Here is a 110,055-nt window from a genome sequence, read left to right on the forward strand (position 1 = left end):
CAAGTCCGAGGCCGGGGATGTCAACATATCTGGCGTTGACTTTTGGCACGCTGTTGAGTTCTCAAGGAACGGACACTTCCTTCGGGCGGCTTTCAAACCGGCCCTCCGGGCGCTTCGTTCTTTCGTGTTCCCAGCTTATCAGATGTTTTCCGCTCCGTTTTCCGGAGTTTCATTCATCGGATTTCCCGAACTGGGCGGGGCCGCTTTCTTGCGACGTCCTCCACATTAGCGCATTCCGAGAGTTACTCGAAATTCATGCTCCGAGCGACACGCACTCGATGGGATGGCCGTTTCAGCGACTCGTTCAACACTAGTCCACCTGGAGGACACCGTCAAACATCAGGGGCGGGATCCGGCTGGATCCCGCCCCTGATGGTCGAAGCCGCAGGTCAGCGGCATCGGGTTTCGGTCACTTGATCAGCTCGGCGGCGGCCAGGTTCCGCTTGCCGCGGCGCAGGACCAGCCAGCGGCCGTGCAGCAGATCGGCCTCGGCCGGCACCGCCTCCTCGTCCGTCACCTTGACGTTGTTGAGGTAGGCACCGCCCTCCTTGATCGTCCGGCGCGCGGCCGAACGACTCGGGGAGAGACCGACGGCGACCAGCAGGTCGACGATCGGCTGGAGCTCGGTGACCTCGGCCTTGGGGACCTCGGCCAGCGCCGCCGCCAGGGTCGGGGCCTCCAGGTCGGCGAGGTCGCCCTGGCCGAACAGTGCCTTGGACGCGGCGACCGCGCGCTCGTACTGCTCGGCGCCGTGCACCAGGGTGGTCAGCTCCTCGGCCAGCGCACGCTGGGCGAGGCGGGCGGCCGGGCGCTCGGTGGTCTCGCGCTCCAGCTCCTCGACCTCCTCCTTCGAGCGGAAGCTGAAGATCCGCAGGAAGTTGGGGACGTCCCGGTCGTCCGCGTTCAGCCAGAACTGGTAGAAGGCGTACGGGGTGGTCAGCTCGGGGTCGAGCCAGACCGTGCCGGACTCCGTCTTGCCGAACTTGGTGCCGTCGGCCTTGACGATCAGCGGCGTGGCCAGCGCGTGCACGGACTTGCCGTCGGCCTTGCGGATCAGGTCCGTGCCGGCCGTGAGGTTGCCCCACTGGTCGCTGCCGCCGGTCTGCAGCGCGCAGCCGTAGCGGCGGTTCAGCTCCAGGTAGTCCATGCCCTGGAGGATCTGGTAGCTGAACTCGGTGTAGCTGATGCCCGCGTCGGAGTTGAGCCGTCGGGCGACGGCCTCCTTGGCGATCATGTTGTTGACGCGGAAGTACTTGCCCACGTCGCGCAGCAGGCTGATCGCGGACATCCCGGAGGTCCAGTCCAGGTTGTTCACCATGCGCGCCGCGTACGGGCCGTCGAAGTCGAGGAACCGCGAGATCTGGCCACGCAGGCGCTCGACCCAGGCGGACACCGTCTCGGGGTCGTTGAGCACGCGCTCGGCCGTGGGCTTCGGGTCACCGATCAGACCGGTGGCACCGCCGACCAGGCCGAGCGGGAGGTTCCCCGCCTGCTGGATGCGGCGCATGGTGAGGATCTGGACCAGGTTGCCGAGGTGCAGGCTGGGCGCCGTCGGGTCGAAGCCGCAATAGAACGTGACCGGGCCGTCCGCGAACGCCTTGCGCAGTGCGTCCTCGTCGGTGGACAGGGCGATCAGCCCACGCCACTGCAGCTCGTCGACGATGTCCGTCACGGTCACGCTTCTCCTTCGATCGGGCGCCCGCCCGGTGCCGGCCCGGTTCGTCCGGGCCCCGGGTGCGGGGCGGCTCCAGCTTTGTAGAGCCTACGCGGTCCCGGCCAACGAGTTTTCTCCGCACCGGCACGGACGCGCCGGGCGGCTCGGATTCCGGGAAGGCCCGGTTCCGGCCGGATCCGGTTCCCGTGCGTGCCGTCGTGGCCGTGCCCCTCGGTGACACCGGAAATTCCGTTGTTCGACGGCCCCGTGCCCCTTCAGAGTGGTCCCACCGCCGCGCGGCGGCAGTGACGTGTGTGGAGACGGTCGTGCCGCCGTGGCACGCCCGCGGAAGGGTGGCCGAGGTGCGCAGCACGCTGGTTCTGAACGCAAGCTACGAGCCGCTGACGACGGTGTCGCTCCAGCGTGCCGTGGTCCTGGTGCTCCAGGACAAGGCCGTGGTCGAGCAGGCCCACCCACTGCGCACCGTGCGCGGGACGGGGGTGACCGTACCGGTGCCGCGGGTGATCAGACTCCAGCGGTACGTCCGGGTGCCGTTCCGACAACAGGCTCCGTGGTCTCGCCGCGGGGTGCTCGTCCGGGACCAGCACCTGTGCGCCTACTGCGGGCGGCGGGCCACCACGGTGGACCACCTGCAGCCCAGGTCGCGCGGGGGTACGGACACCTGGATGAACACGGTGGCCGCCTGTTCCGAGGACAACCAGCGCAAGGCCGACCGGACACCGGAGCAGGCGGGGATGAAGCTGCTGCGCCGGCCGTTCGTGCCGACGCCGCAGGCCACCCTGATGATGGCGCTGGGCCTGCGCGGCGCGGACGTCCGTGAGCTGGCGGCCTGGCTGCCGGCCCAGGTGGTCGCGTCGGCGGCGCCGTCCGCCGCCTGAGGCGGCACCCGGACCAGGGGGGGACCGGGGGGAAGCTCGGCCGCGCGTCGACGGGGGGAAGTCGGTGCGCGGCCGGGCAGGGGCGCGACAGCTCGGGAGCGGCGCCGGGGCGGGGGCGGGGGCTACTCCTGCGCCCGGTAGCCGGTCGCGGTGCCGAAGTTGGTCGAGTGCTCGGGGACGGCGACGACCCGGCCGCCGCCGATCAGCACCCGCCCGGAGACCAGCAGCGAACCGGTGCCGGGCGGGAAGTTGCCGCCGACCGTCTGGCGTCCGTCGGCCAGGGCGAAGCGGCTGAGGTGGGCCGGCTGGTCGAGGCGCTCGTCGACCGCGAGCACCAGCGCGCCGCCGTCCACCGCGACCGCCCGGGCCGTGCCCTTCTCCCGGGCGGTGGTGCGCCAGCGCTGCTTGCCGCTGTCGAGGTCGTAGCCCACCACCGCGACGGAGCCGCCGGCGCCGCTCGCGGGGGCGACCGTGGTGATCATGGTGCGGTCCTGGAAGAAGGCCCCGGGAGTGGCCGAGAACATTCCGTGGGCGACGTCGAGCCGGCCCCCCGAGCCCGCGACCGGGATCTCGGTGGCGGGGTCGCCGTTGGCGCCCCAGGCCAGGACCCGGTCGTCCTCGGGCTTCTCGCCGGTGGTGAGGACGACCGGTGGCTCGACCGAGAGCACCGTCGCGGTCCTCGGCCGGTTGTTCAGGGCGCGCGACCAGGTGACCTTGCCGTCGACGGCGTTCAGCGCGACGGCCTGGTCCACGGGGGTGGAGTCGGCGCAGGAGCTGGCGACCAGAACGGTACCGCCGGACGCCCCGCCGGAGAGGGTGCAGAACTTCCCCTGCCCGGTGTACTGCCAGAGGTCGTTGCCGCCGGTGGCCTCCCAGGCGACGGCGTGGCTGTCGCCGACCGCTATCACCTTGTCGTCGGTGACCCCGACGCTCGCGCCGTAGGCGCCCTTGGCGTCGGAGAGCGACTTGGTCCAGGCCGTCCGGCCGGTGCCGCTGTCGACGGCCGCGACCAGGGAGCAGGGGCTCTTGGGGTCGGCCCGGGGCCGGAAGAGCACGGCGCCGAGTCCGGTCAGATTGACGGTCGGCGAGAGGCCGCAGGGCACGGCGCCGGCGGCGGGCGGCTCCATCGACCAGGTCGGACGGCCGTCCGTGAGGTCGTAGGCACGGACGCCGGTGGCGTCGGCCCGGACCACGGCGCCCGCCAGCAGCCAGCTGCCGACCAGGGTGTCGTCACCGCCGGGCTGGGCGGCGGCACCGGCGGCCCAGGTGCGGGTGTGCGCGACGGTGAAACCCGGCTCGCCGCCGGTGGCGTTGCGGGCGGAGCCGCCGCCCTCCTGCCCGACCACGAGGCCCGCCGCGACCAGGACACCGAGCGCGGCGACCCCCGCCCCGGTGCGCACCAGCAGGGCCCGGCGGCCGGGGGTGTGCTCGGCGGCGACGACGGCGTCCGCCGCGGCCCTGGCCCTGTCCGCGATGCCGGTCCGGCCCGCGGTGCGGTCCGCCCGCCGCGACGAGGGCGCCGAAGGCTCCGGCTCGGCCTCGGCCTCGGGTTCCGGCGCGGGCTCGGCGGCGGGCTCCGGCTCCGCTTCCGGCTCCAGCCGCACATAGCCGTCGTCGGAGAACTCGGCCCCGGCGGGGGCGTACAGCTCCCCGCCGGTCGGCTGCTGCGGGACGACGACGTAGGGCGCGTACCGCCGGTGCTGCTGGTCCGGCCCGTCGACGGCTCCGTGCGCCCAGGGCTGCTGCGGGAGGTGACCGTACCCGGCCTGCGGGGTGTACGGGTCGTAGTGGGCGTAGTCCTGCTCGGTGTACCCCTGCTGCCCGTACCCCTGCTGCCCGTGTCCCTGCTGCCCGTACCCCTGCTCCGGGTACCCCTGTTGTCCGTGCTCCCCCGGCCACGCCTGCTGCGCCGCGTACCCGGCGTGGGCCTGCCCCGTCCCGTCGGGGTACGCGGGGTACTCGGCGTCTCCCGGCGGGAACTCCGGGTGCCCGGGGTGGCCGGCGGGCCACTCCTGGGGCGCCTGCCGCGGGTACCACTGCTGCGAGTGGCCGTCGCCGAGGGGATCCTGAGCCATCCGTTCCGTCCCTCCCGACCGCCTGCGATGCGGCAGTCAGCATCTCACGCCCCCGGAGCGGGGCGGAGCGGACGGTTCCGGTGCGGTCGGACGGGCCCCGACCGCACCGGTCCACCGGTGAATCCGCGCTACCGCGCGGACTCGGCGGCCAGGGCGGCGTCGATCCGGGCCGCGAGGCCGAGGTCGAGGGCGGTGAGACCCCCGGCGCTGTGGGTGGAGAGCACGAAGCGCAGGGTGCGCCAGCGGATGTCGATGTCCGGGTGGTGGTCCATCGCCTCCGCGGCCTCCGCCACGGCCACCACGACCCGGATCCCGGCCGGGAAGTCGGGGGCGTCGGCGGTCCGGACGATGCTGTCGCCCTCGCGCGTCCAGTGCGGCAGGCCCGCCATCCCGGCGGTGATCCCGTCCTCGGTCAGCCGTTCGCGGCTCATCGGCTCTCCTGTCCTGTCGCCGGCGGCCGGTCGGTCGTCAGCCCGTCCGTCGGGGACGGGCGACCAGCTCGCCGCCGCAGTTCGGGCAGGCTCCGGCCATCTCCTCGGTGCACGGCCCGCAGAACGTGCACTCGTAGGAACATATAGAGGCCGGGCCGTCCGGGGTCAGCGACACCTCGCAGCGCTCGCAGATCGGGCGCATTTCCAGGGCCATGCCGGGCTCCCTCCGGTTCAGGTGGCGAGCAGCTTGACGACGGCCGCCAGGCCGACGACGACGATGACGGCGCGCAGCGCCTGCGGCGGGAGGCGGCGGCCGACCTTGGCACCGGCCATGCCGCCGACCAGCGAGCCGACCGCGATCAGTCCGGCGGCGGCCCAGTTCACGGTCGAGGTGAAGAGGAAGAACAGCGCCGCGACACCGTTGACGATCATCGCGAGGGCGTTCTTCACCCCGTTGATCCGCTGCAGGTCCTCCTGCAGCATCATGCCCATCAGCGCCAGCAGCAGGACGCCCTGCGCCGCGCCGAAGTAGCCGCCGTAGACGCCGGTGAGGAAGATGCCGACGAGCAGCAGCGGACCGCCGTGCGGATCGCCGTCGGGGCGGCGGCGGGCGGCGACGGCCTTGGCCACCCGTGGTTGCAGCACCACGAGGACCAGGGCGAGCAGGATCAGCACCGGGACGATCGCGTCGAAGGCGGCGCTGGGCAGTTCGATCAGCAGGTAGGCGCCGAGGACGCCGCCGAGCAGGGAGGCGGTGCCGAAGCGGGCGAGCCGGGCGCCCTGGCCCTGCAGCTCGCGCCGGTAGCCGAGCACGCCGCTGGCCGAGCCGGGGACCAGGCCGAAGGCGTTGGAGACGTTGGCGGTGACCGGCGGGAGTCCGACGGCGAGCAGTACCGGGAACGTGATGAGGGTGCCGGAGCCGACGATCACGTTGATCATCCCCGCGCCGACGCCCGCCACCAGGACGGCGATCGCCTCCCAGACCGTCATGAGCCACCTCCCGTTGGGGTCCTGCCGCCGTGATCATGCCGGACGGACGGGTGCCGGTACCAGCCTCGCCCAGGATTCGGGACGTAGGACACACCGGGGGCGAACGGACCCGAGGGCCCGCCCCCGTGCGGTATGGGGGCGGGCCCTCGGTGGGGACCGCTGCGGGCGGCGGGCAGGCCGCGCGGCCTACTGCTCGGGGTCGTTCTTGCGGTACTCGCGGAGCGGGTCGATCCGGGGCCGGGCGGCACCCTTGGTGTCGGTGTCCAGCGGGCGCGGGCCGGCGGCCGGGTCGATCGGCACCTGGGTGGCGGCGGGCGGGGCGGCCGGGGCCGCGGTGGGGGCGGCCATCGCGCTGCCGTTGGCGCCGCCGGTCAGACCGGTGAAGGCGCCGCCCAGGCCCTTGAGCGCGTCGCCGACCTCGCTCGGGATGATCCAGAGCTTGTTGGAGTCGCCCTTGGCCAGCTCGGGCAGGGTCTGCAGGTACTGGTAGGCCAGCAGCTTCTGGTCCGCGTCGCCCTCGTGGATCGCCTCGAAGACGGTCCGGATGGCGGCGGCCTCACCGTCGGCGCGGAGCACGGCGGCCTGGGCCTCACCCTCGGCCTTGAGCACCTCCGCCTGCTTCTCGCCCTCGGCGCGCAGGATCTGGGACTGCCGGTTGCCCTCGGCCGTGAGGATCGCGGCGCGCTTGTCCCGCTCGGCGCGCATCTGCTTCTCCATCGAGTCCTGGATCGAGGTCGGCGGCTCGATGGCCTTCAGCTCGACCCGGTTGACCCGGATGCCCCACTTGCCGGTGGCCTCGTCGAGGACGCCGCGCAGGCCGGCGTTGATGACCTCGCGCGAGGTCAGGGTGGATTCGAGGTCCATCGAGCCGATGATGTTGCGCAGCGTGGTGACGGTGAGCTGCTCGATCGCCTGGATGTAGCTGGCGACCTCGTAGGTGGCCGCCCGCGCGTCGGTGACCTGGTAGTAGATCACCGTGTCGATGTTGACCACCAGGTTGTCCTGGGTGATCACCGGCTGCGGCGGGAACGGCACGACCTGCTCGCGCAGGTCGATCCGGTTGCGGACCCGGTCGATGAACGGGACCACGATGTTCAGGCCGGCGTTGAGCGTCCGGGTATAGCGGCCGAAGCGCTCCACGATCGCGGCGCTGGCCTGCGGGATGACCTGAATCGTCTTGATCAGCGCGATGAAGGCCACCACGACCAGGACGACCAGGACGATAAGGACGGGTTCCACTGACTCTCCCCTAGACGACCAGGGCGGTCGCGCCCTGGATTTCGACGACGTCGACCTGCTCACCCGGCTGGTACACCTGCTCGGGGTGGAGCGCGCGGGCCGACCAGATCTCACCGTTGAGCTTGATCCGGCCGCCCTCCCCGTCGACCTTCTCCGCGACGACCGCGGTGGCGCCCTTGAGCGCCTCGATGCCCATTCTGATCTGCGGGCCCTTCCGCAGTGCCCGGTAGGCGATCGGGCGGACGACGACCAGTTGCGCGACCGAGACCGCGACGAAGGTCAGCACCTGCCACACCACGTCGGCGCCCAGACCGGCGACGCCGGCCGCGAAGAGCGCGCCGACGGCGAACATCGCGAGCTCCGGCATCGTGGTGATCACCAACGGTATGCCGAGGCCGACGGCGACCAGGAGCCACCAGATCCAGCTGTCCACGTGTCCATCCTAGGGAGGGAAGGGCCTATGACGCGGTCAGTTCCCGCAGGTGGAGGGGCGGAAACCGGTCGCACGTGCGACCGGTTCCGGTTCGGCCGGGTTCGGCGGAGTTCACCGGCGTCCCGCCGGGGCCCGGACGGACCGCGGAAGGAACGGCCCCGGCCGGTGCGGACCTGCGCGGACCGGCGCCGACGGACCGGCGCCGACCGGGCCGGTTCAGCCGAGCGGCAGGCCCTGGGCGGACCAGCGGTCGCCGTGGCGCTCCAGGGTCAGCGGGAGGCCGAAGCACCTGGAGAGGTTGCGGGCGGTGAGCTCGGTGTCGATCGGTCCGGCGGTGAGCACCTTGCCCTGGCGGATCATCAGGACGTGGGTGAAGCCGGGGGCGATCTCCTCGACGTGGTGGGTGACCATCGCCATGGCCGGCGCGAACTCGTCCTGGGCCAGGGCGCCGAGGCGGCGGACGAGGTCCTCGCGGCCGCCGAGGTCGAGGCCGGCGGCGGGCTCGTCGAGCAGCAGCAGCTCGGGGTCGGTCATCAGGGCGCGGGCGATCAGGGTGCGCTTGCGCTCGCCCTCGGAGAGGGTGCCGAAGCGGCGGTCCGTCATCCCGGCCATGCCGAGACGGTCGAGCAGGGCGAGCGCGCGCGACTCGTCGGACTCCTCGTAGGACTCCTGCCAGGTGACGGTCATGCCGTACGCGGCGGTGAGCACCGTCTGCAGCACGGTCTGCTCGGCGGGCAGCTTGTCGAACATGGCCGCGCCGGCCAGACCGATCCGCGAGCGGAGCTCGAAGACGTCGATCTCGCCGAGCTTCTCGCCGAGGACGCTGACCTTGCCGGAGGTCGGGAACAGGTAGGAGGAGGCGATCTGCAGCAGGGTGGTCTTGCCGGCACCGTTCGGGCCGAGGATGACCCAGCGCTCGCCCTCGGAGATGGACCACGAGACCTGGTCGACCAGCGCGCGCCCCTCCCGGACCACGGAAACGTCCACCAGCTCCAGCACGTCGCTCATGCCTATGCCTTCCCCAAAAACAGATATACGGCCGTCGGTGCGAGCGGCGTCCCGTCCCGGCGGCCGGTGGGCACGGAACGGGTGCGCCGCGGGCGCATGGGCAAACCTACGCCACCCGGGTGTCCGCCGATTCCGTAGGCTGGCCGGATGCTCGCCACACCTGCCGACAATCCGTACGAAGAGCCCCGTTCGGGGCGGCTGGCCGCCTGGGGCAACGCCCTGCTGGCCGGACTGGTGCCGCCCGACAACGCCGCGGCGGCGGTCCAGGGGGCCGACGAGAGCCACCGGGTGACCGGTCTGCCCGGGGACGGCCCGGACGAGCGGCACGGGCTCACCTGGGCGCTGGGACGGCTGCGGGTGCTCGGGGTGAAGGGTCTGCGGCTGGCCCTGCCGTCGGCCGGGCACCCGCTGGGCCTGACCGGCCCGGCGCCGTTCAACGCCCGCGCGCTGGCGGCCGGGGAGGCCGTGCTGGCGGTCGGGGTGCCGCTCGGGCTGGTACCCGAGGTGGAGGTGTTCGGCCCGCCCGGGGACCGGTCGGCGACCGTGCTGTGGCGCTGCTCCGAGGTGAACGACGCGCCGCCGGCCGACGTGCCCTCGCTGCACGAGGCCGAGTTCGAGCTGGCCGACGGGCTGCGCCGGGCCACCGTGCTGCTGACCAGGCTGGACGTGGCCGGGGCCGGACCGGAGGCGCTGCGGGCACTGGAGGCGTACCGGCGGCGCGGGCACGCCGAGCTGCTCGCTCCCGGGTACCCGCCGCGCTCGGTGCGGGTGCTGGAGTCGGCCCGGCAGGTGGCGGCGCTGCTGTCGATCGCCTCCGGCGGTCACGGCGCGGCGGTGAGCGCCTCCGAGATGGCGGCCCGGCAGGAGGCGCTGGCGCCGCTGTGGCGCACGGCCCGCCGGGCCCAGGTGGCGGCGTACAACGCGCTGGTGGACGAGCGGGAGTCCTAGGGGCCCAGGGGTCCAGGGGCCGGGGCCCAGGGGTCGGACGAGCCCTAACGCGTCTCGCCGTGCCGGACGGCCCAGAGCGCGGCCTGGGTCCGGTCGGCGAGGTCCAGCTTCATCAGGATGTTGGAGACGTGGGTCTTCACCGTCTTCTCGGACAGGTGCAGGCTGCGCGCGATCTCCCGGTTGGAGCGGCCGTCGGAGATGTGTCCGAGCACCTCGCGCTCGCGCTCGGTGAGGGTGCCGCCGCGGCCCTGCGGGGGGCGCGGGCCGTCGTCGGCGAGCAGGGCCTCCGCCAGCTCCGGCTGGAGCAGCACGTGGCCGGCGTGGACCGAGCGGATCGCGCCGGCCAGCGCCTCCGGGTCGACGTCCTTGTACACGTACCCGGCGGCGCCGGCCCGCAGCGCGGGGACCATGGTGCGGTGCTCGGTGAAGCTGGTGACGATGAGGATCCGGGCCCGGCTGCCCTCCTCCTTGAGCGTGCGCAGCGCCTCGATGCCGTCGACGCCGGGCATCTTGAGGTCCATCAGGACCACGTCGGGGTCGAGCGCGCGGGCCCGCTCGACGCCTTCGGCGCCGTCGGCGGCCTCGCCGACCACCTCGATGTCGTCCTGCACCTCCAGGAAGGTGCGCAGGCCGCGGCGGACCACCTGGTGGTCGTCGACCAGCAGGACGCGGATCGCGGACAGGGTGTCAGGCACCGGGGACCTCCATCTCGACGACCGTGCCCGCTCCGGGGGACGAGTCCAGGGTGAGCCGGCCGCCGACGGCGGCGGCCCGGTCGCGCATCGAGGCCAGGCCGAGGTGCCGGCCGGCCCGCCGGACGGCACCGGGGTCGAAGCCCCGGCCGTTGTCGCTGACCCGCAGCACGGCGCCGCGCTCGGGCGTTCCGGCCAGGGTGACGGTGACGCGGCCGGCACCGGAGTGGCGCAGCGCGTTGTGCAGGGCCTCCTGGGCGACCCGCAGCAGGGCGGCCTCCTGGGTCTGCGGGAGGGCGCGGACGCGGTCGGCGGCGAAGGCGATGTCGGCGTTGTGGGCGCGGTCGAGGACCTGCACCTGGGAGGCCAGGGTGGCGCTCAGACCGTCCTCCTCCAGTGCGGCGGGGCGCAGTTCGACGACGACGGCGCGCAGTTCGTCGGCGGCCTCGGCGGCGAGGCGGGCGACCTCGGCGAGTTCGGCGCGGGCGCGGGCCGGGTCGCGGTCGACGAGCTTGGCGGCGGCCTTGGCGGTGAGGCGCAGCGAGAAGAGCTTCTGCGAGACGGCGTCGTGCAGGTCGTGGGCGATCCGGGCGCGCTCGCCGGCCAGGGTGAGTTCGCGGCTGCGCTCGTAGAGGCGGGCGTTGGTCAGGGCCAGCGCGGCGTGCGCGGCCAGTATCCGCAGCAGTTCCTCGTCGTGGTCGGTGAATCCGCCGCCACCGCTCTTGTTCGCGAGGTAGATGACGCCGAGCACCTCGGGTCCGTCCTCGTCCTCGCCGGCGTCCTCGTCCTCGTTCTCGGCGTCGTGGTCGGCGTCGACGATGGGCATGCCGAGGAAGGCGCCGAGTCCGGGGTGGGCCTCGGGCCAGCCGCCGAAGGCGGGGGCGCGGCGGACGTCGTCGAGCCGGATCGGGCCGGTCTCGTGGAGCATCGCGGCGAGCACGCCGTGCTGCCGGGGCAGCGGGCCGATCGCGCGCCACTGCTCGTCGGTGACGCCGTCGACGACGAACTGGGCGAAGCCGCCGTGGTCGTCGGGGACCCCGAGGGCGGCGTACTCGGCACCGAGCAGCCGGCGGGCGGAGGCGGTGATCCGGCGCAGGACCTCGCGGACCTCCAGGTGGCGGCTCATCCCGAGCAGGGCCTGGCTGACGGCCTCGATGCCGGCCAGGCAGGGTTCGCAGGCGGGCAGGGTGCCGTCCGGCGGCGGGCCGACCGGGATCCGGTCGGCGGGCAGCAGTCCGGCGTGCCGGTGGTCGCTTGGCACGGTGGGCATGACGCCAACCTACCGCCGTGCACGGGGCCCGCGCGTCGGTCCCCGGCCGGGTGGGGCGCAGGTCCAGCGACCTAGGTCGTGCCCGCCGTGCCGCAGCGCCGGACGGGCCCCGCGCACGGACCGGGAACGGGCCCGGAAACGCCGCGGGGGCGGCCCGTCCCGGTCGGGACGGGCCGCCCCCGTGCTGGTGGCGGTGCCGGGCGTCAGCCCTTCTGCATGACCTCGGGCTCGTGGCGGCGCTGGAGGCGGGTGACGATGACGCCGATGACGACGGACATCAGGATCAGCACGCCGGCGTCGAGCCAGAACTGGCCCGAGTTGTGGCCCCAGAGCGCGTCGTACTCGGGGTTCTGGAAGTCCTTGTTCCAGGGGCCGAGCAGGTGCGAGAGGTCGAGCGTGGTGGCGACCATGCCGGTGCCCCAGCGGGCCGGCATCAGCCAGGCGAACTGCTCCAGGCCGGGCTTGGAGAAGATCTGGAACAGGCAGCCGGTGAAGACGACCTGGATGATCGCGAACATCACCAGCAGCGGCATGGTCTTCTCGGCGGTCTTCACCAGCGCCGAGATCGCCAGGCCGAACATCATCGAGGCGAAGCTCAGCAGGATCAGGCCGAAACTCATCTCCAGGATCGGCAGGTCCTTGATCACCAGACCGTGCGCGGGCAGCTTGCGCGGCAGGAAGCCGACGGCCGAGATGATCGCGCCCTGGATCACGCTGAAGAAGCCCAGCACGATGATCTTGGACATCATGTACGCCGACCGGGACAGGCCGGTGGCCCGTTCCCGTTCGTAGATCGCCCGTTCCTTGATCAGTTCTCGGACCGAGTTCGCCGCGCCGGAGAAACAGGCGCCGATCGCCAGGATCAGCATGATCGTCGCGGCGCCGCTGTTCAGGCCGAGCTGCGACTTGGGGTTCGGCGCCAGCCCCGGTTCGTTGGGGATCAGCACGCTGACCGCGCCGAGCACCGCCGGCAGCAGCACCGACAGCGCCAGGAAGCCCCGGTCGGAGGCGAGCACCGAGGCGTAGCGGCGGATCAGCGTCCACAGCTGCGAGCCCCAGCTCTGCGGCTTCGGCGGGCGGACCGCCTCCTGGACGATCTGCGCGGACTGCACCGCGCCGGACTCCACGTCCGCCGAGTACTGCTGGTGGTGCACCGAGCTGCGGTAGCGGCCGGCCCAGTCGTGGTCCGGGTAGTTCTCGAAGGCCTGGAAGACATCGGCCCAGGTCTCGTACCCGAAGAAGTGCAGCGCCTCGTCCGGCGGGCCGAAGTAGGCCACCGAACCGCCCGGCGCCATCACCAGCAGCCGGTCGCAGAGCGCGAGTTCGGCCACCGAGTGGGTGACGACCAGGATCGTGCGGCCGTCGTCGGCGAGGCCGCGCAGCATCTGCATGACCTCGCGGTCCATGCCCGGGTCGAGGCCCGAGGTGGGCTCGTCCAGGAAGATCAGCGAGGGCTTGGTGAGCAGCTCCAGGGCGACCGAGACACGCTTCTGCTGGCCGCCGGAGAGCGCGGTGATCCGGTTGTCCGCGCGCTTGTCGAGCCGCAGCTCGTAGAGCACCTCGTCGATCCGCGCCTCGCGCTCGCGCGGCTCGGTGTCGCCGGGGAAGCGCAGCCGGGCCGCGTACTTGAGGCCGGTGCGGACGGTCAGTTCCTTGTGCAGGATCTCCGACTGCGGCACCAGACCGATGCGCGAGCGCAGTTCGGCGAACTGCTTGTAGAGGTTGCGGCCGTCGTAGAGGACGTCGCCGCGGTCGGCCGGGCGGTAGCCGGTGAGGGCGCGCAGCAGGGTCGACTTGCCGGAGCCGGACGGGCCGATGACGGCGACCAGGGACTTCTCCGGGACGCCGAAGCTGACGTCGTTGAGCAGGACCTTCTTGCCGCCCTTGAAGTCGACCTCGACGGTCAGGTGGCGGGCGGAGAAGGAGACGGCGCCGGTGTCGACGAACTCCTGCAGCTGGTCGCCGACCAGCACGAAGCTGGAGTGGCCGACCGTCAGCCGGTCCTGCGGGCCGATCAGCTGGCGCTCGACCCGCTGGCCGTTGAGGAAGATGCCGTTGTGGCTGCCGAGGTCGACGATCTCGTACCGGCCGTCGGGCAGCTGGCGCAGCTCGGCGTGGTGGCGGGAGACCTGGAGGTCGGACACGACGATGTCGTTGTCCAGCGCGCGACCGATCCGCATGGTGTTCATGCCGGCGGTCAGGTTGCGGATGACCGTCGGCTGCGGGCCGCCGTCGTGCGCGGCGGGCGCCTGCTGCGGGAACCCCTGCGGGGCGTGCTGCCCCGGGAAGCCCTGCTGCTGCGGGAACGGCTGCTGCTGGGCCGGCGGCTCCGGCTGCTGCCACTGCTGCTGCGGCGGGTAGGGCTGCTGCGCCGCCGGGGGCTGCCACTGCTGCTGCGGGGCGGCGCTCCGGCTGGTGGCGGCCTCGTGCCAGGCCGGCTGGGCGGCCTGCTGGGCGGCCGGCGCGGAGAACGCGAGCCTGGGGCCGTTCTCGGCGTTGCCGAGGTTGACCACGGCCCCCGGGAACAGCTGGGCCTGCATGGTGCGGGCACCACCCGTGTAGGTGCCGTTGGTGCTGCCGTGGTCGTCCAGCTGCCAACCCGCCCCGTTGAAGGAGATGGTGGCGTGCTGCCAGGACACCCGCGCGTCGTCGAACTGGAAGTCCGACTGCGGATTGCGACCGATGGTGTAGGACCGCCCGGGTTCCATGACCCGCTGCTGTCCGTTGATCTCGATGACGAGTTGCGGCACTCTCGCCTGCCCCGCTCTCTCGGTCCCCCGATGGTGCGCCCCGGCCAGGTGGGGCGAAATGATCCTGAATCTGACGGGGGAATCATTCCAGCCCGTCGGCCGGGGGTGAAAGCCGCCCCCGCGGACTGTGACCAGGCGGCAACGATTCACGGACCGCCCTTGTACGACCCGCCGCGGCCCGACGGCGGGCTCGTCGTCCGGACGGCGGCGGGCTCGTCCACGAACCGGACGGGTGCCGTCGCGGCCTCCGGCTCCGGGTAGCGTGGGACGCACCATGAACGCATCGCCCTTGGCCGCCGAGCCGTTCCCCGCCCCGCAGCCCCGGACCGAGGACGGGCGCACCCTGCTCGTCAAGGTGTTCGGCAAGGACCGCCCCGGCATCACCGCCGGGCTCTTCGCCACCCTGGCCGGGTTCGGCGTCGAGGTCGTCGACATCGAGCAGGTGGTCACCCGTGGCCGGATAACGCTGTGCGCCCTGGTCTCCGCCCCCGCCGTACGGGGCGCCGAGGGCGACCTGCGGGCCGTGGTGCACCGCTGGGCCGAGGAGCAGAAGCTCCAGGCCGAGATCATCTCCGGCATCGGCGACAACCGGCCGCGCCGCGAGGGCCGTTCCCACGTCACGGTGCTGGGCCACCCGCTGACCGCCTCCGCCGTCGCCGCGCTCACCGCGCGGATCACGGCCGCGGACGGCAACATCGACCGGGTCTTCCGGCTCGCGAAGTACCCGGTGACCGCCGTCGAGCTGGCCGTCTCGGGTGTGGCCACCGACCGGCTGCGGGCCGAGCTGGCCCAGGAGGCGGCCAACCAGCGGGTGGACGTCGCGGTGGTGGCGGCCGGGCTGGAGCGGCGGGCCAAGCGGCTGATCGTCATGGACGTCGATTCGACGCTGATCCAGGACGAGGTGATCGAGCTGTTCGCGGCCCACGCGGGCTGCGAGCAGGAGGTCGCCGAGGTGACGGCCGCGGCGATGCGCGGCGAGCTGGACTTCGCGGAGTCGCTGCGCGCCCGGGTGGCGCTGCTGGCCGGGCTGGACGCGTCGGTCACCGAGAAGGTGCGCGCGGAGGTCCGGTTCACGCCGGGCGCCCGCACCCTGATCCGCACCCTGCAGCGGCTGGGCTTCCAGGTCGCGGTGGTGTCCGGCGGCTTCACCCAGGTCACCGACCACCTGGTGGAGCACCTGGGCCTGGACTTCGCGGCGGCGAACACCCTGGAGGTGGTGGACGGGAAGTTCACCGGCCGGGTGGTCGGCGAGATCGTCGACCGGGCGGGCAAGGCGCGCTGGCTGGAGCGGTTCGCCGAGCAGGCCAAGGTGCCGCTGGAGCAGACGGTGGCGATCGGCGACGGCGCCAACGACCTGGACATGCTGAACGCGGCCGGGCTGGGCGTGGCGTTCAACGCCAAGCCGGTGGTGCGGGAGGCGGCGGACACCGCGGTGAACGTGCCGTTCCTGGACACCGTGCTGTACCTGCTCGGGATCACCCGCGAGGAGGTCGAGGCGGCCGACGTGGTGGACGTCCTGGACCACCCGGAGGCCGGCGCGCGGGACTGACCGCGCCCGCCGCGCACGGCGCGCGCAACGCCGACCGGACGCATCGAGGGGCGCGCGGACATGGTCCGCGCGCCCCTCGTCGTCGGTCGGGTCCCGCTTCGTCGTCGCTCGGGCCCGGCTTCGTCGTCGCTCCGGGTCCGCCGCCGCTCAGTCCTGCGGCGTGAAGTACGAGACCAGCTGCGCGACACCCGGCTCGACGTTCTTCCACGAGCCGGAGAAGCTGAGCACCGCGACGGCCGCGGTCGGGAAGCCGCCCAGCCGCAGCCGCTCCAGCGCGTCCCGGTCGCCCTCGTCACCGGCCAGTACCTGGGTCAGGCCCAGCACCCCCGGGTTGTGGCCCACCAGGACCAGGTCGGCGTACTCCTCCGGGGTCTCCTGGAGGACGGTGATGATCTCGCCGGGGCTGGCCTCGTAGATCCGCTCCTCGTAGACGGTCCGCCGCACCCGCTTCGGCAGCTCGTGCGCGGCGAGCTTCCAGGTCTCCCGGGTGCGCAGGGCGGTGGAGCAGAGCACGTAGTCGGGGTTGATACCGGAATCGGCGAGCCAGCGGCCGGACTCCGGGGCCTGGTGGCGGCCCCGGTCGGCCAGCGGCCGCTCGTGGTCGTCGACGCCGTCCGGCCAGTCGGCCTTGGCATGGCGGAGAACGATGATCCTGCGGGGCGTGTCGGCGCTCATACCCAGCAAGCTTGGCAGAAAAGCCGCCCGCGGGCGCGGTGCTGCCCGATGGCGCCACCCCCGGCGTCGGGGAGTGCCATCATGCGGGGTTCACCCGGGCGTCCCCCCGGGGTCAGCCGATGTTCCGGGCGACGATCGCGACGATGACCAGCAGGACGACGATGCCGCCGATGATCGCGGCGAGCTGGCCGAGCTTCTTGTGGCCGTCGGTGGGGTTCGGTTCGAGAACGGGCATGCCCGGATTCTCCCACCCCGGACACGCCCGTCCCCCACCGGGACCCGTCAGGCCGCGACGGCCCCGGAGGCGGTGGCCACCGCCTCGTCCTCGATGTGCCGGGCCCGGGCCGCCCGCAGGCCGAACAGCATCTGCGGCACCAGCAGCACCGCCAGGAAGCCGAGCGGCAGGTACCACTCGCCGGTGGCCTGGTAGAGCCGGCCGATCAGGATCGGGCCGGGGATCGAGATCAGGTAGCCGACGCCCTGGGCGAAGGCCGACAGCTGGGCCACCCCGCCCGCCGTCCTGGCCCGCAGGCCGATCATGGTCAGCACCAGCGGGAAGGCACAGTTGGACAGGCCCACCAGGACCGCCCACAGCCACGGCGCACCGGCCGGGGCCAGCGCCAGCCCGGTGTAGCCGGCGATGCCGAAGGCCGCCAGGACCACCACGAAGAGCCGCTGGTCACCGCGCCGGGCGGCCAGGTTGGGCAGGACGAAGGACACCGGCACGCCGATCACCATGGTCAGCGCCAGCAGCACGCCCGAGGTGCCCGAGGAGACCCCGGCGTCCTGGAAGATCGTCGGCAGCCAGCCCATCACCACGTACGCGCCGGTGGCCTGGAAGCCGAAGAAGATCGCCAGCGCCCAGGCGGTGCGGCTGCGGGTGATCGGCAGCCGCACGGTGTCCGCCGCACCGGCCGCCGGCCCGGCGGCCTCCCGCCGCCGGCCCAGCAGTACCGGGATCCAGAGCAGCAGGGCGACCGCGCCGAGCCCGGCCCAGACCCCGAGGCCGAGCCGCCAGTCGCCGCCGAGCCCCTTGGTCAGCGGGACGGTGACGGCGGCGGCCAGCGCGGTACCGGCCGAGAGCGCCATCGAGTAGAGACCGATCATCGGCCCGACCCGCTCCGGGAAGTAGCGCTTGATCACCACCGGGATCAGCACGTTGGAGACCGCCACACCGGCCAGCGCGAGCGCGGTGAGCAGCAGGAAGACCGCCGTGCCGCCGGCGAAGGAGCGGGCCAGCACGCCCGCGGTGATCGCGCCCATGCCCGCGGTGACCACCGCGACCGGGCCGAGCCGCCGGGCCAGCCCGGGCGCCGCGAAGCCGAACAGGGCGAAGCAGAGCGAGGGGACGGCGGTGAGCAGACCGGCGACGGTCGGGCTCATCCCGAGGTCGGCGCGGACCTGGTCCAGCAGCGGCCCGAGGCTGGTGACCACCGGGCGGAGGTTGAACGCGGCGGCGGCGATCGCGAGGGCGAACAGCCAGCCGAGGTGGCGACTTCTGGGCGGGCCGGGCCGCTCGGTCTGCGGCCGGTCGGTCTGCGCCCGTTCGGCGCCCCGGGGGTCGACCCGGGAGGAGGCGGTGAGGGGAGCTGCGGTGTCTGCTGCGGACGACATGCGGGCCATCATAGAATGATGGGATGAATTAGCGCATCCTCGAATTGGCATGATGGCCCGACCCACCCGACCCAAGGAGTCCCCCGTGGCGCTGTCCTCGCCGAGGCGCACCCCGCTGTCCGACCAGGTGATCGCCCAGCTGCGTGCGCAGATCACCTCCGGGGAGTGGCCCGTCGGCTCGCGCATCCCCACCGAGGCGGCCCTGGTCGAACAGCTCGGTGTGGCCAGGAACACGGTCCGCGAGGCCGTCCGCGCCCTCGCCCACAACGGACTGCTCGACATCCGCCAGGGCTCCGGCACCTACGTCCTCGCCGCCAGCGAACTCGCCGGAGTGATGCACCGCCGCTTCGCCGACGCCGACCGGGCCCAGGTCGCCGAGCTGCGCACCACCCTGGAGACCGCCGCCGCCGGCCTCGCCGCCGCCCGCCGCACCGACCGCGACCTCGACCTCATGGACTCCGCCCTCGCCCGCCGCGAGGACGCCTGGCACTCCGGCAACGCCGAGGACTTCGTCCAGGCCGACGCCGCCTTCCACCAGACCGTGGTCGCCGCCGCCCACAACGACGTGCTCTCCGCCCTCTACGCCGACCTCGGCGAGGTCACCCGGGCCCTGCTGCGCCACGACGTCGGCCCCGAGATCGTCCCCGAGCGCTACCTCGGCCACGACGACATCATCGACGCCATCCGCGCCCGCGACGCCCAGCGCGCCTCGCACGAAGCCGGGCGCGCCATCGGCGCCTGCGACCAGGAGGGCTGACCGGGGGCCGGTCCGCGTGCCCGCGCCGGAGCGCCCGCGAGCGCTCCGGCGCGGGCACGCGCCTTGCGGGAGCCCGCTTTTGGCGTGCTAACGTCCCGTGAAAATTCGCGAACGGCCGGTCTCCGGCCGGATGTGGACCACAACGGGGAGAAGTGATGGCGGATCCGGACCTGAAGCTGGGCCAGGGACCGGGCGGGGGGCCCACCAAGGTGTCGACCGGCGCGCTGGACAAGGCGGCCACCGCGCTCGACGGCATCGCGACCGACAGCACCGCGGCCGGGAAGACCGCCGACGAGTCGACCGAGGCCGCCGCCGGCAAGCTGAGCGGCTGGGACACCGCCGCCGCCCTGCGCGGCGCGGTCAAGGAGTGGCACGAGCAGGTGTCGCAGCTCAACGGCCGGCTGAACCAGGAAGCCGGCATGATGCGGCAGACCCACACCAACTACCTGAACGTCGAGCACGGCATCGCCTCGTCGTTCGGCGGGAACGGCACGCCGTTCGCCGGGAACGGTGCGGGCGGATGAGCCTGCTCGGTTTCGAGGACGTCATGAAGGCGGACCCGTCCGCGATGGCCAGGGCCGTCGCCGACTGGACCGAGATGGCCCGCAAGTACCAGGGCGTCCAGCAGCGGCTGGAGACCGAGGTGCTCCCGGTCACCGGCGGCCAGAACCTGTGGTTCGGCTCCACCGCCTCCGCGGCCAACCTGCACATCAGCACGACCCGGCAGCAGAGCGTCGACGCGCAGACCGAGGCCAAGGCCGTCGCCTCGATCATCAAGGACGCCCAGGGCGACTTCGAGTCGGCGCAGAAGAAGCTCAAGCAGACCGTCACCGACGCCCAGGCCGACGGCATGAAGGTGACCGGCACCGGGAACGTCCTGTTCGACGTCGGCGCCCTCTCCAAGGAGGAGCGCGACTACTACCACCACGACCCGGACTACCAGCAGTCCCGGCACGAGGCCGCCGGCCAGTGGTCCAGGAAGATCACGGTCTTCCTGGAGGAGGCGACCGCCGCCGACCAGCGGGCCGCCCTCCAACTGCGCCGCGCCGCCAAGGTCGGCGACCCGCTGGACCAGTTCAACGGCCAGGCGGTCGGCGGCGGCGACGAGGCCGACGGCCGGCGCGCCGCCGAACTCGCCGCCCGGCTCAAGGACGGCAAGACCCTCAGCCCCGAGGAACTCGCCGAGCTCAACAACCTGATGAAGGCGAACTCCGGCAGCCCCGTCTACGGCCAGACCCTGCTGAACGCGCTCGGCCCCGAGGGCACCCTGCTGCTCGCCGACGAGCTCGAGGTCCGGCTCAACGACCGCGGCGGCAAGCTCAAGGGCGAGTACGGCGAGCTGCAGACCAACCTCGCCAACACCATCGCCGGCGCCACCAGGGACCCGAACACGAAGTTCTACCAGGACTTCCGCAAGGGCCTCCAGGAAGCCGGCGTCAAGAACCTCAACGCCCGCAACTTCGGCGGCAAGAGCGAACCGATCTACGGCTACCAGACCCTCGCCACGCTGCTCCAGCACGGCAACGCCGGGTACGGCAAGGAGTTCCTGAACGACCTCGGCACCGACATCGTCGACGCCGAGCGCAAGGACAAGAACCGCTGGTCCGCCCACCAGTTCAACGGCCCGCGGCCGGACCTGGTGTACGACCCCGTGGACGGCGTGCTCAAGCTGATGGGCCAGAACCCGGACGCCGCCACCATGTTCCTGGACCCGAAGTCGCCCGGCGCCGAGGACCGCCTCAAGTACCTGCTGCGCGACCGCGAGTGGCCCACCACGTACACCAACACCCTGTACGGCGCACCGATCACCGACAAGGACACCCACCAGGCGGGCCTCGCCGCCGCCCTGGAGGCCGCCGCCACCGGCGACGTCCCCGGCGACGGCACCCACACCGGCGGCCCCCACACCCCGGCCCAGGCCCGGGTGATGCAGGGGGCGATCGACGCGCTGGACGGGGACGGCAAGGGCAGCGAGATCCACGACGACCTGAAGATGCCGCTGGCCAACGCGTTGTCGGACTACGTGGACGACACGCACCTGATCCTCAGCGAAGACGTCAGCAACATTCAGCACAACGGCGCCTGGGAGAAGAACGGCGAGGGCCACCTCGGCGGCAGCTCCGACCACATCGTCCGGGTGATGCGCGGCGTCGCCGACGACCCGGAGGCCTACGCCACGCTGTACGCCGCCGAGCGGGCCAAGGCCGCCGACGCCCTGGCCGTCCTCCCGCCCGATCCTCAGCACGCCCCGGAGGACCGGGACATCCCGGCCCGACAGGTCGGCACGGCACTCGGTGCCTACGACGCGATCCGGACCTCCGTCATCCTGGACGAGAAGGACGACCGGATGGAGTGGGCCGAGAAGACGGGCGAGTTCGCCTCCACGGTGAACGGCAGCGTGACCGGGTTCATCCCAGAGGTCGGTGACATCGCGGGCGGCCTCGTCGATCTCGGCATCTCCGAGTGGACCGACAACATCAAGGAGGACGCCCAGAACGCGGGCAACTCCAAGTCGGCCGATGCCCACTACGCCGCGCTCACCCAGGGCAAGGCCATGGCGGCAGGCTGGGGCGACGCGCACCACGCGGACCCGAAGACGACCAGCGTGGTCTCGCAGGAACTGGGCACCGGCCACACCACCGGTCATGCGAACGCCATGAGCGCCCTCGGACGGAACGGCCAGAAATGACCATCTCCCGACGCAGCCGGGCCGTCGTCACGGGCGTTCTGGTCCTCGCCCTCGGCGCGGGCGGCTTCGCGATCTGGCGCTGGACCAACCTGTTCCTCCCGGGCCGGCTCTGCGACGGCGCCGTCGCGGCCAAGGACGTCCAGCAGGTCCTGGGCAGCGGCAGGATCGAGGTCGTGCAGAGCCGCCTGCCGAAGGACCGCACCGACCCGGAAGGCCGTTGCGTGATCCGGGTCAGGGGCGGCGCCGACCTCACCCTCCAGACCCACGGTGTCCAACGCGCCGACGACCGCAGTCCCGTCGATCCCGCGATGTCGCAGCCGGACCGGGGGCCGCTCGGCGCGTTCGGCAACGACACCGGCTGGCTGGTGCTCCCGGCAGGCTGCCGGAAGGCCCCCGGCAGTACGGACGCCTTCCCGGACCGGACCGCCGACATCCTCGGTGCGGACGTGCGCCATCGCGGCAAGCACGACCTCATGTGGCAGGACCAGCCGTCCAAGGAGACGCCGGACCGGGAGGCCCGCGCCGCCCTCGCGCGGCTCGCCGCCGACTTCGGTTCGGCCCTCGCCAAGTCGTCAGGCTGCGGCCCCGCCGACGTACCGGACATGCACCTCACCGCGCCCGGCCCGGCTGTCACTCCGGCGACCGACGGGCAGCTCTGCGGCCTGCCGGGCGTCGGGACCGGCCGGAATCTGCCGGAACTCGCCCAGCGGGTCAGCGATCCGACGGCGCCACTGCAGTCCTGCTGGGTCTACAGCCAGATCATGTCCGAGCCGGCGCTCCGCTTCACCGTCACCGCCGACACCCGCTATCCGACCTTCGTCGCCAGGCGGAAGAACCTCGACTCACCCCTGCCGACCGGTTGGCGCGGCGCGGGCTCGGACGGTGCCGTGCACGCGCAGTGCGGCAACGACGACCTCCTCTTCCACCTGTCCGGGCGGTCCGACCTCGTCACTCCCGGCCCCTCGGCCTTCAGCACTCAGCTGTTCACCTCCTGGGTGAACGCCGTGGCCGCGCAGCGCGGCTGCGAGCCGATCGCACCCAAGTAGCACCGCCCCGAAAAAAACGCCGCTGCCCGGCACCCCCTCCCACGAGGGGGTGCCGGGCAGCGGCGTTCGTGCGTACCGGAGGCGTCAGGCGCCGATGGCGTGCAGGCCGCCGTCGACGTGGACGATCTCGCCGGTGGTCTTCGGGAACCAGTCCGACAGCAGGGCGACGACGCCGCGGCCGGCCGGCTCCGGGTCGCTCAGGTCCCACTTCAGCGGGGAGCGGTTGTCCCAGGTGGCGGCGAGGTCCGGGAAGCCCGGGATGGACTTGGCGGCCATCGAGCCGATCGGACCGGCCGAGACCAGGTTGCAGCGGATGTTCCGCTCGCCCAGGTAACGCGCCAGGTAGCGGTTGGTCGACTCCAGGGCGGCCTTCGCCGGGCCCATCCAGTCGTACTGCGGCCAGGCGTACTGGGCGTCGAAGGTGAGGCCGACGACCGCGCCGCCGTCCTGCATCAGCGGCAGCAGCGCCGTGGTGAGCGACTTCAGCGAGTACGCCGAGACGTGCATGGCGGTGGCCACGGACTCCCACGGCGTGTTCAGGAAGTTGCCGCCCAGGGCGTCCTGCGGGGCGAAGCCGATCGAGTGGACGATGCCGTCCAGGGTCGGCAGGTGCTCGCGCACCTGGTCGGCGATGCCGGCCAGCTGCTCCTCGCTGGACACGTCCAGCTCCAGCACCTTGACCGGGTTCGGCAGCTTCTTGGCGATGCGCTCGGTCAGGCTCGGCCGCGGGAAGGCGGTGAGGATGACCTCGGCGCCCTGCTCCTGGGCCAGCTTGGCGGTGTGGAAGGCGATGGAGGACTCCATCAGCACACCCGTGATCAGGATGCGCTTGCCCTCAAGAATTCCGCTCATGACTCAGTGACCCATGCCCAATCCGCCGTCCACGGGAATGACGGCTCCGGTGATGTACGCGGCCTCGTCCGAACCGAGGAACCGCACGGTGGAAGCGACCTCGGCGGGCGCCGCGTAACGGCCGAGCGGCACGCCGGCGACGATCTCCGCGCGGCGCTCGTCGGTGAGCACCGCGGTCATGTCGGTGTCCACGAAGCCGGGGGCGACCACGTTGACGGTGATGTTGCGCGGGCCCAGCTCGCGCGCCAGCGAACGGGCGAAGCCGACCAGGCCGGCCTTGGACGCGGCGTAGTTGGCCTGGCCCGGGGAGCCGGAGAGGCCGACGACCGAGGAGATCAGCACGATCCGGCCCTTGCGGGCGCGCATCATCAGCTTGGACGCGCGCTTCACCACGCGGAAGGTGCCGGTGAGGTTGGTGTCCAGGACGGAGGTGAAGGCCTCCTCGGACATCCGCAGCAGCAGGGTGTCGTTGGTGATGCCGGCGTTGGCGACCAGCACCTCGACGGCACCGCCGTGCGCGGCCTCGATCTCGGTCAGCGCGGCGTCCACCTGGGCGCTGTCGGTGATGTCGCAGCGAACCGCGAGCACGTCGTACTTGGCCAGCACCTCGGGGACCTCACCCGAGCGGCTGGTGATGGCGACCCTGTCGCCCGCCTCGGCGAAGGCCAGGGCGATCGCGAGGCCGATGCCCCGGTTGCCTCCGGTGACGAGAACCGAGCGGCTCAACGATCCACCTCTCTCCGTTGTGTGCGCACGCCGTGTGTCCGCGTACCACTCCGTGATGTCCGCGCACGTCGAAACGATGTACGCGGTGCGACGCTATCGGTCGGCCCGGCGCGGCGACGAATCGGGCTCCCACAGCGCAGCACCGGCGGAACTGTCGGTATCCGACAATCCGGCCCGGGGCGGATTTCCCGCCATCGCCCCACGTGGCGGGGCCGTATTGTCGTGTCCACTGAGCCGCACGTCCGGGAACCCGGCAGCGGGGCACGCCCGTTGTGCCCCCTGGTGCGGCACGAGCCGGGGCCGCCGCACCGGGGCCGACCCGGGCCCACGGCCGGACACGGGCCCCGGCGACGACGATGCGGAGCGCGGAATGAGCGAGGCACAGGCCGGGACGACCCACCGGCGCGGACGACTGGCGGCCCTGGCCGCACTGGCGGTCGGCGCGGGGGCGGTCGCCTGGGCGCTGCGCGACCTGCCGGCGGCGTTCGGCCGGCGGCCGGACGGCGAGCGGGAGGAGCGGCTGCGCAACTCCCCCCAGTACCGGGACGGCGTCTTCCACAACGCGCCCTCCGAGCTGGCCCGGCCGGCCGCGCAGGCGGGCATCGACGTGGAGACGGTGCGCCGGGCGCTGTTCCAGCGCGACGGCCGCACCCCCAGCCACCCGGTGCCCACCGTCCGCCCGGCCGAGGGCGCCGGGCCGGCCGCCGAGGGCGTGGCGGTCACCTGGTACGGGCACGCCTCGGCGCTGGTCGAGATCGAGGGCACGCGGGTGCTGCTCGACCCGATCTGGAGCGAGCGGTGCTCCCCCTCCGCGCAGGTCGGCCCGCGCCGGCTGCACCCGGTGCCGGTGGAGCTGGAGGAGCTGCCGCAGGTGGACGCGGTGCTGATCTCGCACGACCACTACGACCACCTGGACATGGCGACCGTCCGGCGGCTGGTGCGCAGCCAGTCCGCGCCGTTCGCGGTGCCGCTCGGCATCGGCGCCCACCTGCGCCGCTGGGGCGTGCCCGAGCACCGGATCATCGAGCTGGACTGGAACGAGACCTGCACGCTGGGCGAGCTCACGGTCACCCTGACCTCCGCCCACCACTTCTCCGGCCGGGGCCTGACCCGCAACACCACGCTGTGGGGCTCCTGGGTGATCGCCGGCCCCAACCGCCGGGTCTACTACACCGGCGACTCCGGCTACTTCGAGGGCTACGCGCGGATCGGCGCCCAGCACGGCCCGTTCGACGCCGCACTGGTGCAGGTCGGCGCGTACGACCCGGCGTGGGCCGACATCCACATGACGCCGGAGGACGCCGTGCTCGCCCACCGCGAGCTGGACGCCGGGCTGCTCGTCCCGGTGCACTGGTGCACCTTCAACCTGGGCCTGCACCCGTGGGCCGAGCCGATCGAGCGCCTGCTGGTGGCGGCCAAGGACCAGGGCGTGCCGCTGGCGGTGCCGCGTCCGGGCGAGCGGGTCGACGTCGACAACCCGCCGGAGCCGGACGGCTGGTGGGAGGGCGTCGCCTGAGCCGCGCAGGTCAGGGCAGGTCAGGGCGGGGGCCGTGCCGAGGGAGCCGCGCAGGTCAGGGCGGGTCAGGGCGGGGGCCGCGCCGAGGGAGCCGAGCAGGTCAGGGCGGGTCAGAGCGATTCCGGGCGGGGGCCGCGCCGAGGGAGCCGCGCCGGAAGGAATGCGCTGGCCGAAACCCCTGCGACGGGTCATGATGCCGTGCGGGTACCCCCGTTCACCCGGGGGTCCTGCACCACCGTCCCCCCGACCAGGGAGCCCGATTGCCTCCGCTGCCCCCGACCAGCACGCCCCCGGCCCCCGGCGGCGCCGCCCGGCGTACCGTCGACCCGCTCTTCCTCGGCCTGCCGCTGCGCGCGCTGGCCGACGCCGCTCTCACCCGGGCGCGTGAACTCGGCGCCGACCACGCCGACTTCCGCCTGGAGCGGGTGCGCAGCGCCTCCTGGCGGCTGCGCGACGCCCGCCCGGCCGGCACCTCCGACAGCGTCCAGCTCGGCTTCGCCGTCCGGGTGCTGCTGGACGGCGCCTGGGGGTTCGCCGCCGGGGTGGACCTCACCCCGGACGCGGCGGCCCGGGTGGCCGAGCAGGCCGTCGCGGTGGCCCGGCTCTCCGGCGGGATCAGCCGGGCCGCGGGGTCGGAGGAGCGGGTCGAACTGGCCGCGGAGCCGGTGCACCGTGACGTCACCTGGGTGTCCGCGTACGACGTGAACCCCTTCGAGGTGCCGGACGCCGAGAAGACGGCGCTGCTCGCCGGGTGGAGCTCCCGGCTGCTGGCCGCCGAGGGCGTCTCCCACGTCCAGGCGACCCTGCTGACCGTGCAGGAGAACAAGTTCTACGCGGACACCGCCGGCACCGTCACCACCCAGCAGCGGATCCGGCTGCACCCGGAGCTGGAGGCCACCTCGGTGGACGGTCGCACCGGCGCCTTCGAGTCGATGCGCACCCTCGCCCCGCCGGTGGGCCGCGGCTTCGAGTACCTCACCGGCACGGGCACCGGCACCGCCTGGGACTGGGACGCCGAACTCTCCGAGCTGCCCGTCCTGCTGGCCGAGAAGATGCGGGCGCCGAGCGTCGAGGCGGGCCGCTACGACCTGGTGATCGACCCGTCCAACCTGTGGCTGACCATCCACGAGTCGATCGGCCACGCCACCGAGCTGGACCGCGCGCTCGGCTACGAGGCCGCCTACGCCGGCACCTCCTTCGCCACCTACGACAAGCTCGGCTCGCTGCGCTACGGCTCCGAGCTGATGCACGTCACCGGTGACCGCACCGCCGAGCACGGCCTGTCCACCATCGGCTACGACGACGAGGGGGTGGCCGCGCAGTCCTGGGACCTGGTGAAGGACGGGGTGCTGGTCGGCTACCAGCTCGACCGGGCGATGGCCGGGCTCAAGGGCCTCGGCCGGTCCAACGGCTGCGCGTTCGCCGACTCCCCCGCGCACGTCCCGGTGCAGCGGATGGCGAACGTCTCGCTGCAGCCGGCCGCCGACGGCCCGTCCACCGAGGGCCTGTTCGCGGACGTCGAGAACGGCCTGTACATCGTCGGCGACCGTTCGTGGTCGATCGACATGCAGAGGTACAACTTCCAGTTCACCGGGCAGCGCGCCTACGCCATCCGCAACGGCGAACTCGCGGGCCAGGTGAAGGACTTCGCCTACCAGGCGACCACCACCGACTTCTGGGGCTCGATGACGGCGGTCGGCGGCCCGCAGACCTACGTCCTGGGCGGCGCCTTCAACTGCGGCAAGGCGCAGCCCGGCCAGGTCGCCGCGGTCAGCCACGGCTGCCCGTCGGCGCTGTTCCGCAACGTCAATGTGCTCAACACCCAGCAGGAGGCGGGTCACTGATGGCCGCGACGCAGCCCCACGAACTCGTCGAGCTCGCGCTCGGCCTCTCCCGCGCCGACGGCTGCGTGGTGATCGCCGACGAGGAGTCGACCGCCAACCTGCGCTGGGCCGGCAACGCCCTCACCACCAACGGCGTCACCCGGGGCCGGCGGCTCACCGTGATCGCCACCGTGGACGGCGCCGAGGGCACCGCCTCCGGCGCGGTCTCCCGCGAGGCCGTCGTCCCGGAGGAGGTGGCCGCGCTGGTCCTGGCCGCCGAGGAGGCCGCCCGCGCGGCCGGGCCCGCCGAGGACGCCCGGCCGCTGGTCACCGCCGCCGAGCAGACGCCCTCGCCGGACTTCACCGCTCCGCCGGCGGAGACCTCGATCGAGGTGTTCGCCCGGTTCGCGCCCGCCCTCGGCCGGGCCTTCGCCGCCGCGGCCGAACGGGGCGAGCTGCTGTACGGCTTCGCCCGGCACGAGACGGTCACCAGCTACCTGGGCACCTCCACCGGTCTGCGGCTGCGGCACGACCAGCCGACCGGCATGGTCGAGCTGAACGCCAAGACCGCCGACCTGTCCGGCTCGGCCTGGGTCGGCGCCGCCACCCGGGACTTCTCCGACGTGGACGTCGCGGCCCTGCACGCCGAGGCGACCCGGCGGCTCGGCTGGGGCGCCCGGCGGATCGACCTGCCGGCCGGCCGGTACGAGACGCTGCTGCCGCCGTCGGCCGTCGCCGACCTCATGGTCCACCTGTACTGGTCCTCCGGCGGCCGGGACGCCGTCGAGGGCCGGACGGTGTTCTCCCGGCCCGGCGGCGGCACCCGGATCGGCGACAAGCTGACCGCACTGCCGCTGACCCTGCGCTCCGACCCGGCCGAACCGGGCCTGGAGTGCCCGCCGTTCGTGCTGGCGCACGCCAGCGAGGACGAGACCTCGGTGTTCGACAACGGCCTGCCGCTGACCGCCACCGACTGGATCCGGGACGGCGAGCTGGCCTCGCTGGTCACCAGCCGCCGCTCGGCCGCGCTGGGCGGCCTGCCGGCGCGCCCCGCGGTCGACAACCTCGTCCTGGAGGCGGCCGGCCAGGAGTCCGCGCCGACCCTGGAGGAGATGATCGCCCGCACCGAGCGCGGCCTGCTGCTCACCTGCCTCTGGTACATCCGCGAGGTGGACCCGGCGACGCTGCTGCTGACCGGGCTGACCCGGGACGGCGTCTACCTGGTGGAGAACGGCGAGGTGGTCGGGGCGGTCAACAACTTCCGCTTCAACGAGTCGCCGGTGGACCTGCTCGGCCGGATCACCGAGGTGGGCCGGACCGAGCGCTGCCTGCCGCGCGAGTGGAGCGACTGGTTCACCCGGACGGCGATGCCGCCGGTCCGGGTCACGGGATTCAACATGAGTTCGGTCAGCCAGGCCTCGTAGCCGGGCGGCCCGGAAGGGGGGACGACGGTGATGGACGAGAAGCGCACGGTCAGGACGAGCAAGACGCTGTCGCGGATCCTGCGGCACGAGCCGGAGCGGGCCGGGATCACCCTGGACCCGGCCGGCTGGGTGCGGGTGGACGTCCTGCTCGCCGCGCTGGCGGCCGGGGGCACCCGGCTGAGCAGGGCGGAGCTGGACCACGTGGTGGCGACGAACAACAAGCGCCGCTTCGCCTACTCGCCGGACGGCCTCTCGATCCGGGCCAGCCAGGGGCACACGGTGGCGGTCGACCTCGGTCTGGCCGCCGCCGAACCCCCGCCGGTGCTGTTCCACGGCACGGCGACCCGGAGCCTGGGGGTGATCCTCCGGGAGGGCCTGCGTCCGATGGCCCGGCAGGACGTCCACCTGTCCGCGGACTCCGCGACCGCGACCCGGGTGGGCTCCCGGCACGGCCGCCCGGTGGTGCTGGTGGTGGACGCGGCCGCGATGGCCGCCGCGGGCCACGAGTTCCGGGTGAGCGACAACGGGGTCTGGCTGACGGACGCGGTGCCGCCGGAGTACCTCTCCCGGCCTCTTTGAGGCGTGTCCGCCGACCCGGTCTCGTCGCCCGGCCCCTCCGGGCGTACCGTGAGGTGGCCGTGCGGCGAGGCGCGCGGGTGCGTGGACGAGGGCGGTAGGGACATGGGCAAGAGCACCGGGGCCGGACAGGTCCACCGGATCACGGGGGCCCGCAGCAGCCTCACCGAGGACGTCCGGGGCCGCCAGCGCCGCTACGTGGCGTCGATGCTGCTGCGGACGGTCTGCGTCCTGCTCGCCGTGGTGCTGTGGGACGTGCAGCGGTGGCTGGCGCTCGCGGCACTGGCGGGCGGGGTGCTGCTGCCGTACTTCGCGGTGCTGCTCGCCAACGCCGGCCGGGAGCGCGCGCCGGGCCTGCCGTCCACCTTCGACGTACCGCCGGAGACGCCGCTGATGCTGGGCCCCGGGGGCACCGGTGGACGAGGGGCGAATGTGACTCACGGTGCCGACGGGGCGGGCCGTGTGCCCACCGATCCTTCACAGAATCAGAGCTGAGCGCCCGCTTTGCCCGGCTTTCCCTCGTTTGCCTGAGCGGAAAGCTCAAAAGAACCTCAGATTAATCATGCAAGACCTCCCCATACCCGGTCCCTACCGTGACATACTGCGTACGCGCTCCGCATCCCCCGTCGGAGCGACGGACCGACGCCGGGCGGCTCCCCCCGTGGCTGCCCGGCGTCGCCATGTGTTCTCCCGGTCCGGCTCCCCCGCCCTCCTCCCGGGAGGAACGGCTCCGGAGCGTGACAGACTGGCGGTGACCATCCCCCGCCGATCACGTGCCGATCCGCCGCCGACCGCCCCGAGGACGACTCCGATGCTGCTCCCCGACGCCCCTCAGCCGCAGAGCCCGATCTGCTCCGCCAAGGGCTGCCGCGCGGACGCCGTCTGGGTCCTGGTCTGGAACAACCCCAAGCTGCACACCCCGGACCGCCGCAAGACCTGGCTCGCCTGCGACGAGCACCGCGAGCACCTCTCCCAGTTCCTGGGTGTCCGCGGTTTCCTCAAGGAGGTCCTCCCCTTCGCCGGGTGGACCCCCGACGCGGGCTGAGCCCCGACGCGGACCGAGCCTCCGGGGCCCCGCGCAAGAGCCTGACCCGGCCCTTCGGAACGGGCTTCAGCCGCCGATCGCCGACATCGGGCGGTCGGGCTGGTGGAACTCCGGGCTGTCGATCCCGGCGCCGGCCTTCTTGCCCCACATCGCCGTACGCCAGCGGGCGGCCAGTTCGCCGTCGTCGGCGCCGGAGCGCAGGGCGGCGCGCAGATCGGTCTCGCCGGTGGCGAAGAGGCAGTCGCGGATCTGGCCGTCGGCGGTGAGCCGGGTGCGGTCGCAGGCGCGGCAGAACGGACGGGTCACCGAGGCGATCACCCCGACCCGGCCCGGCCCGCCGTCCACCAGCCAGCGTTCGGCGGGGGCCGCGCCCCGGGCCGAGGACGGTTCGGGGGTGAGGTCGAAGCGGGCGGACAGCCGCTCCAGGATCTCCTCGGCGGTGATCATCGAGGAGCGGTCCCAGCCGTGCTGGGCGTCCAGCGGCATCTGCTCGATGAACCGCAGCTCGTAGCCGCGCTCCAGGCACCAGGCGAGCAGCGCGGGCGCCTCGTCCTCGTTGACCCCGCGCATCAGCACCGCGTTGAGCTTGACCGGGGTGAGCCCGGCGGCCTCGGCGGCGGCCAGGCCGTCCAGGACGTCCTGGTGACGGTGGCGCCGGGTGAGGGTGTGGAAGGTGTCCGGGTCGAGGGTGTCGAGCGAGACGTTGACCCGGTCCAGGCCCGCCGCGCGCAGCGCCGTCGCGGTGCGGGCGAGGCCGATGCCGTTGGTGGTGAGCGAGAGCTCGGGGCGCGGTTCGAGGGCGGCGCAGGCCTGGACGATGCCGACCAGTCCGGGGCGCAGCAGCGGCTCGCCGCCGGTGAAGCGGACCTCCTGGACGCCGAGGTCGCGCACCGCGATCGTCACCAGCCGGACGATCTCCTCGTCGGTGAGCAGTTCGGGCTTGGCCAGCCACTGGAGGCCCTGCTCCGGCATGCAGTAGGTGCAGCGCAGATTGCACCGGTCGGTCAGGGAGACCCGCAGGTCGACGGCGCGGCGGCCGAAGGTGTCGAGCAGCACGGCGGTCCCTTCCCGAGTAGAGGTGCCGCCTGGTGGGCGGCCGGCCCGGCCACCGTCACGGCGGGGCCGGGCCAGCTTAGTCACCACCTGTTCGTCAGTGGGCGCCCAGCCCGGTCAGCGAGCGGACCTCCAGTTCAGCGTACTTCGCCGGGTCGGCCTGCTCACGGGAGAGCACGGTGCCGAGCCAGCCCGCGAGGAAGCCGACCGGGATCGAGACCAGGCCGGGGTTCTCCAGCGGGAACCAGTGGAAGTCGGAGTGCGGGAAGAGCGAGTTCTTCCCGCCCGAGACCACCGGCGAGAAGAGCACCAGCACCACCGAGGTGACCAGTCCGGCGTACACGGAACTGACCGCGCCGACCGTGTTGAACCGCTTCCAGAAGAGCGAGAACAGCAGGGTGGGCAGGTTCGCCGAGGCGGCGACCGCGAAGGCCAGGGCGACCAGGGCGGCGGTGTTGAGCTTGTCGGCGAACAGGCTGAGCGCGATCGCCACCGCGCCGATCCCGGCGGCGGCCCACTTGGCCACGTACACCTCCTGGCGCTCGGAGACCTTGCCGCGCCGGATGACGTTGGCGTAGAGGTCGTGGGCGAAGGAGGCCGAGGAGGCGAGGGTGAGCCCGGCGACCACGGCGAGGATGGTGGCGAAGGCGACCGCGGAGATCACCGCGAGCAGCACGGCGCCGCCGGTGGTGCCCGCGCCGCCGCCCAGGTTCTCGGCGAGCAGCGGGGCGGCGGTGTTGCCCGCCGCGTTGGAGGCCTTGATGGTCTTCGGGCCGACCAGCGCGGCGGCGCCGAAGCCGAGCGCGAGGGTCATCAGGTAGAAGCCGCCGATGATCCCGATCGCCCAGAGCACGGACTTCCGGGCCGCCTTGGCGGTGGGCACGGTGTAGAAGCGGACCAGGATGTGCGGCAGGCCGGCGGTGCCCAGTACCAGCGCGAGGCCGAGGCTGAGGAAGTCGAGCTTGCTGGTGCCGGTGGCGCCGTACTTCAGCCCCGGCTCCAGGAAGGCGTTGGCCTTGCCGCTGGCGTCGGCGGCGGCGCCGAGCAGGCTGGAGATGTTGAAGTGGTACTTGGCCAGCACCAGGAAGGTCATCAGCGCGGTGCCGGCGATCAGCAGCACGGCCTTGACGATCTGCACCCAGGTGGTGCCCTTCATGCCCCCTATGGCGACGTAGAGGACCATCAGCGCGCCGACCGCGACGATGGTCCAGCGCTTGGCGCCGTCACCGCTGACCCCGAGGAGCAGGGCGACCAGACTGCCCGCGCCGACCATCTGGGCCAGCAGGTAGAAGATCGACACCACGATGGTGGAGATGCCGGCGGCGGTGCGCACCGGGCGCTGGCGCATCCGGAAGGCCAGCACGTCGGCCATGGTGTAGCGGCCGGAGTTGCGCAGCGGCTCGGCGACCAGCAGCAGGGCGACCAGCCAGGCGACCAGGAAGCCGATCGAGTACAGGAAGCCGTCGTAGCCGAACAACGCGATGGCTCCGGCGATGCCGAGGAACGAGGCCGCGGACATGTAGTCGCCGGAGATGGCGAGGCCGTTCTGGAAGCCGGAGAAGCCCCGGCCGCCGGCGTAGAAGTCGGCGGCGTCCTTGGTCTGGCGGCCGGCCCAGACGGTGATGCCGAGGGTGGCGAGCACGAAGATCCCGAACAGGGTCATCGTGAGGCCGCGGTGGTCGGTGGCTGATGTGGCGAGCAGGTTCATTCGGCGGCCTCCCGGGGGGCGTGGACGACGGCGCCGCGCGCCTCGCGGATGACGGCCGCGGGCGGGTCGAGCCTCCGGGCGGCGTAGCGCGCGTACCAGGCCGCGATGGCGAACGTGGTGAGGAACTGGAGCAGCCCGAGGACGAGGGCGACGTTGATGTGCCCGACGACCCGGGTGCCCATCAGGCCCGGGGCGTAGCTGGAGAGCAGGACGTAGAGCAGGTACCAGAGCACGAATCCGATGGTGACCGGGAACGCGAAGCTCCGGAACGAGGACCGTAGGGCGCGGAACTCCGCGCTCTCCTCGATGAGTTGGGTTTCGGTGGCGGTGGTGTCGATCGGCGGCGATTCCACTCTGACTCCTCACTCGTTCGGCGTAGTGGTCGCACCAGTGGAACGATCGGACGTGAGCGGCGTCACAGTCCGGATGCGCGCCGCGCAATGCTAGGAGGGTGGCGCGTAAGCCGAAAGGGTTTGACCGTGACCAGCCAGACGTTCACCCCTCTGCACTAACCGATTGGCCGAAAACCACCGTATCCGGGCAAACGAAAGGGGCGACACCGGTCATTTCGGCGCCGCCCCGATCATCCGTCAGGACTACTTCGTCACAGGCCCGTCGAGGGCCCCGGGTCAGAACGTGATCCGCACCTTCAGCGCGGAGCGGTCGGTCATCGCCCGGTAGCCGTCCGGAACGCCGTCCAGGTCGACCGTGCGGTCGAAGACCAGGCCCGGCTCGATGGCACCGGACAGGACGTCGGGGAGCAGCTCGGGGATGTAGGCGCGGGCCGGCGCGACGCCGCCGTTCAGCGAAACGTTTCGGCCGAACATCTGACCGATGTCGACGCCCGCACTGCCGCCGTGCGGCACACCCACGTAACCGACCGCGCCGCCGTCCCGGGTGATCGACACCGCGGTGCGCATCGACTCCTCGGTGCCGACCGCCTCCAGCACCGCGTGCGCGCCCTGCCCGCCGGTCAGCTCGCGCACCGCCTCGATCGCCGCCTCGCCGCGCTCGGCGACCACGTCGGTCGCGCCGAACCGGCGGGCCAGGTCGGTCCGGGCCGTGTGCCGGCCCAGCGCGATGATCCGCCCGGCCCCCAGCCGGTGCGCGGCCAGCACCCCGCACAGACCGACCGCGCCGTCCCCGACCACCGCGACCGTGGAACCCTCCCGGACCCGCGCCGACACCGCCGCGTGGTGACCGGTCGCCATCACGTCCGACAGCGCCAGCAGACCCGGCAGCAGCTTCTCGTCGCCCAGCGCCTCCTTGGGCAGCTTCACCAGGGTGCCGTCCGCGAACGGCACCCGCACCGCCTCGCCCTGCCCGCCGTCCGAACCGACCTCGCCCCAGAAACCGCCGTGCGGGCAGGAGGTCTGCAGGCCCTCGCGACAGAAGTCGCAGGTGCCGTCGGACCAGACGAACGGCGCCACCACCAGGTCGCCCGGGCGGAAGCCGCGGACCTCGGCGCCGGCCTCCTCGACCACACCGAGGAACTCGTGCCCGATCCGCTGCCCGGCCACCCGCGAGGCGACACCGCGGTACGCCCACAGGTCGCTGCCGCAGATGCAGGCGTTCACCACCCGCACCACGACGTCGGTCGGCTGCTGCACGACCGGGTCCGGCACCTGTTCGATCCTGATGTCGTTGGGGCCGTGGATGACGGTGGCGCGCATGAGGGTTCGTCCTTCGCAGAGGTGTCCGCAGGGGTGGCGCGGACGACCGGAAAACAATCGACCAGATGTACGACGACTGCACCGCCCACTCTATTCCGGCCGGTCCCCGGCAACATTCCGGACAGCGGCGGACCGGGGCCGACCCGGCCGGACCGCCCGCCGCGACCGCCGGCGGGCCGTATTCTGTTGCACCATGTACGCGATCCAGCCCGAGACCCCCGGCGCAGCTCCGCGGACCGCCCCCCTCCCCGGCCAGCGGTCCGCCGCGCCCGACGCCGGCTACGCGGTGGTGGACGTCGAGACCACCGGCCTCGGCCGGACGGACCGCGTCATCTCGGCGGGCGTCTACCAGCTGGACGAGGAGGGCGAGGTCACCGACCACTGGTACACCCTGGTCAACCCCCAGCGCGACCCCGGCCCGGTCTGGATCCACGGCCTCACCGCCGACCAGCTGGTCGGTGCCCCCACCTTCCCGGAGATCGCCGGCGAGTTCGCCGAGCGGTTGCGCGGCCGGGTCCTGGTCGCCCACAACGCGCTCTTCGACTGGAACATGATCTCCCGCGAGTTCTCCCGGGCCGGCCTGCACGCCCCGGTCGACCAGCGGCTGTGCACCATGGTGCTCGCCCGCGACCTGCGGCTGCCGCTGCCCAACGGCAAGCTCTCCTCGCTCGCGGCGTACTTCGGCGTGCAGCAGCGCCAGGCGCACAACGCGCTCGACGACGCCCGGGTCCTCGCCGAGGCCTTCCGCCCCAGCCTGCACCTGGCCCGCTCGGGCGGCGTCCCGCTGCCGCTCCAGTCCTGCGTGGCCGTCACCGACCTCGGCGAGGACGCGCCCGCCTCCCCCTCCCGGGCCTCCTGGACCGGCGCGGCCTACCGCCAGGCCAAGAAGCGCCCGCCGTGCCCCTACCCCAACCCGGGGCGCTGGGAGGACGGCAGTCCGCTGGTCCAGGGCATGCGGGTGGCCTTCACCGGCGACACCGCCACCGACCGGGAACTGCTGGAGGACCGCGCCGTCGAGGCCGGCCTGCACATCGCCACCTCGGTGAGCCGGCTCACCAGCCTGCTGGTGACCAACGAACCGGGCAGCTGGAGCGGCAAGGCGCGCCGGGCCCGCGAGCTCGGCACCCCCGTCGTCGGCGAGGACGCCTTCCTCCAGTTGCTGCGCGAGGTCGCCCCGCACCCCGGTGCGTGAGCCCGTTGTGAACAGGGCGTACCGTGCCCATGTGTACCGTTTTCTGCTCTCCCGGCGCTGGCTGATCACCCTCCTGATCGCCCTGCTGCTGATCCCCACGACCGTCCGGCTGGGGTTCTGGCAGCTGCACCGCCACGAGGCGCGGGTGGACCGCAACGAGCTGATCGCCCGGTCCCTCACCGACCCGCCCGTGCCGTTCGACACCCTGTCGGCGGCGCCCGGCTTCGCCGTCCCCAAGGACCTCACCTGGCGGACCGTGACGGCCACCGGGCAGTACGACCCGGCGCACGAGTTCGTGGTCCGCAAGCGGACCGACTCCAGCGGCGACAAGATCGGCTACTTCGTGATCACCCCGCTGGTGCTCGCCGACGGCGCCGGCACCGTCCTGGTCAACCGGGGCTGGGTGGCCTCCGGCACCTCCGCCGTCGACTACCCCGCCGTCCCCGCCGCCCCGGCCGGCCCGGTCTCCCTGACCGGCCGGCTGCGCGCCGACGAGGCCGCCACCGGCAGCCTCAAGGACCGGGCCGGACTGCCGGACCGGCAGTTCAACCTGATCAGCTCCACCCAGCAGGCCAAGGACACCGGCGCCGCCCTGCTCGGCGGCTACCTGGAGCTCACCGCCACCGAGCCGGCCCCCGGCGACCAGCCCGAGCTGCTGCCCGAGCCCAACCACTCCGACATCGGGCCGCACATGGCGTACGCGATCCAGTGGTGGCTGTTCACCGCGCTGATCCCGGTCGGATTCGTGGTGATGGCGCGGCGCGAGGCCAAGGACCGCCGCAAGGAGGCCGGGGAGGCCGAGGGCCTGGCGGTCGCCGTCCCGGCCTGATCCCCCGGCTGCCCCGCCCGGTCCCCCGACCACCGGGTCCGGACCCACGACCACCAGGTCCGGACCCGCCGCCGTCCCGTCCCGGACCGGACCGGACCGGACCGGACCGGACCGGCGACCGTCAGAGCACGTCCTCCAGATCGCGCAGCAGCCGGGCCTTGGCCCGCGCCCCGACCACCGCCTTCACCGGCTCACCGCCGCGGAACACCATCAGCGTCGGCATCGACAGCACCCCGTAGGCCGCCTGGGTCTCCGGATTGTGGTCCACGTCCAGGCTGACCACCGTCAGCCGGTGCGCCTCCTCCCGGGCGATGTCCGCCAGGACCGGCGCCATCTGGCGGCACGGCGGGCACCAGTCCGCCGTGAAGTCCACCAGCACCGGCCCCTCGGCGGCCAGCACCTCGGCGGCGAAGGTCCCGTCCGTCACCGCCGTCACTCCCGCGATCCGCGTCATGCTCTACCTCTCCCCTGTGTTCCGGTCGGGGGCCGCGGACGCGGCCCACTCGCACAACGGCGGCTCCGCGGCGGCCCCGGCCGCCAGCGCGTCACGCTCCCGCTCCGCCCGGGCGAACTGCTCGGACACCCGGGAGCGGACCTCCTGCAGCCGGGCGATGCACTCGTCCAGCTCGGACAGCTTCCTCCGGTAGACGTCCAGCGAGGCCGGGCAGGAGTCGCCGTGCGGATGCCCCGCCTGCAGGCACTCGACGAACGGCCTGGTCTCCTCCAGCCCGAAACCGAAGTCCTGGAGGGTGCGGATCTGCCGGAGCAGCCGCACGTCCTCCTCCCCGTACGCGCGGTACCCGTTGCCGGTCCGACGGGCCGGGAGCAGCCCGAGCTGCTCGTAGTACCGCAGTGCCCGGGTGGTCGTCCCCGCCCGCTTCGCCAGTTCACCGATCCGCATGTCCGGACCCTGCCCTTCCGGCAGCCGTCCGAACGCCGCCTGGACCGACGGTAGACCTTGACGCCGACGTCAACGCCAGCGGCCGCGTCGGCCTCCGTGGCCGGCCCCGCCGCGCCCCCTACCTCCGGCCCCGACCCACCCGGCAGGATGTCCCCATGGATCTTGGACTGCAGGACAAGGTGTACGTGGTCACCGGGGCGACCCGGGGCCTGGGTCTGGCCACCGCCCGCGAACTCGCCGCCGACGGCGCCCGGGTACTGGTCACCGGCCGCGGCGCCGCCGCCGTCGACGCCGCCGTGGCCGGACTCACCGCCCTCGGCGGCGGACCGGACGCGGTGCACGGACTGGTGGCCGACAACGCCGACCCCGGCACCGCCGAACGGCTGGTCGCCGCGGCCGTCGAACGCTTCGGACGCCTCGACGGCATCCTGATCAGCGTCGGCGGACCGCAGGCCGGACCGGTCGCCACCGCCCCCGAGGAAGCCTGGCGGGACGCCTTCGAATCCGTCTTCCTCGGCGCCCTGCGGATCGCCCGCGCCGCCGCCGCGGCCCTCGGCGAGGGCGGGGTGATCGGCTTCGTGCTCTCCGGGTCGGTCCGCCAGCCCATCCTCGGCCTCGGCATCTCCAACGGCCTGCGCCCCGGCCTGGCGATGGCCGCCAAGTCGCTGGCCGACGAACTCGGACCGCGCGGCATCCGGGTGGTCGGCCTGCTCCCGGCCCGGATCGACACCGACCGGGTCCGTGAGCTCGACGCGCTCGGCGGCGACCCGGAGGCCTCCCGCGCCCACCACAGCGCCGCGATCCCGCTCGGCCGCTACGGCACCCCGGAGGAGTTCGGCAAGGTCGCCGCGTTCCTGCTCTCCCCCGCCGCCTCCTACCTCACCGGTGTGATGGTCCCGGTCGACGGCGGCGCCCTGCGCGGCCTCTGAGCCGCCGCCGGGCCGACGGTCCGTGGCGGGGGTCCGTGGCGGGGGTCCCCGAGCGGTCAGACCACGCGCGGCCGCTTGTTCCGCCGGTGCTGACGCCCGGTGACCTCCGGCCGGGCCGCCACCACCCGGATCCGCAGCTCCGCCGGCAGCTCCGGCAGCCCCAGACTGGCCCGCGCCCCGGTGCGCGGGCCGGTCTCGAAATGCTCCGCGAGCGCGGCCGGATCACCACCCGGGGTCATCCGCACGACCGCCCGCAGCCGGGGGTGCCGCCGCCCCCGCACCAGCCGGACGCCCACCCGCTCGACCTCCGGCAGGGCGACCGCGCCGCTCTCCACCACCTCCTCCAGGGCCCGGGTGCGCAGCCGCAGCCGCAACCCGGGCACTCCCGGTGTCGGCAGCGGGACGGTCGTCGGGCCGCTGCGGCGCAACTGCGCCAGCAGCCACCAGCCGGTGCCCAGCACCAGCAGGGAGAGTCCACCGATCACCACCGGCCACCACCAGGACCGGTCCTCCCAGCGGGTGCGCGCGCGGGCACCGAGCACCGGCCGGTCGGGCGAGGCGAGCGGCCAGCCGGACGGCGGGTCCAGGCCGAGCCGCCGGTACAGGTCGAGCCCGCCGAGCAGCGCCAGCAGCCCGGCCACCAGCAGCACCGCCCCGACCACCCCCAGCAGCAGCCGGTTGACCGCCGTCCGGCTCACCCGCCACCACCGCCCCGCGCCGGAGCCTCCGGCCCGCCGGCACCCGGCGTGCCGTTCTGCGCCGTGCCGCCGTCCGCCGTGCCGCCCTGCGCCGCACCGCCGTCCGCCGCACCGCCGTCCGACGCGCCGCCTTCCGCCACGCCGTCCTCCCGCACCGACTCCTCCTCCGGTACCGGGCCGGCTCCGGCCCGCCGACCGCGGCCCGCCGTCCGCACGTCCAACCGCAGCGGCCCGGCCAGGGTGACCGCCGCCAGCTCCTCGCGCAGCTGCCGCTGCACCGAGGCCGGATCGGCCGGTCCGACCAGCGCGATCCGCACCCGGCGCCGGTTGACCCGCACCTTGAGGTGCTCCACACCCGGCAGCCCGGCCGCCCGGTCGGCCAGCAGGGCGGCCACACCGGACCGGTCGATGGCCGCCGCCGTGTCCCCGTGCGGGCGCAGCGGCAGCCAGCGGCCGAGGCCGGGGGCGAGCGCCAGCCAGAGCAGCCAGCCGCCCAGCGCGGTCGCCGCCCCGGCGCCCAGCAGGACCACGAGATCGTCCGGGTGCCGGGCGGCCAGCTCGTCGGCGAGGTCCGTACGCCACTGCCGGGCCGGCTGCCCGGCCCGCACGGCCACCACGTCGTACAGCAGCGCCACGGCCAGGACCAGCAGCACGGTGGCCACCACGACGGCGGCCGTGGTGCGCGGCGCCCGCAGCCGGGGCACCTTCGCCGCCCGTTCGGCCGCCGGGTCCTCCGGGGCTCCGCCGGCGGACGGCTGCTCCCCGTCCGCTCCGCTCATACCCGTCCCTCCGGGCCCCGACGGCCGGGCCGGCGCACGACGAGGTCCGCCCGCCGCACGGCGGGCCCGGTCATCCAACAACCGCCGTGACAGGCCGGCCCGCCGCCCGGCCCCGGTCGACCCCGGCCCCAGCCCGGCCCGGTGCCGCCACCGCAGTGGCCGCCGGACGCCCAGACCTCCCGCCGGCCCACCCCGGCGCTCCGCCAGGTGCTCATCCCGCCGCCTCCGGCACCAGGTGCTCGACCACCACGACGACCTCGGCCACCCGGGTGGCCGTCAGGGCGCGGACGTCGGCGCCGATCCGGTCACGAACGGCACGGGCCAGGGCGGTGAGATCCGCGGGGAACGGCAGGTCGACGGTGACCCGCACGGTGACCGGGGCACCCGGCGTGGACGCCCGGTCCACCGAGACGGTGGGCGGCCCGCCGCGCGCGCTCCGCCCCTGCCAGGCATCGGCGAGCGCCTCCCGGGCGGCCCTGGCGGCGATCCGGGCGTAGACCCGGTCGGCGATCCGCAACCGGCCGCGCGTGCCGGGATCCCCGTGCGCGGGCGCGGGGACGAGGGCCGCCATCAGCGGCGCCGGTCGCGGCTGCGCAGCAGGTCGCCGAGCTCGCCGAGCTCGATGTCGCCCTCCAGCAGACGGCCGACCACGAATCCGACCACCCCCAGCGCGGCCACCAGCAGGAAGGCCGCGAACCCGCCGAAGTATCCGGCGAAGCCCAGGGCCATTCCCACCACCAGGCCGACGATGGCCAGGTTCATGCGTTCCACCTCGTCTTCCGCTGCGGGCTACTTCAGCTTGGGGCGCTGGCCGGAGGAGGGGGGCTCCTCTTCCTCCTCCACCACGTCGGGCTCGTCGGGCAGGTGGACGTCGTTGACGGCGATGTTCACCTCGACGACCTCGAGACCGGTCATCCGCTCGACCGCGTCCACGATGTTCTCCCGCACCTGGCGGGCGAGTTCGGGGATGACGACGCCGTACTCGACGACCAGCGCGATGTCGATGGCGGTCTGCTTCTCCCCCACCTCGGCCTTGATGCCACGCCCGATGCTGCTGCGCCCGCCGGGGACCCGGTCCCGCATCGCGCCGAAGGTGCGGGCGAGGCCGGAGCCGAGGGCGTGAATTCCGCTGACCTCGCGCGCGGCCATCCCGGCGATCTTCTCGACCACGCCGACGGCCAGCGCGGTGCGGCCGCGCTCGGCGACCGCCGTCGCGCCGTCGGCGCCCGTCGAGGACGCGGCACCGGCCGAGGGGTTCTTGTGCAGGGTGGCGGGCGTCGGAGTGTCAGGCATGGCTCATCTCCCGTTGTGCGGCTCCAGCTATATCGCAAATCGCTCCAACTCTGGCATTTCGCCACGGTTCCCGCCCCCGGAGCAGCCGGACGGACGGACGGATCGGGTGGGCAGCGGGAGGCGGGCGGGCAGCCGTCCGCCGGGCCCCTCCGTGCGTCCGTCCGCACCGCCCCACCTGATCCGGTGATCCGGCGAAAACTTTGCAAAGTGCGACTTTGCAAAGTGCCGCCCACCCGAACGGACGCGCACACGGACGGACGGGCAAGCGGGCGGACCAGCGGACGGACGAACGGCCGGACGGACGAAAAAGCCCGGGCCCGTGGGAGATCCCACGGGCCCGGGCCCCTCGAGCAGCTGTTTGCAAAGACCTCTCGCGTCCGAGGGGACTTTGCAAAGTCGCACTTTGCAAAGTCTCCTCGGGCACCGGGGCGGGCGTTCCGACCGCCCCGGGGGGTGCCGTCAGTCGCCGAGGCCGGCCAGGTCGCGGAGCCGGCGGGCCTGCGCCGCCCGTTCGGCCGAGCGCTGCTCGTCGTAGGAGCGGCCGGCAGCACCCTGGAGCAGGGCCTTGGTCTCGATGACCGCGTCGCGCGGCGCGGCGAGCAGGGCGGCGGCGAGGTCGCGGGCGGCGGCGTCCAGCTCGGCGGCCGGGACGGCGAGGTTGGCCAGGCCGATCGCGGTGGCCTCGTCGGCGCCGACCCAGCGGCCGGTGGCGCAGATCTCCAGCGCCCGGGCGTAGCCGACCAGGTCGGTCAGCGGCTTGGTGCCGGCGAGGTCGGGGACGAGACCGAGCGAGGTCTCCTTCATGGAGAACTGGACGTCCTCGGCGACCACCCGCAGGTCGCAGCCGAGGGCGAGCTGGAAACCCGCGCCGACGGCGTGGCCCTGGACGGCGGCGAGGGTGACCAGGTCGGACCGGCGCCACCAGGTGAAGGCCTCCTGGTAGCCGGCGATGGTGGCGTCGAGCTCCTTGTCCTCGGCGGCGGCCAGCTGGAGGAAGCTGGGCTCGCCGGGGATGCCCTCGGGGCTGAACATCGCGCGGTCCAGGCCGGCGGAGAAGGAGACGCCCTCGGCGCGGAGCAGTACCACCCGGACGTTCCCGGGCAGCTCGCGGCCGACCGAGGCGAGGGCGCGCCACATCGCGGGGGACTGCGCGTTGCGCCGCGCGGGCTGACAGAGGGTGACGACGGCGAGGTCGCCGTCGATCTCCAGGCGAACGCCGTCCTGCTCCCGGATCGGGGTCTGCGGATCGGTGGCGGGAGCGGTCATGCGGGGACCTCCGGTGGCGAGGGTGCTTGGCTACCGGAGAGTAACAAAACTGACGGCGCAGCGGCAGGGGCCCGCGGCCGATCGTCGCGCGGCGGCCTGCGACCGGGTCACGGCCGGGCCGCGACATGACGATCGGCGGCCGGTTCGCTCTGGCCGGGGGCGGGCGATCGACGGTCGCCTTCCCGGTCGGCGCCCTGCCGCCGAGTCATCCGTCCGATGAAGTGACGGGGCGTCAGGAACCGGCCCCGGCTGCGGCTTTGTTCTTGCCCCGCGTAGCACCGCCGCGGCCCCGGAGGATCACCCCGGATTCGCTGAGCATTCGGTGCACGAAGCCGTACGAGCGACCGGTCTCCTCCGCGAGGGCGCGAATGCTCGCCCCGGAGTCGTACTTCTTCTTGAGATCGGCCGCGAGCTTCTCACGCGCGGCACCGGTTACCCGGCTGCCCTTTTTCAGAGTCTCGGCCACCCGTGCCTCCTCGTAGCGTTGCTCGGTCAGATTCCCATGATCACCCATCCACCGCGTCCTGGCCACCCATTCGACAAGGTCCATGTCTGGAATGGGCGGTCCTGCGGTGGTGATCCGAGCGCACAAGGGCGCTCACGCTGAGTGCACGCCCCCGGAGGTCTACCGCCGTTCGGAGCGAATGGGCTGATCAGCAGCGTGGGCCCGCCCACGATCGAGTGGTGGGCTGACGGAAGCTCCTCAAACGGAATGCGCGACCCCTTCATTCCCGGACACGCCGGAAGGAGTAGTTTTTCTGGCGCAGAAAGCGGAGGAAGCGTCTACCGCCGGCCGGACGGGAACACGAAGGCCCGGTCGTCCGTACGGACGACCGGGCCCTGACGTGGCGGAATCAGGCCAGCGAGACCAGGTCGGCGTAGGCCGGGCTCCAGAGGTCCTCGACGCCGTCGGGGAGCAGGATGATCCGCTCCGGCTGGAGCGCGTCGACCGCGCCCTCGTCGTGGGTGACCAGCACGACCGCGCCGCTGAACTCGCGCAGCGCACCGAGGATCTCCTCGCGGCTGGCCGGGTCCAGGTTGTTGGTCGGCTCGTCGAGCAGCAGCACATTGGCGCTGGAGACCACCAGCGAGGCCAGCGCGAGCCGGGTCTTCTCGCCGCCGGAGAGCACCCCGGCCGGCTTGTCGACGTCGTCGCCGGAGAACAGGAACGAACCGAGGATCTTGCGGATCTGCACCAGGTCGGTGTCGGGTGCCGAGGAGCGCATGTTCTCCAGCACCGTGCGCTCCGGGTCCAGGGTCTCGTGCTCCTGGGCGTAGTAGCCGATCTTCAGGCCGTGGCCCGGGATCACCTCGCCGGTGTCCGGCTTCTCCACCCCGGCGAGCATCCGCAGCAGGGTGGTCTTGCCGGCGCCGTTGAAGCCGAGCACGACGACCCGGGAGCCCCGGTCGATGGCCAGGTCGACGTCGGTGAAGATCTCCAGCGAGCCGTAGGACTTGGACAGCCCGCTGGCGGTCAGCGGGGTCTTGCCGCACGGGGCCGGGTCCGGGAAGCGCAGCTTGGCGACCTTGTCGTTCATCCGGACCTGCTCCAGGCCGGAGAGCAGCTTGTCGGCGCGGCGGGCCATGTTCTGCGCGGCCACGGTCTTGGTGGCCTTGGCGCGCATCTTGTCGGCCTGCGCGTTGAGGGTCGCGGCCTTCTTCTCGGCGTTGGCGCGCTCGCGCTTGCGGCGCTTCTCGTCGTCCTCGCGCTGCTGCTGGTACTGCTTCCAGCCCATGTTGTAGACGTCGATCGCGGAGCGGTTGGCGTCCAGGTAGAAGACCTTGTTGACGACCGTCTCGACCAGCTCGACATCGTGCGAGATGACGATGAAGCCGCCCTTGTAGGTCTTCAGGAAGTCCCGCAGCCAGACGATCGAGTCGGCGTCGAGGTGGTTGGTGGGCTCGTCGAGGAGCAGCACGTCGGAGTCGGAGAACAGGATCCGGGCCAGCTCGACGCGGCGGCGCTGACCGCCGGAGAGGGTGTGCAGCGGCTGGTTGAGGATGCGGTCCGGCAGGCCCAGCGCGGCGGCGATGGTGGCGGCCTCGGCCTCGGCGGCGTACCCGCCCTTGGTGAGGAACTCGGTCTCCAGGCGCGCGTACTTCTTCATCGCGTTCTCCTGGGTGGCGCCCTTGCCGTTCGCCATCCGGTCCTCGTTCTCGCGCATCTTCTTCAGCACGGTGTCGAGGCCACGGGCGGAGAGGATGCGGTCCTTGGCCAGGACGTCGAGGTCGCCGGTGCGCGGGTCCTGCGGCAGGTAGCCGACCTCGCCGGAGCGGATCACGCTGCCGGCCGCGGGGATGCCTTCGCCGGCCAGCACCTTGGTCAGCGTGGTCTTGCCGGCACCGTTGCGCCCGACCAGGCCGATCCGGTCACCGGCGGCGACCTTGAAGTTCGCGGACTCGATCAGGATCCGGGCGCCGGCGCGCAGTTCGAGGCCGTTGACGGAAATCATGGCTGGGCACTACTCCTGGGACGTGGGCGGGCGACCGGACGGGCTCGGGCCGGGGCGGCGGGAAGGGGCGTCGTCGACGGGGTTCGGCGGACCGCTCGGGGCGGTGCCGCGCACCCGCTAGTGCCCGGAGAGAACAGCCATGACGGCAAGTCTACCGGGCCGCGCGCGCGGCCCCGGAGGAGCCGCCCGCCCGGGGGCACCGGGCGGGCCCCGGCGGCGGGACCGGGGGGGCCGGCCGCCGGCCGCTAACGGGCCTGCGGGCTGTCCGCGTCCGGCGCCGCGCAGCCGCCGGCCGGGGGGACGGCGGCGAACGGCTCGGCCACGCTGCCGCAGGCGGCCTCGGGGGCTGCGGCCCAGGTGTCGAAGACCCGCGGGGCGACGATCGGGCCGTCCGAGATCAGTACCCGGCGCCCGTCGAGCGCCTTCATCGAGACGCCGGGACCGGCGTTCAGCTGCCAGCCGGTGCTGTCCAGCCGGTAGCCGGAGATGCCGCCGGAGACCTGCTGCCCGGTGCTGTTGGCGCAGCTGCGCGGGACCAGCACCGCGTAGTCGGTGGCGACCGTACGCTCCGGGTCGTAGACGCAGTTGCCGGCGGGCTTGGAGTTGTAGCGCAGGTCGCCGTCGGCGTCCCGGAAGCCCATGGTGAGCTGGGGCGTGACCACGGCCACCCAGGGCGTGGTCTGCTGGACGGTGCGCAGCGCGGCGGCGGCCCGCTCGGTGGCCAGTTGCTTGCGCTGCTCCTCGGTCCGCTTGTCGGCGCCCGGCTCGCCGGCGCCGCGCAGCCAGTCCGCGAGGCCGGGTACCGCCCGGTGCCAGCGGACCTGCTGGTCGCCGGGGCGCACCGAGGTGACCAGGCCGTCGTCCCAGACGACCACGGCGTTCTCGCCCGCGGTCGCCAGGTAGAGCGCGGTGGCGCCCTCCCGCTGGTAGGACCAGGCGTGCTCGCCGGTGGCCCGGTGGTAGGCCTCCAGGCCGGGGCCGACCCGCAGGTCGAGGTCGGCGGCGTCGAGGGTCGCGGTGGCGTCGGTGCTCGGGTCCGTGGCGCTCCGTGCGGCCACCCGGTCGCCGAACGGGACCGGCTTGTTGGCGTGCGCGGCGGCGCCCGCCACAAGGACCAGCAGCACCGCCAGGGCAGGCAGGATCGATCGGGGGCTGAGGGCGCGCGACTTCCAGGACACGGGCGGAGCGTACCTTTCGGCGGCCGCGCGAGTCAGCCGCGATTCGCCGTGCCGCCGAACGGCGCAGGCGCTCGGGCCGGCTGCGCGCGGGTCTCCCGTACCCGCCCGGCGACCTGCGCCGTCGGGCCCGGAGGGCCTCCGGTCGGGGCCGCGCGGTAGGGCTCCCGGGACGGTCAGGACTGTTACGGAGGTGATACACGGCACACCGCCGGACGGCGTTCGAATATCGCCCACTTTAGGGTGACATTCGGCTTTTCCCCGGTCGGGCGGCCCTACTGTCGGCAATCGGGACACCACCGTGCGTGCCCCTGTCCGCCTCCGCCCAGCCTGCCCCGCCCGCGGCACCGTCCGGGGAACCGCCCGAGGAGAGACCATGCGATTCGGCCGCCTGGCGCTGGCCGCCGCCACCCTGCTGCTGCTCACCACGGCCGGTGTTCCGGCCGGCACGCCGCTGGGCCAGACGGAGCGGCACGCCCTCTCCTCGGACGGGATCTCGCCGCGCGGGGCCGCGCCCCGCCCGGTGGTGCAGCGGCCGCCGCACGAGCCGCCGTTCGGGGCCTTCGTCGGTTCCTGGGACAAGTACATCCCGCAGATCGGGCGGTACTCGCAGTGGCTGGGCAACGCGAACATGCAGGTCGGGCACACCTATCTGGCGGGCAACGGCTGGGCGGACATCGAGGGCGAGCCGGTGGTGCTCGGCCTGTGGTCGCAGTGGCGGCTGGCGGACCCGTCCCGGATGCTGATCCTCGGCGTGCCGATGCTGGTGCCGAACGAGGCCGGTGTGCCGGACGGCGAGGTGGCGCGGCTGCTGGCCCAGGGGGCGCGCGGTGACTTCGACCGGCATTTCCTGAAGCTGGCCCGGCGTCTGGTCGCGCTCGGCGGCGCGGACACGGTGCTCACGCTCGGCTGGGAGATGAACGGCGTCACCTACACGCACCGCTGCAAGCCCGATCCGGCCGCCTGGAAGACGTACTGGCGGCGGATCGTCACGGTGATGCGTTCGGTGCCGGGGCAGCGCTTCCGGTTCGACTTCACGCCGAACCGGGGGCTGGACGCGATCCCGTGGACGAAGTGCTACCCGGGGGACGACGTGGTCGACATCCTGGGCATGGACAGCTACGACCAGCCGGCCGGCGGGACCTTCGACGACTACGTGCGCGAGCCGTACGGGCTGCAGGACCAGGTGGAGTTCGCGGCCAAGCGCGGCAAGCCGGTCTCGTACCCGGAGTGGGGGCTGTTCCGGAACGGGGACAACCCGGAGTTCGTGCAGCGGATGGTCGAGTGGATCCGGACCCACGACACCGCGTACCAGACCGTCACCGACTACTGCCCGCACGGGTTCTGGCAGTGCGACCGGAACCCGCGGGCCGGTGCCCGGTTCAGGCAGCTGATGGCCGGCTCGAAGGGGGCCCCGGCGGCGCCGACGCCGCCGCCGGCACCGGTCGCACCGGTGGCGCCGAGCGTCCCGGCGCAGCCGGCGCAGCCCGGTGCGCCGACCGCGCCGCCCTCGCCGTCCGCCACCCCGACGGCGCCGCCGAGCCCCGGGGGGCCGGGCGAGCCGTCGCCGTCGGCGGCGCCGACGGCCCCGGTCAGTCCGACCGCCCCGGCGGTCCCGTCGTCGCCGCCCGCGGTGCCCTCCCCCTCGCCGACCGCCCGGCCGGGGTGGCACTGGTGGCCCTGGTGGTAGCGGGGCGGGCGGTCAGCCGCGGCGGCGGGCGGCCAGCGCCGCCTTGAGCCGCGGCATCCGGGTGCTGAGCAGGTGGACCGCCGCCCGCCGGGCGCGGACGGCGCCGCCCCGGGCCGCGGCCGCCGGGGCGGGGCCGCGCGGGCCGAACAGCAGCCGCTGGTTCGGCAGCCGGTCCGGGCGCCAGCGCTGCTTGTAGGCCTCCTGGCCGCGCAGCAGGCTTATCACCGGGATCCCCGCCGCCAGCGTCTCGTCCAGCGCGGCGCCGAACAGCAGCCCGGCGATGTCCAGCCGCTCGCGCAGCCGGGGGTGCGCGCCGTACAGGTAGAGGCCGCTGTAGGAGGGGCAGAGCAGCACCAGGTTGACCGCCAGCAGTTCGCCGTCCAGCCAGAACCGGTGCACGGCGGCGCCGCCGGCGGCGACCAGTGCCGCGGTGGACTCGGTGAGGTGCCGGGAGAACCGCTCGGTGCGGTGCTCCGGTGTCACCCCGCGCTCCTCCCACTGGACGAAGTGCAGCCGCAGCAGCGCCTCCAGTGCCTCCGGGACCTCCTCGGGGCTCGTCGCGCGCACCTCGACGCCGGATTCGGCGATCCGGCGCAGCTTGACCCGGCTGCGCTGGGCGGTCTTCCCGGGCAGCCGTTTGAGGAGCTGGTCCATCGGGACGGCGGGCAGGTACTGGCAGAGCGAGTCGGTGAAGCGGTGGCGCCGGCCGCGCCACTGCTCGAAGACCCGCTGGACGGCCGCCTCCGGGTGGACCTCGCGCAGCTCCAGGCTGTGCCAGGGGCGGGTGAGCGGGAGGGCGGCGGCGAACTCGGCGGCGGCCCGGTCGGCGCAGGCGTCGTCGAGCAGGATGTCGGTGAAGTCGACCAGGCCGCCGCCGAGGCCGGTGAGTCCGCCGAGCGGGCCGCCGCGGCGGTGGAAGGCGCCCGCGCCGACCAGCAGGCCCTCGCGCCGCACCAGCAGCACGACCAGGGCGCCGGGGCGGCCGTAGTGGCGCCACCAGGAGCGCTGCCAGGCGGCGGTCTGGAAGGTGGTGGCCGTGCGGCAGCGGGCGGCCAGGTCGTCCCACTCCTCGGCGAGGGTGTCGAGGGCGTCGTCCTCGTGGCGCAGCTCGGTGGTCCAGCGGGGCGAGCGGGCCTGGGCGGGGAGGCCCGCGGTGGGGGTGACGGCCTCGGTGCTCATCGTCCGCCCCCCGCCGTCGTCCCGGCCCGGGCCTCGGCCCGCGGCTCGGTCGTGGGACCGGTGCCCGCCCCGGCGGGCCCGGCCTTCGCCGTTCCGGACCTCTCGGCCCCGGACCTCTCGGCCCCGGACTTCGCGGCCCCGGACGTCGCGGACCCGGACGTCGCCGTCTCGGGCTTCGCGGTACCGGACTTCGCGTTCCCGGGCTTCGCGGTCGCGGCATCGGTCGGCCCGGACGGGCCGGCGGGGTCGGGGTCCGGTTCGGCGGCGCGCGGGCGCGGGGCGGTCGCGGGACCGGACCCGGCGGGCAGTTCCTCGGCAGCGGTCCCGGTCCCCCGGCGGCGGGTCATCATCACCAGCGCGCCGATCAGTACCCCGGCCGCGCCGCCGACCGCGACGTCCAGCTTGCCGGAGGGCGTGGTCGGCCGGTCCGGTTCGGCGGCGGCCGCCAGCGGGACCAGGCGGACGCCGGTCTCCTTGCTGCTGCCGTTGGCGAACGCCACCAGCGAACGCGCGACCGCGTCCGCCGCCAGGACCGCCTCCCCGGGCTCGGCGCCGGTGCCGGTGATCTCGATCATCGGGGCGTCCGGCGAGGTGGTGCCGTGCACCAGGCTCTCCAGTTCGCCGCGGCTGTGCCCGGTCTCGGCGGCGGCCGCCGCGAGCACCTGCGGCTGGCCCGCCAGCCGGCCGTACGCCTGGGCGAAGTTGACCGCGGTGGCGGCCTGGCCCTGGGCGTCGGGCACCACGATCACATAGGAGTTGGCGGCGTACGAGGGGTGGGCGACGACGGCGTACCCGGCGCCGGCGGCGGCGCCCAGCGGCACCGCGAGGGCCATCGGCCACCATCGGCCGACGAGCCGACGGGCACTGCGGCGCGATTCGCTCATGGGGACTCCTTGGCTATGAGGGCCGCCCGGCCGGCGGCCCGGTGTCTGCGGGGGTGCTGCCGGCTCAAGCCCGGGCCAGCCGGTCGTAGAGCGCACCGAGGTCGGCGGCGACCCGGACGATGTCGTAGTGGCCGACCGCGGGCGGCCTGGGCAGCGGGTCGGCGCCGAGGTCGTCGAGGTGGCGCAGGTCGCGCAGCGCGGCCGTGTAGGCGGCCGCCCCGGAGGGGATCCGGCGGGCCTGCGGGGCGGCGCTGGGCGGCAGTTCGTCCAGGGCCGGGCAGGCGCTGTGGCGCACCGGCAGGCCGGCCGCGAGCCCCTCCAGCACGCCGAGGCCGAAGGTCTCCTCGGTGGAGGGGGCGGCGAGCACGTCGAGTGCGGTGAGCAGGTCGGGGACGTCGTCGCGTTCGCCGGTCAGGACGAGGCGGTCGCGGACGCCGAGGTCGTCGGCCAGACGTTCCAGGGCGGCGCGTTCGGGGCCTTCGCCGATCAGCACCAGTCGGGCGGCGGGGTCCAGTGCGGCGAGTGCCTCCACCAGAACGGCGAAGCGCTTGCCGGGGACGAGCCGGCCGATCCCGCCGATCACCCAGGCGTGCGGCGGGAGGCCGAGTTCGGCGCGCAGGCGGGCGCGGGTGCCGGCCCGGTCGGCGGGCGGGTGGTGGTAGCGGGCGGCGTCGATGCCGTTCGGGATGAGTTCGACCCTGGCCGGCGGCACGCCCCAGGCGTGCAGGGTCTGGGCGACCTGCCGGGAGACCGCGACGGTGGTGGTGCCGAGGCGTTCGGCGGCCAGGTAGAGGCCCTTGACGCCGCGGGTGACCGGGCGGCCCTCGATCACTCCGGCGTGCAGCGAGTGCTCGGTGGCGACCACCGCCCGGACGCCGGCGAGCCGGGCGGCGAGCCGTCCGTAGAGTCCGGCCCGGTAGAGGTGGGTGTGCACCACGTCGTAGCGGCCGGCCCGGACCAGGCGGGCCAGCCGGGGCAGCGCGCCGAGGTCGCGGTTGCCGCGCATGCCGAGGTGGTGGACGGTGATGCCGTCGGCCCGCAGCGCGGCGGCCACGGTGCCGGGGTTGGTCAGTGCGAGGACTTCGCACTGCTGGTGGGCCGGCAGGTGGCGGAGCAGCAGGTGGAGCTGGCGTTCGGCGCCGCCGGAGGCGAGGCCGGTGACGATGTGCAGGATCCTCACGGCACCCTCCGGAGGCGTCCGGCGCGGGTGGCGAGGCGGTGGCGGCGGAGTTCGGTGACGGTGTCGCGCAGGCGGTGGCGGCCGCGTTTGGCGCGCAGTCGCCAGGCGCCGTCGCGGTCGCCGACGTAGCAGCGGGGCAGCGCGTACCGGCCGGTGAGCGGGGAGTGCGCGATGGCGCAGGCGTAGTCGTAGCCGGCGTCGCGGACGGCCAGGGTGGCGGCCAGGTCGACGGCTCCGTAGGGGTAGCAGAAGCCGGTGACGGGGCCGCCGACGACCTCTTCCAGGAGCCGTCGGCTCTCCCGGGTCTGGGCGGTCAGCACGTCGGCGGGGAGTCCGGGCAGGGCCTGGTGGCCGAGGCCGTGGGAGCCGATCTCCCAGCCGGCGGCGGCGAGGTCGGTGACCTCCTGCACGGTGAGCAGGGTCTTGCGGGGGCCTTCGCTGTCCCAGTCGTTGGCGCGGCCGAGCAGGTCGGCGACGACGTAGGCGGTGGCGGTGAAGCCGTAGGCCTGGAGGATCGGTACGGCGTGGCGGGCGAAGTCGGCGTAGCCGTCGTCGAAGCTGAGGCCGACCAGCCGGTCGGCCCGCCCGGCCGCCCTGGCCCGGATCAGCTCGCGGACCGAGACGCCGCGCTTGCCGCGCCGGTGCAGCCAGGCGATCTGCTCGGCGAACCGTTCCGGGCTGACGGTGAGCCGGTACGGGTCCTCCTTCTCGACGGCCACCGAGTGGTACATCAGGATCCACGGCGAGGTGGTCTCGGCGGTGGGGGCGTCGGTGAGGGGGCGGCGGCTCCTGGGCAGCCGGGCCGCCGGCCGGCGGGCGCCGGGGTACGGCGGGTCGGTGTGCGGCGCGTCGGCGCGCGGCCTGTCGGTGGCCGGCGCGTCGGCGCGCGGCCCCTCGGTGAGCGGCACGTCGGTGAGCGGCGCTTCGGTGCGCCGGCCGCCGGCCGTCGGCGCGGCCGGGCGGCGTACGCCCGGCGGGGCCGACCTGACGGTTCCCCGTTCAGCGTCCATGAGGAGGGTTCCCTTCATCGGCGACAGGTGACGGGTCGGGAACGGGTCCCAGGACCCGGACGGCGGCGCGGACCGGACCGCGCACCTCGTGGGCGCCGAGACCGGTGCCCAGGGCGGCGAAGGCCAGCGCGACGGTGAGGCCGCCGAGGACGGTGGAGAGCAGCGGGTCGGCGGTGAGGCCGGCCACCGGCGCGCCGAGGGCGGCGGCGCCGGCCGCGGCGGCGAGCAGCCGGGCCTGGCCGCCGAGGACGCGCCGCAGGCGCAGCGGGATGCCGCGCAGGACGAGGCCGCGCAGCAGCAGGGCGGCGGCGGTGGTGATGCCGGCCGCGTTGCCGGCGGCCAGGCCGAGGGCGCCGAAGCGGGGGGTGGCGAGCAGTCCGACGGTGACGGTGACGACGAGGCCGAGGGCCATCGCGGCGGCCGGGTACCAGTCGAGCAGTCGGCGGCCGCCGTCCTCGGGGCTGGGGTCGGCGGCCCGGCGGACCACCGGGCGCAGCGAGAAGTAGGGGCGGATCATGACGCCGATCAGTGCCTGGGCGAGCAGGCCTAAGCTGTAGACGCGGATCACGGCGGCGGTGGCGGCGGTGTCGGTGGGACCGAAGGCGCCGCGTTCGAAGAGCAGGGCGACCACGGAGGGGGCGCAGGCCATCAGGAAGGCGGTGCCGAGCAGGACGACGGCCGCGGCCTGGCCGAGGTCCTTCTCGACCCGGTCGCGGGCGGCGGTGAGGTCTCCGGCGGCGAGGGCCCGGGCGACCAGCGGGAAGGTGACGGTGCAGATGAGGATCCCGGCGGTCATGGCGAGCTGGGAGACCTTGGCGGCGTAGTTGAGGTGGGAGATGGTGCCGGGCGGCAGTCCCGAGCCGAGGTAGCGCTCGATGAAGACCTGGGCCTGGCGGGTGAGGGTGAACGCGCCGACGGGGAGCAGCGCGAGCGGGATCAGGACCAGCGCGTTGCGGGAGCGACGGGCGCGGGCGGCGCGGCCGGGGCCGGTGCGCAGGGCGCGCAGGGACGGGCCGATCAGCAGGCCGGCCATCAGGAGGCTGCCGAGGGCGACGCCGATCGCGGCGGAGCGCACGCCCCACAGGGCGTGGCAGCTGAGCAGGACGACCAGGATGCCGAGGTTGTAGGCGACGTAGATGCCGGCCGGGGCGGTGAAGCGGTGGTGGGCGCGCAGGGCGGCGGCGAGGTAGCCGGCGACGCCGAACGGCAGCACGGTGATCGCGGTGATCCGGGTGCAGGTGACGGCGAGTCGGGGGTCGGCGAGGCCGGGGGCGAGCAGGTCGACGAGCTGGGGGGCGCCGAGGGCGGCGCCGAGGGAGAGGGTGGTGAGGGCGAGCAGCAGCCAGGGCAGGGTGGCCCGGACGACCTGGCGGACCGGGTCGGGGCCGTCGGGGCGTTCCTCGCGCAGGACCAGGGCGAGGGCGAAGGCGGGCACCATGAGGAAGGACATGGCGTCCTCGATCAGCAGGGGTGCGGCGGTCTCGGGGACGGTCCAGGCGACCAGGAAGGCGTCGGTGCCCTGGTTGGCGCCGAAGTAGCGGGCGAGCAGGAGGTCGCGGAGCAGTCCGAGGGCGGAGCCGGCGGCGCTGAGGACGGCGGTGACGCCGAAGGCCCGGGCGAGGAAGCGGCTGCGGGGGGCGGCGGCCGGTCCCGGTCCGGGCGGGGCGGGGCGGGGGGCCGGCAGGGTGGTGGGCAGCGCGGTCGGTCGGTCGGTCGTCATGGCGTGCCCGCCGGGGGTCGGGCCGCGCGGGCGGCGAGGCCGAGGACGACCGAGGTCAGCACCGTGGTGGTGCCGCCGATGTCGGCGTAGAGGAAGTCGATCAGGACCCAGGTGAGCAGGGCGAGGGCGGCGAGGGCGGGGCCGCGGCCGCGCGCGTGGCGCAGGCAGCCGAGCAGGAGGCCGAGGAAGAGCATTCCGTAGGCGACGATGCCGATCAGGCCCTGTTCGCTGAGGACCAGGAAGTACATGTTGTGCGGGGAGAGCAGGGGTTCGCGCTGGAAGCCGATGGTGGCGTCGGCGGCGTCGCTGCCGGATGAGAGCCGGAGCGGGGCGTGGCTGTCGCGCAGTTGCTGGAAGGCCTTGGGGCCGGCTCCGGAGACGGGGTGGTCCTGCCAGATCCGGCCGGCGGTGGCCCACAGGTCGTAGCGGTCGGAGACCGACTGGTCGGGGGCGGCGGAGACGGAGCCGATGGAGCTGAGCCGGTCGGTGACGCCGGAGCCGCCGAGGCCGAGGCCGCCGACGAGGACGACGGCGGCGGCCGCGCCGAGCAGGGCGCCGCGGACGGCGAGCCTGGCGTCGGCGCGCAGCAGCAGGACGGTGGCGGCCGCGGCGGTGGCGATCCAGCTGCCGCGGCTGAAGGAGACGGCGAGCGGGAGGGCGAGGAAGGCGGCGGCGGCGAACATGGCCCGGCGCAGCCGGGGGTCGCCGTCGGGTCCGCGTTCGCCGAGGGCGAGGGCGAGGGCGGCGAGCAGACCGTAGGCGACGACGGTGGACATCGCCATGATGTCGAGGGCGCCGAAGGTGCCGACGGCGCGGATCGGGCGGCCGGTGTAGGAGGCGCCGGTCCCGGTGAGGAACTGGTGGACGCCGACGACGCCCTGGATCAGCGCGGCGGCGACGAAGGAGCCGAGGACGAGGCGCTGGTCGGTGCGGTCGCGCAGGGAGCAGAGCACGGCGGCGGGGACGAGCACGAACACCTGGGTGAGCCGGACGAAGCCGGTGAGGCTGGTCGCCGGGTCGATGGACCCGACGGTGGCGACGGCGGCGGCGGTCACGATCGCGCCGAACCGGACGGCGTCGGCGCGGCCGAGGGCGGGGGTACGGCCGCGCAGCAGGTTGACGGCGGTGAGGGCGACCAGGGCGAGCGAGGCGAGGTCGGCGGCGGTGACGTGGACGGCGGCGGCGACGTCCTTCTCCCCGGTGGGGACGCAGACCAGCAGCACGGTGGCGGCGGCCAGCAGGGCTGGGCGTTCCTGGAGGACGCCGCCCGCACGCCGTAACAGCCGGGCGGGGTGCGGTGGTGCGGCGAGGGTCAGGGCCACGGCGTTGTTCAGCTCCCGTCCGGGTGGAGCATGAGGGCCGCGGTGCGGCACAGGATCTTGACGTCCTGCCAGAGGCTCCAGCTCTCGATGTAGCGGTTGTCGAAGCGGGCCCGGTCCTCGATCGAGGTGTCCCCGCGCAGGCCGTTGACCTGGGCGAGGCCGGTGAGGCCGACGGGGACGCGGTGGCGGTCCGCGTACTCGGGGTAGGCCTGGCTGAACCGCATGACGAAGTAGGGGCGTTCGGGGCGGGGGCCGACGAGGCTCATGTCGCCGCGGAGCACGTTCCACAGCTGCGGGAGTTCGTCGAGGGAGCTGCGGCGCATCAGCCGGCCGACGGCGCCCATCCGGTGGTCCTGGGAGATGTTCCAGCGGGTCGCGGACTCGTGCTCGTTGCTGGGCCGCAGGGTGCGGAACTTGAGGACGGTGAAGACCCGGCCGTCGAGGCCGGTGCGCTGCTGGCGGAAGAGGACGCCGGGGCCGGTGTCGAAGCGGACGGCGAGCGCGCAGAGGGCGAGTACGGGCGAGAGCAGCAGCAGGCCGGTCGCGGCGGCGGTGACGTCCAGGGTCCGCTTGGCGGCCCAGCCGGGGCGGCGGGTGGCGGCGCGGCCGACCCGCAGGCAGGGGTAGCCCCAGAGGTGGTCGGCGCCGGTGAGACGGCCGGCAGTGAGGGAGCCGTACTCGCGCAGGGCGGGGACCAGCCAGACCTGGCAGCCGAGGCGGGCGGCGTCGCGCAGGGCGGCGGCGGTCTCGGCCTCGTCGGCGGCGCCGGCGGTGGCGACCACGTGGTGGACGCGGTGGCGGCGGACTTCGCGTTCGAGTACTTCGCGGCCGCCCAGCACGGGCAGGTCGGTGTCGCCGGCGAGCAGCGGCGGGTCGGGGTCGAGGAAGCCGATCGGGCGCATCCCGTACTCGCCGCGTTCGTTGAGGGCGGCGGCGACGCGGCGGCCGAGGCGGCCGGCGCCGAGCACCAGGACGGGGCTGGGGCGGCTGCGGCGGATCCGGCGCACCAGGTGGTAGAGCAGGGCGCGGCCGCAGACGGCGAGCAGGAGCTGGGTGCCGAGCAGGACGATCAGCCGGGCCGGGGTGGCGGGGCCGGTGTCGGGCCAGTGGCCTTCGAGGCAGCCGGCCAGGCTGATGGCGAAGGCGGAGGCGACGAGCGCCCGCGCGGTGAGGGCGGGCAGCTCGTCGAGGACGGAGAGGGTGAGGCGGGTGCGGTAGAGGCCGCCGGCCAGGTTGAGCAGGAGGAGCAGGGGCAGCAGGGCGGCGACGCCGAGCAGGGGTGCCACCCGGACGGCGGGGTCGAGGGCGCGGTTGGCGACGCCGGTGGCGGTGCAGAGGGCGAGGGCGTCGACGGCGACCAGGGCGACGGGCAGGGCGAGCCGGGCGCGGACCGGGCGGCGGTGCCGGCGGGCCGGGGCGGCGCTGCGGGTCTGGGCGGAGCGCGCCGGGCGGTCGAGCAGCCCGGTGGCGGGCCGGGGCGGGCCTGACAGGGACCGCCCGGGCCTTGGCACGCTGTCGTGGTCAATGGTCATCAGCGCACGAACTCCCCTGCTGTGTGCCCGGGGTGACGGCGGCCCGGCACCGGTTGGCCCGGAGCGGCCGTCCCGGCCCGGTGGGCGCGGTCCTGACAGCACCTGCTGCCGCTGGCGGCTTTCGATTTCCTCGCGAATTTCCGGCGTGAAATCGAAACGAAGCAGGCAAAATCAGACGTTACCGAACGCTGGCTTGAATGCTGGAAGTTGACTTGCCATTTCATTCCAGCCGCCCATTAATAGGTATTTCTGATTTCACCCCTCATCCACAACCGGTTGAGGGTGCGAATACGACGGCGCCGGATCGGCGGGTCATTCACGGCATGTGAAACGATCAGATCCGCTGCGGGACACGGGCGCGGCGCCGCCCGGCCGCCGGACCGGCCCCCAGCAGGTCGCGGTAGAGCGCGTCCACCTGTTCGACCACCGAGCGAACATCATGGCGGGCCGCGGCGTGCTCGCGCAGGCGCAGCCCGCGCCGCTCGCACTCGATCGGATCGGACAGCGCCTCGGCCATTCGAGTGACCAGCGCGTCCGCGTCGCCGGGCGGCACCACGGCGGACGCGCGTTCGACCGGCGGCAGGCACTCCCGCGCGCCCGGCACATCGGTCAGCAGCACCGGACGCCCGGAGGCCATCGCCTCCAGCGGGGCCAGTGCCATGCCCTCCCAGCGCGAGGGCAGTACCACCAGATCGGCCGCCGCCAGCCACGGCCGGGGGTCCGCGACGTCCCCCACCAGCCGGACCCGGGACGGCTCGGCGCCCTCCCGGACCGTCGCGGCCAGCCGGGTCTCCTCCGGTCCGCCGCCGACCAGCGCCAGCCGGGCGGCCGGCACCCGGCGCGCCACCTCCGGCCAGGCGGCGAGCAGCACGTCCTGGCCCTTCTGGCGGCAGAGCCGGCCCACGCAGACCGCGAGCGGGGCGTCGAGCTCCAGACCGAGCGCGATCCGGGCCGCCCGGCGGTCGGCGGGCGCGTAGTGGCGCACGTCCACGCCGTTGGGCACCACCGCCCAGTCGGCGTGCAGTCCGGCCGCGATGCCGTCGGTCCGCTCCTGGACCGAGACGCAGAGCAGCCGGTGCGCCCAGCGGGTCGCGTACCGCTCCCAGCGCAGGGTGGCGGCGGCCAGCGCGCCGTCCACCGCGGCGAAGGACCAGGCGTGCGGCTGGAAGACCGTGGGCACCGCGCCGCGGACGGCCAGCCGGCCGGCCAGCCCGGCCTTGGCGCTGTGCAGATGGAGCATGTCGGGCGCGGCGGCCCGGACGATCCGGCGCAGCCGCCAGGCCTCGGCCGCGGTGGCCGGGCCGGGCGAACGGCCGGCGGGCCAGTCCTGGACCAGCGCACCGACCGCGGCGGCCTCCTCGGCCAGCCGGCCGCCGCGCGGACAGGCGACCAGCACCCGGTGGCCGGCCTCGCGCTGCCCCCGGACCAGGTCGACCACGACGCGGGCCACTCCACCGTCGACGGGTTGGGAAATGTGAAGGATCGTCATATGCACGGCGGCGAGCCTAGGGTGGCCGCACCGTGCCGCGGGGCCCCCGTCACCCGGAGGTGGCGGGGCGTCCACCCGTACGGCGCGCCGCTCGTACGGGTGGACGAACTCCTCGAATTCCTGGGCGAGCCGGCGGGGCGGGCGGGCCGACCCCGACCCGGGCCCGACCGAACCGGCCCCGGCCCGCGCCGGGCCGGGGCCGCGCCCTCGGCGCTCGGGCTCAGCGCACCTCGGCGGCCAGGTTGGCGAGCACCTCGTCGTGGATCCGGTTCAGGCCCTTGGGCGCGAAGGTCCGCTCGAAGAAGCCGCCGATACCGGTCGCGCCCTGCCAGGTGGCCGTGACGGTGACCCTGGTCCGGCCCTCGCCGGCCGCCGCGACGGTCCAGGTGACCACCATGCTGGAGTTGGCGTCCTTCTCCACCAGCTGGTCCGGCCGCGGCGCCGAGACGGTGAGCAGGCAGTCGCGGATCCGCTTCTCGGTGGCCTGGAGCTTCCAGTGCACCTGGGTGCCCGCCCCGGTGCCGCCGACCCGGACCTCGTACTCGCTGTACTGCGCGGGCAGCAGCTTGGGGCGGATCACCTGGTAGTCGGCCAGCGCCTCGTACACCCGCTCGGGGGCCGCGTCGTAGACCCGCTCGGTGGTGGCCTGCACCTGTCCCATGGTCCTGCTCTCCTTCGTCGGTCGTCCGGCGCCGGGTTCCGTCCGGCCGGTGTCGCTCACCGGCAAGCCAATCACAGCGAACGGGGTGCGCCGGGCGGCGGCCTCCGCCCGCGCGCGGACGTTAGGGTGGCGGTTGTGCTCGAACAGGTGACAGCAGTGCGCTACGTCGACCCGCTGCGGGCCGGCGGTTCCGTGCCCGGCGTGGTGGAGACCGACGACCTGGGCACCTACGTGGTGAAGTTCACCGGGGCCGCCCAGGGCCGGAAGGCGCTGGTGGCGGAGGTGATCGTCGGCGAGCTGGCCCGGCGGCTCGGCCTGCGGGTGCCGGAGCTGCGGCTGGTGGACTTCGACCCGGCGGTGGCCGAGGACGAGCCGGACAGCGAGATCCAGGACATCCTGCGGGCCAGCCGCGGCGTCAACCTCGGGATGGACCTGCTGCCCGGCGCCCGCGACTTCCGGCCCGGCATGATCGACGTCGGACCGGCCGAGGCCGGCCGGGTGGTGTGGCTGGACGCGCTCACCGGCAATGTCGACCGGACGGTGCACAACCCCAACCTCATGGTCTGGCACGGCCGGCTCTGGCTGATCGACAACGGCGCCGCGCTGATCTTCCACCACCGCTGGTCCGCGGCCGGCGCCTCGGTCGGCAAGCGGTACGACCTGAGCGCCCACGCCCTCGGCGGTTACCGCCCGGACGTGCGGCTGGCGGACGAGGAGCTGGGGCCGCTGGTCACCGCCGGACTGCTGGAGCAGGTGGTGGCCCTGGTGCCGGACGCCTGGCTGGCCGACGAGCCGGGGTTCGACTCGGTCGGGGCGCTGCGCCGGGCCTATGTGGAGCACCTGGCGGAACGGGCGGCCCGTTCGGCCGAGTGGCTTCCGGAGGGGTTCTCGACCCCCGAGCAGCTGCTCGACGCGGAGCGGCGGCGGGCCGCGCGGACCAGGGCCGGACGGCCGGCCTGGCTGCGCGAGGTGCCGGACCTGCACGGCAAGCCGTCGGTGGAGACGGTGTGGGAGCAGCACGTCGAGTGACCGCCCGGCCGGCCGCGCACCCGGGCGCGCGGCCGCGGGCACGCAGGACCCTGGCCCGCAGGACCCGGGCACGCGAACGGGGGCGGGACTCGTGTCCCGCCCCCGTCCGGCGACTCAGGGGTTCAGCAGCCGGTCAGCCGTGGCTCAGCGCCACCACTGGACCGCCTTCTCGGCGTTGATGATGCCCGCGCCGTAGAAGCCGTTGTCGTCCGCGCCACCCTCGCAGGTGGCGGCCCAGGTGCCGGTGCCGCCCGGGTTGTACGGGCCCGACGGGCAGGCGTGCGACTCGGCCTGGTTGGTGAGCAGCTCGGTCAGCTCCTCGGGGCTGGCCCACGGGAAGGTGCCGGCCAGCAGCGCGAGCACACCGGCGGCGTGCGGGGAGGCCATCGAGGTGCCCTGCATGTAGCCGTAGCCGCCGCCCGGGATGGTGGACAGCACGCGGCCGTTCTTGTCCGGGGTGTTCGGGACCTGGTAGATGCGGTCGCCACCGGGGGCGGCCACGGTGACCTTGTTCTTGCCGTAGCTGGAGTAGTACGACTTGTCGCCGTTGACACCCACGGAGGAGACCGAGACCACGCCGTCCAGCTCGGTCGGCAGGTTGAGGCAGTCCTGGGTGATCGGGCGCTCGACCGGGGTGGTGTCGTCCGGGCTGGCGACGTCCTTGGTCTTGTGGGCCAGGTCGATGTTCTCGTTGCCCGCGGCGGCGACGTTGAGGACGCCCTTGCGCTGCGAGAACTCGACGGCGCGGCGGACGGCGGTGGTGATCGCCGCCTGGTCCGCGTCGTTCTGGCAGTTGAACATCCACGGGTCGACGAAGTAGCTGTTGTTCGTGACCTTGAACTTGTGCTCACCGGCCCAGACGAAGCCGCAGATGGCGTACTCCGGGTAGATGAAGCCGCCGTCGTCGACGACCTTCACCGCGGCGAGCTTGACGTTCGGGGCGATGCCCTCGATGCCCTTGCCGTTCTTGGCGGCGGCGATGGTGCCGGCCACGTGGGTGCCGTGGGCGCCGTCGACGCCGGGCTGCCACGCGTCCCAGGCGGTGTTCGGCTTGCCGCCGTCGATGCAGGAGACCGACTGCGAGGCGTCGACGTTGGCGGCGAGGTCCTCGTGGGTGCCGTCGATGCCGGAGTCCAGCACGCCGACGGTGACCTTGTTGCTGCCGAGGGACAGCTTGTGGGCCTTGTCGACACCGATCTGACGCATGTCCCACTGGTTGGCCCAGTAGGGCTCCTCGCCGGCGGCGGGGGCGGCGGTCGGGGCGGCGGCGACCTCGGCGACCTTGTCCTCGGAGGCGGTGATGCCCTTGGTGCGGCTGGCGCCGACCGACTCGACGGCCTTCGCCTTGCGCAGCTTGGCGGCGAACTGGGTGTCGGTCGAGCGGGCGATCACCACGCCGATCTGCTCGTAGGAGTAGACGACGGTGCCGCCGAGGGCCTTGACCGCGGTCTCGACCTTCTGGACCTGGCCGTGGTTGGCCTTGGTGTTGACGACGTAGCTGAGCAGCGGACCGGTGGTCGTCTCCGCCCCGGCGGCGAAGGCGCTGCCGGCCGGGAGCGCGAGGGCTCCGGCGGTGGCGAGGACGACGCCCACCGCCGCGATCCGGGTCCGGCTGATCCGAGGAACACTCATAGGGGTTGGCCCTCCCGAGTCGTCATGCTGCAGCTGCGGTTGGCAGATGCGCTTGGAATGATCGGGACGCTAGTGAACAAGTGTTGCAATCCGCAAGAGGTAGACATCTAATCGTCACAAGTCGTCCACCGGCGGAAGGTATGACTCCGCTCCTGCTGGGCAGGGGTGACCGATCAAATGATCGGAAAAGACGCAGACCTCGCTGGCGGGGATCCTAGTCAGCCGCACCGACGGGGGAACAGGCATCCGGGGCGGCCGAAAGCGGCCAGTGGCGGATGGCCGCCACGACGGCGCGGCGGATACTCAGATCGCGTACAGTCGACGGGCATTGTCGGCCGCCACCAGCCGGGCCAGCCGCTCGGCGTCGGCCGCGGTGCAGGCGCCGTCGGCACGCCAGCCGGCCAGCAGGGAGCCAAGGCCGTGGCGGAACTGCGCCGCGCCGACCAGGTGGAGCTCCGGCAGGCCGTAGCCGTCGGTGGAGAACAGCAGTTTGCCGAACGGCGCCAGCTCCAGCATCTCGCCGAGCACCGCCGACGCCCGCGGGCCGACGTAGGAGGCGGTCAGCCCGAGGTCGGTGTACACCAGCGGGAAGGCCTGGGCCAGCCAGGCGGCCTGCCGGTGGTAGGGGTAGCCGTGCAGCAGCACCAGCGGGACGCCCGACGGCTCGGCGGCCCGCACGAAGTCGGCGAGCAGTGACGGGTCGGCCCGGTGCAGGGTGAGATCGGGATCGCCGAAGCCGGTGTGCAGCTGGAGCGGCAGCCGCAGCCCGGCGCAGACCTCCAGGGCCGTGTGGAGCAGTTCGTGCAGCAGAACCGGGTCGGTCAGCCGGCCGCCGCCGGCGTGCTCCCGGGCAGCGGCGGCCGCCGTCACCTCGGCCGGGGAGGGCCGCCGCGCGGGCACCGCGAGGCCGGCCCGGTAGGCCACCACCGACTTGAGCGCGACGGCTCCGGCGGCCGCGGCGGCCAGTGCCTCGCGCACCGCCCACGCCCAGTCGCCGGGCGGAGCGGTGACGGCCTCGGCGACCGGCTCGATCCGGACCACCTCGCGCACCCGGGCGCCGGCGGCCCCGGCGAACCCGTCGAGCGACAGCAGCGGGCGGCCGGCGGCCTCGGTCAGCCCGGTGTCCACCAGGCAGGTGTCCAGTCCGGCGGCGGCCAGCAGCAGCCGGGTGGCCTCGGGGGCGCCCAGCTCGCGCCGCCGGGCCAGGTACTCCTCGGCGGGCGCGTGCGCGGGCAGCCCCAGCACGGGCGGGCACCAGCGGCGGACGGCGAGCCCGAGCGCGCTGTCGAAGGGCGAGGTGCCGGGCGCGGGCGGGCGGTCGGACTCGGTGAGCAGCCCCGCCAGGGCGTCGTCGTCGAGCTCGGCCGTCACCACGCTGTGGCAGTGGTGGTCGACCAGCGCGGGGACGTCCGGCGGGGGCACCGGTCAGTACCGCCAGCGGGTGGCGGCGGCCAGCTGCTCGGGTGCCGCGTCCGCGTACTGCTCGGCCTCGGCCTGACGGACGGCCAGCACCGCCTCGAACAGCGGATCGCCGAGCGCCTCCCGGAGCACGGCGGAGCCCCGGTAGGCGGCCAGCGCCTCGGCCGGGCCGGTCGGCAGCCGGGGGAAGGTGCCGGGCTCGGCCAGGGCAGGGTCCCCGGTGGACTCCGGCGGCAGCGCGAGCCGCTGCTCCCGCCCGGCGAGGCCGGCGGCGATCACCGCGCCGACCGCCAGGTACGGGTTGGCGGTGGCGTCGAAGCACTTGATCTCGGCGTTGGCGGCGGAGGACCGCTCGCCGGTGGAGCCGGTGACCAGGCGGAGCGCGGCCTCGCGGTTCTCCAGCCCCCAGCACTGGTAGGCCCCGGCCCAGTGCGTGGGGACCAGGCGGAGATAGCCGGCCGGGCTGGAGCAGCCGAGCACCAGCAGCTCGGGCAGCGCGCCGAGCACCCCGGCCAGGAAGCCCTCGGCCTCGGCGGTCAGCCCGTGCGGGCCGGGGCCGCCGTGCGCGAGGTTGTGCCCCTCGCGCCAGAGGCTGAGGTGGAGGTGGCCGCCGTTGCCGACCCCGCCGGCCTCGACCGCCGGGGCGAAGGAGGCCCGCAGACCGTGCCGGGCGGAGACGGCCCGGACGGTGTGCCGGACCAGTACCGAGGTGTCGGCGGCCTCGACCGGACCCTCCGGGGCGACCGAGACCTCGAACTGCCCGGGCGCGTACTCGGGGTGGATCTGGAGCACGGTCAGGCCCTGCTCGCCGAGGGCGCGGAGGACGTCGCGCAGGTAGTCGGAGAGGTCGGTGAGCCGCTGCATGCCGTAGGCCGGGCCGGCCGTCGGGTAGCGGGGTGCCTCCCCCTCCGGGCCGGCCAGCGCGACCACCCACTCGATCTCGATCCCGGCCTTGAGGGCCAGGCCCTGCTCGGCCGCGGCGGCCACCGCCCGGCGGGCGAAGAGCCGCTGGCAGCCGGGGTGCGGGGCGCCGCCCTGGGTGTAGCGGTCCCCCGGGGCCCAGGCCCAGCCGGGCTGGGCGGCGAGCGGGACGATCCGCTCGACGTCGGGGTAGAGCCGGAGGTCGCCGGTGGGGCCGCCGATCAGCCGGCTGGTGACGACGGAGTCGTCGGCCAGGAAGACGTCGAAGCAGGGGGCGGCGCCGACGCCCCACTGCGCCGCGTGCACCAGGCCGCCGAGCGGCACCGCCTTGACCCGGGCGATGCCGGCGTTGTCCACCCAGGTGACGGCGACCGCCTCGACCCCGGAGCCCCGCAGCCGGTCGGCGGCGGCCCGCGCGCGCTCGCCGCGCTCGGCCCGGTCCGCCCGCGGCGGCAGCACGGCGCCGGCACCGGACTCGACGTGCCCGGCCGGGCCGGGGGCGGGTCGGGCGGCGGACCCGGCGGCGGGCTCGGGTCGGTCCGTGGCAACGGTTCCAGTGGTCATGCCCCCATGGTTCCCAGCCCCGCCGGGCCGCGTAACTCCCCTATCGGGTGGTCCGAACGGACGTCCGTCCACGACCTCACCCGCACGGGTGATCACCCGGTCGTGAGCAGCGGAACTCCTGTCCCCCACCCCCTTCCTACTCGCCGGTAGCTTCGCTACAGTGTCCGCACGCACCACTGCCGGGCTTCGGGAGCCGCACCGGCGGGGCGCCGTCCGCCGCGCCGGGAACCGCGGGGCCGACGGCGGACGACGGTGCGTTCGTTCACCGGCCGGTGCCGCGGATCGCGGCCGGGGCCGGATTTCTCTCCTCTGTGTTCAGAGCCGCTTCCTTCACCCCGAGCGCCTGAGTACCACGGCACACCCGCAGCACCGCCGGAGCGGACCGGCGGCTGCGCGGTGGCCGCAACCGTCATCCCCCCGCACCGCGCGCGGACCCTCCTGCGGAGCGCGCGCCCTCGTTCCGGGGGCGCGCCCTCCGGAGCGCGCGCGGGCCTTCCATGACAAGGAGTCAGGACAGATGGAGCGTCCCTTCCCCACGGTCGCCGTGGTCGGACTCGGCACGATGGGCACCGGCGTCGCCGTCGCGGTCGCCAGGAGCGGCCGCCGGGTGATCGGCATCGAGGCCGACGAGAACTCCGCCGCCCGGGCCCTGGCCCGGATCGAGGAGTCCACCGCGCACGCGGTGGCCCGGGAGCGGCTCACCGCCGAGGAGCGGGCCGGGCTGCTCGCCCGGCTCACCGTCGGCCACGCGCTGGAGGCCGCCGCCGAGGCGGACCTGGTGATCGAGGAGGTGCCCGAGCAGCTGGAGCTGAAGCGGGAGGTCTTCGCGGCGCTGGACCGGATCTGCCCGGCCGCGACCGTGTTCGCCACCGGCACCACCGCGCTCTCGGTGACCCGGATCGCCGCCGCCACCGCCCGCCCGGACCGGGTGCTCGGGCTGCACTTCTTCAACCCGGTGCACACCATGAAGCTGGTCGAGGTGGTGCGCACCGTGCTCACCGCCCCGCAGGTCGCCGAGGACGCCGCGGCGCTGGCCCGGGACCTCGGCAAGGAGCCGGTGGCGGCCGGCGACCGGGCCGGCTTCGTGGTCAACGGACTGCTCTTCGCGTACCTGAACCAGGCCGCCGCGATGTACGAGTCCAGGTACGCCACCCGGGAGGACATCGACGCCGCGATGCGGCTGGGCTGCGGCCTGCCGATGGGGCCGCTGGCCCTGCTCGACCTGATCGGCGTGGACACCGCGAGGACCGTCCTGGAGGCGATGTACGAGCAGTCCAGGGACCGGCTGCACGCGCCCGCGCCGATCCTCGGCCAGCTGGTCTCGGCCGGACTGCTGGGCCGCAAGACCGGCCGCGGCTTCTACACCTACGAGGCGCCCGGCTCCTCCCGGGCCGTCGACACCACCGCCGGCCCGGCCCGGCCGGGGGTGTCCGGCCGGGAGGTGCGCAGCATCGGCGTCTGCGGCTCGGGCACCATGGCGACCGGCATCGTCGAGGTGTTCGCCAAGGCCGGGTACCCCGTGCTGCTGGCCGCCCGGAGCCTGGAGAAGGCCGAGCGGGCCAAGGCCCAGCTGGCCAGGTCGCTGGAGCGCTCGGTGGCGAAGGGCCGGCTGACCGAGCAGCAGCGGGACGCCGCCCTGGGCCTGGTGACGCCGGTCGGGCAGTACGGCGAGCTGGCGGACGTGGACCTGGTGGTCGAGGCGGTGGCCGAGGACCTCGCGGTCAAGCGCGAGCTGTTCACCGCGCTGGACGCGATCGTCAAGCCGGGCGCGGTGCTGGCCACCACCACCTCCTCGCTGCCGGTGGTCGCGTGCGCCTCGGCCACCGGGCGGCCGCAGGACGTGGTCGGCATGCACTTCTTCAACCCGGCGCCGGCGATGCGGCTGGTCGAGGTGGTCTCCACGGTGCTGACAGCGCCGGAGGTCACCGCGACCGTGCTGGAGCTGTGCGCGAAGGTCCGCAAGCACCCGGTGGAGTGCGGGGACCGGGCCGGCTTCATCGTGAACGCGCTGCTCTTCCCCTATCTCAACGACGCGGTGCGGATGCTCCAGGAGCACTACGCGACGGTGGACGACATCGACACCGCGATGAAGCTCGGCTGCGGCTACCCGATGGGTCCGTTCGAGCTGCTGGACGTGGTCGGCCTGGACGTCTCGCTGACCATCGAGCAGGTGCTGCACCAGGAGTTCCGCGAGCCGGGCCTGGCCGCGGCGCCGCTGCTGGAGCACCTGGTGGCGGCGGGCTGCCTGGGCCGCAAGACCGGCCGCGGTTTCCGCGACCACGCGCGCCGATGACCACGCCGCCGTCCTACGGGGGAGCCCCCGACCGGCCGCCGTTCCGCGCGGAGCGGGCCGGCTGGGGGACGGGTTCGGTGTCCGCGCACTGGCCGAGACCGGCGGTGGGCGGACCGGTCGCCCCGGTACGCCGGGCAAGGCCCCCTGCTCCGGCGCCGGGGGCGTGTAGCGTTCCGGGCATGGATCGGGTTCAGTCAGTCTCCCCGCAGCAGTCGGCCCCGCAGCAGTCCGCGCCGGCGCGTGACGGCCGGTCGGCCGGGACGGGCTCGGAGGGGGGCCAGGGCAGCCGCCGGGCGGCGGCCCAGCGCCAGCAGATGCGCCAGGACCTGGCCACCGCCGCGATGGAGCTGTTCGCCTCGCAGGGCTACGAGGAGACCACGGTCGACCAGATCGCCGCGGCGGCCGGGGTGGCCCGGCGGACCTTCTTCCGGTACTTCCGGTCCAAGGAGGAGGCGATCTTCCCGGACCACGACGACACCCTGGTGCGGGTCGCCGACCTGCTGGCCAGCGCCGAGCCGGAGGAGCACCCGCTGGACGTGGTCTGCCGGGGCATCAAGGAGGTGCTGCGGATGTACGCCTCCACGCCCGGGGTCTCGGTGGCCAGGTACCAGCTGATCCGCCAGGTGCCGACGCTGCGGGAGCGGGAGATCGCCGTGGTGGCCCGCTACGAGCGGCTGTTCACCCGTTACCTGCTGGGCCGGTTCGACACCGCCGGGGAGATCCCCGCGGGCTGGCAGCACGGCGGCGAGGACGACTCGATGCTGGCCGAGGTGTCGGCGGCGGCGGTGGTCGCGGCGCACAACCACGTCCTGCGGCGCTGGCTGCGGGCCGGCGGGCGGGGCGACGTGGAGGCGCAGCTGGACCACTCCTTCGAGGTGATCCGGCAGACCTTCTGGGGCTCCAGCGCGCCGGGGGCGCGGCGGCGCGGTGCCGTGGTGGCACCGGGTGCCAGTGGGGCGGAGGCAGAGGCCTCGACCTCGCGCGCACCGAGTGCCACCGCTGGAGGTGAGGTACTCATCACAGTCACCCGGACGGACGCTCCACTGGAGCTGGTGGTGGATGCCGTGCGGGCCGCCCTGGAGGGCGTCAAGCAGGCCTGACCGCAGGAGTTTTCGCAGGTCAAAAGGGATTCGAGGGCCCGTGCCGGAGTGTCGGCACGGGCCTTTTCGATGCCCTCCGCGAGCCCTCCGGGGGTGCTGCCGATCCGTCCGAATTGGTGGCACCGCGTGTCTTTACGAGTGGCACAGGGTGCCACTACCTTGTTACCCACCAGTCGCGGCGCCGCGGCTCCCCACCTCGGCGCGCCGTCGTACCGGCGCTCCCCGACCCCGGGGGCGACCCACCGCAGTACCGGCCCACCAGCCACCCCGGCCCACCAGCCGTCGGCCCACCAGCCACCCCGGCCCACCAGCCACCCACACCCACCACCCCGTTCAGCGAAGCCGGTGTCCGCTCCCGGCTCCCCCAGACGCCCTGTGCCCTCACACAGGTACGCCTTCGGAGGCAGCCATGAAGGAAATCCTCGACGCGATCCTCAGCTCCGACAGCACCTCGGCGGACTTCGCCAACGTGAAGCTGCCGGAGTCCTACCGGGCGGTCACGCTCCACAAGGACGAGGAGCAGATGTTCGCGGGCCTCGACAGCCGCGACAAGGACCCGCGCAAGTCCCTCCACCTCGACGACGTCCCGCTGCCCGAGCTGGGCCCGGGCGAGGCCCTGGTCGCCGTGATGGCGAGCGCGGTGAACTACAACACCGTGTGGAGCTCGATCTTCGAGCCGGTCTCCACCTTCGGCTTCCTGGAGCGCTACGGCCGGCTCTCCCCGCTCACCAAGCGCCACGACCTGCCGTACCACGTGCTCGGCTCCGACCTGGCGGGCGTGGTGCTGCGCACCGGCGCCGGGGTCAACGCCTGGAAGCCGGGCGACGAGGTGGTCGCCCACTGCCTGTCCGTCGAGCTGGAGTCCTCGGACGGCCACAACGACACGATGATGGACCCGGAGCAGCGGATCTGGGGCTTCGAGACCAACTTCGGCGGCCTGGCCCAGCTGGCCCTGGTGAAGACCAACCAGCTGATGCCCAAGCCCGCCCACCTGACCTGGGAGGAGGCCGCCTCCCCCGGCCTGGTCAACTCCACCGCCTACCGCCAGCTGGTCTCGCAGAACGGCGCGGGCATGAAGCAGGGCGACAACGTGCTGATCTGGGGCGCCAGCGGCGGCCTCGGCTCGTACGCCACCCAGTACGCGCTGGCCGGCGGCGCCACCCCGATCTGCGTGGTCTCCAGCCCGGAGAAGGCCGACATCTGCCGGGCGATGGGCGCCGAGGCGATCATCGACCGCTCCGCCGAGGGCTACCGGTTCTGGAAGGACGAGCAGAACCAGGACCCGCGCGAGTGGAAGCGCTTCGGCGGGCGGATCCGCGAGCTGACCGGCGGCGAGGACGTCGACATCGTCTTCGAGCACCCCGGCCGGGAGACCTTCGGCGCCAGCGTCTACGTCACCCGCAAGGGCGGCACCATCGTCACCTGCGCCTCCACCTCCGGCTACATGCACCAGTACGACAACCGCTACCTGTGGATGTCGCTCAAGAGGATCGTCGGCTCGCACTTCGCCAACTACCGCGAGGCCTGGGAGGCCAACCGCCTGGTGGCCAAGGGCAAGATCCACCCGACCGTGTCCAAGGTCTACCCGCTGGAGCAGACCGGGCAGGCCTCGCTCGACGTCCACCAGAACCGGCACCAGGGCAAGGTCGGCGTGCTCTGCCTCGCCCCCGAGGAGGGCCTGGGCGTGCGCGACGCCGAGCTGCGCGCCAAGCACCTGCCCGCGATCAACCTCTTCCGCGAGGTCACCGAGCGGACCATCCAGCCGAGCCGCGACATCTAAGGCGACCCGATGACCGACCAGAAGCGCGACCGGCCCTGGCTGATGCGCACCTACGCCGGGCACTCCACGGCCGAGGACTCCAACGCGCTCTACCGGCGGAACCTCGCCAAGGGGCAGACCGGCCTCTCGGTGGCGTTCGACCTGCCGACCCAGACCGGCTACGACTCCGACCACATCCTCGCCCGCGGCGAGGTCGGCCGGGTCGGGGTGCCGGTGGGCCACGTCGGCGACATGCGCACCCTGTTCGACGGCATCCCGCTCGAGCAGACCAACACCTCCATGACGATCAACGCCACCGCGATGTGGCTGCTGGCGCTCTACCAGGTGGTCGCCGAGGAGCAGGGCGCGGACATCGCCAAGCTCACCGGCACCACCCAGAACGACATCGTCAAGGAGTACCTGTCGCGCGGGACGCACGTCTTCCCGCCCGGCCCCTCGGTGCGCCTGATCACCGACATGATCGCCTACACGGTCGGGAACATCCCGAAGTGGAACCCGATCAACATCTGCAGCTACCACCTCCAGGAGGCCGGGGCCACCCCGGTCCAGGAGATCGCCTACGCGATGTGCACCGCGATCGAGGTGCTGGACGCCGTCCGCGACTCCGGCCAGGTGCCGGCCGAGCGGATGGGCGAGGTGGTCGCCCGGATCTCCTTCTTCGTCAACGCCGGGGTGCGGTTCGTCGAGGAGATGTGCAAGATGCGGGCCTTCGGCCGGCTCTGGGAGAAGGTCACCCGGGAGCGGTACGGCATCGAGGACCCCAAGCAGCGCCGGTTCCGCTACGGCGTGCAGGTCAACTCGCTCGGCCTGACCGAGGCCCAGCCGGAGAACAACGTCCAGCGGATCGTGCTGGAGATGCTCGCCGTCACGCTCTCCAAAGACGCCCGCGCCCGCGCCGTCCAGCTGCCCGCCTGGAACGAGGCGCTCGGCCTGCCCCGCCCGTGGGACCAGCAGTGGTCGCTGCGGATCCAGCAGGTGCTGGCCTTCGAGTCCGACCTGCTGGAGTACGGGGACATCTTCAACGGCTCCGAGGTGATCGAGGCCAAGACCGAGGCGCTGCTGGCGGGCGCCGAGGCCGAGATCGCCAAGGTGCTGGGGATGGGCGGGGTCATCCCGGCCGTCGAGTCCGGCTACCTGAAGTCCAACCTGGTCGCCTCGCACGCCGCCCGCCGGGCCCGGATCGAGTCCGGCGAGGACAAGATCATCGGGGTCAACTGCTTCGACACCACTGAGGAGAGCCCGCTCACGGCCGACCTCGACACCGCGATCATGGTCGTCGACCCGGCCTCCGAGCAGTCCGTGCTGACCGCGCTGGAGGCCTGGCGCAGTCAGCGCGACGAGGCGGCCGCGCTGAGCGCCCTGGCGGAGCTCAAGGCCGTCGCCGGCACCACCGCCAACCTCGTGCCGGCCACCCTGGCCTGCGCCCGGGCCGGGGTCACCACCGGCGAGTGGGCCTTCGCCCTGCGCGAGGTGTTCGGCGAGTACCGCGCGCCCACCGGCGTCGGCGGCGCCCCGGTCGCGGTCCCGGCCGAGCCCGGCGGCGAGCTGGCGGCCGTCCGCGAGGCGGTCGCCGCGACCGCCGCCGAACTCGGCGCCGGCAAGCTGCGGCTGCTGGTCGGCAAGCCCGGCCTGGACGGGCACTCCAACGGGGCCGAGCAGATCGCCGTCCGGGCCCGCGACGCCGGGTTCGAGGTGGTCTACCAGGGCATCCGGCTCACCCCGGAGCAGATCGTCTCCGCCGCCGTCGCCGAGGACGTCCACTGCGTGGGCCTGTCGATCCTCTCCGGCGCCCACTCCGAGCTGGTGCCGGACGTGCTGCACCGGCTGCGCCGGGCCGGGGTGGAGGATGTCCCGGTGATCGTGGGTGGCATCATCCCGGCAGCGGACGGCGAGGCCCTCAGGGCCGCCGGCGTCGCCGCCGTGTTCACCCCGAAGGACTTCGGCATCACGACCATCATCGGCCGGATCGTGGACGAGATCCGGCTGGCCAACAGGCTCCAGCCCTGGACGCCGGCCCCGGCCACGACGACCAGCTGACCCCGGAAGGAACCACCCCCTTGTCCCAGAACCGCCTCCGCCCGCGCCGTTCCTGCCTCGCCGTGCCGGGCTCCAACCCGCGCTTCCTGGAGAAGGCCCAGGGCCTGCAGGCCGACCAGGTCTTCCTCGACCTGGAGGACGCCTGCGCCCCCCTGGTCAAGGAGAGCGCCCGCCACACCGTCGTCGACGCCCTGAACAACGGCGACTGGACCGGCAAGACCCGGGTCGTGCGGGTCAACGACTGGACCACCCACTGGACCTACCGCGACGTGATCACCGTGGTCGAGGGCGCCGGCACGAACCTCGACTGCATCATGCTGCCGAAGGTCCAGGACGCCGAGCAGGTGAAGGCGCTCGACCTGCTGCTCACCCAGATCGAGAAGACCATGGGCTTCGAGGTCGGCCGGATCGGCATCGAGGCGCAGATCGAGAACGCCAAGGGCCTCATCAACGTCGACACCATCGCCCAGGCCTCGCCCCGGCTGGAGACCATCATCTTCGGCCCGGCCGACTTCATGGCCTCGATCAACATGAAGTCGCTGGTGGTCGGCGAGCAGCCGCCCGGCTACTCGGCCGACGCCTACCACTACATCCTGATGCGCATCCTGATGGCCGCCCGCGCCAACGACCTCCAGGCGATCGACGGCCCCTACCTCCAGATCCGCAACCAGGAGGGCTACCGCGAGGTGGCCGGCCGCGCCGCCGCGCTGGGCTTCGACGGCAAGTGGGTGCTGCACCCGGACCAGATCGGCGCCGCCAACGAGATCTTCTCGCCCTCCCAGGAGGACTACGACCACGCCGAGCTGATCCTCGACGCCTACGACTGGTGCACCTCCGAGGCCGGCGGCTTCAAGGGCTCGGCGATGCTCGGCGACGAGATGATCGACGAGGCCAGCCGCAAGATGGCGCTGGTCGTCTCCGGCAAGGGCCGCGCGGCCGGTATGAAGCGCACCTCCACGTTCGAGCCCCCGCAGGCCTGAGACCGGTCAGGAGCCGTCGATCATGCAGTTCGGACGCACCTACGAAGAGTTCGAGGTCGGCGCCGTCTACCGGCACTGGCCCGGCAAGACGGTCACCGAGTACGACGACCACCTCTTCTGTCTGCTCACCATGAACCACCACCCGCTCCACATGGACACCAACTACGCGGAGCGGACCACCGACTTCGGCAAGAACGTGGTGGTGGGCAACTACATCTACTCGCTGCTGCTGGGCATGTCCGTCCCGGACGTCTCCGGCAAGGCGATCGCCAACCTGGAGATCGAGTCGCTGCGGCACGTCGCGCCGACCTTCCACGGCGACACGATCTACGGCGAGACCACCGTGCTCGACAAGTGGCCGTCCAAGTCCAAGGACGACCGCGGCATCGTGTACGTCGAGACCAAGGGCTACAAGCAGGACGGCACGGTCGTCTGCGTCTTCCGCCGCAAGGTGATGGTGCCGACCGCGACGTACATCGAGGCGCGCGGCGGCGAGCAGCCCGCCCGGCCGACGCCGCTCGCCTGAGCCCTCTCGAAGCCCAACCCCCAGGACCCCGGACGGGCCCGGCCGCCGTCATCGGCCGTGCCCCGCACCGGTTCACGGGGGCTCCGCGGAGCCACGCCCGCGGGGCCCCCGTCCACTCCCCCACCCTCGTTTTTCCAGGCATGACAGGAGCCGCACGATGGGACGCCTCGCACAGACCGACGGCCTCACCGAGATCCAGCGGGACATCCTCGCCACCGTGCGCGAGTTCGTCGACAAGGAGATCATCCCGGTCGCGACCGAGCTGGAGCACAAGGACGAGTACCCGACGGCGATCGTCGAGGGCATGAAGGAGCTCGGGCTCTTCGGCCTGACCATCCCCGAGGAGTACGGCGGCCTCGGCGAGTCGCTGCTGACCTACGCGCTGGTGGTCGAGGAGATCGCCCGCGGCTGGATGTCCGTCTCCGGCATCGTCAACACCCACTTCATCGTCGCCCACATGATCAACGCGCACGGCACCCAGGAGCAGAAGGAGCACTTCCTGCCCCGGATGGCGGCCGGCGAGATCCGCGGCGCCTTCTCGATGTCCGAGCCGGGCCTCGGCTCCGACGTCGCCGCGATCAGCACCAAGGGTGTGAAGGTACGTGGGGGCACCTCCCAGCCGGAGGCTGGGGGAGACTTCTACGTCCTCAACGGCCAGAAGATGTGGCTGACCAACGGCGGCACCTCCAGCCTGGTCGCGGTGCTCTGCAGGACCGACGAGGGCGGCTCCACGCCGTACAAGAACATGACCACCTTCCTGGTCGAGAAGACGCCGGGCTTCGGCGCCAACCCGACCGTCCCCGGCCTCACCGTGCCCGGGAAGATCGAGAAGATGGGCTACAAGGGCGTCGACACCACCGAGCTGGTGCTCCAGGACGTCCGGATCCCGGCCGACCGGATCCTCGGCGGCGTCCCCGGCCGCGGCTTCTACCAGATGATGGACGGCGTCGAGGTCGGCCGCGTCAACGTGGCCGCGCGCGGCTGCGGCGTCGCCCGCCGCGCCTTCGAACTGGGCATCTCCTACGCCCAGCAGCGCTCCACCTTCGGCAAGAAGATCGCCGAGCACCAGGCGATCCAGTTCAAGCTCGCCGAGATGGCCACCAAGGTCGAGGCCGCGCACCAGATGATGGTCATGGCCGCCCGCAAGAAGGACAGCGGCGAGCGCAACGACCTCGAGGCGGGCATGGCGAAGTACCTCGCCTCCGAGTACTGCAAGGAGGTCGTCGAGGACGCCTTCCGCATCCACGGCGGTTACGGCTTCTCCAAGGAGTACGAGATCGAGCGGCTCTACCGGGAGGCCCCGATGCTGCTGATCGGTGAAGGTACTGCGGAGATCCAGAAGATGATCATCGGGCGCCGACTGCTGGAGGAGTACCGCATCGCGGGCTGACCACCCCGCTGCGGGGCTCGCGGCCGGCCCGCGAGACCGCCGGACGACGGGCGTGCGGGCCCGTCCCGGCACCGCGCCGTGTCCCGCCCCGGAGGCCTGGTCCGCCCCGGGGCCGACACGGCCGCTCCGGAGCGGCCGCAGGGCGTACAGCTGCTGTCACACGCCCTGCGGCCGCTCCGGCACACCGTCCCGCGCCCCCGACGGGCAGTCCGGGAGGACCGGCCGGGCAGCGTTGAGACATGAGTCACCAGCTTCGCCCGGTCCCTTGGGAACCGGAGCGGGGCGAGCTACGGTCGTATACAAGGGGGCGCGTCGGCGCCTCCCGCAGGTCACATGAACGAGCAGGCGGGTTGCCCACCCACCGTGTGCTCCCGATAGCATCCACCGGGACAGCAGACGTCCCTCTATTACCCGATCCCGCGGTGGCCCCCGTCCAGCGGCCATGATCCCCCGCGACAAAGGTCTTCGATGCCCATCAGCCCGTCCCCTCACTCCTCCGTCACGGACCGCGATGCCCTCGCCGCCACGACGGCCGGCCGGCGACCCCGCGTGACCATCGCGCGCGGAGCCACCCCCTGGTTCGTCCCCACCCTCGCCACGGCCGCCGTGACCACCGCGCTCACCCGGCGCAGTGGCAAGTGGGCCCTGGCCGCGGTACCCGCCTGTGCGCTCGGCGCCGGCATGCTGTGGTTCTTCCGCGACCCCGAGCGTGAGATCGGCACGGGCAGAGTGATCTCCCCCGCCGACGGCGTGGTCCAGAGCATCGACTCGTGGCCGGACGGCCGGACCCGCGTGGCGATCTTCATGAGCCCGCTCAACGTCCACGTCAACCGGGCGCCCCTGCCCGGCACGGTGACCTCCGTCGAGCACGTGCCCGGTGGCTTCGTGCCCGCGTTCAACAAGGACAGCGACCAGAACGAGCGGGTCGTCTGGCACTTCGACACCGAGCTCGGCGACATCGAGATGGTCCAGATCGCGGGCGCCGTGGCGCGCCGCATCGTGCCGTACGTCGACGCCGGTACCAAGGTCGAGCAGGGCGAGCGGATCGGTCTGATCCGCTTCGGGTCCCGGGTCGACACCTACCTGCCGGCCGGCGTCGAGGTCGGCGTCGAGGTCGGCCAGAAGACCACCGCCGGGGTGACGCGCCTTGACCGTGACTGATCCTGAGACGATCGTCGGCCTGGACGACGAGGAGACGGCCCTGCGCCGTCGCCGCTGGGCCCGCGACCGCGAGCTGCGCGCGCCGCGCTCGCCGCAGCACCTGTCCACCGCCGACTTCCTCACCCTGGGGAACGCCGTCTGCGGCTTCCTGGCGATCTACTCGATCACCACCGGGGTGCTCGTCCCGCACATCACCAACCCGGACGCCGCGCCGGACAAGCACAGCGCCGCCACCGCGGTGACGCTGCTGCTGATCGGCTCGATGTGCGACCTGTTCGACGGCCTGGTGGCGCGCAAGCTGCGCTCCTCCGCGCTGGGCGCCGAACTCGACAACCTGGCCGACCTGATCAGCTTCGGCATCGCGCCGGCCTACTTCGTCGCGGTCTGGGGCATGGTCTCGCCCGGCTCCAACAGCCGGCTGTCGGCGCTGATCGCGCTGACCGTGCTGCTCGCGGTGGTACTGCGGCTCGCCCGCTTCTCCACCGTGAAGATGCGGCCGGGGGTGTTCCAGGGCATGCCCTGCCCGATGGGCGCGATGACGGTGATCGCCATCGTGCTGCTCGACCCGCCGTTCCTGCCCGGTCTGCTGGCGATCTTCGCCGTCGCGTACCTCATGGTCAGCCGGATCGAGTACCCGAAGCCGCAGGGGCTGCTGGCCACCGCCACGCTGTGCTGGATCGTGGTCTCGATCGGCTGCCTGGCGGCCTGGGCGACCGGTCTGCCGGGCGGCGACAACCTGCTGCACATCGGCGCGTTCGCGCAGATCGCGCTCGCCGCGATGGCGCCGCTGCTGGTGATCCGCCGCAAGGTCGGCCAGAAGGTCGGCGACGTGCGGGCCCGCCGCGCGGAGTCGCGGATCGGCTGACGACCGCCGCAGGACATGCGGAAGGGCCCGGCTCCCCTCGGGGAGCCGGGCCCTTCCGCATGTCCTGGCGCCGTCCGCGCGAACCGCTCGCTCAGGCACCGCCGCGGTGCACGCTGAACGCCGAGCGGCGGGCCGCCCGGGCCACCGCCGGGTCCGGGTGGACGCCGGAGACGGCCGTCAGCACCGAGGCCGCCCGGGGGTGCCCGGACTGCCGGGCCCGGGCGAACAGCCGCACCGGATCACCGGCCGAGGCGCCCTCGACATGGCCCACCAGAAGTTCCGTTTCCCCGTGGTCCAGCACGGCCGCGGCGGTGTCCACCCAGAGCCAGGCGGCGTCCTCCGCGCCCAGCACGTCGGCCGGCGAGACCCCCTCGTCCGAGCGCTCGGCCAGCCACAGCAGCGCGTACGGGCGCAGCACCGGCTCGTCGACGGCGGCCCGGACGGCCTGCTCGGCGGTGGATCCGGCCACCCTCAGCGCCTCGAAGGCCAGGCCGCGCACCAGGGCGTCCTCGCCCTGCGCGGCCTCCAGCAGCTCGGCCACCGCCCGGTCGGCGGGGCGGGCGGCCAGCCAGGCCCGGTACTCGGCGCGGGCCGGGCCCGGCGAGTAGTCGGCGCAGGCGCTCAGCAGTTCCATCGCGCTCTGCTCGATGTGGCCGGCGGCGGTCTGCGCGACGGTGCAGATCTCCTCCAGCTTGGCCCGCACCGCCCAGTGCCCGAGCGGCGAGAGCTCGGCCGCGTTGTCCTCGCGGACCAGCGCGCCGACGGCGGCCAGGCCGTCCAGCATCCAGTCCAGGACGGCGGCGACGTCGGCCGGCGAGGCCGGGGTGTCGATCTGCGGCTCGCGGCAGGTGCCGCGGACGGCGGAGACGGCGGAGGCCGCGTGCGGGACGGGCGAGAGGCCGAAGGCGCCCTCGCCGCCGCCGACCCGCCGCTCGTCCAGGCCGCGCCGGAGCAGTTCCAGCAGCTCGACGTCGGCGACCGGGCCGTCCACCAGGTGCAGGAAGGAGAGCAGCTGGGGCGCCTGGTCGACGGCCTGCCCGGCGAGGACCGCGAACACGCCGCGCAGGGCGGCGGGCGGCACCGGGGCGAGCAGGGTCCAGGCGTCGAACAGGGTCGACCAGCCGCGGATCACCGCCTCGTCGTCGTGCTCCCAGGCGTGCAGGCGCCAGCCGGGGACGGCGCCGCCGTCGCGGGGCTCGACCAGGCCGACCAGCAGGGCCTGGCCCCAGGCCTTGGCGGCGGCGCCCACCGTCATGGCGAGGGCGCGGCCGGCGGCGCGGGCGTCCTCGGGGAGCAGTTCGCCGCGCTTGTCGACCTCCTCGAGGTCGCCGGCCCAGCGGGCGATCCGGACGGCGTCGACCAGCATCCGGCGGGCCAGCGGGGCCAGCTCGGCGGGTGCGGGGAAGCCCTCCGGGACGGGGACCCGGCCTCGGCCGGGGGCGGGGGCGGGGCCTCGTCGGCGGGGTACGCCCTGGCTCCCCGGCCTCGCGCCGGCGGGGCGGTGGGCCGTTCCGGGGAGACGGGTCACCGTCGCGCCGGAACCGTTGGTCGGCGGGAGCGGGGCATCACGGTCGCGCGGATTCCGAGACGTCACGTCGAGCAGTCTTCCCCTTGTACCGGCCTTCTGTCACATCCGGTTGTCCGCGCGGGGCGGGGCGGGGGCGCGGGGGGATCGACAAGATCGGGCAACAGAGCCCAAACCGACTGGCTTGATCTTTGTGGCGGGTCCATGCCAGGTGGGGCGGCCCGGAGGGGCCGGTGGTCCGGAGGGGGTCCCGGGCGGCCCGCGCGCCGCCCTCCGTCCGCCGGCCGCTCACCCGCTCCCCCCGGCTCCCCGGCCCCGCGCGACGCGGCGGGGAGCACCCGGCGGGGTCGGAGCCGGGGCGGCGGGGGCGACGGGGGCGGCGGCTCAGCAGAAGGGCGTGAGCCAGCGGCGCAGGGTCTCGGAGTAGCGGTCCGGGTCGGTGTTCCACAGCGCGGCGTGGTCGCCGCCGGGAAAGGCCTGGAGGTTCACCAGGGACGGACGGCTCGCGGCCAGCCGCTCGGCGGCCCGGAACGGCGCCACCGGATCGTCGGGGCCGTGCAGCACCAGGGTGGGCACCCGCAGGTCGGTGCCCTCCGCGAGACGGGCGAAGTCGGCCAGATCCACGCCGGTCCGGCCCTCGGCGGCCAGCGCGCCGAGTTCGGCGGCCGCGCCCCGGTACCCGGCCCTGGCCGCGCCCCGGCGGGCCGTGGCCGGCCAGTCCAGCACCGGGGAGTCCAGGACCAGGCTGCTGACCGAGGAGGCGAAGTCCGAGCGGGCGGCGGCCTGCAGGGCCATCGTGGCGCCCAGCGACCAGCCGTACAGCACCACCCGGCCCGCGCCGCCGTCCAGGGCCAGCCGGATCGCCGCCTCGACGTCCCGCCACTCCGTCTCGCCGAAGTGGCCCAGGCCGTCGGGGGAGGCCGGCGCGCCCGCGTCGCCCCGGTAGCTGACCGCCAGCGCGGGCAGGCCGAGCCGCCGCAGCACGGGCAGGACGGGCAGCACCTGGGCGCGGTCGGCGTCCGGGCCGTGCACCAGGATCACCCAGGTGCCGCGCTTGCCGTCCAGCCACCAGGCGGGCAGCGCGCCCAGCTCCCCCTCGACGGCGGTCTCGCCGAAGGTCAGGCCGAGGGCCGAGGCCGGGTCGCCGAGGTACACCCGCGGGGTGAAGCGGACCTCGGTACCGGGGGCGAGGGTGCCACGGTCGGCGCGGACCAGGCGGCGGGTGACGCCCCGTTCGTCGCGGTGCAGGACCTCCTCGACGACGGCGTGCCCGTCCTCCCCCCACTCGACGGCCCAGCGCCCGGGGCGCTCGCTCTCCGCGCTCCGGGTGAAGGTGATCCGCCCGGCCCCCAGGCTCTGGACCACGACCGGGCCGGTCCGCTCCCGGGCGGCCCCGGCCGGGCGGACCATCCGCTCCGAGGCCCGGCGGCCGATCACCAGGACGGCCGCCCCGGTGCCGACCGCGGCGGCCGCCACGGTGGCCGCGATTCCCCAACGCATACTCGCTCCCCGCTGCTCGGTTCTGGGCCGACCGGTGTCCGGACCCACGTCACAGCCCAGTCCACTGGCCGCGACCCGGCCGGGCCAGCAGGACACGGCCGTACGGGTTGCCGCGCGGGGAGGGCCGCACCGGGATCGTCAGAACGAGAGTGCCAGAACGAACGCCGGATCACACGGGGATCGCGGGCTCCCGTCGGGCCAGCAGCTCCCAGAAGTGCTCGACCGGCGGGCCCCCGGCCGCGGACGGCGCGGCCGCCCCCTCGGCGGGCCCCCAGCCGCCGGACCCCCAGTGCGCGGGCACCTGCCGCTCGTCCTGGAGCACGGGCAGGACGGCCTCGAGGTCCGCCCGGTCCACCGGCACGATCCGGACGATCGCGCCGACCTGCGCCTGCCAGCGGCCGTCCACGCAGCGCCGCAGCCGCCGGTCCAGCTCCTCCCGGCGGCCGGTGGCCGCGACCAGCTCCCGCAGGGTCAGGCCCAGCACGTGCGCGAGCGCGGCCGTCGGCTCGGCGTCGCCGTCCCACTGGCCGGTGACCTCGGCCCGCCGGTACTCCCCGGCCGGGACGCCGATCCGGCGGGCCGCGCCGTCCTGGCTCAGTTCGCGGGCGAGCCGGAAGTCCCGCAGGCTCGCCGGGCGGACACCCATCAGCTGCTCGGGCGGGCACCACAGCGCCCGGGCCAGGGCGAGGAACTCCTCCTCGCCGGGGGGCGGACCGCCGTTCTCCCAGCCGAGGACGTGGGCCGGGAGCAGCCGGACGCCGTGCGCGGCCATCCCCTCGGCGACCTGCTCGGGCGTCAGGCCGAGGGCGGCGCGGTGGGCGCGGACGGCGGCGGGCGAGAACGGCACCGGGGGCGGCGGGGCGGGCGGGGCGGACCGGGCCGGACGTGCGAAGAGGTGGGAGCGCTGGGGTCGCATGGGTCCCGACGGTAGGCGCGGCGCCGGGTGGTGCCCCAGCCGACGAACGCACGAAGCGGGGCGGGCGCGCCGCCCGGCGGGGGTGGAGGATCGCACAGCGGGGCGCGGTCCGGCGGCGGGCGGCCTCGGAGGTAGCGACGGGGCACGGCGGGCCGCCGGGGCGGGTGGCGGACGGGTGCCGAGCGGGTGCCGGGGCGGGCACGGGGGCGGCCGCCGGGAGGGCCCCGGCGTGTGACCAACCCCTCCGCGACCTCGGTTGACTCCCCCTTCGGGCCCGTGATGGGATCCTTCAGCCATTACGGAGGCAAGCAGAGGAAGCCGGTGCGAGTCCGGCGCGGTCCCGCCACTGTCACCGGGGAGCACGACCGGAGTTCAGCCACGGAGGGCCGTCAGCGGCCGCCGGAAGGCCCGGGAGCGCGTCCGACCCGGGAGCCAGGAGACTCTCGCCCCCGGTACGTCGATCCAGGGCGCGGACCCTGAGTGAGGACACGCACGCGATGCAGGCTGCCCCGCCGGGCCGGGACCTCCCCCCGAGCACTCCGCCGACCGCGCCACCCGCCCTCCCTTGCGCCCGCTGACCCGGGCCGCCGCGTTCGGCGCGGGCGCCGTCGCCGGGTACCTGGCCGACGCCCGGTTCGGCGATCCGCGCCGCGGCCACCCGGTGGCCGGCTTCGGCGGCGCGGCCGGTCGGCTGGAGCGGCTGCTGTGGCGCGACGACCGCGCGGCCGGCACCGCCTACACCGCGCTGTGCGTGGGCGCCGTCGCGGCCGGCGCGGTGGCCGCCGACCGGCTGCTGGCCCGACGGCCGCTCGGCCGGGCCGCGCTCGCCGCCGCCGCGACCTGGACGGTGCTCGGCGGCACCTCGCTGACCCGGGAGGCCCGCACCGTCGGCCGCGCGCTGACGGCCGGTGACCTGACGGCGGCCCGGGAACGGCTGCCGCACCTGTGCGGACGCGACCCGAGCGCCCTGGACGAGCAGCAGATCGCCCGCGCGGTGGTCGAGTCGGTGGCCGAGAACACCGCCGACGCCGTGGTGAACGCCCTGGTCTGGGGCGGCCTGGCCGGTACCCCGGGGCTGCTGGCGTTCCGCGCCGTGAACACCCTGGACGCGATGGTCGGTCACCGCTCGCCGCGCTACGCCCGGTTCGGCTGGGCCTCGGCCCGGCTGGACGACGTGGCCGGCTGGCCGGGCGCCCGGCTGACCGCGCTGCTGACGGTGGCCGCCGCCCCCGAACCGCGCACCGCCTGGCGGATCTGGCGGCGGGACGGCTCCGCGCACCCCAGCCCCAACGCCGGCCAGGCCGAGTCGGCCTTCGCCGGCGCGGTCGGCGTCCGCCTCGGCGGGACGCTCCGGTACGGCGATCGCACGGAGCACCGGCCGGTGCTCGGCGAGGGGCTGCGCCCGGTCGGGGTGGACGACATCGAGCGGGCCTGCGTGCTCTCCCGGCGGGTGGGCGCGCTGGCCCTGGGTACGACCGTCGCCGGGCACCTGCTGCTGCGGGCGGCGCTGATCAGGAAGCGGAGGTACCGGGCATGAGCAAGGCACTGCTGGTCGCCGGGACGACCTCGGACGCCGGCAAGAGCGTGGTCACGGCGGGCATCTGCCGCTGGCTGGCGCGGCAGGGGGTCTCGGTCGCGCCGTTCAAGGCGCAGAACATGTCGCTGAACTCCTTCGTCACCGCCGACGGAGCCGAGATCGGCCGCGCCCAGGTGATGCAGGCGCAGGCCGCCCGGGTCGAGCCGGAGGCGGCGATGAACCCGGTGCTGCTCAAGCCCGGCGCGAACGGCCGCAGCCAGGTGGTGCTGCTGGGCCGCCCGGTCGCCGAGGTCGGCGCGCTGGACTACCGCGAACGCAAGCCGCTGCTGCTGGAACGCGCCCTGGAGTGCCTGGCCGACCTGCGCCGCCGCTTCGACGTGGTGGTCTGCGAGGGCGCCGGCTCGCCCACCGAGATCAACCTGCGGGACCGGGACATCGCCAACATGGGCCTGGCCACCGCGGCCGGCCTGCCGGTCGTCGTGGTCGGGGACATCGACCGCGGCGGCGTGTTCGCGGCCATGTACGGGACGCTGGCGCTGCTGTCGGCGGAGGACCAGCGGCACGTGGCCGGCTGGTTCGTCAACAAGTTCCGCGGCGACGCACGGCTGCTGGCCCCCGGGCTGGAGATGCTGCGGGAGCTGACCGGGCGTCCGGTGCTCGGCACCCTGCCGATGCTGCCGGACCTCTGGCTGGACGCGGAGGACTCGCTCGACCTGTCCACCGTCGTCGACCGGACCGCCGCGCGCGGCCCGCTGGGCGCCGACGTGCTGCGGGTGGCGGTGCTGCGCTTCCCCCGGCTGTCCAACTTCACCGACCTGGACGCGCTCGCCCAGGAACCCGGTGTGCTGGTCCGCTGGGCCACCAGGCCGGAGGAGCTGGCCGACGCCGACCTGGTGGTGCTGCCCGGCACCCGGGCCACCGTCGCCGACCTCGGCTGGCTGCGCGAGCGCGGCTTCGAACCGGTGCTGAGGGCCCGGGCGGCGGCCGGGCTGCCGGTGCTGGGCGTCTGCGGCGGCTACCAGATGCTGGCCGGCTCGATCGTCGACGAGGTCGAGTCGAAGGCGGGCCCGGTGGAGGGCCTCGGGCTGCTGCCGACGTCCGTGCGCTTCGGCGTGGAGAAGGTGCTCGGCCGGCCCGTCGGCGAGGCGTTCGGGGAGCGGGTCGAGGGCTACGAGATCCACCACGGCATCGTCGCGGTCGAGGGCGGCGAGCCGTTCCTCGACGGCTGCCGGGTGGGTTCCGTCCTGGGCACCACCTGGCACGGCGCGCTGGAGAACGACGGCTTCCGGCGCGCGCTGCTGCGCGAGGTCGCGACGGCGGCCGGCCGGGCGTTCGTCCCCGCGCCGGACACCTCCTTCACCGACGCGCGGGAGGCCCGGCTCGACCGGCTGGGCGAACTGATCGAGGAACACGCCGACACCGACGCGCTGTGGAAGCTGATCGAGGGCGGGGTGCCGGCGGCCGGATCGCTGCCGTTCCTTCCGCCCGGAGCCCCTGGGGAGCATGCATGAGTGACGTCCGATACCCGTTCACCGCGATCGTCGGCATGGCCGACCTGCGGCTCGGCCTGCTGCTGAACGCCGTCTCCCCGGCGGTCGGCGGGGTGCTGGTGCGCGGCGAGAAGGGCACCGCCAAGTCGACCATGGTGCGCGCGCTGGCCGGGCTGCTGCCCTCCATCGCGACCGTCGACGGCTGCCGCTTCGCCTGCGACCCGGCCGGCCCGGACCCGCAGTGCCCGGACGGCGCGCACGGCGGAGGCACGTCCTCGGAGCGCCCGGCCGAGCTGGTCGAGCTGCCGGTCGGCGTCTCCGAGGACCGGATCGTCGGCTCGCTGGACCTCGAGCGCGCGCTGTCCGAGGGCGTCAAGGCGTACGAGCCGGGGCTGCTGGCCCGGGCGCACCGCGGCGTGCTCTACATCGACGAGGTCAACCTGCTCCAGGACCACGTGGTGGACCTGCTGCTGGACGCCGCCGCGATGGGCCGCTCCTACGTGGAGCGCGAGGGCGTGTCGGTGCGGCACGCGGCGCGCTTCCTGCTGGTCGGCACGATGAACCCGGAGGAGGGCGAGCTGCGGCCGCAGCTGCTCGACCGGTTCGGCCTGACGGTGGAGATCGCCGCCACCCGGGAGCCGGTGGAGCGCGCCGAGGTGGTCCGCCGCCGGCTCGCCTACGACGCCGACCCGGCCGCCTTCGCCGGCCGCTTCGCCGCGGACGAGCGGGCGCTCGCCGACCGGATCACCGCCGCCCGCGAGCTGCTGCCGCAGGTGGAGCTGACCGACGCCGCCCTGCGGCAGATCACCGCCGTCTGCGCGGCGTTCGAGGTGGACGGACTGCGCGCGGACATCGTGATGGCCCGGACCGCCGTCGCGCTGGCCGCCTGGGCGGGCCGGACCGAGGTACTGGCGGAGGACGTCCGCAAGGCCGCCCGGCTGGCGCTGCCGCACCGGCGGCGGCGCAACCCCTTCGACGCCCCCGGGCTGGACGAGGAGCAGTTGGACCGGGTGCTGGAGGAGCACGCCGAGCCGGAGCCCGAGGAGCCGCAGCCGCCGCAGGAGCCCGAGGAGGACCCGGACCCGGAGGGCGGTCCCGAGGGCGACGGCCCCGAGGGTGACGGCCCGCAGGACGGCGGCCCCGACGGCGGCGGTGGCGGCGGCGCACCCGAGCCGTCCGGCCAGGACGGCCCCGACGGCCCGACGGCCGAGGCGCCGGACGCCCCGGCCCAGGACGACGCCCCGGCCCCGCAGCCGGTCCCGCTCCAGCCGCCGTCCCCCGCCCGGGAGACGGCACCGGTCGCGGCCGGCGACCCGTACCGGACCCGGCTGTTCGCCGTGGACGGCACCGGGCGCGGCGCCCAGGGCCGCCGCTCCCCCGCCGAGACCGACAGCGGTCACACCATCAGGGCCCGCCGCCCGCGCGGCCGGCTCGCCCGGCTGCACCTGAGCGCCACCCTGCGCGCCGCCGCCCCGCACCAGCTGGCGCGCGGCCGGTCCTCCCGGGCCCTGGTCCTGCACAAGGACGACTTCCGCGAGCAGGTGCGCCAGGGGCGGGAGTCCAACCTGGTGCTGTTCGTGGTGGACGCCTCCGGCTCGATGGCGGCCCGGCAGCGGATGACCGCGGTCAAGGGCGCGGTGCTGTCGCTGCTGATGGACGCCTACCAGCGCCGGGACAAGATCGGCATGATCACCTTCCGGGGCTCGGACGCCGAGCTGGTGCTGCCGCCGACCTCCTCGGTGGAGGTCGGCGCGGCCCGGCTGGAGTCGCTGCCCACCGGCGGCCGTACCCCGCTGGCGGCCGGACTGCTGCGGGCGCACGAGGTGCTGCGGGTCGAGCGGCTGCGCGACCCGGACCGCCGCCCGCTGCTGGTCGTGGTGACCGACGGCCGGGCCACCGGCGCGCGGGACGCCGTCGCGCGGTCGCACCGGGCGGCCGGGCTGCTGGCCGGGCAGGGCGTGGCGAGCGTGGTGCTGGACTGCGAGTCCGGCCCGGTCCGGCTCGGCCTGGCCCGCACCCTGGCCGACCGGCTCCGCGCCACCGCCGTGACCCTGGACGAGCTGCGCGCCGACGGCGTCGCCTCACTGGTCCGCGACAGCCGCGGCGGGAACCGTCCGAGCGGCTCCGCCTCTGCTTCCTCCGCTTCTGGTTCCTCTGCTTCCTCTGCTTCTCCTGCTTCGCGAAAGGCGGCCTGAGCCGACATGCCCAAGGGTGTCCCCGAGAGCGTTCCCGACGACGGCCTGACGACCCGCCAGCGCCGTACCCAGCCGATCACCGCCGTGCACACCGGGCCCGGCAAGGGCAAGTCCACCGCCGCGTTCGGCATGGCCCTGCGGGCCTGGAACCAGGGCTGGTCGGTCGGGGTGTTCCAGTTCGTGAAGTCCGCCAAGTGGAAGGTCGGCGAGGAGAACGCGCTGCGCGTGCTCGGCGCCTCCGGCGAGGGCGGCACCGTCGACTGGCACAAGATGGGCTCCGGCTGGTCCTGGATCCAGCGCACCGGCGAGATGGAGCTGGACAGCGAGGCGGCGGCCAAGGAGGGCTGGGAGCAGGTCAAGCGCGACCTCGCCGCCGAGACCTACCGCTTCTACGTGCTGGACGAGTTCACCTACCCGATGCACTGGGGCTGGATCGACCCGGCGGAGGTGGTGGCCGTGCTCAAGGACCGCCCGGGCAGCCAGCACGTCGTCATCACCGGCCGGTACGCGCCGGAGCTGCTGACCGACGCGGCCGACCTGGTCACCGAGATGACCAAGGTCAAGCACCCGATGGACGCCGGCCGCAAGGGCCAGCGCGGCATCGAGTGGTAGCGCGCCGGGTCCGTCGGACCCGCCGCGCGTCCCGGTAGTACCAGCGAGAGAAGCAGCAGCACCGTGAACATCCCCCGTCTCGTCGTCGCGGCGCCCTCCTCGGGCGCCGGCAAGACCACGATCGCCACCGGCCTGATCGCCGCGCTCGCCGCCCGCGGGCTGGCGGTCTCGCCGCACAAGGTCGGCCCGGACTACATCGACCCGGGCTACCACGGCCTGGCCGCCGGCCGGCCGGGCCGCAACCTGGACGCGTTCATGTGCGGGCCGGAGCGGGTCGCACCGCTGTTCCTGCACGGCGCGGCCGGGGCGGACGTGGCGGTGGTCGAGGGTGTGATGGGGCTGTTCGACGGTGCCTCCGGGCGCGGCGAGCTGGCGTCCACCGCGCACGTGTCGAAGCTGCTGCGGGCGCCGGTGGTGCTGGTGGTGGACGCCTCCTCGCAGTCCCGGTCGGTGGCGGCGCTGGTCCACGGCTTCGCCTCCTGGGACCCGGAGGTCCGGCTGGCCGGGGTGATCCTCAACCGGGTCGCCTCCGACCGGCACGAACTGCTGCTGCGCGAGGCCCTGGAGGAGGGCTCCGGGGTGCCGGTGCTGGGCTCGGTGCGGCGCTCGGCGGCGGTCGCCACGCCCTCCCGGCACCTGGGGCTGATCCCGGCGGTGGAGCGTTCGGCGCAGGCCCTGCGGGCGGTGGCCGACATGGGCGAACTGGTCGCCGCCTCGGTGGACCTGGACGCGGTGCTGGCGCTGGCCCGCACCGCACCGCCGCTGTCCGCGCAGCCGTGGGACCCGGCCCGCGAGGTGGCCGCGGTCGCCGCCGGCCCCGGTCCGGCTTCCGGTGCGGCCCCCGGTCCGGCCTCCGGTGCGGCCTCCGGTGCGGCTTCCGGTGCGGCGCGGCCGAGGATCGCGGTGGCCGGGGGTGCGGCGTTCTCCTTCTCGTACGCCGAGAACACCGAACTGCTGACCGCCGCCGGCGCCGAGGTGGTGCCCTTCGACCCGCTGCACGCCGACACCCTGCCGGAGGGCACGGCGGGCCTGGTGATCGGCGGCGGCTTCCCCGAGCTGTACGTCCGGGAACTCAGCGCGAACGGGCAACTGCGGGCGGCGATCGCGGCGTTCGCCGCCGCGGGCGGACCGGTCGCGGCCGAGTGCGCCGGACTGCTCTACCTCGGGCGGGAGCTGGACGGCCTGCCGATGTGCGGAGTGCTGGACACCTCGGCCCGGATGACCGAGCGGCTGACGCTCGGGTACCGGGAGGCGGTCGCGCTGCACGACTCGGTGCTGGCTCCGACCGGCGCGCGGCTGCGCGGGCACGAGTTCCACCGCACGGTCTGCGAGCCCGGCGCCGGCGAACGGCCCGCCTGGGGCTGGCGACTGCCGGACGGCCCGCGCACCGAGGGATTCGCGGGCGCGCCGGGGGCGCCGAACATTCACGCTTCGTATCTGCACCTGCACTGGGCGGGATACCCGCAGCTCGCCGCCTCCTTCACTGCGGCCGCCGCCGCGCACCGGGCCGGCTGAGCGGGCCGGCGGCCGGTCCGACGGCCCTTCGGGTCTGGTGCTTTGGCCGTCCGGAGCGTCAGAATAGGGACAGACAACCGCATATCGTCCTTTTCGCAACCGGTACCGGCCAGACCCGACCGCCTTTCGGCGAGCCGACCGATTGCCGGCGACCGCCCACTCGGCGGGGCGCCGAACACGCCCCGGCGGGGCGAGCAGGCTCGAAGGAGCCGTCACCATGCGTTACACCTTAACCCCGCTGCATCACCGTCCCACCGCCCATGACCGTCCGCACCCGTGCCCTGTCCCGCTGTCACCGGCCGCGCTGGACGAGCTGCATGACGAGTACCGGGACCTGATCGACTCCCGGCGCCTCCCGGACGGCATCTCCTTCGCCCAGTACTACCGCGTGCTGCGGACCCAGTGGCGCGGCGAGAACGTCGTCGGCCTCGACGACGGCGCCGTCCGGCCCGGTCCGCGCGGCGACGCCCAGCTCATCGACCACCCGTCGGAGAAGCTCAAGGGCGTCGTCCCCACCCTGGTGCTGCTGGTGGACTTCCCCGACCAGCCGCACGACCCGGCCCGCACCGTCGAGCACTTCGAGCAGTTGCTGTTCAGCTCCGGAACGTTCCCGACCGGCTCGATGCGCGACTACTACCGCCGCGTCAGCGGCTTCGACCCCGCCGCCCCGGCCGCCGGGGGCATCGACGTCCAGGGCGAGGTGCACGGCTGGTTCCGGCTGCCGAACCCGCTCTCCTTCTACGCCAACCACATGTCCGGCCAGGACTCCGGGGCCTTCCCCCGGAACGAGGTGGGCATGGCGGCCGAAGCCGTGAAGCTCGCCCTCGACAACGGCGTGACGTTCCCCGAGAAGCTGGACGTCCTGGGCGAGGGCGCCGTCACGGCGCTGTTCGTCGTCCATGCCGGCCGCGGCGCCGAGGCCGTCCCGAAGGTCCAGCGGCCGGACGCGCTGTGGAGCGCCAAGTGGGCCTTCCAGCCCGGCTTCCCGACCGATTCGAGCCTGACCGTCCCCACCTTCCTCACCGTCCCCGAGGACTGCCGGGTCGGCGTCTGCTGCCACGAGTGGGGCCATCTGGCCGGCCGCTGGGCCGACTTCTACGACACCGGGGACCCGAGGGTGGAGGCCGTCTCCAACGGCCTCGGCGACTACTGCCTGATGGCCTCCGGCTCCTGGGGCGGCCCGGACCAGGCGCACGCCGGCGACCGGCCGGTGTACCCGAACGGCATGCTCCGGATGTTCCACGACTGGACCCGCCCGCAGCGGATCACCAGCACCACCAAGGACATCGCCCTGCGCCCGGTCTCCGAGGGCGGCGACATCCTGACCGTCCGCAGCCCGCGGATGCACCCCAAGCAGTACCTCGTGGTCGAGTACCGCCGCCAGAGCGGCCAGGACGAGTTCCTCCCGGACCAGGGCATCGCCGTCTACGTGGTGGACGAGTCCGTCGACAACGTCAACGACGAGAACCGCCTGGCCATCGAGCTGATGCAGGCCGACGGGCGGCGCGACCTGGCGGACTCCCTCGTGCCCAACCGCGGCGACCAGGACGACCTCTACCCGTCGCTCGGCAACAACCTGCTCGGCGAGCACAGCACCCCGGCGCTGAACGAGCCGGGCGGCGCCTGGAGCGGCGTCACCATCGAGGTCGCCGGGACCCCGGGGGACGACCGGATGGAGGTCAGCGTGACCGTCGAGTGAGCGTCACCGTCGGGTGAACGTCGACGGAGTGCTCGACCGAGCCGTCGAACAGGACCACCCGCTCCGCTCCGGGAGCGTCCGAACGACCGTGGGCCGCCCCGGAGCGGACCGGGACGACCGCCGCCCCGCCCGCCGTTCCGGGCAGCGGCCCCGCCGGTGGCTCCGGCGCGGCCGCTCCGGTACGGACCGAGAGGCCGGCCCGGGCAGCGGCGGCGGTCCCGTCCCCCTGAGCCGTCCCGGACGCCGGGACGGCTCAGGGGGACGGGTCACGGGGACGGGTGTTCACCGGGGGCGCGTGTTCACCGGGGGCGGGACCGTCCTCGGCATCGGCATCGGCATCGGTCGGGAGGTGGAGGGTGGCGACGGCGCCGCCGGTGGGGTGGTTGGTGAAGGTCAGGGAGGCGCCGATGACGCGGGTGTGGCCCTGGGCGATGGTGAGGCCCAGGCCGTGGCCGCGGCCGCGCTCGCGGACGCTGGTGCGGAAGCGCTGGGGGCCGTCGCGGAGCAGTTCGTCGGGGAAGCCGGGGCCGTGGTCGCGGACGGTGAGCCGGTGGCCGTCGACGTGCAGCAGGATCGGGCCGCCGCCGTGGCGGTCGGCGTTCAGGAGCAGGTTGCCGAGGATGCGGTCCAGGCGGCGCAGATCGGTGCGGACCGAGGCGTCCGCCGCCATCTCCACCTCGACCTCCAGCCCGGTCAGCGCCACCGTACGGCGCACCGCGCGTTCCAGCGGCACCGCCGAGAGGTCCGGCAGTTCGGCGTCGGCGTCCAGCCGGGACACCTCCAGGAGGTCCTCGACCAGGGCGCGCAGCGCCTGCACCCGGTTCTGCACCAGCTGGGTGGGCCGCCCCGGCGGCAGCAGTTCGGCCGCCGTGACCAGCCCGGTCAGCGGGGTGCGCAGCTCGTGCGCGACGTCCGCGGTGAACCGCTGCTCGTCCTCCAGCCGCCGGTGCAGCTCCCGCGACATGAGGTCGACCGCCGCCGCGAGGTCGGCCACCTCGTCCCGGCCGTCGACGAGTTCGCCGATCCGGGTGTCGGTGCGTCCGGCGGCGATCCCCCGGGCGGCGGTCGCCGCCGTCCGCAGCCGGCGGCTGATCCGGTCCGCGACCAGCACCCCCGCCAGCACCGTGATGAAGACGGAGGCGACGACGGCGAGCAGGACGATCCGGTCCAGGTCCGCGATGGCCTGCCGGTCCTGGGCGAAGCCGATCCGGACGGACAGCACCTCGCCGCCGCCGCGGACCGGTGCCGCCGCCCAGACCGACTCGCCCTCGGGGCCCGGGGCCAGCAGCGACCCGCGTCGCCCCTCGGCGGCCAGGGCGCGCAGCCGGGGCGGCAGCCCGGGGTCGTCCAGGGCGGCGTGCCGACGGCCGCCGCCGGTGAGTTCCTCGTTGTGCTCGTAGGAGCCGAGCGCGGCGTCCAGGGTGGTGAGGGCGGAGCCCCTGGCCTGGTCGACGTGCTGGCGGACCATCGCCTGGTGGACCAGCAGCCCGACCGCCACCGCGACCAGGACGGAGATGGCGGCGACGGCGGTGGCGATCTGGCGGCGCAGGGTCATTCGGCCCGCCTCAGCTTGTAGCCGAAGCCGCGGACGGTCTCGATCCGGCCGCCGCCGATCTTGGCGCGCAGCCGCTGGACGTGGACGTCGACCACGCGGGTGTCGGCGCCCCACTCGTAGTCCCAGACGCGTTCCAGCAGGACGGCGCGCTCCAGCACGATGCCGGGGGCGGCGGTGAACTCCAGCAGCAGGCGCAGTTCGGTCGGGGTGAGCGGGACGAGGGTGCCGTGCACCCGGACCTCCATGGAGTCGGTGTCGACCTCCAGGCCGTCGAAGCTGCGGACGGGGGTGCGGGGGGCGGGTGCCGGGGGCGCGGGGACGTCCCCGGGTTCCGGAGCGGGGAGTCCGGGCGCGGGCTCGGGGAGTCCGGGCGCGGGGAAGGCGGGCGCGGGGAGTCCGGGCGCGGGCGCGGGGAAGGCGGCGGGCGCGGCGACGGCCGCGGGCGCCGGTTCGGCCGGGACGACGCGGACGCGGCGCAGCACCGTGCGGATCCGGGCGACCAGCACGGCGCTCTCGAACGGCTTGACCACGTAGTCGTCCGCGCCCGCCTCCAGCCCGGACACCACGTCCACCGGATCGGTGCGGGCCGACATCATCAGGATCGGCAGCTGGCTCTCCTCCCGGATCCGGCGGCACAGCCCGACCCCGTCGAGCAGCGGCAGCATCACGTCCAGCAGGACCAGGTCGGGCCGGACGGCGTGGAACATCTCCAGCCCCTCCAGACCGTCGGCGGCCGTGGCGACCGGGAACCCGTAGCGTTCCAGCGCCATCCTGGTCGCCTCCCGGATCACCTCGTCGTCCTCGACGATGAGGATGCGGGGGTGGCCGGCGGCCGTGGGGCTCATGGCTTCGTCTCCGGGAGGGGTGTGGCGGTGGGCGGTCCGGGCCGGACGGGCGCGGGCAGCGGCTGCTTGCCGACCGCCGCGTCCGAAGCCGGGGTCTGGGGGCCGGAGGGCCGGGCCGTGGGCACGGTCTTGAGCGAGAGGTCCCCGTTGCCGGCGCTGGGGCGGGGGGCGGGCGGCTTCTCCACCACGGGTTTCTCGGCGACCGACGGCGTCGGCTCGGGCTCCTGGGTAGGCCCGATGCCCTCCACCTTCTGGTCCGTCAGGGCCAGCCGCACCCCGTCCCAGTGGTAGAGGCGCCCGGTCCGGAAGGAGGCGGTCGGCTCGTAGAGCCAGAGGTCGGTGCCGACGGTCTCGGCGCCGAACCCCTTCACCAGGGAGACCCGGTGGATCGGCAGCAGCCGCTCGCCGGAGGCGGTGTAGACGTGCAGCACGACGGTGTCGGCGAGGCCGACGGCGAGCAGCAGTTCGGGCCGGCCGTCCCCGGTGAGGTCGCGGTACTCGGGGGCGCGCAACTCGCAGCCCGCGCAGGGTTCGAGGACCCGCCGTTCGTCCTGGGTGACGCCGGGGTCCTTGGCGACCAGGGCCCGGACGTCGACGGCGGTGATGTCCTGCCCGGGGACGGTGAGGTCGGGGACGGGCTGCGGCGGCGGCTCCGGGCTGCGGCTCCCCGTGGGCTCCACCGGCGTCGGCGACGCGGCGGTGGGCGCGCCCGGCCAGAGCGGCACGCGGGCCGGGGAGGGCGTGACGGGGGCGACCGCGCCGTGGTCGCGCAGTTCGCCGGGGGCGGCGCAGCCGACCGGGAGCGCGAGCGCGGCGGCGGCGAGCGCGCTCCCGAGGAGGACGGCCGGGCGGCGGCGGGCGTGCTTCCGGCGCCGGACGGCGGTGCGCCGGACGGCGGTGCGGCGGGCGGACGTGCTCATCCTCCGGGGCCCTTTCTGCTGGTGCCTGCTCGGTCGGTCCGGCCGCGCCGCGTCGTGGTCGCGGATGCCTGGGCGGCGCCCGGCGGTTTCCCCGCCGGGCGCCGTTCGGCCCCGTCAGCCTACGGGCGGCGCCGGATCGGCCAGGACGACGATGTTGTCCGTCCAGTGGCCGTCGGCCCCGATCCGGCCGCCGCAGGTGATCAGACGCAGTTCGGGGCCCTTGGTGTTGCCGTACACCGCGTCGGTGGGGAAGTCGTTCTTCGCGTACTGGAGCAGGGCGCGGACCCGGAAGTCCACCGTGCCGCCGTCCTCCCGCCGGATCCGGACCAGGTCGCCCGGCTTCAGCTTCGGCACCTTGTGGAACACCGCCGGGCCGTGCGCGGTGTCGTAGTGCCCGATCAGGACGGCGGGCCCGGTCTCGCCCGGTGTGGGGCCGTTGCGGTACCAGCCGACCTCGTCGGCGCGCTCGGCGGCCGGCACCTCGACCGTGCCGTCGGCGTTCAGACCGAGGCCGGTGACCGGGGCGTCCACCCCGGCCGCGGGGATCAGCAGCCTGGTCGGGGCCGAGGCCGCCAGCGGGCGGGGGGCGGCGGTGCCGGCGGACGGGCCGCCGTCGGAGGCACCGCCGGCGCCGGTGGAGGTGGTGCCGGTCGCCGCCGGCGCCGACGCGGTGGTGCCGGGAGCCTGCCGGGCCGAGGTCTCGACCCGGACCACCGGCGGCTCCGCGCGGCCGGAGACCGCCACGGTCGCACCGATCGCCAGGCAGAGCAGCCCGGCCGCGCCGAAGACACTCCGGCTCAGCCCCGTCCCGCGTCCGGCGCGCCTCCCGTGGCGTCCCTGCCGCGAACCGTCCCGGGCCCGGCGGCCCCGCGCCGCCCGCGCCCCGTCGCCGCCGTCCGGAGCGGCGGCGACGGGGTGCGGGGAGGACCCGGGGGCGTCGTCAGCCCCGCGCACCGGAACGCCGGCGCAGCACGGCGAAGCCCAGCGCGGCGGCGCCGACGGCGGCGACGGCGCCGCCGCCGACCAGCTCGAGGCCGGAGGAGTCGCCGGCCCCGGAGCCGTCGCCGGCCTGGGCGGCGCCCTTGGGCACCTCGCGCACTTGCGGCTTGCCCTCGGCGGGCAGCTGGGGCTTCGGCTGGACGCCCTCGGGCAGCGGGGTCGGCGTGGCGGTCCGCGCCTGCTCCTTCGCCTGCTCGGGCGTGAGCGGGGCGGGCTGTGCCGTCGGGGGGCGCGACGGGGTCTGGGGCGCCTTGACGACGGGGCTGCTGCTGGGCTCGGCCGGCGCGGGGGCGCCGGCGGAGGGGGCCTTCGGAGCCGCGGACGGCGCGCCGCCGTCGGCCCAGGCCTGCCCGCCGGTGACGCTCGCCAGCAGGGCGGCGCCGGTCAGGGCGCAGACGGCCGTCAGCCGGGAGACGGCGGCCGACCGCCGGGCGCGGTTCGTGGTCGTACGCAGAGCCATGCGAGCTCTCCTTCACGGTGGTGACGCGGGCTCCGGCACCCTGTGGCCGGTGCGTCGGGACTGACGGTAGGAAGCCCGTGTCGCGGTCCCCGGCCGGTCGTGTCACAACGCTTCATCGGCTGCGTAACGGTCGCCCGGCGGTCCGGCGGGGAGTTCGTGACACCCGTCCCGGCGACGGGAAATTCGCTGGTGGCGGTCGGTGCGGGCCTCCTAGCATCCACGTGTGACCGACAGTGAGAACGCATCCGGGAGCGCGGACGGCATCGAGGCGACGGACCGGGAGGTGTGCTGGCGGGGCAGGGGCGTCGGGCTCGCGGTTGTCGACGTCGACGACGCCGAACTGCTGCAGCGCTGGCGCTCCGACCCCGTGGCCGTGCACCAGATCGGCTATTGGCCACGTGCCCTGTCCGCCCTGCGCGAGCGGGTGGAGCGCCAGCGGGACGACAACGACCGGGACGACTTCCTGGTCCTGCTCCCGGACGGCACGCCGATCGGCCACATCGCCCTCTTCGACCAGGACCTCGCCGACGGCACCGCGGAGGTATCGCTGCTCATGGACGAGCAACACCGGGGCGGGGGTCACGGCTCGGCCGCCCTGGACGCGCTGGTCGACCTCGCCTTCGGCGAGCTGCCCGTGCACCGTCTCCAGGCCGTCACCCACACCGGCAACGCCCCGGCGCTCGCGGTACTGACCGGCGCGGGCTTCGTCCAGGAGGGTGTGCGCCGCTCGGCCTGCCTGCACCGGGGGCGCCGCTACGACGCCGCGGTGCTGTCGCTGCTCCGGCCCGAGTGGGAGGCCCTGGCCCGGCCCCGGTCCTGGGAGCTCTGACCCCGGCCGGGGCGCGTCCTCGGACCTGTGGGGCAGCGCGTCCTCAGACCTGTGGAGCGGCGGCCTCGGCGGTACGGGCGTGGGCGGCGAGGACGGTGTCCAGGAGCCCGGGGAAGCGGTGCTCCAGGTCGGCCGCACGGAGGGCGGAGAAGCGGCGGTTGGCCTCCTCGCGCTGGGAGATCAGGCCGGACTCGCGCAGCACCTTGAAGTGGTGGCTCAGGGTGGAGGGCGCGACGTCCACCGGGAAGGTCCCGCAGGCGCGTTCCGGCTCGGCCCGCAGCACCCGGACGATGGTCATCCGGGTCGGGTCGGCGAGCGCGTGCAGGACGTCGAAGAGGTCGATCTCCTCGGTCGCGGGGTGGGTGAGCGCCGGTCGGCGGCGGGTACTGCGAGGCATGGACGCCCTCCCTGGTCTGCGATGTTCGACATCCATCGAAACTGCGTGGTACCACTGTCCCGCGTTCAATTTCGTATTTCGTCGAACATCGTAGACGAGGGGACCGAGAACCATGCGCGCACTGGTGATGACCGCACCCGGCGGAGCCGAGAACTCGCAGGTCCAGGAGCTCCCGGTGCCCGGGCCCGGCCCCGGACAGGTGACGGTCGACGTCGCCTTCGCCGGACTGAACTTCGTCGACGTGATGACCCGCCGGGGCGACGCCGCGTACGCCGCCGACTGGCCCTACCGGCCCGGCAAGGAGGTGGCCGGCACCGTCCGGGCACTCGGCGAGGGCGTCACCGGACTGGCCGTCGGCGACCGGGTGGTCGCCGCCCCCGTCGGCGCCGGGCTCGCCGAGGTGGTCACCGCCGAGGCCGTGCTCACCGTGCCGCTGCCGGACGGGGTGGGGCTGCGCGAGGCCGCCGCCGTCCCCCTGGGCCTGGCCACGGCGCTGCTGCTGCTGACCGACGCCGGCCGCTTCACCGCCGGGGAGACCGTCCTGGTGCACTCGGCGGGCGGTGGCATCGGCCACGCCCTCGCCCAGCTGGTCCCGCTGCTCGGCGGCGGCCGGCTGATCGGCACCGTCGGCCGCCCGGACAAGGCCGCCACCGTGCTCGACTCGGGCTACCAGCACGCCTTCGCCCGCGACGAGTCGCTCGAGGCGGCGGTCCGGACCGCGACCGACGGCCGGGGCGTCGACCTCGTCCTCGACCCGCTGGGCACCGAGGCCCTGGAACTCGACCTCGCCGTGGCGGCGCCCGGCGCCCGGATCGTGCTGTTCGGCAACGCGGGCGGCGGCGCCGTCGCCGACCTGCCCCCGCTCGCCCGCCTGCTGGCGGGCAATCTGAGCATCACCGGCTTCAGCCATCGCGGCCTCGCCGCCACGGCCCCCGAGCGGCTCGCCCGGGCCGTGCGCCGGGTCGTCGGCCTGCTCGCGGACGGCGGCCTGGCTCTGCCCGTCACCGAACTGCCCGGCCTGGCCGCCGTTCCGGCCGCCCACGACGCGATGGCGGAGGGGCGGGCGACCGGGAAGTACGTGGTGCGGATCGGCGGCTGAGCCGGGTCGGGGCTCGGGCGGCCGAACCGGGCCGGGGCTCCGGCGCCGCCCCGACTCCGAGCAGGCTCCGACCCAGCTCCGACCAGGCTCCGACCAGGGGGACGCTTTCCTGCTGAATTCCGATCGCATTCCGCCCGCATTCCGGCCGCTTTCGGAGCGGTTCTGCCCGGGGTCGCGGAATGGACCTAGGTCGGAGGGTCCAGGGCGAGCCGAACCGCAGCCTGAGGCCCGGGCGGCGTCCGGTCCGTACGGTGACGGTATGAGCGTCGATCTCGAGAAGTACTTCGCACGCATCGGGTGGGACGGCGAACGCGCTCCCACCCTCGACACGCTCCGGTCACTGCAACACGCGCACGTGCTGGGCATCCCGTTCGAGAACATCGACGTGGTGGTCGGCACCGTGCCCTCGCTGGACCTCACCGATCTGGAGGCCAAACTCGTCGCCGGCTCCCGCGGCGGGTACTGCTTCGAGCAGAACACCCTGTTCGCCGACGTCCTGGAGCAGCTCGGCTACGGCGTCACCCGCTACACCGGGCGGGTACGGGTCGGCGCCCGCCCCGGGGAGATCCGGCCCCGCACCCACCTGGTGCTGGGCATCGAGGTGCCCGGCGACGAGGGGCGCTACCTGGTCGACGTCGGATTCGGGTCGATCGACGCCCTGCTGGAGCCGCTGCCGATGATCCCCGGGCTGGTCCGCGAGGGCCGGGGCCGCCGGCACCGGCTGGTGCTGGAGGAGGCCGACGGCCCGGCACCGGTGTGGGTGCTCCAGGCCCGGTCCGGGGACACCTGGATCGAGCTGGTGTCGTTCACCCTGGACACCGCGCCGCTGCCCGACATCAACGTCGCCAACTGGCACGTGGCCACCCACCCGCGCTCGCCGTTCCGCCGCCTGTTCGTGCAGCGGACGTACATCGACGGGCACTTGTCCCTGGACGGCACCACGCTCACCCGCACCGCGCGGGACGGCACGGTCACGGTGGAGCGGGTCGACGACCCGGAGGCGCTGCGGGAGCTGCTGGAGTCCGAGTTCGGCATCGCCCCGCCGCCGGGCGTCCGTCCGGAGCGCTGACCGGGGCGCCGACCTGAACGCCGACCCGGGCGGCGGCGGCCGGCCCCGCCGGGCCGGGCGCGGAGCAGCGCACCGTCAGTCCCAGGCGGTGTCGAGGCACGGCGCCGCCGGCCCGTGGCCACCGCCGTCGGCGAGCGGCGGAGGGCCGGCGGTGCCGGAGGCGTCGTGGGGCCGCTCGGGCAGGGGGAACACAGTGGTCATGCCCTCTCCTGTCCGCCGGGGCACCGGAGTTCCCGGAAGGACGGGCCGGGCCGGGCCCGCCCCGGAGGTCAGCGGGCTCCGCGCGCGCCCGCGCCCAGGCTGCGGCCCAGGTCGAGCAGGCTCAGGCCGAACATCAGCACGCCCAGCGGCACGTGCAGCGCCGGGTGGTGGGTGACGCCCAGGACCACCTGGACGGAGGCGAGGACGAGGAAACCGGTCGCGTACAGGACCGGCCGGAGCGGGCCGCCGCCGGGCCGCCAGGCCAGGACCGCGGCGAGCAGGTACACCATCGAGGCGCCGTACATCACCCGGGCGCCCACGCTGTGCAGCGTCTCGCCGTAGGAGGTGGAGAGCAACAGCCCTGCGGTGGTGGCCTGGTAGAAGATCGCCAGGGTCTGCAGGGCGACGGTGGCGCGGAGGAACGTGAGGCTGCGGCGTGCGGACGGGGTCGTCGTCGTGATGACCATGGTGCGGTCCCTCTTCCTGCCTGGTGGCGGTGGGTCGGTAGTGTCCCGCTGGTTCGACGAAACAGGCCCGCGAAGTGTGAGGCGGGTGGGAACGAAACGGGGGCGACCGGCATGGGTACCGAGGGCGAGAGATTCGAACGGAACACGGACACCGACACGGACACGGACACGGAGGCGGACGCGGCCGTCGGCGAGCGGCGGCACCTGGTCGGCCTCGCCTACCGGATGCTCGGCTCGGTGGCCGAGGCGGAGGACGCCGTGCAGGAGGCGTACGCCCGCTGGTACGCGCAGGCGCCGGAACGGCGGGCGGCGGTCGCCTCGCCGGGCGCCTGGCTGACGACGGTGCTCGGCCGGATCTGCCTGGACGTGCTCGGCTCGGCGCGGGTCCGGCGCGAGCGCTATGTCGGCGAGTGGCTGCCGGAGCCGCTGCCGGACGCGGCGCAGTGGACGGCCGGGGCCGGCGATCCCGCCGAACGGATCGCCCTGGACGAGTCGCTGGGCATGGCGTTCCTGGTCGTGCTGGAGTCGATGACCCCGGCCGAGCGGGTGGTGTTCGTGCTGCACGACGTCTTCCGCTACCCGTTCCCCGAGATCGCCGCGATCGTCGACCGGACGCCCGCCGCCTGCCGTCAGCTGGCCACCTCGGCCCGCCGCCGGGTCGGTGCCGCGCCGGCCCCTGCGGCCGGGAGCGCCTCAGTGGTGCGGGAGTTCAAGCGGGCCTGGGAGGCCAAGGACATCGGCACCCTGGTCGGCCTGCTCGACCCGGCGGCGGTCCTGGTCGCCGACGGCGGCGGGCTGGTCAGCGCGGTGCTGCGGCCGGTGGAGGGCGGCGAGCGGATCGCGCAGTACCTGGCACTGATGGCGGAGAAGGCCCCTGGGCTGGTCCTGCTGGAGCACGCCGTCAACGGCCGCCCCGGCCTGGTCGCGCAACGGGATGGCGCCACGGCGACGGTGGCGGCGCTGGACGTCGTGGACGGCCGGATCACCCGGATCTGGGCGGTCCGCAACCCGGAGAAGCTCGGCCGCTGGACGGCGGCCTGAGGGTCCGGACGACTCGGGCTCCGGGCCGTCCGGAGCCCAGGGCTGCGCGGAGCTCAGGGCGGCCCGAGGACGGCGGCCCGGTCAGCGCCTCGGCGCACCCACCGCGGGCCGGGAGTACGTGGTGCCGTCCTCGTTCACGAACACGTACCGGTCGTCGGTGCGCCCCAGCCAGGGCGTGGTGTGCAGGAACGCCCGGCGGAGGTCGGTCCGCTCGACGGTGCGGCCGTCCGTCCCGTCCAGGCGATGGACGGAGTTGAGGTTGTGACCGCGCTCGGTGACCACCAACGGTCCGTCCGGCGCGGCGGCGACGGCCAGCACCTTGCCGCCCGGCTTCCGCGCCCAGGCCCGGGAGCCGTCCGCCAGCGAGTGCGCGACGACGAAGCTGCTGTCGCGGTCGCCGGGCCGGCCGGCGGCGGCCACGAACAGGTCGCCGACGACGGCCTCCGGGCGGACCGGGCGGAGCTGGAACGGGGCGTAGAGCTTCCGGAGGGGCGTCAGCTCGTAGTCGGCGGACGAGACCGGGATCGTCGCCCGGGGCGCGCCGTCGGCGGCCGCGAAGGAGAGGACGGCGTCGATGCCCCGGTTGCCGCGTTCGGTCAGCCGGACGACGGGCGGGTCGGCGGCGAGCACGGCCAGGGCGGTGGGCTCACTGGCCGCGCCGGTGTCCGTCCGCCACAGTGCCTCGCCGGCCGGACCGAAGGCGCGCAGCCAGGTGGCTCCGGTCCTCGCCGCCGGATCCGCGGTCGCGCAGTACTCTGCGGCCACGACCCGGACGGCCGAGGCGGACAGCCCGCCGAAGGCGCACCCGGGAGTCGGCGCCGCCGTCCAGGCCGGGGCGCCGTCCCGCAGGCCGAAGGCCGCGAGCTGCCCGTCTCCCCGGGCCACCAGGGTCGCGGGACCGGCGAGTTCGAGTGCCGAGAGCCGCACACCGTCCTTGTGCCACAGCTCGCGCCCGGTGCGCAGGTCGACGGCGGCGAGCTGGTCGCACGCCGCGGGGTCGGTGCCGTAGCCGACGGCGGCCAGGCCGTCGACGGCCGCCGAGGCCGCGCAGACCGACTTCCGGGGCGGCGCCTCCAGCGTCCAGGCCGACTCACCGGTCCGCGCCCGGTAGGCGTCGAAGCGGTCGGCGCGCACCCGGACGACGGTCTCGCCGTCCTGCCAGACGGCGAGTGCCTTGGTGAGGGTCGGCCGGTCGGCCGGCGCCGACCACGCCGGGCTCACCGGCGGCGGCCCCTGCAGGCGGTCGAACCCCAGCCGGCTGACGGGCAGCGCGAGCGCGAAGCAGAGAACCGTGGTGACGAGGCGGCCCTTCTTCGGACCGTCGGACAGGAAGACGACGGTGAAGAGGACGATCGCGACGACGACGCCGACCATGCCGGTCGCCAGCATCGCCGGCATCCCGGGCGGGCAGGGCCGCGCGGCGGAGCCGCAGCCGCCCCCGGCCTCGGCGAGCGCCGAACCGCCCATGACGAACCCGGTACCCGACGCGGCGACCACCGCCCCCGCGAGGCCCGCCCAGACCAGCCGCCATCTCGACCCGCGCCGCTCCATGAACCCGCCCCGCCATGATCGTCCAACTGGGTCCGGGCACTCTACCGACGCCGGACGGCAGCGGCACCGCGAGGGGGTGGGCCCGCCCCGGCCCGCTGGCCGGGGGCGACGGCGCCCGGCCGTGATCACGAACGGCCGGTACTCGTCTGTGCACGGACGTCGGCACGGCCCTAGCGTCGGAGGACCGATGCCGTCCGACCACGGGAGTCCACGCATGAAGGTTTCCGAGCGACTCGGCCCGATCCTCGGGGCCACCGGGGCCGCGCTGACGCTGTGCGCCGGGCCCGCCGCCGCGGCCGGCCAGCCCGCGGCAGCCGCTCCGGTGGGGGCGGCTGCCGTGCAGCCCGGGCCGCCCTCCACCATCACCAGTGCGAGCCCCGAGGCCGCCGGCAAGTGTCTGGACGCCTACGACTTCGGCCGAGGGCCGTGGGTCCAGATGTGGGACTGCCACGGCGGCAGCAACCAGTCCTGGAGCCTCTCCTGGAACAGCGTCAGCGGGGGCTGGAACATCCGCAACGAAGCCAGCCAGTACTGCGCCGACGGCTCCCCGGGCCACGGGGAGCAGCTAGTCCAGAACGTCTGCGGCAACGGGCTGGGGCAGTCCTGGAAGATCGATTCCGCCTCCGGCCCGACCCGCCTGGAGAGCATCGCCTTCCCCGGGCAGTGCGCGGACATCTACAACTGGGGGCGCAGCTCGGTGGTCATGCTGTGGGACTGCGGGAGCCAGGCCAACCAGTACTGGCTGTTCGACTGAACCGGCTGTCCGACCGACCGGCGGGAACGGGCGCAGCCGTTCCCGCCCGGCAGCCGCGGGATCCGCCGGGGCCAGCCGCCGCACTCGGCCCCGGCGGGCAGGGCCCCGCCGGCGAACCGCGGGCGGCGCGGAATCCGGTCCGTCCGGGCAGGAACTATCGCCTGGGGCAAGGCCGTTGGAGACATCAGCGGGGGGCGGGCGATTCGGACCCATGGAGGTCGGTATGGCTCGGCACAGAGCGCTTCGGCGCGGACTCGGCGCGATGGCGATGGCCACCGCGGTGACGGCGGGCACGGTGACGTCGGCCGCGGCGGCCGGCGGGCACGGCGAACACGGTTCGCACGGATCGCACAGCGCGACCCGGGCGACGATGGCGCAACTCCTCCGGGACGAGACACTGCCCGGGACGATAGCCGGTGTCCGGGAGGACGGCGGAAACTGGTCGGCGGCCGTCGGTGTCGCCGACGGGGCGACCGGACGGCCCCGGTCGCCGCAGGAGCGGTTCAGGATCGGGAGCCTCACGAAGACCTTCACCGCGACCGTGGTGCTCCAGCTCAAGGCCGAGGGGCGGCTCGGCCTGGACGACCCGGTGGAGCGCTGGCTCCCGGGCGTGGTGCAGGGCAACGGGAACGACGGGTCGGCGATCACCGTCCGGCACCTGCTCGGGCACACCAGCGGACTGTTCTCCTACGACGAGGACCCGCTGATGATCCAGCGGCTCGCGAGCCCCGACTTCCTGAAGCACCGCTACGACACCTACCGGCCCGAGGACCTGGTGCGCACCGCCGTCTCCCACCCGCCGCTGTTCGCGCCGGGAACGTCCCGCTCGTACTCCAACACCAACTTCGTCCTGGCCGGGATGATCATCGCCAAGGTGACCGGGCACCCGTACGGCCAGGAGATCGAGCAGCGGATCCTCCGGCCGCTCGGCCTCCGCGCGACCAGCCTGCCCGGCACCGCCGCCGGCCTGCCCCGGCCGCACGCGGTCGGCTACTCCACCCTGTTCGGCGGCTCCGCGACACCGGTGGAGACCACCGAACTCAACCCCTCCTGGGGCGGCGCGGCCGGGGAGATGATCTCCACCACCGCCGACCTGAACCGCTTCTACTCCGCCCTGATGCAGGGGCGCCTGCTGCCGCAGGCCGAGATGGACGAGATGGTCCCCGCCGCCGGCGGCCCCGGCCTGGGCATCGGCAGCGTGAAACTCAGCTGCGGGGTCACCGCGTGGGGCCACACCGGCGGCATCCACGGCTCGTCGACGGTGGCCCTGACCACCCGCGACGGACGGCACACCGCCTCGTTCAACACCAACGCCGACTGGGCGACGGGCGAACGCAAGCTCGCGGAGGCCGAGTTCTGCGGCTGAGCGACTGCCCCGGCCGACCGGGAGCGGGGTGCGGTGCGGCGGCCCGAGAACCGCCGCACCGCACCCCGGGGCGCCACCCCAGCCGGTGGCGCAGCCGGGCGAGGCCACCGGCGCCGAGGTTGTTCTGTGGCGCACCCGGGGTTTCGACGGCACGGAGGACCACCGGCCGGTGAGGATCGGGCTATTCGGCGGGGGTGCCGTGGAGGAGGAGGGGGAGGTGGGCGCCGCGGGTGAGGGCGTCGAGGGCGTGGGTGGTGCGGCGGTGGTGGTCGGGGTGCATGGCGTCGGCGAGTTGGGCGCGGTGGAGCCAGTGGACGGCCGTGACGGTGTGGGGCGGTCGGTGGCGGGCGACGGTGGATTCCTGGGCGGGACTGAGGCGCCCGCCCCAGTGGACGAAGTGGAGGGCCTCGGGGAGGAGTCGGCCGGGGATGTGGTCGGTGGCGAGGATCTTGCGGAGGGGGAGGACCAGGCCCGTCTGGGTGTCGGTGTGGCGGCGGGCGGCGTGGTGGGGGAGTTCGTCGGCCTCGGCGGGTCCGCCGGGCAGGACGAGGCCGGACTGGTGGGTGGTGCCGATGGCGAGGAGGGCGCCGTCCCGGTTGAGGATCAGGGCGTGGTGGTTGTGGCGTCGGCGGGGCGGCGTGGTGAGGAGGGAAGGGAGGAGGTGCAGCACGGTGGGGCTCCTGGGGGTGGTCAGTTCTCGGCGTCGGGGTTCTTGGGGGTGAGCCAGGTGAGGCAGGCGGGGAGTCCGGCGCTGATCCCGGTGGCGAGGATCAGCCCGAAGATGAGGAGTCGGGGTGCGAGGGGTCCGTGGCGGATGGGCCAGCAGACGAGGGCGGCGGCGAGGGCGCTGAGGGTGGGGACGCCGAGGGCTGCGAGGACGAGCCGCAGGGAGCGGTTCACGCCACGTCGGCGATGCGGGGCCGGCTGGGGTGCTGGACGGTGAGGAAACGGGGGGTGGGGAGGGCCTGGACGCGGTTGGGCTTGGTGGTCCACTCGCAGCCGCCCGCCTCGTGGCGGAGGTAGACGAGCCCGGCGAGGGTGTCCATGTAGACGGCTTCGAGGGGCTTGCCGGAGGTGTCGAGGTGCGCGAGGTCACGGACGATCTCGCCGACGGCAGGGGTGTAGACGGGCATGGGGGCTCCACTGGTTGCACTGTGCGTTTGGATCACTACGACCCGTATCCATGGTGGAGCTCGAGGAGCTACGATCGGAAGCCGCAGAACTGGCGAATTGATTTAGGTTCAATTGGGGGATCCATGAACCAACGCGAGCTCGATCCAGCGTCATCCCCAAGCGCTGCACTGGGGGTCCAACTCCGCAGGTCACGAAACGCCAGGGGAATCACCCAGACCGAGCTTGGTCAGATGATCAGCTTTTCGGCGTCGTACATCTCACGGATTGAACGAGGCGTAGAACCTCCGAGCCGTCGGCTCGTACAGGAGGCTGATCGTGCGCTCGACACCGGCGGAACACTTGAATTGATGCTAGATCAACTCAAGCACAGCCTGCTCATCGAAGGTTTCCCGGAGTTCGCCGAACACGAGGCCCGCGCCACCGCCATACGGCTGTTCGAGATCGGAGTTGTGCCAGGACTGCTCCAGGTTCAATCCTACGCCGAGGCATACGAGATGGCTGCGGTGCGCCAAGGAGCCTCAACCCCAGTGCAAGCGACCGAGCGACTGGCCTTCCTCCATACCCGACAGATTCGCCTGTCCGAGCCCCGCCCTCCAACGCTCCAGGCTGTCCTTGATGCCACATGCCTACTCAGGCCCATCGGCGGCCCTGCCGTGATGATCGAGCAGCTGTTGCACCTGGAAGCACTGGCGGAGAAGCCCACAAACGTTCTCCAGGTCGCCCCATTGGAACTCGGTGAGGACAGGCCCCTCAACTATCCGCTCGCTCTGCTCACACTTCCCGATCGACGAGTGATCGGCTACACCGAGACCCTCCAGCGTGGGTATCTTGAACGCGACGCCGAAACGGTAGCCGGATGGGTGAGCAGCTACGATCGGCTCCAGGTCGAGTCGCTCTCCCGAGGAGCGTCGCTGGCCTTCATCCGCAAAGTACGGAAGGACTTCGAGGATCATGGCCGTTGACCTCAGCGGTGCCCAGTGGCGCAAGAGCACCTACAGCAATGGCCAGGGCGGATGCGTCGAGGTCGCTGACGGCTGCACCGGCATCATGCCTGTCCGCGACTCGAAGGATCCCCAGGGCCCGGCTCTTGTCTTTCACCTCGACGCCTGGCGCGCCTTCGTCGCCGCCGTCCAGGCCGGCGAGTTCGGCGTCATCTGAACCCTGGAACCACCGATGAGCCCCGACCGCCGAACCGGTCGGGGCTCATCCCGCTCTCCACCCGTGCGCGTACTCGATGTTCAGAACGCCGGGCCCCTTCACCGGACCCTTCGCCGTCAGATCCCCGGCGTGATGCAGCATCACACTGTCGTACGGCGACCACGGAGTCCCCGCCAGCGCGCGAGCCGGACCCTCCCGCACCAGCGAGTGCACCTGCGCCCCCGTCCACCGGAACGCCTCCGCACTCCCGGTCAGGAACAACGTCTCGGCGGCGAACCCGAACCTCAACTCGTCCCGCCGCCAGTCCTCCGGCTCCTTCTCCCCCGAGAAGTCCGTCTCCGGAATCTCCATCACCTGCGACCGGCCCGCCCCCAACCCCGCCCGCACCGCCTTCCACCGCGACACGGGAAATCCCAAGCCGCCCTGCACCAGCACGAGGTCCACCACCGGCGCACGGAACCACCCCGGCAGCCCGCCCGGCCCCTCCCGCTCCGCCCGCAGCGGCACGTACACCAGCGACCGCCGGGACCGCGCCGCCAACCCCCAGGCCACCGCGAGACTCCGCGCGCCCCCCAGGTCCACGAACATGTCGAGCGACCGTTCCTTCCGGAACAGCACAGCCCGTCCCGACCTCGGGACGGCCTTCACCACCCGGTACTCCTCACCACCGTGCCGAACCCGGTGCACCGTCGTCCTCAACTCCACCCGGCAGTCCTACCCCGCCCGGACGCCCTCTGTCCCCCGAGTTTCCCTTCACCTACCGTGGATCCCAGGCCTACAGAAGGGAACTCCTGGACCATGTCGTGGCGGAAGAGCAGCTACAGCGGCCAAGGCGGCGAGTGTGTCGAGATCGCCGACGACCACCCTGACCTCGTCCCCGTCCGACACTCCAAGGACCCCGCCGGCCCCGCCCTCCTCTTCCCCCCGGACGCCTGGCGCGCCTTCGTCACCGCCGTCAAGCACGACGAGTTCGACATCCTCTAGCCCCTCGCCGCGTCCGGCTGACCCGCGCCCGCCGGTCCTGCTTCGATAGGCGGATGCCCGCCGCAGCCACGCCGCCGCCACCCCCGCCCCCACCGCTCGCCGAAGTCCTCGGCGTGCGCCGGATCCGGCTCGCCGAGGTCGCCGCCCCTCGCCTCACCGTCGAGGAACGGCACGCCCGGGACCAGGTCTGGGCGACCATGGTCCTCGCCAATCCCACTCTCTTCGACGGACCCGCCGTCGCCTGCGCCGACACCTCCTGGCCCAGACCCGGCGAACTCCACGTCTCCTGGTCCCGCGTCACCTACCGCCACTACGCCCTGCGCCGCGTCCCCTCCGCCACCGCCCCCACCGCGTCCCTCTCCGTCAGCGTCCTCCAGACCACCGACGACGGCCGCCTGCTCGTCGGCCGGATGTCCCCCACCACCGCCGCCCCCGGACGCTGGCAGTTCCCCGGCGGCTCCGTCGAACCCCCGCCCGACGGCGAGCGCCTCGACCTCACCGCGCTGCGCCGCAACGCCGTCCGCGAACTGGCCGAGGAGACCGGAGTCACCACCTCCCCCACCGAGTTGGAACTCCGGGCCGTCACCCGGGGCCAGTACGGCAGCGTCGGCGTGCTCTTCCTCGCCCCACCCCTCCCCGAGGCCGCGCTGCGCGAGCGCTTCACCGCCCTGGCGCCCCCGGAACGGGAGTTGGTCGAGCTGGCCTTCGTCCGCTCCCCCGCCGACCTCCCGGGCCTGCCCGGCCCGCACGCCGACTACCTGACCCCGGTGCTCCGCCACCTCACCCGCCGACGGGCGGGACGGCGACCCTAGGGGGTGTCCCCGGCCTCGCCGTCGAAGCGGTGCCGGGCCGACTCGATGGCGTCGAGGTGCCGGTGCGTCCAGTCGCACATGGCGTCCACCGTGGCGCGCAGGGCCCGGCCCGGCCCGGTGAGGGTGTACTCGACGCGCGGCGGCACCGTCGGGTGCACCGTGCGCTCCACCAGGCCGTTGCGCTCCAGGAGGCGCAGGTTCTGGGTGAGCATCTTGTGGCTGATGCCGTCGACCTCCCGGCGCAGCTCGGTGAAGCGCAGGGTGCCGTCCCCGACCGCCTCGACGATCAGCAGCGCCCACTTGTTGGCGATGTCCGAGAAGATCTCCCGCGCGAGGGAGTCCGCCCGCATCGCGTCGGCCCTGTCCTTCGCCGAGCCGTTGACCTGCTTGCTCACCTTGAGGTTCCCCAGTCACCGAAAAGTGCGTTCTTCCACGTCAACGGCCACTCTCCTACGGTGATCGAGTCACCGCAAGAGAGCACGAGGAGAGCGGAGCCACCATGGCCATCACCCTGTCGAACCCCGAGGGACTGCCCGTGATCGACGTCTACCACCAGGTGGCCGTCGCCTCCGGCTCGCGAACGGTCTACGTCGCCGGGCAGGTCTCCTGGGACGCCGACGGCGCGACCGTCGGCGCGGGCGACCTCGCCGCCCAGGTCGAACAGTGCTACCTCAACGTCGCCACCGCCCTGGCTTCCGCCGGGGCCGGCTTCGCGGACGTCGTGAAGCTGAACGTGCACGTCGTGGACTGGGCACCCGAGAAGATGCCGCAGCTCCTGGACGGCATCGCGCGGGCGACGGCGAAACTCGGGACCACCGCCGCCCCGCCGGCCACCATGCTCGGCGTGGCGGCCCTGGACGTGCCCGAGCACCTGGTGGAGATCGAGGCCTTCGCCGTCCTCGACTGATCCCGGGGCCGCCGGGTGCCCGGTGCCCGCGCGGGAAGTCGGACCGGCCGACTTCCCGCGCGCACTACCCTGCGGGAATGGATCATCAGCAGGACCCCTGGGCGGCGCTCCTCGAAGGGCCCGCGCCGTCCGCCGCGCTCGGGAAGGCATGGGTGCGGGGGCTCGGCCGCAACCCGGCCGCGCCGGACGACGTCCTCGTCCGGCTCCTGGACGCCGGTCGGCCGGAGCTCCTCCTCCACCGCGCCGACCTGCCGTCCGCCGTCCTGGACGCGGCGGTGGACCACCCCGACCGCCGGGTGTGGGGCCGGGCCGCCGACAGCGGACGCCTCTCGGCCGCCCAGTGGGAACGGCTGCTCGCCGCCCGGGCCGGCGGGCCGGAGCACGCCCTGCTGACGGAACTCGCGGCGGACGCGGCCGCGCTCCGCGAACGCCGGCCCCGGCAGTGGCGGGGCGTCGCCCCCGCGCCGGACACCGACGCCCGGCCGCCCGCGACCCCGGCGGAGATCGCCGAACTGGCCGACGCCGTTCCGGACATCGACCCCCGGGACCGCACCTACGGCCTGTGGTGGGTCGCCGCTCTGTTCGACGACCCCGACGCCATGCGGCAGTTGGCCTCCTCGTCGAGCCTCTGGATCCGCCGCAGCGTCGCCCGGGCGCCCCGGCTCCCCGCCGATGTCGCCGAACTCCTGGCACGTGACGAGGACTTCGCCGTCCGACTGTTCCTCACCGAGTCCTGCGGCGACGCCCCGTCCTGGCTGCTGCTCGACCTCTGGGCGGACGGCTGGGACGGCACCCGTTCCTTCCCCGCCGGTCCGCGCGACCACCCCAACTTCCCCCGCCACGGCCTGCTGCGCTTCGCCGACGACCCTCACCCGCGCCTGCGGATGCTCGCCCTCGACGACCCGGCGTCCGACGCCGCCCTTGCCGAACGGCTCGCCCACGACCCCGACCCCGAGGTCCGCCGCGCCGCCCACCGCCACCCGGCCCTCCCCCCGGCCCTGCTGGCCGCCCTGCTCCGGGACCCGGCCACTGCCGAGGACGCCGCCACCAACCCGGCGATCCCGCCGGCCGTCATGCACCGGCTGATCACGGCGGGTGCGGCGGCCCGGTCGGAGCAGTCGGAGTAGTCGGAGCGGGAAGTCGGCGGCTCCGACTTCCCGCTCCCGGTCACTCGAACTCGGGACACCCCGTGTCGATGTCGACCTCCGCACCCGCCGAGGTCCACGCCGTCATCCAGCCCGACCCCGCGCTGACCGAGACGTAGTCGTCCTTGCGCACAAGGCCGTACCCCTCCTCCGCCCGCGCCCGGAAGCGGACCGTCAGACTCTCGCCGGGCGGCAGCTCGTACAGGCTGCCCATCGGCTCGAAGACCACCCACAACGACTGGTCGCCCGGCGCCTCCAGGACGACGGACTCCTCCACGAACCGCGCTGCCCGCTCGGCGGCCCTGGCCTCGCGCCACCTCTTCACCCGACCGATCACAGGACCCATCATCCCCGCCGACGATCGGCCGGCAGCAGTTCG

General features: G+C 74.1%; 106 protein-coding genes and 1 riboswitch. Of the genes, 45 read left to right on the top strand and 61 right to left on the bottom strand.

The window, feature by feature from the left end; translation table 11 throughout:
- Positions 1-409 precede the first annotated feature (409 nt).
- Positions 410-1,672, bottom strand: a complete 1,263-nt coding sequence (gene tyrS, locus ACIPYS_RS13120) for a tyrosine--tRNA ligase (RefSeq protein WP_093864806.1) — start codon at positions 1,670-1,672, stop codon at positions 410-412.
- 344 nt (positions 1,673-2,016) lie between these two features.
- Between tyrS and ACIPYS_RS13125 the strand changes: the two genes are divergently transcribed.
- Positions 2,017-2,553: an HNH endonuclease gene (locus tag ACIPYS_RS13125; RefSeq protein WP_045940078.1), complete on the top strand. Its 537-nt coding sequence runs from the start codon at positions 2,017-2,019 to the stop codon at positions 2,551-2,553.
- 122 nt (positions 2,554-2,675) lie between these two features.
- On the opposite strand, the gene ACIPYS_RS13130 is transcribed toward ACIPYS_RS13125, so the two are convergent.
- From ACIPYS_RS13130 to ACIPYS_RS13160, 7 genes are all read right to left on the bottom strand, one after another.
- Entirely contained in the window at positions 2,676-4,628 is a 1,953-nt protein-coding gene (locus ACIPYS_RS13130; protein ID WP_400745879.1) for a PQQ-binding-like beta-propeller repeat protein, read from the bottom strand.
- Between the two features lie 128 nt (positions 4,629-4,756).
- Positions 4,757-5,059: a 4a-hydroxytetrahydrobiopterin dehydratase gene (locus ACIPYS_RS13135; RefSeq protein ID WP_093859965.1), complete on the bottom strand. Its 303-nt coding sequence runs from the start codon at positions 5,057-5,059 to the stop codon at positions 4,757-4,759.
- A gap of 37 nt (positions 5,060-5,096) precedes the next feature.
- Positions 5,097-5,273: a DUF1272 domain-containing protein gene (locus ACIPYS_RS13140; RefSeq protein WP_030398239.1), complete on the bottom strand. Its 177-nt coding sequence runs from the start codon at positions 5,271-5,273 to the stop codon at positions 5,097-5,099.
- Between the two features lie 17 nt (positions 5,274-5,290).
- Entirely contained in the window at positions 5,291-6,049 is a 759-nt protein-coding gene (locus ACIPYS_RS13145) for a sulfite exporter TauE/SafE family protein (protein WP_093859966.1), read from the bottom strand.
- Between the two features lie 186 nt (positions 6,050-6,235).
- Entirely contained in the window at positions 6,236-7,288 is a 1,053-nt protein-coding gene (locus ACIPYS_RS13150; protein ID WP_093859967.1) for an SPFH domain-containing protein, read from the bottom strand.
- A 10-nt stretch (positions 7,289-7,298) separates the two neighbouring features.
- Positions 7,299-7,721 (bottom strand): NfeD family protein, encoded by a 423-nt coding sequence (locus ACIPYS_RS13155; protein ID WP_030398242.1) that lies wholly within the window; start codon positions 7,719-7,721, stop codon positions 7,299-7,301.
- A gap of 216 nt (positions 7,722-7,937) precedes the next feature.
- Positions 7,938-8,729 (bottom strand): ABC transporter ATP-binding protein, encoded by a 792-nt coding sequence (locus ACIPYS_RS13160; protein ID WP_093859968.1) that lies wholly within the window; start codon positions 8,727-8,729, stop codon positions 7,938-7,940.
- A gap of 147 nt (positions 8,730-8,876) precedes the next feature.
- On the opposite strand from ACIPYS_RS13160, the gene ACIPYS_RS13165 reads away from it, so the two are divergent.
- On the top strand, positions 8,877-9,677 hold the full coding sequence (locus ACIPYS_RS13165; protein WP_400745884.1) for a hypothetical protein: 801 nt from the start codon (positions 8,877-8,879) through the stop codon (positions 9,675-9,677).
- 44 nt (positions 9,678-9,721) lie between these two features.
- Here ACIPYS_RS13165 and ACIPYS_RS13170 read toward each other — a convergent pair whose 3' ends face one another.
- The 3 genes from ACIPYS_RS13170 to ACIPYS_RS13180 all read right to left on the bottom strand — a co-directional run bounded on the left by ACIPYS_RS13170 (position 9,722) and on the right by ACIPYS_RS13180 (position 14,389).
- A complete protein-coding gene (locus tag ACIPYS_RS13170; protein WP_173862035.1) occupies positions 9,722-10,372 on the bottom strand; it encodes a response regulator transcription factor in 651 nt (216 codons plus the stop codon).
- Positions 10,365-11,495, bottom strand: coding sequence for a GAF domain-containing sensor histidine kinase (locus ACIPYS_RS13175; RefSeq protein WP_400746234.1), 1,131 nt, complete (start codon positions 11,493-11,495; stop codon positions 10,365-10,367). Before ACIPYS_RS13175 ends, ACIPYS_RS13170 begins: the two co-directional genes overlap by 8 nt.
- Before the next feature lie 347 nt (positions 11,496-11,842).
- Positions 11,843-14,389 carry an FHA domain-containing protein gene (locus ACIPYS_RS13180; RefSeq protein WP_231978526.1) on the bottom strand — a complete coding sequence of 849 codons (2,547 nt, stop codon included), beginning with the start codon at positions 14,387-14,389 and terminating at the stop codon, positions 11,843-11,845.
- 274 nt (positions 14,390-14,663) lie between these two features.
- Between ACIPYS_RS13180 and serB the strand changes: the two genes are divergently transcribed.
- Positions 14,664-15,938: a phosphoserine phosphatase SerB gene (gene serB / locus ACIPYS_RS13185; protein WP_093859971.1), complete on the top strand. Its 1,275-nt coding sequence runs from the start codon at positions 14,664-14,666 to the stop codon at positions 15,936-15,938.
- Between the two features lie 147 nt (positions 15,939-16,085).
- On the opposite strand, the gene ACIPYS_RS13190 is transcribed toward serB, so the two are convergent.
- The 3 genes from ACIPYS_RS13190 to ACIPYS_RS13200 all read right to left on the bottom strand — a co-directional run bounded on the left by ACIPYS_RS13190 (position 16,086) and on the right by ACIPYS_RS13200 (position 18,227).
- Complete coding sequence (locus ACIPYS_RS13190) at positions 16,086-16,613, bottom strand: histidine phosphatase family protein (protein WP_093859972.1); 528 nt, start codon at positions 16,611-16,613, stop codon at positions 16,086-16,088.
- A gap of 112 nt (positions 16,614-16,725) precedes the next feature.
- Positions 16,726-16,848: an SGM_5486 family transporter-associated protein gene (locus ACIPYS_RS13195; protein ID WP_266274030.1), complete on the bottom strand. Its 123-nt coding sequence runs from the start codon at positions 16,846-16,848 to the stop codon at positions 16,726-16,728.
- Between the two features lie 47 nt (positions 16,849-16,895).
- Positions 16,896-18,227, bottom strand: coding sequence for an MFS transporter (locus ACIPYS_RS13200; protein WP_173862038.1), 1,332 nt, complete (start codon positions 18,225-18,227; stop codon positions 16,896-16,898).
- An 85-nt stretch (positions 18,228-18,312) separates the two neighbouring features.
- On the opposite strand from ACIPYS_RS13200, the gene ACIPYS_RS13205 reads away from it, so the two are divergent.
- The 4 genes from ACIPYS_RS13205 (at position 18,313) to ACIPYS_RS13220 (ending at position 22,719) form a co-directional block, all read left to right on the top strand.
- Positions 18,313-18,984, top strand: a complete 672-nt coding sequence (locus ACIPYS_RS13205; RefSeq protein ID WP_093859973.1) for a FadR/GntR family transcriptional regulator — start codon at positions 18,313-18,315, stop codon at positions 18,982-18,984.
- Positions 18,985-19,139: 155 nt separating this feature from the next.
- The gene (locus tag ACIPYS_RS13210) at positions 19,140-19,508 is read left to right on the top strand and encodes a WXG100 family type VII secretion target (RefSeq protein WP_051743051.1); all 369 of its coding nucleotides are present in this window, start codon (positions 19,140-19,142) and stop codon (positions 19,506-19,508) included.
- Positions 19,505-21,673, top strand: coding sequence for a DUF6571 family protein (locus ACIPYS_RS13215; RefSeq protein ID WP_400745893.1), 2,169 nt, complete (start codon positions 19,505-19,507; stop codon positions 21,671-21,673). The genes ACIPYS_RS13210 and ACIPYS_RS13215 overlap by 4 nt, the downstream gene beginning before the upstream one ends.
- A complete protein-coding gene (locus ACIPYS_RS13220) occupies positions 21,670-22,719 on the top strand; it encodes a hypothetical protein (RefSeq protein ID WP_400745895.1) in 1,050 nt (349 codons plus the stop codon). The genes ACIPYS_RS13215 and ACIPYS_RS13220 overlap by 4 nt, the downstream gene beginning before the upstream one ends.
- 84 nt (positions 22,720-22,803) lie before the next feature.
- Here the strand turns inward: ACIPYS_RS13220 and fabI are convergent, their stop codons facing one another.
- Together fabI and fabG are read right to left on the bottom strand one after the other, a co-directional pair.
- Complete coding sequence (gene fabI, locus ACIPYS_RS13225) at positions 22,804-23,571, bottom strand: enoyl-ACP reductase FabI (RefSeq protein ID WP_093859976.1); 768 nt, start codon at positions 23,569-23,571, stop codon at positions 22,804-22,806.
- Positions 23,572-23,574: 3 nt separating this feature from the next.
- Positions 23,575-24,297, bottom strand: a complete 723-nt coding sequence (fabG, locus tag ACIPYS_RS13230; protein ID WP_093859977.1) for a 3-oxoacyl-[acyl-carrier-protein] reductase — start codon at positions 24,295-24,297, stop codon at positions 23,575-23,577.
- Positions 24,298-24,667: 370 nt separating this feature from the next.
- Here fabG and ACIPYS_RS13235 point away from each other — a divergent pair, with 370 nt between their 5' ends.
- From ACIPYS_RS13235 to ACIPYS_RS13260, 6 genes are all read left to right on the top strand, one after another.
- Complete coding sequence (locus ACIPYS_RS13235; RefSeq protein WP_093859978.1) at positions 24,668-25,813, top strand: MBL fold metallo-hydrolase; 1,146 nt, start codon at positions 24,668-24,670, stop codon at positions 25,811-25,813.
- 269 nt (positions 25,814-26,082) lie between these two features.
- A complete protein-coding gene (locus ACIPYS_RS13240; RefSeq protein WP_093864810.1) occupies positions 26,083-27,657 on the top strand; it encodes a TldD/PmbA family protein in 1,575 nt (524 codons plus the stop codon).
- Entirely contained in the window at positions 27,657-29,060 is a 1,404-nt protein-coding gene (locus ACIPYS_RS13245; protein WP_400745897.1) for a metallopeptidase TldD-related protein, read from the top strand. Before ACIPYS_RS13240 ends, ACIPYS_RS13245 begins: the two co-directional genes overlap by 1 nt.
- Positions 29,061-29,090: 30 nt before the next feature.
- Positions 29,091-29,639: an RNA 2'-phosphotransferase gene (locus ACIPYS_RS13250; protein WP_400745900.1), complete on the top strand. Its 549-nt coding sequence runs from the start codon at positions 29,091-29,093 to the stop codon at positions 29,637-29,639.
- A 102-nt stretch (positions 29,640-29,741) separates the two neighbouring features.
- Positions 29,742-30,131, top strand: a complete 390-nt coding sequence (locus tag ACIPYS_RS13255) for a DUF3099 domain-containing protein (RefSeq protein ID WP_093859981.1) — start codon at positions 29,742-29,744, stop codon at positions 30,129-30,131.
- A gap of 316 nt (positions 30,132-30,447) precedes the next feature.
- The gene (locus tag ACIPYS_RS13260) at positions 30,448-30,681 is read left to right on the top strand and encodes a hypothetical protein (RefSeq protein WP_093859982.1); all 234 of its coding nucleotides are present in this window, start codon (positions 30,448-30,450) and stop codon (positions 30,679-30,681) included.
- Positions 30,682-30,747: 66 nt separating this feature from the next.
- On the opposite strand, the gene moaA is transcribed toward ACIPYS_RS13260, so the two are convergent.
- From moaA to ACIPYS_RS13280, 4 genes are all read right to left on the bottom strand, one after another.
- Complete coding sequence (moaA, locus tag ACIPYS_RS13265) at positions 30,748-31,737, bottom strand: GTP 3',8-cyclase MoaA (protein WP_400745904.1); 990 nt, start codon at positions 31,735-31,737, stop codon at positions 30,748-30,750.
- A gap of 94 nt (positions 31,738-31,831) precedes the next feature.
- Positions 31,832-33,442 carry a cation acetate symporter gene (locus ACIPYS_RS13270; RefSeq protein WP_093859983.1) on the bottom strand — a complete coding sequence of 537 codons (1,611 nt, stop codon included), beginning with the start codon at positions 33,440-33,442 and terminating at the stop codon, positions 31,832-31,834.
- Positions 33,439-33,795 (bottom strand): DUF485 domain-containing protein, encoded by a 357-nt coding sequence (locus tag ACIPYS_RS13275; RefSeq protein WP_093859984.1) that lies wholly within the window; start codon positions 33,793-33,795, stop codon positions 33,439-33,441. The genes ACIPYS_RS13270 and ACIPYS_RS13275 overlap by 4 nt, the downstream gene beginning before the upstream one ends.
- Before the next feature lie 276 nt (positions 33,796-34,071).
- The gene (locus ACIPYS_RS13280; protein ID WP_093859985.1) at positions 34,072-35,115 is read right to left on the bottom strand and encodes a zinc-dependent alcohol dehydrogenase family protein; all 1,044 of its coding nucleotides are present in this window, start codon (positions 35,113-35,115) and stop codon (positions 34,072-34,074) included.
- A gap of 193 nt (positions 35,116-35,308) precedes the next feature.
- On the opposite strand from ACIPYS_RS13280, the gene ACIPYS_RS13285 reads away from it, so the two are divergent.
- Positions 35,309-36,307, top strand: coding sequence for a DEDDh family exonuclease (locus ACIPYS_RS13285; RefSeq protein ID WP_093859986.1), 999 nt, complete (start codon positions 35,309-35,311; stop codon positions 36,305-36,307).
- A 31-nt stretch (positions 36,308-36,338) separates the two neighbouring features.
- A complete protein-coding gene (locus ACIPYS_RS13290; RefSeq protein WP_093859987.1) occupies positions 36,339-37,136 on the top strand; it encodes an SURF1 family protein in 798 nt (265 codons plus the stop codon).
- A gap of 121 nt (positions 37,137-37,257) precedes the next feature.
- Here the strand turns inward: ACIPYS_RS13290 and trxA are convergent, their stop codons facing one another.
- Both trxA and ACIPYS_RS13300 read right to left on the bottom strand, forming a co-directional pair.
- The gene (gene trxA / locus ACIPYS_RS13295; RefSeq protein WP_093859988.1) at positions 37,258-37,590 is read right to left on the bottom strand and encodes a thioredoxin; all 333 of its coding nucleotides are present in this window, start codon (positions 37,588-37,590) and stop codon (positions 37,258-37,260) included.
- A 3-nt stretch (positions 37,591-37,593) separates the two neighbouring features.
- On the bottom strand, positions 37,594-38,037 hold the full coding sequence (locus ACIPYS_RS13300; protein ID WP_093859989.1) for a MerR family transcriptional regulator: 444 nt from the start codon (positions 38,035-38,037) through the stop codon (positions 37,594-37,596).
- Positions 38,038-38,192: 155 nt separating this feature from the next.
- Here ACIPYS_RS13300 and ACIPYS_RS13305 point away from each other — a divergent pair, with 155 nt between their 5' ends.
- Positions 38,193-38,966 carry an SDR family oxidoreductase gene (locus tag ACIPYS_RS13305; protein ID WP_400745910.1) on the top strand — a complete coding sequence of 258 codons (774 nt, stop codon included), beginning with the start codon at positions 38,193-38,195 and terminating at the stop codon, positions 38,964-38,966.
- A gap of 56 nt (positions 38,967-39,022) precedes the next feature.
- On the opposite strand, the gene ACIPYS_RS13310 is transcribed toward ACIPYS_RS13305, so the two are convergent.
- The 9 genes from ACIPYS_RS13310 to ACIPYS_RS13350 all read right to left on the bottom strand — a co-directional run bounded on the left by ACIPYS_RS13310 (position 39,023) and on the right by ACIPYS_RS13350 (position 46,633).
- Positions 39,023-39,664, bottom strand: coding sequence for a hypothetical protein (locus ACIPYS_RS13310; protein WP_093859991.1), 642 nt, complete (start codon positions 39,662-39,664; stop codon positions 39,023-39,025).
- Positions 39,661-40,443 (bottom strand): DUF6286 domain-containing protein, encoded by a 783-nt coding sequence (locus ACIPYS_RS13315; RefSeq protein WP_400745911.1) that lies wholly within the window; start codon positions 40,441-40,443, stop codon positions 39,661-39,663. Before ACIPYS_RS13315 ends, ACIPYS_RS13310 begins: the two co-directional genes overlap by 4 nt.
- Before the next feature lie 211 nt (positions 40,444-40,654).
- Positions 40,655-41,014, bottom strand: coding sequence for a hypothetical protein (locus ACIPYS_RS13320; RefSeq protein ID WP_400745913.1), 360 nt, complete (start codon positions 41,012-41,014; stop codon positions 40,655-40,657).
- Positions 41,014-41,205, bottom strand: a complete 192-nt coding sequence (locus ACIPYS_RS13325) for a hypothetical protein (protein WP_030398276.1) — start codon at positions 41,203-41,205, stop codon at positions 41,014-41,016. The genes ACIPYS_RS13320 and ACIPYS_RS13325 overlap by 1 nt, the downstream gene beginning before the upstream one ends.
- A gap of 27 nt (positions 41,206-41,232) precedes the next feature.
- Positions 41,233-41,736, bottom strand: coding sequence for an Asp23/Gls24 family envelope stress response protein (locus ACIPYS_RS13330; RefSeq protein WP_093859994.1), 504 nt, complete (start codon positions 41,734-41,736; stop codon positions 41,233-41,235).
- Between the two features lie 459 nt (positions 41,737-42,195).
- Complete coding sequence (locus tag ACIPYS_RS13335) at positions 42,196-43,002, bottom strand: enoyl-CoA hydratase/isomerase family protein (protein WP_093859995.1); 807 nt, start codon at positions 43,000-43,002, stop codon at positions 42,196-42,198.
- 232 nt (positions 43,003-43,234) lie between these two features.
- The gene (locus tag ACIPYS_RS13340) at positions 43,235-43,468 is read right to left on the bottom strand and encodes a helix-turn-helix domain-containing protein (protein ID WP_030398279.1); all 234 of its coding nucleotides are present in this window, start codon (positions 43,466-43,468) and stop codon (positions 43,235-43,237) included.
- Between the two features lie 388 nt (positions 43,469-43,856).
- Complete coding sequence (locus ACIPYS_RS13345) at positions 43,857-45,455, bottom strand: ABC-F family ATP-binding cassette domain-containing protein (RefSeq protein ID WP_030398280.1); 1,599 nt, start codon at positions 45,453-45,455, stop codon at positions 43,857-43,859.
- 245 nt (positions 45,456-45,700) lie between these two features.
- Positions 45,701-46,633 carry a hypothetical protein gene (locus ACIPYS_RS13350; protein ID WP_093859996.1) on the bottom strand — a complete coding sequence of 311 codons (933 nt, stop codon included), beginning with the start codon at positions 46,631-46,633 and terminating at the stop codon, positions 45,701-45,703.
- A 373-nt stretch (positions 46,634-47,006) separates the two neighbouring features.
- Here ACIPYS_RS13350 and ACIPYS_RS13355 point away from each other — a divergent pair, with 373 nt between their 5' ends.
- On the top strand, positions 47,007-48,320 hold the full coding sequence (locus tag ACIPYS_RS13355; RefSeq protein WP_107452526.1) for a glycoside hydrolase family 26 protein: 1,314 nt from the start codon (positions 47,007-47,009) through the stop codon (positions 48,318-48,320).
- A 12-nt stretch (positions 48,321-48,332) separates the two neighbouring features.
- On the opposite strand, the gene ACIPYS_RS13360 is transcribed toward ACIPYS_RS13355, so the two are convergent.
- From ACIPYS_RS13360 to ACIPYS_RS13400, 9 genes are all read right to left on the bottom strand, one after another.
- Complete coding sequence (locus ACIPYS_RS13360) at positions 48,333-49,499, bottom strand: GNAT family N-acetyltransferase (RefSeq protein ID WP_400745918.1); 1,167 nt, start codon at positions 49,497-49,499, stop codon at positions 48,333-48,335.
- On the bottom strand, positions 49,496-50,383 hold the full coding sequence (locus tag ACIPYS_RS13365) for a hypothetical protein (protein ID WP_400745921.1): 888 nt from the start codon (positions 50,381-50,383) through the stop codon (positions 49,496-49,498). The genes ACIPYS_RS13360 and ACIPYS_RS13365 overlap by 4 nt, the downstream gene beginning before the upstream one ends.
- A gap of 64 nt (positions 50,384-50,447) precedes the next feature.
- Positions 50,448-51,563, bottom strand: a complete 1,116-nt coding sequence (locus tag ACIPYS_RS13370; RefSeq protein ID WP_093859998.1) for a glycosyltransferase — start codon at positions 51,561-51,563, stop codon at positions 50,448-50,450.
- Positions 51,560-52,573 (bottom strand): polysaccharide deacetylase family protein, encoded by a 1,014-nt coding sequence (locus tag ACIPYS_RS13375; protein WP_231978528.1) that lies wholly within the window; start codon positions 52,571-52,573, stop codon positions 51,560-51,562. Before ACIPYS_RS13375 ends, ACIPYS_RS13370 begins: the two co-directional genes overlap by 4 nt.
- Positions 52,563-54,293: a lipid II flippase MurJ gene (locus ACIPYS_RS13380; protein WP_400745924.1), complete on the bottom strand. Its 1,731-nt coding sequence runs from the start codon at positions 54,291-54,293 to the stop codon at positions 52,563-52,565. Before ACIPYS_RS13380 ends, ACIPYS_RS13375 begins: the two co-directional genes overlap by 11 nt.
- A complete protein-coding gene (locus ACIPYS_RS13385; RefSeq protein WP_400745927.1) occupies positions 54,290-55,615 on the bottom strand; it encodes an O-antigen ligase family protein in 1,326 nt (441 codons plus the stop codon). The genes ACIPYS_RS13380 and ACIPYS_RS13385 overlap by 4 nt, the downstream gene beginning before the upstream one ends.
- Positions 55,616-55,623: 8 nt before the next feature.
- Positions 55,624-57,147 (bottom strand): exopolysaccharide biosynthesis polyprenyl glycosylphosphotransferase, encoded by a 1,524-nt coding sequence (locus ACIPYS_RS13390; RefSeq protein WP_093860000.1) that lies wholly within the window; start codon positions 57,145-57,147, stop codon positions 55,624-55,626.
- Positions 57,148-57,481: 334 nt separating this feature from the next.
- Positions 57,482-58,636, bottom strand: a complete 1,155-nt coding sequence (locus ACIPYS_RS13395) for a glycosyltransferase (RefSeq protein WP_400745930.1) — start codon at positions 58,634-58,636, stop codon at positions 57,482-57,484.
- A gap of 220 nt (positions 58,637-58,856) precedes the next feature.
- Complete coding sequence (locus ACIPYS_RS13400; protein WP_045941742.1) at positions 58,857-59,297, bottom strand: SRPBCC family protein; 441 nt, start codon at positions 59,295-59,297, stop codon at positions 58,857-58,859.
- Positions 59,298-59,432: 135 nt separating this feature from the next.
- Here ACIPYS_RS13400 and ACIPYS_RS13405 point away from each other — a divergent pair, with 135 nt between their 5' ends.
- Entirely contained in the window at positions 59,433-60,326 is an 894-nt protein-coding gene (locus ACIPYS_RS13405; protein WP_030398292.1) for a HipA family kinase, read from the top strand.
- Positions 60,327-60,470: 144 nt separating this feature from the next.
- Here ACIPYS_RS13405 and ACIPYS_RS13410 read toward each other — a convergent pair whose 3' ends face one another.
- The 3 genes from ACIPYS_RS13410 to ACIPYS_RS13420 all read right to left on the bottom strand — a co-directional run bounded on the left by ACIPYS_RS13410 (position 60,471) and on the right by ACIPYS_RS13420 (position 64,862).
- Entirely contained in the window at positions 60,471-61,958 is a 1,488-nt protein-coding gene (locus ACIPYS_RS13410; protein WP_093860002.1) for a S8 family serine peptidase, read from the bottom strand.
- Positions 61,959-62,261: 303 nt separating this feature from the next.
- Entirely contained in the window at positions 62,262-63,380 is a 1,119-nt protein-coding gene (locus tag ACIPYS_RS13415; protein ID WP_400745936.1) for an amidohydrolase family protein, read from the bottom strand.
- Between the two features lie 3 nt (positions 63,381-63,383).
- On the bottom strand, positions 63,384-64,862 hold the full coding sequence (locus tag ACIPYS_RS13420; protein WP_400745939.1) for a glutamine synthetase: 1,479 nt from the start codon (positions 64,860-64,862) through the stop codon (positions 63,384-63,386).
- 517 nt (positions 64,863-65,379) lie between these two features.
- On the opposite strand from ACIPYS_RS13420, the gene ACIPYS_RS13425 reads away from it, so the two are divergent.
- From ACIPYS_RS13425 to ACIPYS_RS13465, 9 genes are all read left to right on the top strand, one after another.
- A complete protein-coding gene (locus tag ACIPYS_RS13425) occupies positions 65,380-67,155 on the top strand; it encodes a 3-hydroxyacyl-CoA dehydrogenase family protein (protein WP_400745941.1) in 1,776 nt (591 codons plus the stop codon).
- Between the two features lie 179 nt (positions 67,156-67,334).
- Positions 67,335-68,255, top strand: coding sequence for a TetR family transcriptional regulator (locus ACIPYS_RS13430; protein ID WP_400745943.1), 921 nt, complete (start codon positions 67,335-67,337; stop codon positions 68,253-68,255).
- A 409-nt stretch (positions 68,256-68,664) separates the two neighbouring features.
- The gene (ccrA, locus tag ACIPYS_RS13435) at positions 68,665-70,035 is read left to right on the top strand and encodes a crotonyl-CoA carboxylase/reductase (protein ID WP_093860006.1); all 1,371 of its coding nucleotides are present in this window, start codon (positions 68,665-68,667) and stop codon (positions 70,033-70,035) included.
- 9 nt (positions 70,036-70,044) lie between these two features.
- A complete protein-coding gene (locus ACIPYS_RS13440; RefSeq protein WP_400745946.1) occupies positions 70,045-72,072 on the top strand; it encodes a protein meaA in 2,028 nt (675 codons plus the stop codon).
- Between the two features lie 20 nt (positions 72,073-72,092).
- On the top strand, positions 72,093-73,052 hold the full coding sequence (locus ACIPYS_RS13445; RefSeq protein ID WP_400745948.1) for a CoA ester lyase: 960 nt from the start codon (positions 72,093-72,095) through the stop codon (positions 73,050-73,052).
- 22 nt (positions 73,053-73,074) lie between these two features.
- Entirely contained in the window at positions 73,075-73,578 is a 504-nt protein-coding gene (locus ACIPYS_RS13450) for a MaoC family dehydratase (protein WP_030305811.1), read from the top strand.
- 157 nt (positions 73,579-73,735) lie between these two features.
- Positions 73,736-74,968, top strand: coding sequence for an acyl-CoA dehydrogenase family protein (locus ACIPYS_RS13455; RefSeq protein ID WP_400745949.1), 1,233 nt, complete (start codon positions 73,736-73,738; stop codon positions 74,966-74,968).
- A 468-nt stretch (positions 74,969-75,436) separates the two neighbouring features.
- Positions 75,437-76,129, top strand: a complete 693-nt coding sequence (locus ACIPYS_RS13460; protein ID WP_400745951.1) for a phosphatidylserine decarboxylase — start codon at positions 75,437-75,439, stop codon at positions 76,127-76,129.
- Positions 76,116-76,994: a CDP-alcohol phosphatidyltransferase family protein gene (locus tag ACIPYS_RS13465; protein WP_030398304.1), complete on the top strand. Its 879-nt coding sequence runs from the start codon at positions 76,116-76,118 to the stop codon at positions 76,992-76,994. The genes ACIPYS_RS13460 and ACIPYS_RS13465 overlap by 14 nt, the downstream gene beginning before the upstream one ends.
- A 91-nt stretch (positions 76,995-77,085) precedes the next feature.
- Here ACIPYS_RS13465 and ACIPYS_RS13470 read toward each other — a convergent pair whose 3' ends face one another.
- The 3 genes from ACIPYS_RS13470 to ACIPYS_RS13480 form a co-directional block, all read right to left on the bottom strand.
- Entirely contained in the window at positions 77,086-78,588 is a 1,503-nt protein-coding gene (locus tag ACIPYS_RS13470) for a hypothetical protein (protein ID WP_286158626.1), read from the bottom strand.
- Positions 78,589-78,903: 315 nt separating this feature from the next.
- Positions 78,904-80,019: a S9 family peptidase gene (locus ACIPYS_RS13475; protein ID WP_093860010.1), complete on the bottom strand. Its 1,116-nt coding sequence runs from the start codon at positions 80,017-80,019 to the stop codon at positions 78,904-78,906.
- Between the two features lie 169 nt (positions 80,020-80,188).
- Entirely contained in the window at positions 80,189-80,935 is a 747-nt protein-coding gene (locus tag ACIPYS_RS13480; RefSeq protein ID WP_400745953.1) for a helix-turn-helix domain-containing protein, read from the bottom strand.
- Positions 80,936-81,198: 263 nt separating this feature from the next.
- A riboswitch (cobalamin riboswitch) is annotated at positions 81,199-81,398 on the top strand.
- Between the two features lie 102 nt (positions 81,399-81,500).
- Here ACIPYS_RS13480 and ACIPYS_RS13485 point away from each other — a divergent pair.
- From ACIPYS_RS13485 to ACIPYS_RS13510, 6 genes are all read left to right on the top strand, one after another.
- A complete protein-coding gene (locus tag ACIPYS_RS13485; RefSeq protein WP_400745955.1) occupies positions 81,501-82,472 on the top strand; it encodes a cobalamin biosynthesis protein in 972 nt (323 codons plus the stop codon).
- A complete protein-coding gene (locus tag ACIPYS_RS13490; protein ID WP_400745957.1) occupies positions 82,469-83,983 on the top strand; it encodes a cobyric acid synthase in 1,515 nt (504 codons plus the stop codon). The genes ACIPYS_RS13485 and ACIPYS_RS13490 overlap by 4 nt, the downstream gene beginning before the upstream one ends.
- Positions 83,980-86,157, top strand: a complete 2,178-nt coding sequence (locus tag ACIPYS_RS13495; RefSeq protein WP_400745959.1) for a putative cobaltochelatase — start codon at positions 83,980-83,982, stop codon at positions 86,155-86,157. Before ACIPYS_RS13490 ends, ACIPYS_RS13495 begins: the two co-directional genes overlap by 4 nt.
- A 6-nt stretch (positions 86,158-86,163) precedes the next feature.
- Positions 86,164-86,769, top strand: a complete 606-nt coding sequence (cobO, locus tag ACIPYS_RS13500) for a cob(I)yrinic acid a,c-diamide adenosyltransferase (RefSeq protein ID WP_030398311.1) — start codon at positions 86,164-86,166, stop codon at positions 86,767-86,769.
- A gap of 63 nt (positions 86,770-86,832) precedes the next feature.
- Entirely contained in the window at positions 86,833-88,284 is a 1,452-nt protein-coding gene (locus ACIPYS_RS13505; RefSeq protein WP_400745961.1) for a cobyrinate a,c-diamide synthase, read from the top strand.
- A gap of 217 nt (positions 88,285-88,501) precedes the next feature.
- Positions 88,502-89,983 (top strand): M6 family metalloprotease domain-containing protein, encoded by a 1,482-nt coding sequence (locus ACIPYS_RS13510; RefSeq protein WP_400745963.1) that lies wholly within the window; start codon positions 88,502-88,504, stop codon positions 89,981-89,983.
- Positions 89,984-90,236: 253 nt separating this feature from the next.
- Here ACIPYS_RS13510 and ACIPYS_RS13515 read toward each other — a convergent pair whose 3' ends face one another.
- The 5 genes from ACIPYS_RS13515 to ACIPYS_RS13535 form a co-directional block, all read right to left on the bottom strand.
- The gene (locus ACIPYS_RS13515) at positions 90,237-91,538 is read right to left on the bottom strand and encodes a sensor histidine kinase (RefSeq protein WP_400745965.1); all 1,302 of its coding nucleotides are present in this window, start codon (positions 91,536-91,538) and stop codon (positions 90,237-90,239) included.
- Entirely contained in the window at positions 91,535-92,383 is an 849-nt protein-coding gene (locus ACIPYS_RS13520) for a response regulator (protein ID WP_400745967.1), read from the bottom strand. The genes ACIPYS_RS13515 and ACIPYS_RS13520 overlap by 4 nt, the downstream gene beginning before the upstream one ends.
- A complete protein-coding gene (locus ACIPYS_RS13525; protein WP_400745969.1) occupies positions 92,380-93,303 on the bottom strand; it encodes a hypothetical protein in 924 nt (307 codons plus the stop codon). Before ACIPYS_RS13525 ends, ACIPYS_RS13520 begins: the two co-directional genes overlap by 4 nt.
- A 114-nt stretch (positions 93,304-93,417) precedes the next feature.
- Positions 93,418-94,257 carry a class F sortase gene (locus ACIPYS_RS13530; protein WP_400745971.1) on the bottom strand — a complete coding sequence of 280 codons (840 nt, stop codon included), beginning with the start codon at positions 94,255-94,257 and terminating at the stop codon, positions 93,418-93,420.
- Entirely contained in the window at positions 94,244-94,762 is a 519-nt protein-coding gene (locus ACIPYS_RS13535; protein WP_400745973.1) for a hypothetical protein, read from the bottom strand. The genes ACIPYS_RS13530 and ACIPYS_RS13535 overlap by 14 nt, the downstream gene beginning before the upstream one ends.
- Positions 94,763-94,985: 223 nt before the next feature.
- On the opposite strand from ACIPYS_RS13535, the gene ACIPYS_RS13540 reads away from it, so the two are divergent.
- Entirely contained in the window at positions 94,986-95,591 is a 606-nt protein-coding gene (locus ACIPYS_RS13540; protein ID WP_400745975.1) for a GNAT family N-acetyltransferase, read from the top strand.
- Positions 95,592-95,634: 43 nt separating this feature from the next.
- Here the strand turns inward: ACIPYS_RS13540 and ACIPYS_RS13545 are convergent, their stop codons facing one another.
- A complete protein-coding gene (locus tag ACIPYS_RS13545) occupies positions 95,635-95,988 on the bottom strand; it encodes an ArsR/SmtB family transcription factor (RefSeq protein WP_400745977.1) in 354 nt (117 codons plus the stop codon).
- Between the two features lie 112 nt (positions 95,989-96,100).
- Here ACIPYS_RS13545 and ACIPYS_RS13550 point away from each other — a divergent pair, with 112 nt between their 5' ends.
- Positions 96,101-97,087 carry a zinc-binding dehydrogenase gene (locus ACIPYS_RS13550; RefSeq protein ID WP_093860021.1) on the top strand — a complete coding sequence of 329 codons (987 nt, stop codon included), beginning with the start codon at positions 96,101-96,103 and terminating at the stop codon, positions 97,085-97,087.
- A gap of 259 nt (positions 97,088-97,346) precedes the next feature.
- A complete protein-coding gene (locus ACIPYS_RS13555) occupies positions 97,347-98,156 on the top strand; it encodes an arylamine N-acetyltransferase (RefSeq protein WP_400745979.1) in 810 nt (269 codons plus the stop codon).
- 75 nt (positions 98,157-98,231) lie between these two features.
- Here ACIPYS_RS13555 and ACIPYS_RS13560 read toward each other — a convergent pair whose 3' ends face one another.
- Together ACIPYS_RS13560 and ACIPYS_RS13565 are read right to left on the bottom strand one after the other, a co-directional pair.
- Positions 98,232-98,357: a hypothetical protein gene (locus tag ACIPYS_RS13560; protein WP_286158627.1), complete on the bottom strand. Its 126-nt coding sequence runs from the start codon at positions 98,355-98,357 to the stop codon at positions 98,232-98,234.
- Between the two features lie 68 nt (positions 98,358-98,425).
- A complete protein-coding gene (locus ACIPYS_RS13565) occupies positions 98,426-98,824 on the bottom strand; it encodes a hypothetical protein (RefSeq protein WP_093860023.1) in 399 nt (132 codons plus the stop codon).
- Between the two features lie 225 nt (positions 98,825-99,049).
- Here ACIPYS_RS13565 and sigJ point away from each other — a divergent pair, with 225 nt between their 5' ends.
- Positions 99,050-99,865 carry an RNA polymerase sigma factor SigJ gene (gene sigJ, locus ACIPYS_RS13570; RefSeq protein WP_400746236.1) on the top strand — a complete coding sequence of 272 codons (816 nt, stop codon included), beginning with the start codon at positions 99,050-99,052 and terminating at the stop codon, positions 99,863-99,865.
- Between the two features lie 81 nt (positions 99,866-99,946).
- Here the strand turns inward: sigJ and ACIPYS_RS13575 are convergent, their stop codons facing one another.
- The gene (locus tag ACIPYS_RS13575) at positions 99,947-101,416 is read right to left on the bottom strand and encodes a PQQ-binding-like beta-propeller repeat protein (protein WP_400745980.1); all 1,470 of its coding nucleotides are present in this window, start codon (positions 101,414-101,416) and stop codon (positions 99,947-99,949) included.
- 214 nt (positions 101,417-101,630) lie between these two features.
- On the opposite strand from ACIPYS_RS13575, the gene ACIPYS_RS13580 reads away from it, so the two are divergent.
- Together ACIPYS_RS13580 and ACIPYS_RS13585 are read left to right on the top strand one after the other, a co-directional pair.
- On the top strand, positions 101,631-102,170 hold the full coding sequence (locus tag ACIPYS_RS13580) for an RICIN domain-containing protein (protein ID WP_400745982.1): 540 nt from the start codon (positions 101,631-101,633) through the stop codon (positions 102,168-102,170).
- Between the two features lie 223 nt (positions 102,171-102,393).
- Positions 102,394-103,536 (top strand): serine hydrolase domain-containing protein, encoded by a 1,143-nt coding sequence (locus ACIPYS_RS13585; RefSeq protein ID WP_400745983.1) that lies wholly within the window; start codon positions 102,394-102,396, stop codon positions 103,534-103,536.
- Between the two features lie 181 nt (positions 103,537-103,717).
- On the opposite strand, the gene ACIPYS_RS13590 is transcribed toward ACIPYS_RS13585, so the two are convergent.
- From ACIPYS_RS13590 to ACIPYS_RS13600, 3 genes are read right to left on the bottom strand one after another with little or no spacing between them, the layout of a single operon-like run.
- On the bottom strand, positions 103,718-104,206 hold the full coding sequence (locus ACIPYS_RS13590; RefSeq protein ID WP_400745985.1) for an NUDIX domain-containing protein: 489 nt from the start codon (positions 104,204-104,206) through the stop codon (positions 103,718-103,720).
- A gap of 20 nt (positions 104,207-104,226) precedes the next feature.
- Positions 104,227-104,436: a hypothetical protein gene (locus ACIPYS_RS13595; RefSeq protein ID WP_400745987.1), complete on the bottom strand. Its 210-nt coding sequence runs from the start codon at positions 104,434-104,436 to the stop codon at positions 104,227-104,229.
- On the bottom strand, positions 104,433-104,669 hold the full coding sequence (locus tag ACIPYS_RS13600; RefSeq protein WP_400745989.1) for a hypothetical protein: 237 nt from the start codon (positions 104,667-104,669) through the stop codon (positions 104,433-104,435). Before ACIPYS_RS13600 ends, ACIPYS_RS13595 begins: the two co-directional genes overlap by 4 nt.
- A 123-nt stretch (positions 104,670-104,792) precedes the next feature.
- Here ACIPYS_RS13600 and ACIPYS_RS13605 point away from each other — a divergent pair, with 123 nt between their 5' ends.
- Together ACIPYS_RS13605 and ACIPYS_RS13610 are read left to right on the top strand one after the other, a co-directional pair.
- Positions 104,793-105,632, top strand: coding sequence for a helix-turn-helix domain-containing protein (locus ACIPYS_RS13605; protein WP_400745991.1), 840 nt, complete (start codon positions 104,793-104,795; stop codon positions 105,630-105,632).
- A complete protein-coding gene (locus tag ACIPYS_RS13610; protein ID WP_400745993.1) occupies positions 105,622-105,828 on the top strand; it encodes a DUF397 domain-containing protein in 207 nt (68 codons plus the stop codon). The genes ACIPYS_RS13605 and ACIPYS_RS13610 overlap by 11 nt, the downstream gene beginning before the upstream one ends.
- A 45-nt stretch (positions 105,829-105,873) precedes the next feature.
- Here the strand turns inward: ACIPYS_RS13610 and ACIPYS_RS13615 are convergent, their stop codons facing one another.
- Complete coding sequence (locus ACIPYS_RS13615) at positions 105,874-106,479, bottom strand: hypothetical protein (RefSeq protein WP_400745995.1); 606 nt, start codon at positions 106,477-106,479, stop codon at positions 105,874-105,876.
- Between the two features lie 147 nt (positions 106,480-106,626).
- Here ACIPYS_RS13615 and ACIPYS_RS13620 point away from each other — a divergent pair, with 147 nt between their 5' ends.
- Together ACIPYS_RS13620 and ACIPYS_RS13625 are read left to right on the top strand one after the other, a co-directional pair.
- A complete protein-coding gene (locus tag ACIPYS_RS13620; RefSeq protein ID WP_400745997.1) occupies positions 106,627-106,812 on the top strand; it encodes a DUF397 domain-containing protein in 186 nt (61 codons plus the stop codon).
- Between the two features lie 53 nt (positions 106,813-106,865).
- On the top strand, positions 106,866-107,624 hold the full coding sequence (locus ACIPYS_RS13625; protein WP_400745999.1) for an NUDIX hydrolase: 759 nt from the start codon (positions 106,866-106,868) through the stop codon (positions 107,622-107,624).
- Here the strand turns inward: ACIPYS_RS13625 and ACIPYS_RS13630 are convergent.
- Positions 107,621-107,974 (bottom strand): helix-turn-helix domain-containing protein, encoded by a 354-nt coding sequence (locus ACIPYS_RS13630; protein WP_093864821.1) that lies wholly within the window; start codon positions 107,972-107,974, stop codon positions 107,621-107,623. The two genes, ACIPYS_RS13625 and ACIPYS_RS13630, sit on opposite strands and share 4 nt — an antisense overlap.
- A gap of 149 nt (positions 107,975-108,123) precedes the next feature.
- On the opposite strand from ACIPYS_RS13630, the gene ACIPYS_RS13635 reads away from it, so the two are divergent.
- Positions 108,124-108,531: a RidA family protein gene (locus tag ACIPYS_RS13635; RefSeq protein ID WP_400746001.1), complete on the top strand. Its 408-nt coding sequence runs from the start codon at positions 108,124-108,126 to the stop codon at positions 108,529-108,531.
- A 77-nt stretch (positions 108,532-108,608) separates the two neighbouring features.
- The gene (locus ACIPYS_RS13640; protein ID WP_400746003.1) at positions 108,609-109,658 is read left to right on the top strand and encodes a hypothetical protein; all 1,050 of its coding nucleotides are present in this window, start codon (positions 108,609-108,611) and stop codon (positions 109,656-109,658) included.
- 40 nt (positions 109,659-109,698) lie between these two features.
- Here the strand turns inward: ACIPYS_RS13640 and ACIPYS_RS13645 are convergent, their stop codons facing one another.
- Positions 109,699-110,013, bottom strand: a complete 315-nt coding sequence (locus tag ACIPYS_RS13645; RefSeq protein ID WP_400746005.1) for a hypothetical protein — start codon at positions 110,011-110,013, stop codon at positions 109,699-109,701.
- Between the last annotated feature and the right edge of the window lie 42 nt (positions 110,014-110,055).

Origin of the sequence: Kitasatospora sp. NPDC089913 (assembly GCF_044748625.1) — a bacterium.
GTDB lineage: Bacteria > Actinomycetota > Actinomycetes > Streptomycetales > Streptomycetaceae > Kitasatospora.

Excerpts from the sequence above, each read along its gene's own strand:
- ACIPYS_RS13130 (WP_400745879.1), bottom strand. The coding sequence starts at position 4,628 with ATGGCTCAGGATCCCCTCGGCGACGGCCACTCGCAGCAGTGGTACCCG.
- ACIPYS_RS13135 (WP_093859965.1), bottom strand. The coding sequence starts at position 5,059 with ATGAGCCGCGAACGGCTGACCGAGGACGGGATCACCGCCGGGATGGCG.
- ACIPYS_RS13140 (WP_030398239.1), bottom strand. The coding sequence starts at position 5,273 with ATGGCCCTGGAAATGCGCCCGATCTGCGAGCGCTGCGAGGTGTCGCTG.
- ACIPYS_RS13145 (WP_093859966.1), bottom strand. The coding sequence starts at position 6,049 with ATGACGGTCTGGGAGGCGATCGCCGTCCTGGTGGCGGGCGTCGGCGCG.
- ACIPYS_RS13160 (WP_093859968.1), bottom strand. The coding sequence starts at position 8,729 with ATGAGCGACGTGCTGGAGCTGGTGGACGTTTCCGTGGTCCGGGAGGGG.
- ACIPYS_RS13165 (WP_400745884.1), top strand. The coding sequence starts at position 8,877 with ATGCTCGCCACACCTGCCGACAATCCGTACGAAGAGCCCCGTTCGGGG.
- ACIPYS_RS13175 (WP_400746234.1), bottom strand. The coding sequence starts at position 11,495 with ATGAGCCGCCACCTGGAGGTCCGCGAGGTCCTGCGCCGGATCACCGCC.
- serB (WP_093859971.1), top strand. The coding sequence starts at position 14,664 with ATGAACGCATCGCCCTTGGCCGCCGAGCCGTTCCCCGCCCCGCAGCCC.
- ACIPYS_RS13190 (WP_093859972.1), bottom strand. The coding sequence starts at position 16,613 with ATGAGCGCCGACACGCCCCGCAGGATCATCGTTCTCCGCCATGCCAAG.
- ACIPYS_RS13195 (WP_266274030.1), bottom strand. The coding sequence starts at position 16,848 with ATGCCCGTTCTCGAACCGAACCCCACCGACGGCCACAAGAAGCTCGGC.
- ACIPYS_RS13200 (WP_173862038.1), bottom strand. The coding sequence starts at position 18,227 with ATGTCGTCCGCAGCAGACACCGCAGCTCCCCTCACCGCCTCCTCCCGG.
- ACIPYS_RS13210 (WP_051743051.1), top strand. The coding sequence starts at position 19,140 with ATGGCGGATCCGGACCTGAAGCTGGGCCAGGGACCGGGCGGGGGGCCC.
- ACIPYS_RS13215 (WP_400745893.1), top strand. The coding sequence starts at position 19,505 with ATGAGCCTGCTCGGTTTCGAGGACGTCATGAAGGCGGACCCGTCCGCG.
- ACIPYS_RS13220 (WP_400745895.1), top strand. The coding sequence starts at position 21,670 with ATGACCATCTCCCGACGCAGCCGGGCCGTCGTCACGGGCGTTCTGGTC.
- fabI (WP_093859976.1), bottom strand. The coding sequence starts at position 23,571 with ATGAGCGGAATTCTTGAGGGCAAGCGCATCCTGATCACGGGTGTGCTG.
- ACIPYS_RS13235 (WP_093859978.1), top strand. The coding sequence starts at position 24,668 with ATGAGCGAGGCACAGGCCGGGACGACCCACCGGCGCGGACGACTGGCG.
- ACIPYS_RS13245 (WP_400745897.1), top strand. The coding sequence starts at position 27,657 with ATGGCCGCGACGCAGCCCCACGAACTCGTCGAGCTCGCGCTCGGCCTC.
- ACIPYS_RS13250 (WP_400745900.1), top strand. The coding sequence starts at position 29,091 with ATGGACGAGAAGCGCACGGTCAGGACGAGCAAGACGCTGTCGCGGATC.
- ACIPYS_RS13255 (WP_093859981.1), top strand. The coding sequence starts at position 29,742 with ATGGGCAAGAGCACCGGGGCCGGACAGGTCCACCGGATCACGGGGGCC.
- ACIPYS_RS13260 (WP_093859982.1), top strand. The coding sequence starts at position 30,448 with ATGCTGCTCCCCGACGCCCCTCAGCCGCAGAGCCCGATCTGCTCCGCC.
- ACIPYS_RS13270 (WP_093859983.1), bottom strand. The coding sequence starts at position 33,442 with ATGAACCTGCTCGCCACATCAGCCACCGACCACCGCGGCCTCACGATG.
- ACIPYS_RS13280 (WP_093859985.1), bottom strand. The coding sequence starts at position 35,115 with ATGCGCGCCACCGTCATCCACGGCCCCAACGACATCAGGATCGAACAG.
- ACIPYS_RS13285 (WP_093859986.1), top strand. The coding sequence starts at position 35,309 with ATGTACGCGATCCAGCCCGAGACCCCCGGCGCAGCTCCGCGGACCGCC.
- trxA (WP_093859988.1), bottom strand. The coding sequence starts at position 37,590 with ATGACGCGGATCGCGGGAGTGACGGCGGTGACGGACGGGACCTTCGCC.
- ACIPYS_RS13300 (WP_093859989.1), bottom strand. The coding sequence starts at position 38,037 with ATGCGGATCGGTGAACTGGCGAAGCGGGCGGGGACGACCACCCGGGCA.
- ACIPYS_RS13305 (WP_400745910.1), top strand. The coding sequence starts at position 38,193 with ATGGATCTTGGACTGCAGGACAAGGTGTACGTGGTCACCGGGGCGACC.
- ACIPYS_RS13315 (WP_400745911.1), bottom strand. The coding sequence starts at position 40,443 with ATGAGCGGAGCGGACGGGGAGCAGCCGTCCGCCGGCGGAGCCCCGGAG.
- ACIPYS_RS13320 (WP_400745913.1), bottom strand. The coding sequence starts at position 41,014 with ATGGCGGCCCTCGTCCCCGCGCCCGCGCACGGGGATCCCGGCACGCGC.
- ACIPYS_RS13325 (WP_030398276.1), bottom strand. The coding sequence starts at position 41,205 with ATGAACCTGGCCATCGTCGGCCTGGTGGTGGGAATGGCCCTGGGCTTC.
- ACIPYS_RS13330 (WP_093859994.1), bottom strand. The coding sequence starts at position 41,736 with ATGCCTGACACTCCGACGCCCGCCACCCTGCACAAGAACCCCTCGGCC.
- ACIPYS_RS13335 (WP_093859995.1), bottom strand. The coding sequence starts at position 43,002 with ATGACCGCTCCCGCCACCGATCCGCAGACCCCGATCCGGGAGCAGGAC.
- ACIPYS_RS13345 (WP_030398280.1), bottom strand. The coding sequence starts at position 45,455 with ATGATTTCCGTCAACGGCCTCGAACTGCGCGCCGGCGCCCGGATCCTG.
- ACIPYS_RS13355 (WP_107452526.1), top strand. The coding sequence starts at position 47,007 with ATGCGATTCGGCCGCCTGGCGCTGGCCGCCGCCACCCTGCTGCTGCTC.
- ACIPYS_RS13360 (WP_400745918.1), bottom strand. The coding sequence starts at position 49,499 with ATGAGCACCGAGGCCGTCACCCCCACCGCGGGCCTCCCCGCCCAGGCC.
- ACIPYS_RS13365 (WP_400745921.1), bottom strand. The coding sequence starts at position 50,383 with ATGAGCGAATCGCGCCGCAGTGCCCGTCGGCTCGTCGGCCGATGGTGG.
- ACIPYS_RS13375 (WP_231978528.1), bottom strand. The coding sequence starts at position 52,573 with ATGGACGCTGAACGGGGAACCGTCAGGTCGGCCCCGCCGGGCGTACGC.
- ACIPYS_RS13380 (WP_400745924.1), bottom strand. The coding sequence starts at position 54,293 with ATGACGACCGACCGACCGACCGCGCTGCCCACCACCCTGCCGGCCCCC.
- ACIPYS_RS13390 (WP_093860000.1), bottom strand. The coding sequence starts at position 57,147 with ATGACCATTGACCACGACAGCGTGCCAAGGCCCGGGCGGTCCCTGTCA.
- ACIPYS_RS13395 (WP_400745930.1), bottom strand. The coding sequence starts at position 58,636 with ATGACGATCCTTCACATTTCCCAACCCGTCGACGGTGGAGTGGCCCGC.
- ACIPYS_RS13400 (WP_045941742.1), bottom strand. The coding sequence starts at position 59,297 with ATGGGACAGGTGCAGGCCACCACCGAGCGGGTCTACGACGCGGCCCCC.
- ACIPYS_RS13410 (WP_093860002.1), bottom strand. The coding sequence starts at position 61,958 with ATGAGTGTTCCTCGGATCAGCCGGACCCGGATCGCGGCGGTGGGCGTC.
- ACIPYS_RS13420 (WP_400745939.1), bottom strand. The coding sequence starts at position 64,862 with ATGACCACTGGAACCGTTGCCACGGACCGACCCGAGCCCGCCGCCGGG.
- ACIPYS_RS13425 (WP_400745941.1), top strand. The coding sequence starts at position 65,380 with ATGGAGCGTCCCTTCCCCACGGTCGCCGTGGTCGGACTCGGCACGATG.
- ACIPYS_RS13430 (WP_400745943.1), top strand. The coding sequence starts at position 67,335 with ATGGATCGGGTTCAGTCAGTCTCCCCGCAGCAGTCGGCCCCGCAGCAG.
- ccrA (WP_093860006.1), top strand. The coding sequence starts at position 68,665 with ATGAAGGAAATCCTCGACGCGATCCTCAGCTCCGACAGCACCTCGGCG.
- ACIPYS_RS13440 (WP_400745946.1), top strand. The coding sequence starts at position 70,045 with ATGACCGACCAGAAGCGCGACCGGCCCTGGCTGATGCGCACCTACGCC.
- ACIPYS_RS13450 (WP_030305811.1), top strand. The coding sequence starts at position 73,075 with ATGCAGTTCGGACGCACCTACGAAGAGTTCGAGGTCGGCGCCGTCTAC.
- ACIPYS_RS13455 (WP_400745949.1), top strand. The coding sequence starts at position 73,736 with ATGGGACGCCTCGCACAGACCGACGGCCTCACCGAGATCCAGCGGGAC.
- ACIPYS_RS13460 (WP_400745951.1), top strand. The coding sequence starts at position 75,437 with ATGCCCATCAGCCCGTCCCCTCACTCCTCCGTCACGGACCGCGATGCC.
- ACIPYS_RS13475 (WP_093860010.1), bottom strand. The coding sequence starts at position 80,019 with ATGCGTTGGGGAATCGCGGCCACCGTGGCGGCCGCCGCGGTCGGCACC.
- ACIPYS_RS13480 (WP_400745953.1), bottom strand. The coding sequence starts at position 80,935 with ATGCGACCCCAGCGCTCCCACCTCTTCGCACGTCCGGCCCGGTCCGCC.
- ACIPYS_RS13490 (WP_400745957.1), top strand. The coding sequence starts at position 82,469 with ATGAGCAAGGCACTGCTGGTCGCCGGGACGACCTCGGACGCCGGCAAG.
- ACIPYS_RS13495 (WP_400745959.1), top strand. The coding sequence starts at position 83,980 with ATGAGTGACGTCCGATACCCGTTCACCGCGATCGTCGGCATGGCCGAC.
- cobO (WP_030398311.1), top strand. The coding sequence starts at position 86,164 with ATGCCCAAGGGTGTCCCCGAGAGCGTTCCCGACGACGGCCTGACGACC.
- ACIPYS_RS13510 (WP_400745963.1), top strand. The coding sequence starts at position 88,502 with ATGCGTTACACCTTAACCCCGCTGCATCACCGTCCCACCGCCCATGAC.
- ACIPYS_RS13515 (WP_400745965.1), bottom strand. The coding sequence starts at position 91,538 with ATGACCCTGCGCCGCCAGATCGCCACCGCCGTCGCCGCCATCTCCGTC.
- ACIPYS_RS13520 (WP_400745967.1), bottom strand. The coding sequence starts at position 92,383 with ATGAGCCCCACGGCCGCCGGCCACCCCCGCATCCTCATCGTCGAGGAC.
- ACIPYS_RS13525 (WP_400745969.1), bottom strand. The coding sequence starts at position 93,303 with ATGAGCACGTCCGCCCGCCGCACCGCCGTCCGGCGCACCGCCGTCCGG.
- ACIPYS_RS13535 (WP_400745973.1), bottom strand. The coding sequence starts at position 94,762 with ATGGCTCTGCGTACGACCACGAACCGCGCCCGGCGGTCGGCCGCCGTC.
- ACIPYS_RS13545 (WP_400745977.1), bottom strand. The coding sequence starts at position 95,988 with ATGCCTCGCAGTACCCGCCGCCGACCGGCGCTCACCCACCCCGCGACC.
- ACIPYS_RS13550 (WP_093860021.1), top strand. The coding sequence starts at position 96,101 with ATGCGCGCACTGGTGATGACCGCACCCGGCGGAGCCGAGAACTCGCAG.
- ACIPYS_RS13555 (WP_400745979.1), top strand. The coding sequence starts at position 97,347 with ATGAGCGTCGATCTCGAGAAGTACTTCGCACGCATCGGGTGGGACGGC.
- ACIPYS_RS13560 (WP_286158627.1), bottom strand. The coding sequence starts at position 98,357 with ATGACCACTGTGTTCCCCCTGCCCGAGCGGCCCCACGACGCCTCCGGC.
- ACIPYS_RS13565 (WP_093860023.1), bottom strand. The coding sequence starts at position 98,824 with ATGGTCATCACGACGACGACCCCGTCCGCACGCCGCAGCCTCACGTTC.
- sigJ (WP_400746236.1), top strand. The coding sequence starts at position 99,050 with ATGCTCGGCTCGGTGGCCGAGGCGGAGGACGCCGTGCAGGAGGCGTAC.
- ACIPYS_RS13575 (WP_400745980.1), bottom strand. The coding sequence starts at position 101,416 with ATGGAGCGGCGCGGGTCGAGATGGCGGCTGGTCTGGGCGGGCCTCGCG.
- ACIPYS_RS13580 (WP_400745982.1), top strand. The coding sequence starts at position 101,631 with ATGAAGGTTTCCGAGCGACTCGGCCCGATCCTCGGGGCCACCGGGGCC.
- ACIPYS_RS13585 (WP_400745983.1), top strand. The coding sequence starts at position 102,394 with ATGGCTCGGCACAGAGCGCTTCGGCGCGGACTCGGCGCGATGGCGATG.
- ACIPYS_RS13600 (WP_400745989.1), bottom strand. The coding sequence starts at position 104,669 with ATGCCCGTCTACACCCCTGCCGTCGGCGAGATCGTCCGTGACCTCGCG.
- ACIPYS_RS13605 (WP_400745991.1), top strand. The coding sequence starts at position 104,793 with ATGAACCAACGCGAGCTCGATCCAGCGTCATCCCCAAGCGCTGCACTG.
- ACIPYS_RS13610 (WP_400745993.1), top strand. The coding sequence starts at position 105,622 with ATGGCCGTTGACCTCAGCGGTGCCCAGTGGCGCAAGAGCACCTACAGC.
- ACIPYS_RS13620 (WP_400745997.1), top strand. The coding sequence starts at position 106,627 with ATGTCGTGGCGGAAGAGCAGCTACAGCGGCCAAGGCGGCGAGTGTGTC.
- ACIPYS_RS13625 (WP_400745999.1), top strand. The coding sequence starts at position 106,866 with ATGCCCGCCGCAGCCACGCCGCCGCCACCCCCGCCCCCACCGCTCGCC.
- ACIPYS_RS13630 (WP_093864821.1), bottom strand. The coding sequence starts at position 107,974 with ATGCGGGCGGACTCCCTCGCGCGGGAGATCTTCTCGGACATCGCCAAC.
- ACIPYS_RS13635 (WP_400746001.1), top strand. The coding sequence starts at position 108,124 with ATGGCCATCACCCTGTCGAACCCCGAGGGACTGCCCGTGATCGACGTC.
- ACIPYS_RS13640 (WP_400746003.1), top strand. The coding sequence starts at position 108,609 with ATGGATCATCAGCAGGACCCCTGGGCGGCGCTCCTCGAAGGGCCCGCG.